The organism is Vreelandella sp. 2A-K22 (assembly GCF_054065485.1).
In genome coordinates, this window is the sequence record NZ_JBSUGC010000005.1 from 112,783 (window position 1) to 224,882 (window position 112,100).

A 112,100-nucleotide genomic window follows, 5' to 3' on the forward strand; every position below is an offset into this window, starting at 1 on the left:
TTGGCCGGCGCGGGAAGCGTTAATGGCGCGTTCATTGAAACGGTTACCTTTACTCTTCGCTAGCTTGCCACTGGTTGACGACCAGCGTAATACGCACATCATCGTAGTGCATGACCATGCGCCGTGGCAGCCATAAATCGTCGACTTTCTCCCAGTCGCGGTAGTCGATTTCCCAGCCGTCTTGGGTAAGATGGCTAGGAAAGCCCAGTTCGTCGGTTTCTAGCTGATAACTGCCGGTATTGTCATTATCAGGATCACCGGGCAGGCCGCGCACCCAGTTGGGCATAGCGGTGACGGGGAGTGACCAGCCCAACTGCTCTTCCATAAGCGCTTCTGGGGTTTCTGCCTCAAAGCGGCCGTCGCTATTGGAGAGGGAGAAACGTCCCTCGCGCCCCTCAAGCACGTTGCGTCCGCCGCCAAAGGGCCCGCTGATCAGCATACGGAAATAGTAGGGGGTTTGATTCCAGTCCAGGTTGGCGCTGACGTTCTCTTCTGGGGTGCGCAATCCTGCCTTGCCGACCAGCGTCCAGGTATCGAATGCTTCTACATCGGCCTGCTGGCGTTCCCACTGACCTGCCTGGCGGCCACTTTCATCTATGGGAGCCTGGGAGGCACAGCCGGCGAGCAAGAGAAGCGCGAAGCCGGCAAGCCAGAGGCGCGAAGTGTGACGTGTCAATGGCCAGCGGGGCGAGGGGGACGTCAGTGTCAACATAAACAGGCTCCATGTCAGGTGGTTATAGCGCAAGGGTAACATGATGGGGGCGCTTAAAATGGGGTTCGCAGGGTTAGGGTGCCTCTGGCGGCGTTAGTTCAGGACTTATTTAAGGACTGAGCTCAGGGCTTAGCTCAGGATAACGCTCGAGTAGCCCGTCGATCAGTGGGTGTTGGTTCGTCCGCTGCATGATTTGCTGAATCAACTGGCGCGCTTCTTCATCACGCCCCAGTGCATTTAGCACTTCGGCCAGATGCGCAGCGACCTCCTGGTCAGGTAGCTGCATATAGGCGCTTTCAAGCCAGGGCAGCGCTTCTTCAGGTTCGCCAAGGCGGAAGTAGACCCAGCCCATGCTATCGAGCACGGCAGGGTTGTCCGGATCAGCCTCGTAGGCACGCTCAATCAGCTCAAACGCCTCTTGCAAGCGCCCTGGCAAGTTAAGGTCGGCCAGTGTGTAGCCCAGCGCATTGAGCGCTTCGGCATTGTCTGGGTCGGTGCGCAGTATCTGACGTAAATCCTGCTCCATACCTGCGATGTCGCCTGCTTCCCAGCGCCGCATGGCACGCATATAAAGCAGCGATGCGTCATCAGGTGTACGGCTAATTTCGCGGTCTAATAGCGCATCAGCATCAGCAGGCTGATTTATTTCGTCCAGCAACTGCACTTCGAGCATCACCAATTCAGTAAAGTAATTATCAAAGCGCATCCGTTCAATGCGTAGGAAGGCGCGAGCATCCAGCAGGCGATCTTCCTCAATCAGCATTTGCGCGGCCGCCGCGCGAGCGGGCAAAAATTCACTGCCCTCGCTGACTTGGCGATAATAGAGCAGCGCATTATCGATATCGCCTTGCTCTTGGGTGATGGCGCCAAGTAGGTAATAGGCTAAATCTGGCACGTTAGGTTGGCCAATCAGCGGCTGCAGCAAGCGTTGCGCGGGTTCGGGGTGCCCCTCTTCCAGATAAAGCTGGGATAGCGATAAGCGCAGATCTTCATTGCCTGCATGGCTCTCTAGCAGAGCGTTGGTTTGCACTTCAGCCGCGCTAATATTGTTAAGGCGGATTTCTGCTTGAGCCAGTAGCAGGATAAACCGCACATCGTCAGGGGCGAGTTCAAGGCCCTGTTGGGCAGCGCGTTGAGCGGCCGGGTAATCCTCAACCTCCAGTGCCAAGCGAGCTTTCACCAACCATAACGCAGCAGATTCGGGGTCGAGCAACTCGACTTGGTCAAGCCGCCGTTGGGCAAGCGTTGTATCACCCAGGGCGGCCTCAATCAGTGCCGTGCCCAACAGTACATCGCTGTGATGGGGCAGTTGGTCAGCGTTTGGGCGGGCTAAATGCTCAAGCAACTGCTGGGCGATCAACGTTAATGGTGCCTCTTCAGCCACCGCGATCTCTGCAAAGGCGGTGATATCGCCATGGCCGCCAGCTTCAACAATCGCAATGCGCTGCTCAAGGCTGTCGAGCCAATCACCACGCTGCAGTGAAAAGGCCGCCAGCAGACGATTGGGTGCTTCTGCCTGGGGGGCAAGCTCTCGCCAGCGAAGTGCCGAGGCTTCGACTAATGAAGCTTCATCGCCAAAGCGGGCCGCGAAGGTGGCGCGCTCAGCAAGCGCTGGCTCGCGATAGCGCTTAGCCGCTTCCAGGTAGCCTTGGCTCGCGTAGCGATAGTCGCCACGCTGGCCAGCAAGCTCAGCGCCCAGCAGCGTACTGAGCCCCGCGGCATCCAGCCCGCGGGTTATTGGCGGCGCATTGCGCATTGGGTCATCGGCCCAGGTGCCGAGGTGGCTATCCTGAGGGCTGGGCGTAGATTGGCAGGCGCTCAGCAGCAGAGCAGCAGAAGCGGCCAAAGGTAATCGCATCGAATGCCGGAACATAGCGCTCACTAGTGAGAAGCCCGAACAGGTAGAGCCCTTTAAACCAGGGCCCAATAAAGAAAAGCGAGGTCGCATGCGTCTCTCGATTAAGTGGCCAGATGCCCAGCATAGCGGCTTGCCTGCCTGCGGCAAAGTGGTGTGGGCCAGATGATAGCCTGCTGTGATAGAATGTTCCTCCTTGAAAAAGTGGTCAGCAAACTTTATGCCTACTTATTAAAGACTATTGTAGGCAGCTTACAGATATTTGTAGGCAGCGCCGAACCACGCTAAAGACTTGTTTTAGCAAGCCCTAATTGACGGTGCAGCCGCTTATCATCACGACGGCTGCCAAAAAGTCCGACACACTAGCGAAGACGCATAACGCATGACGCTTCTTGCCCTGGGAATAAATCATCGTACCGCCAGCGTGGCCGTGCGTGAGCAGGTGGCTTTTACGCCAACGCAGCTTGAAACCGCATTGGCTGAATTGCGTAACCTGCCACAAATCAGTGAAGCGGCGGTGCTCTCTACCTGCAACCGCACGGAGCTTTACTGTGTCACGGATGCGGCTGGCGAGCAGGCAGTACTCAATTGGCTCGGACGCTTTCATAACTTACGCGTCGATGAGCTGATGCGCTGTGCCTACCACTATCTAGACAACGATGCAGCGCGCCATTTAATGCGCGTAGCGGTTGGCCTGGATTCCATGGTGCTGGGCGAGCCGCAGATTCTGGGGCAGTTGAAGGATGCCTATCAGCAGGCGCGCCAATCCAAGGGCTTGGGTGGCGAGCTTGAACGCCTGTTCCAGCATACCTTCGCGGTGGCCAAACAGGTGCGCACCGAAACCGGCATCGGTAAAAACCCCGTTTCAGTGGCTTACGCTGCCGTCAGCATGGCCAGCCGCATTTTTGATGATTTTAGCCGTTCCCGGGCGCTGCTAATCGGTGCCGGTGAAACCATCGAATTAGTTGCCCGCCATTTGCATGAAGCGGGCGTTCGCCAGCTTACCGTCGCCAACCGCACCCGTGAACGCGCTGAACTGGTGGCAGGCCCCTTAGGGGGAACGGCGATTACCCTGCAAGAGATTCCTGACGCGCTTGAACATGCCGATATTGTGATCTCTTCCACTGCCTCCCCGCTACCCATACTTGGCAAAGGTATGGTTGAGCGCGCGCTCAAAAAACGCCGCCATCGTCCGGTCTTTATGGTCGATATCGCGGTGCCTCGGGATATTGAGCCTGAAGTGGGCGAGCTAGTGGATGTGTTCCTCTACACCGTGGACGACTTGGAAGAGGTCATCCAGGAAAATCGCCGTCACCGCCAGGTTGCCGCTGACCAAGCCGAGTCGCTGATCGAACACGGGGTGGGTAGTTGGCAGCATGAGCGGCGTATTCGTAATGGTGGTGAACTGATCCGCGACTACCGCCAGCATGGTGAAGCGCTGCGCGATCTTTCCCGCGACCAAGCGTTGGAGCGGCTGGCACGAGGTGAAGATCCGGCTAAAGTCATTGAGCGCTTGGCGCATCAATTGACTAACCGTTTGCTCCACCAGCCCACCCAGGCCATACGCGATGCAGCGTCTGAAGAGCACCACGATTTACTCAACGCCGCTCCGCGCCTGCTGTTGCCCACTAAGCCTGCCTTTGAGACTACACCAGCGCCCCCGGTTAACCGCCAGAAGGATGATACGCCCGCATGAAAGAGACTCTGCGCCAACGCTTAGACAGCTTTACCGAACGCTTTGAAGAGCTGGCGATGCTGCTGTCGGATCCCGACGTGATCAATAACCAGCAACGCTTTCGCGATTATTCGCGTGAGTATGCTGAGTTAGAGGAGCTGGTGGCGGCCTGGCAGCGCTATCGTGATATTGAAACCAATATGCACGAAGCCGAGCAGCTTAGCCGCGATAGCGACGCGGACATGCGCGAGTTGGCGGAGATGGAGCTAAGCGAAGGGCGGGAGCGGTTAGCCGAGCTGGATATCGAGCTGAAGCGCCTGCTGGTGCCTAAAGACCCTGATGATGGCCGTGGGGTGTTTCTGGAAGTGCGTGCTGGTACCGGCGGCGACGAAGCGGCAATTTTTGCCGGTGACCTGTTTCGCATGTACTCCCGCTACGCTGAAAAACGTGGTTGGCGGGTCGAGGTGGTGAGCGCCAGTCTTGGCGAGCAGGGCGGCTACAAAGAGATCATTTCCCGCGTCAAAGGCGATGGTGTTTACGCCCAGCTGAAATTTGAATCCGGCGCTCACCGGGTACAGCGCGTCCCTGCGACCGAGTCCCAGGGCCGCATTCACACCTCTGCTTGCACCGTCGCAGTGATGCCTGAAGTCGATGACGTGGGCGATATCGATATCAATCCTTCGGATCTGCGCGTGGATACCTACCGCTCCAGCGGCGCCGGTGGTCAGCACGTTAACACCACGGACTCTGCGATCCGCATTACTCACCTGCCTACCGGCGTGGTGGTGGAGTGTCAGGAAGAGCGCAGTCAGCATAAAAACCGTGCCAAAGCGATGTCGCTGCTGGCCGCGAAGTTGAAGCGTAACGCCGTCGATAGCCAGCGTCAGACGCAAGCAGATGCACGCCGTTCTCTAGTGGGTTCGGGGGATCGCAGTGAGCGTATCCGCACCTATAATTTCCCCCAGGGGCGGATTACCGACCATCGCATTAATTTGACGCTTTATAAACTCAATGAAGTGGTCAGCGGCGAGCAGTTGGATGACGTGATTAGCCCGCTGATTCACGAGTATCAAGCGGAACAGCTCTCAGCCCTTCAGGATGTCTAATGACCCTTGATGCGCTGTTGAAACAGGCTGCCCAACGTTTGCAGGCGGCGGGTTCCAGCTCGCCGCGTATCGACGCTGAAGTGCTGTTATGCCACGTGCTCGGGCGTGATCGCACTTGGCTCTACACCTGGGGCGATAAAATATGCCCCTTATGGGAGCAGGCCCGTTTCGATGCGCTCATCGCTGCACGTTCCCAGGGCACTCCGGTTGCCTACCTTACCGGGGAACGCGAATTTTGGGGGCTGCGCTTAGCCACCTCACCTGATACGTTGATACCCAGGCCTGATACTGAAACCCTGGTTGAGCTTGCCCTAAAGCGGGCGACGCTACCCTCAGGCCGGCTGCTCGATCTTGGCACGGGAACGGGTGCCATTGCCCTGGCATTTGCCAGCGAACAACCTCACTGGCAGGTAGTGGGTGTGGATCTGCGCTTTGAGGCGGTCGCGTTGGCAAGCCGTAACGCGCGCTCGTTAGGCATATCCAATGCTAGGTTTTTACAGAGTGATTGGTTTGCTGCTTTGGAAACGTGTGCGGATGCAGATAAGCAGTTCGATATTATCGTCAGTAATCCCCCGTATATTGCCGCCGATGATCCTCATCTAGCCGAAGGCGATGTGCGTTTTGAGCCACGCTCAGCGCTGGTTGCTAACGCCTGCGGCATGGCGGATTTACTGCATTTGGTAAACTCCGCGCAGCGCTATCTAGCGGCTTCTGGTTGGTTGCTGCTAGAGCACGGCTATAAACAGGCCGAAATGGTGCGTGAGGCGCTTGAGCGAGCTGGCTATAAAAACGTTGAAAGTGCTCGTGACCTGGGGGGGCATGAACGGGTTACCCTGGGGCACCTTTAATAACTGCCCGATTCATCAGTATTGGATCCCGCCATGAAACCAAAAAATAGAACGCTGGACCGTATCGACCTTAAAATCCTGCGCTGCTTGCAGGAAAATGCGCGTATTTCTTACGTCGATTTAGCTTCGGAAGTGGGTTTATCCACAACCCCCTGCCTTGAACGCGTTAAGCGTTTGGAGAAAGCGGGTATTATTCGTGGTTACCAAGCCATTCTTGACCCGCGGGCTTTGAAGGCCAATTTATTAGTTTTTGTCGAGATCAGCTTAGAAACGCAGTCGCCAGCGGTCTTTGATGAGTTTCGCCGTGCTGTGGAGAAGTTACCGCAGATTCAGGAGTGCCACCTTGTCTCGGGTCAGTTCGACTACATCTTGAAGTGCCGCATTCCCGAAATGGCCGCTTACCGCCAGCTATTGGGCGATGTGGTGTTAACGCTACCGGGTGTGAAAGAGTCGAAAAGCTACGTGGTGATGGAAGAGGTCAAAGAGAGCTTCAATTTACACATTCCTGCCTTTGAGGAATTTGAGGATAAGTAAGCCGATGATGGATGACCAGGCGCTGCTGCGCTATAGCCGTCAGATCATGCTGCCCGAGGTGGATTTCGAGGGCCAAGAGCGCCTGCAATCTGCCCATGCAGTGATTATTGGGGCCGGCGGTTTGGGCTCTCCGGCAGCGCTCTATTTAGCTGCTGCTGGGGTCGGGCGCATCACCATTGCCGATGCCGATCATGTTGAACTTTCCAATCTTCAACGGCAAATTGCCCATCAGCAGTCCAGTATTGGTTTAAATAAAGCGCACTCTGCCCAGGCCAGCATGTGCGCACTCAATCCCCACTGCCAAGTGGTTGCGTTAGACCAACATGTTGAAGGCGAATCGCTTGAGCGGTTAGTCGCTTCGGCGGATGTGGTGCTCGACTGTACCGACCGTTTCTCAAGCCGCTATGCGGTGAATGCGGCGTCCCAAAAAGCAGGTGTGCCGCTGGTATCGGGTGCGGCAATTCGCTTTTCAGGTCAGTTGGCAGTCTTTGACCCACGCAATGCCGAGTGTCCCTGCTACGCCTGCCTCTATCCGCCCGACGAAAGTGGCGATGAAGCGCTAAGCTGCTCAGAAAGTGGCGTCATGGCGCCACTGGTGGGCTTGATCGGCTGCTTTCAGGCGGTTGAAGCCTTTAAGCTGCTTAGTGGTGCAGGTTCTGCCCACCAGGGCCTCTCTACCTTTGAGGGTTTAAGCGGCCAATGGCGGCACTTCCTAGTGCCTCGCGATCCCGCTTGCCCAGTGTGCGCTCAGCGCCTCTGATGTGCTGAAAGCGACTTAATCGTTAGCTTTTGCTTCTGTTGTGTCATGCTCTGCGGCGTTCGCACTCGTGGTTGAATGCTTTTCAACGGTTGCTTTTGGCGAGGTTTTAGTCATGCTGCCGATAGCGTCGCTAAAGGCACTTTTCAGCACATCGTTGTCGGGGTTCATATCGATACTGCCGTGGAAAACGCTGCCATCTTCAAGTACCAGGCAGGGGGCAACAATAGTGCCTGAAACCTGGGCTCCCTTATGAATGGTTGCGCGGTGGTGTGCCACCAGGTTTCCGGTTACCTCGCCTGATATATGCAGTGTGTGAGCAAATACATCGCCGTTGATATAGCCATTGGCACCTAGCGTCACGGTGTGTTGTTTACAGGTGATAATGCCGCTTACGCGTCCCTCTACCGTCAAATCCTCATCGCTATTAATGTCTCCCTCCACTTGCGTATGACCCCCAATAACGGAGAGGCTTGGTCGTGCACTGCTGGTTGGCGTGCCTAGTGTTGCTGATGAGCGTGTATCAGGTGGCGTTAGCGCCGCAGCCTTATTCTCAGGTGGGGCATTCTTGGCTTTGTTAAACATAGGGTGGCTCCTAGTGAATGACGCCAGAGCGCCTTTGGGGTGCGTGGTATTGAGCATTGAATACCTTAATCGGCTTGTTACTGTCTCAAAGCCTGGAGTTAAGCCAAGTGAGTGGGCTTATTCACGCCGCCGCAATATAAAAGAGCGAGTATAACGTTAGCTGGGGCAACTACATCTAAAGCGGCAGGAAGCGGTATGGGCATTCAAGTATGGTTTATTGTGCTGGGCGTTGGCGTAATGACGCTGATCGTATGGGATGGCAAGCGCCGTAAGCTAAAACAGCGCGCTTTAAGCGCCGCAGGGAGACCACACAAAGCGCCTGCAGTGGATTCCGCTTCCATCTCAGAACACCCCTTTGAAGCAATGTCGCCACCTGAAGAAGCCTCCGCTGTGACGTCTCCCGCCATCCAGTGCATGCCAGGTGGCAGCCGAATTGGGTCAGCCACTCATATTTTAGGCAAAGTGATCGCCGATGAGCCTGTGCTCATTAAGGGCCGTTTGGAGGGGACTCTTATTGCGCCTAATCATCCTGTCTCTGTGACTGCCTCTGGCCACGTCGCATCGTATCTTGAAGGCAACAGTGTCGATATTGACGGAAAAATGGTCGGTACGCTTAAAGCCAACACTAAAGCCACACTGCTGTCTCGGGCGCGTATTCAGGGGATAGTCGAGGCGCCTAGCCTAGAGTGCATGGCGGGAGCTTGGCTCCAGGTGGATGTGGCTAAGAAGGTCAACCTACACAAAATTGCCATGGTGTCTTAACCGCTAGCTGCTACATCTGTCACGCTATTTATTATACCAACGTCTAGATTCGCTCTGCAGTGCTTCAGTTGGTTTTAACCTGGCCGATACCTAATTAAATGACTTATAAACGAAAAAGGGATCAACGGGATGAAGCACCTCTCTATTAAATGGAGCCTGACTGCTGCGTTAGCCTTGCTGGTGCTTATGATTGGGTTGATCAGTGGTCTTGGTTTTTTTGCTAATCACAATAGCTCTCAGGCGCTTGAAGAACTGACGGCTACCAACGTGCGGCTGACGAATTTAGCCAACCGCACGCAAGTCAATGCACTCAGAGCACAAACGTTTTTAGACCGCTCGGCAAGTTTTAGCACTCAGGGTAATCCAGAAAAGGGGCAGGAGAGCCTTGCCATGGCTGCAGAGGCGGTAGCTGAGGCAGAGGCACGTTTTAATGAGTTTCGTGCTGTGCCAATCAATCCTGAAGGCACACTTGCACCCCACCGTGATGCGATTATCAGCGCTTACAATGCCTTTGTGACAGAGGGCATTTCGCCACTGCTCGAGGCCGCCCCTTTCCAAATCCAGCGCAGGCAAGAGGAACTGGGAGTATTAAGCGCCGAGTTGGATCGGGCCATGAGCGGTTTTATTGCTTATACCGAAGAGCGTGGCGCTAGCGTTCTTCAGCAGGTCAATCGCTTGGCGACGACTATTGGCGTCATTGCGATTACCCTTTTAGTGATTTCACTGGTGGCCGTGGTGGTCATTCGGTGGGCAATGATGCGTAGCGTTGTAAGGCCCCTTCGGCGTGCCAGTGAGCATTTTGCACGGATTGCTGATGGCGATCTGACAGGTCAAATTGAAGATCGGGGCCGTAATGAAATTGGTCAGTTGTTCGGTGGCCTGGCGGCCATGCAGGAGAAGTTAAAACAGCTGGTGATAGCATTGAGAGGCAGTAGCGAACAGGTCTTCAGCGGGGCGGGTGATATCTCTGCGGGAAGCCAGGATCTCTCTTCACGAACCGAGCAGCAGGCCTCCGCGCTTCAGCAAACCGCTTCCAGCATGGAGGAGATGTCGACGACGGTAAGTAAAAATGCTGAAACGGCCGAAGAAGCGGATCAGCTCTCGGTGGCGGCGTCACAGTCGGCGGAGACAGGTGGTGAAGAGGTGGAGCGCACGGTGCAACTCATGCGTGAGATTGCAGCCAGTGCGAGCCAGGTAAACGATATTATCGGTGTGATTGACTCTATTGCCTTCCAAACCAATATTTTAGCGCTCAATGCATCGGTTGAAGCCGCACGTGCAGGCGAACAAGGTCGTGGCTTTGCCGTGGTGGCCAGTGAAGTTCGCTCACTAGCGACGCGAAGTGCTGACTCGGCCAAAGAGATTCGTAGCCTGATCGAGCAGACCACCACGAAGATTAACGGCGGCGCTGAACAAGCGGAGCGCAGTGGACAGACGATTTATCAAACAGTGGATGCGATTCGTCAAGTCACCACTCTGATGGGCGAAATTTCGACCGCGACGCGGGAGCAGAATAGTGGCATTGAGCAGATTAACGCTGCTCTTACTGAAATGGATTCGGTCACTCAGCAAAACGCAGCGCTGGTGCAACAAACCTGCTCGGCTGCTAGCGCTCTAGAGGGGCAGGCCCGTGAGCTGGCCGACTTGATGGCTACCTTCCGCATTGATGAGAGTGCTACCAGCGCTGTTGCGCTGACGCATAAGGACACTACTCAGCAGCAACAAGTTGACGGTCGTATTGAGCCAGCGCCACGCCAGCAGGCGACGCAAAGTAAAAAAGAGGCCGTCGATGAATGGGATGAGTTCTAGGTCTGAATTAACTACAAGCTGCCGGTGACAAGCGCACTTATCATCGGCAGCTTTTTTACATCTCAGCACACCTCAGAGGCAGCTATCGCTTACGCGCGGGCGGAAACGCGCAGACGCACATAATCTGCCGTCCAGTTTCCTTGCTCATCGCGTAGGCTGTGGCCCAGCAGCGTCAAGGTATTCTCAAGCACGGCATCGCGCACATCCTCGTCGAGCCCATGTAAGAACGGGCTAGCAAACGTCTCAAGCCATCCAATCATGCCGGTGGGCAGCGGAGTCGGGCGTGGAATCAGCTCAATGCTTTCTACTTTGAAACCGACGGTTTCCAGCAGATGGCCATATTCATGGGTGGTCGGGAAATACCACGGATGACGGCCGCGGGCGCTAATGCCCCGAAACTGGAGAGCGGCAATCAGCGCGGTGCAAATAGCGGCGACATTGCCATGACCACCGAACTCAGCCACAAACCGGCCTCCCGGCTTCAAGGCACGCTTAACGCCTGCGAGTACCGACTGAGGGTCAAGCATCCAGTGCAGCGCCGCATTGCTAAATACCGCATCAAACTCATGGTCGAAGGGCAATTGGTGGCCATCAACAACGCGAGCGGTAATGCCCCGTTGGCGGGCGGCATTTACCATCTCTTCTGAAGCGTCAACACCGAGAACGTCAGCGCCCAGTTGTACAAGGCGCTCTGTCAAAGAGCCGTCGCCGCAGCCAAGATCCAAAATACGTTCGCCGGGTTGAGGCGCTAACAGCTTGACCACTTCGCTGCCTAGCTTAGGTACAAAATTAGCATTCTGGGCGTAGTCGCTGGCATTCCACTCTTGCCCGGGTGCATTTTGAGGGGTATGGGTCATATCGGCTTCCTGGCGTCGTTATTATTCCGTCAAAATTCAGTTATCAACGTATAGCCATATCAGTATAGCTTGCTGGTGCCTAACTTATTAGATAGCCAATGAAAATCATAATAAATGACTCGCCAGCACTATCTATTTGATAACTTAGATATCGGCCTTGATAAGCAACTTTTAATAGTGGTCTAGTAAAAAAAGGTAGAATGACACCATTTAGCCGCTGGAAGAGGTTGTTAATGAGCCCATCTATGCCTTGCTATAGGGTTAATTCTCCCGTTGGAGTGATTGCCGATACCCACGGTTTGCTGCGTGATGAGGCACTTTGTCTGCTGCAGGGGTGCGAGCTCATTCTTCACTTGGGGGATGTAGGTAGCAAAGAGGCAGATAAAACGATTTTGCAGCGTTTGGAGACACTGGCGCCGGTGCATTGCGTTAAGGGCAATATCGATACGGCGGCGTGGGCGACGAGTTTACCGATACATCAGGACATCATTGTGAACGAGAAGCACCTGCACCTTGTGCACCGCTTAGAGGATTACGACCCGAGGTTGGCTTGCGATGCACTTCTGCATGGCCACTCCCATAAGCCCCGCAATGAATACCAGGATGGAATGCTGCTTTTCAACCCAGGTGCGGCGGGAAAGCGGCGATTCAAACTGCCGATTACCCTAGGCAAATTATGGATAGATCAATATGGCGTACGGGGCGCGATCATGCATTTGCTATAGCCATGTTTAACGCCATCCGCAATCCTGTCATGTTGTACAAATCTGTTACCCTGTTAGTTAGCTGTTTTAAATAAGCGTTATCAAGATAAGCGAGGTTCCATGAACGACGTTATTAAGCTGCTGAAATCCCACCGTTCGATCCGTAAATTTAGCGACCAGCCGATCCCGAAAGAATTGCTGCTGGAGCTTATCCAAGCCGGGCAGGGGGCAGCGACCTCCAGCCACGTTCAGGCGTATACGGTTATCCATGTAAAAGACCAGGCGAACCGTGAGCAGATAGCAGAACTGGCCGGTGGGCAAGGTTATATTGCCACCTGTGCAGACTTTCTAGTTTTCTGTGCCGATATGAAGCGTCCCACGGAGGCTTCAGAGCGCACCGGTGCAAACGTTGTGCGGGGCATGACCGAGCAACTGTTGGTAGCAACAGTGGATACGGCGTTGATGGCGCAAAATGTGGCAGTGGCGGCTGAGTCCGAAGGGTTGGGGATCTGTTATATTGGTGGTATCCGCAATAATCCCCAGGAGGTTAGCGACCTGCTACGCCTCCCCAAGCACGTGTACCCAGTGTTTGGTATGTGCCTCGGCTATCCGGATCAAGAGCCTGAAGTGAAGCCGCGCTTACCCGTGGAGGCGGTTCTGAAAGAAGACTACTACACTGAAGACGGCGAACAGGTAGAGTCCTTCGATACGACCATGCAGGCTTACTACCGGGCTCGCAGTAGCAGTAATAAAGACACCGACTGGTCTCGCAATCTCAAGCCTTTGTTCGATAACAAGCTGCGCCCTCATATGCGCGATTTTTTAATCAAGCGCGGTTTTGAAATGAAATAAAGTGCGCTGCACACTATTTTTAATAGGATTTTTGGAAAAGAGAACGCTCAGTCAATCGGTTGAGGTTCTATTTTCCTCGCTTTCAGGAGCTTTACCGTATGCGCGTATTTTCAAATCCCGTCGGTTCCGGCTCTCTATGGTTCGATAATCTCGCAACCGCAGATGGTACCCCCGTTGCCTACGACCCTCAGGCCCGGGCCTTTGTGCCAATGCCGCCTTTTTGCATCAATCGTGACGTTATTGGCTGCAACTGGATTGCCCCTAAAGAGGGGGCTTTTTGCCGCGCTTGTGCGATGACAGCACTGGCGCCAGATCCTAGTCTTCCCAACGCTATTCCGAACTGGGCACAAACGGAAGCGGCTAAACGCTGGGTTTTGGATAACCTGGGTCGTTGGCACTGGTTTCGTCCGGAAGACCCAGGCGCTCCGCCGGTTTTCCATCTACTCGCCGAAGGCCCCACGCCTGTGCCGATGGGGCACATTGAAGGGGTGGTGACCATTAGTGTGGCCGAGGTAGACCCCGTGCTGGTTACGACGCGTAGGGAAGCGTTAGAAGAGCCATACCGAACGATGATTGGTCATATGCGCCACGAGATTTCGCACATGCTCTGGTGGCGGCTTAGCTTACGTGAGGATTTTCTGAGTGCCTTTCGCGAGATGTTTGGTGATGAGCGTCAGGATTATCAGGCCGCGCTTCAGCACCACTACCAAAATGGGCCGCCGCCTGATTGGAAAGAGCGCTATTTAACCACTTATGCCTCTGCGCACCCCCATGAAGATTGGGCCGAAACTGCCGCACATCTGCTGCATTTAACCGATATTGCCGATAGCTTTGCGGCATCAGATCTCACTTCGCCGGAGCTGCCTAGCCCGCAGTGGGATCCTTATGCAGAGCCAGATGCCGAGCGTTTAATATACGTGGCAGCTTCACTCACCGTGGGCGTTAATCATGTTAATCGCTCGATGGGCTTGCCGGATCTTTATCCCTTTGTCCTCTCAGAGACTGCCCGACATAAGCTCGCTTTCGTGCATGATTGGCTACGCCGAGGGGCGCAGGGGTTATGACCTGTATTGGCTACGTCGGCAATAGTGAAGAATTTTCGTCATAACCTATACTGCAGTTTAAGGATTTTTCCGTATACCAATAACAATAAAACCGATGGCGATTAGGTTATCGGCTAACCCGCATGGAGACTGCATATGACTCTTGATCGTGCTTACTACCTGTTAGCTGCTTTCTACAGTTTAATAGTGATTATTGGGGTAATTGCTATATTGGCTGGAGGAGGAACGCTGCTTGCCCCCATTCATTTGTTGTTGGGGGCATTGTCGGTGATTGGGCTGTGGGGGTATATCCTCAAGCGCGGGTTTATGAACCCGCGTATGTGGAGGCCTCTGGCCGGTGTGCTGGCGGTGGGTATCGTGATTCAAATGTTCATCATGCTGACAACGGCGCTTTCGAGCGTTTTATTAACCTGGATGCTGACCAGCAGTATTTTTTCGGTCATGCTGGTGATTATGCTCTACCGTTATGGTGACCGAGATCAACCTCTCTGGGCATCTGATGAAGAGCGCACTGCCGCTCGACAGCTAGACGTTTTATTAAGCGATAGCTCTCCATTAACGGCCATTAAGCGTGATGGAAGCCGCGAAAATAGCGTAAAAGTGACTAAATCTAATGGCGGCTATAGAGCAAGCGTGACACGGCGTTCGCAAGAGGGCCAAGAGCGCTTCGAGGAGCGTTTCCAATATCCTGAAACGCTCGTGTTTTTCTTAGAGAAATTCACCAGCGTAACGGTTGATGATTTTAGACGTTCTGCTTCGTTGGATGATCGAGAAAGCGCCGCGGCCACGGTATAGATAAAATATTCAAGTTATTAGTGAGGTACTAACATCTTGAGCTAGCATTTCTTCTAGCTGGAGGGCCAGCGTTTGCTGTATGTGCAAGTAGAGGGGGAGCAATGATTTCTTTAATCCACTCTCTGCTTGTTGCTTATTGATGTAGTAAGCACTTCTTCTTCCATGGAAGTTGATTGTTTCGCCGACTTTGGTGAAGTGAAAGCCTGTCAGAGCAAGAAGTCGGGGCAAGCTAGGTTCCATCATTGCAAAAACTTGAATTTTACCTAGCTGCCTCCCTAAAGCATAGCCGGTGACAAATAGGCCTGTGGCTAGTAGTGGGAAGAGCTGCCTCTCTTCAGTAGAAAAAAAAGTAACATTGTGATTGGTAGTCGAGCTTTCTAAAGAAGTAGAGCTATCTTTAAGTTTTATTCTGAAAAGGCGATTCACAGCCAGTCGTGAGATTTCATAGTAACTGCCTTGGGCAAGTTTGTCGGGATGCAGCTCTGCGTGTGTAAGGCTTTGGCTGCCATAAGATTGTAATGGAAGCTGGTTAAGTGGATGAGGTCTGGAAGCCTGAGGCATAACCACCCGCACGCAGCCTGCCACTAATCCTGTTCTGCGGTGTTCTATCAAACAATGAATAGAGTTTTGGTCATGGATATCAAATTCGAGTTTTTTTATGGGGTCGCTGGCTTCTTCGTACTCAAGTTCTTCGCAGTAAACATCATGTCTTAAACGATAAGCCAGTTGTTTCTCATGCTCAGTTATGCAGAGTTTGAATTTGAACTCTTGTATGAATCTTGTAATAAATACCGCTGACGCATCCTTGTTCTTCACTTGCAGTGGTAAAGAGCTCATGTACTATCCCTATTTAAATCCAGAGTTAAGTATAAACGGTATCCATTATTGAGCACTAATTCCACTAAATGCTTCGATGATTTTTATAGGCCTGCCTAAATGAAACCCCTGACCATAAGTTATCCCATAGGCCTTTAGTATTGGCAATAGCGCTTCTTGATCAACGAATTCAGCAATGGTTTGCTTGCCAAAACCTTTAGCGATGTCGGCAATAGCACGAACAATGACGCGGCTGTCAGGGCTAATCAGCAGGCTGCGAATAAAGGAACCATCTATTTTAATATAGTCGACGGGTAACTGCCCAAGGTAGTGAAAACTACTGAAGCCTACTCCAAAGTCGTCCAGTGCGGTACGGCAACCCAGGTCACGTACTGCTTGTAGTACGCCACGGGCGGTAGAAAAATCGGTTACCGCGGCAGTTTCCGTTACTTCCAATATAAGGTGGTGAGGATCAGCGCCGCTAGCCGTCAGCTCGTCTGCCAAGTATTGCTTCAACCCTCCGTCGTGAAGAGACTGACCCGAAAGGTTAACTGCCAGAGTGATACCTCGATCCTGCAATTGGCTAAGTGCTTTTAAACTGTGTCGCAATACCCAACGGTCGATTAAAATAATCTGCCCGCTTTGTTCGGCAATAGGAATAAAGTGCGCGGGAGAAATTAGGCTCCCGTCTGCGTCGCGCATTCTTAGCAACACCTCGTGGTGTTTTACGTCCTGATCTTCCAAACGCATGATGGGCTGCACCATCAACTCGAAGCTATCCTCCTCAAGCGCATTGTGTATGCGTTCAACCCAGTAGACTCGTGCTTGCAGTTCGTCTTTGGCATTCTCCGACTTGGAAAGTAAATGCCAGTGCTGAAGGCCACTCTCCTTCGCTTTGTACATTGCCACATCAGCGCTAGCCATTAGGTCAGCAGGCGTATTGCCATGGGTTGGAAACAGGGCAATACCAATACTGGCCGTTACTCGATGCCGCCGCTCACCCACAACGAAGCCGATACCGTCTAATAGTTGGACAATATATTGCGCGACACTGATGGCTTGATCGGCGTTGGTATCTTCTAATAGGAGAGAGAATTCGTCGCCACCTAGGCGTGCAATAACGCCGCGGGGGCCAAGGTTGCGGAAGAGGGTGTCAGCCACTTCACGAAGCAATTTATCGCCTACATGGTGGCCACTTAGCTCGTTAACCTCCTTGAACTGATTCAAATCCAGTAGCAATACTGCCCCTTTTGTCTTCGATGGGCGTTCAAGGGCGGTTTGCAGTGCATGTTGGAAGAAGCGCCGGTTGTAAAGTTCCGTTAGCGGGTCACGTTCGGCCAGCCACGTTAGCCGAGCTTCGGCAGCCTTACGTTCGGTAATATCCAGACCAACCGATATACGTGACACCTTGCCGTCATTACCCGTTTGTAACGGTGCATGGTACCAAGCGATAGTATGAGTCCTGTGATCGGGCGTACGGAGTGTTTTCTCCTCTTGCTGGGGATGGGAGAACGTATTCACCTTGGTAGAGGCACCTGCCTCGAATACATCAACAAAATGACGCCCGAGTAGCGAAGCTTCATTAAGTCCTAGCATCAACTGGGTATACTCATTGACCAAGCTAATTCGTCCAGTGTCATCCTGGGCAATGATAAATACCTGGGCCGTATCCAGCAGGCCATTAACGAAATCTCGCTCTTTGGCTAGCTCCCCAATGCGCACGGCTAGTTGGTCACCGCGCTCTTGTACTTCACTCTCTAACAATTCAAGTTGGCGTGAAAGTTCAAGGGTAATGCTCTCAAGTACATCGATCTCGTCGGGAATGCGGCGGCGGTGGTTGGGAATGGCGGCGTGTATATCGCTAAATTTTCCGTCAGCTAGGGCAGGAAGCAATCCAGCGACTCTACGCAGTCGAGCCATTGGGCCCAGCAGTATGACCAATAGCAGTAGTTCAGCGGCAATCCAGCCGAGTACGCCTACGAACAAGAGTGTGCGAGTATCCTGGTTAATTGCCTTAATTTGCTCGGTAATGTCTGATATCAGCAGCAAGTATCCGATATTGCTACGTTCATTATCCTCTTCCATGCGTACTGCGCTGAGTTCTAAATGTCTGCCATCATGTTCAAGATTTAATGGTGTTTCCATTAAACGGCGAACAGGAGCTGTATCTGACGCTCGCTGCAAAGGTGCTAGGGTTTGCTCTTCGCTTGTGAGGGCTAGCAGTTGACCATTCCATGATTTTAGCTCTCGAGTTGCCGTCATCCCGCTATCTTCAGTGGGCCCGGTGACAAGTAGTGCGACTTCACTGCCAGATACCTCCTTGGCCTGCCGAGTGACATCGGCTAGCGAGCGGGTCAGTACGACCATACCAACGCTTTCTCCCGCCACTAGCACCGGCACGGCAGCGAACTGTTGGCAGCTAGCTGAACAACGCAATGTAGTGAGTGGCTGCTCGGTGTGCATCACCCGCCTGATCCAACTCAGAATGGGAAGCTGCGTTTGTGTATTGCCGGTGCCCCAATTACCCAAGACTTGCCCCTGGGTATTAATAATTAATATTTCATCGATACCCGCCTCAAGCTGTAGAGCGGGCCACTGGGAGTCTAGTGCTTGCTCAACTGCGGCGGTATTACCTGCTTGCAAGGGCGAGCCTAAGCTTGCCGAGGCCGCGGTTAACCCTGCCAACTGACGTAAATTTTCCGATGAGCGAACTAGCGCTAAACGAATTTCTCGCTGTTGGCGTTCATAGTGCTGGCTTCGGCTTTCTTGAAACTGACGGGTAAGATTGTCGTGGCCTAGCCAGGTAAAGAGCGTTACCAGCGCCAGCAGCAGCAGGCTACTTAACGCGATGACCCGCCATGTCAGGCTAAGGCGTTGGGGCGTTCGGAAAAGGGTAAATGGTTTCATCGCGGTAGCGTCCTAGCCAGGATCGAGGTAAACGTCAGAAGCGCAGCGATAATTGAAACAACCACATGCTCCATCTTCTGCTGGTCGCTGATGAATCTGGATTATCCTGAATAGGCAGCCAACCCGTGCCATCGACATGGTGGTATTCACCTGCCAGCATGACTTGAGGGTGCGGCGTCCACTGCAGGCCAACGGTTAGGTCATCTGCGAATTGGGTATGGGCTGGAACGCTTCCCCCTGTACTCGCCTCGAAAGATTTACCGTTGCGGTCTGCGCGGTTGCTGGTAAGGCTGTCATAACGCATTAACCACTGCCAGTCATTTGCAAAACGCCGAGCGTATTGGATATACCAACTTTCCCCTGTCGTGTCGAAGTTTACAGAAGACTGGTTGAAGTTTTTTAACCCTGAACGGCGCAGGGCGTATTCAGTCGTTACACTCCAGAGTTCTTGATTGTATTGGAGTGAAAATACCCAGGGTGTAAAATAAAAATCTCCGTCGCTGACACCTGATTGATGTGACTCTATTTGGGATCTCACGTTGGCATTGCTAATCGCTGCAACGACACGACCTCCATCATGTTCATAACGAACTTGGGCAATCGTAGACTGCTGAGGATCGAAGGTGCCTGATATACGCTGAAGTTGAAGCGTATCGCTTAAATCGTCACCAGCCTGAGGCTTTCCTAAGCCAAACTGTCCTCGTAGTACTCCGTTGCTTAATCTCTGTTCCAAATAGAACGTTAGGCCGTCACCTGTGAGAGCCATTGAGCGTGTTCGGTCAAAATAGATAGACTGAGGCAGTAAGATGCTGGGACGGGTAAATGCCACATCGCGGGTTTGATTATAAAATCCAAAAGGGTTTTTAATCCGACCAAGCTGAACACCAAACGTACGCCCTTGGTCAGAAATCATTTGGTAATCAATGAGACCGTAATCCAGTTTAGGTTCTGCGTCGCTGCTATTGCCTCCAGCTCGACGACTTAGCACCTGAGCAGCAACGAGTACATCCTGATGGGGGCGTAAGGAGACGTTGAGGCCAATTTCGGTAAATTCTATGCTGCCTTCATCCTGGCTGCTCTGACCAAAAAAGTTGTTATTGTCAGTCACGACCAGCGCCTGACTAAGAAAGCCATGTACCTGTAAAGTATCCAGAGCGTGTTCGTCGCTTTGGGCGGGAGCAGATAAACCCATTACAACGGTGCCTAGCAAAGCGGCAAGGGCTCTGCATTCATTCCATCGAAATGACTTGGACTCTATCATCCAGATACTCCCTTTCAAGATACCCAATGGCACCCGGCGTTGAGGCGACGCGCTCGCGCATCTCTTCCTGGTCATTTACTCGGTCGGGGGCTTGACCGGTACCTGAAAAAACCATGCGATCCCAGGCTAATTGAAGTTGGTGCGGGTAAACCGCCAACTGCTCTTTGGTAAAGCGAGCATGTACTGGGTTGTTGTTACTTAAAACGAAAACCCTAACCGCTTGACCATCCGGCCAGGTGCGTTGGCGCATGGCGAAAATCGCGCGGGTAGTATCACGGTTCAGCCAGTGGGTAGTGACGTCAGGGTGAGCCACTAAAAAAAGCGGCGCTTCTCGAGCGATGGCATTCGTTGTTGCGAAAGCGAGCCCCACCAACACAATAAAAGTGGTCGCTGCCAGTAAGGCCAATCGCATTAGAGAGCCGCTTATAATGGGTAATGGCATTGGTAGTGGCTTACTGGTTGATTGATGAACGCCAGGTTCACCCGCGGTGCCGTTCTGCTCTGCGCTGAAAATGTGTATGTATTGATGACGTGTTCTCCCTCGCAGCACTAACGAGACTGTTTTTATATTCAGTCATGATGGTATGACTGAAAGATACACATCTAAAGCAACTGTGCCGTATCGATACGGCGTATACGCAAACACTACATCAATTCAAGAAAAATAACAGAAAGTTATGTCAACGAATAACGAGGATAAGCTGTGGCTATTCCATTACCGTATGCTTGTACATAATAGCTAATCGTCTGTGCGACACTGCGAATGCCATCCATCTTAAAAGGATCATCCACCATGTTCACCGGCCTAAGTGCATTCCCGCTAACCCCCATGAACGAGCAGGGCATTAATGAGTATGAGTTTGTCCGTTTAGTTGCTTATTTAGCTGAGGCAGCGGTGGATTCCATTGGCGTGCTGGGCTCGACCGGTAGCTACGCCTATTTAAGCCGTGATGAGCGCGCCCGTGTTATTCAGCTTAGTGTTGAAAATGCAGTTGGCGCGCCTGTCATTGCAGGCATTGGGGCGCTACGTACTCGTGATGTGCTGGCTAATGCAGAACGCGCTCAGCAGGCAGGTGCCAGCGGCGTGCTGCTAGCGCCGGTCTCCTACCAAAAGCTCACCGACGACGAGGTCTTCGATCTATACGCCACGGTTTGCCAATCGCTGAGTGTGCCGCTCTGCGTGTACGATAACCCTGGCACAACCCATTTTGAATTTAGCGATGAGCTGCATGGACGAATCTCCCAACTGCCCCAGGTTCGCTCTATCAAAATTCCGCCGGTGAGCAATGATATTGACTCCGCAAAGGGGCGAGTGGCTGGGTTGCGCAAGCTGATTCCCGCTGATGTCACTATCGGCATCAGCGGCGACGCGGCAGCAGCCACTGGCCTAAATGCGGGATGTGATGCCTGGTACTCCGTTATCGGCGGGTTATACCCTAAAGCAGCGCTGGCGCTAACCCGAGCTGCTCAAGCAGGGGATGTTCAACAGGCCAAGGCGCTTTCAGACGGCCTTGAGCCGCTGTGGGCACTCTACCGTGAATACGGCGGTAGCCTGCGAGTGGCGGCTACCATTGCAGAAGTCACCGGCAAGGTGAGTCAGCCTTGCTTGCCCCAGCCGCTTAAAACGCTGCAAGCGGGCGATCGTAAAAGAGTAGAGCAGGTACTGGAGCAGCTTGGGCTTGAGTAAAACCTTGTAACAAAAACGCCCAGCCAAGGCCGGGCGTAATAAGCACTTCAATGATGATTACTCAACGAGCTTAAGCAAGCGGTCTGGATAATTGGTGAACAGGCCGTTTGCGCCCATTTCCATCAAACGCTCCATCTCATCGGTTTCATTAATAGTGTAAACGTGTACCGGCAGCCCATTTTCATTTGCTTGACGGATAAAGTCGGCATCAATGACTTCTTGGTCTTCGTAGATATAGTTAGTACCGATTCCCGACGCGTATTCCGCTACCGCCTGGAAGTCTTCATCATTAATCTCTGCTGGGCCCGGTGTCACGCCAGTCCACTCCACTAAACGCGATTCGTCCTCTTCACTGGGGTAGTACCAAACGAGCTGAATGAGCGGAATGTCGTCGTTTAGTTCCTGCACTTTTAATAGGCTTTCCTGCTCGAAAGACTGCACTAATACTCGGCCACTCTCGACCATGTCATGTTTTTCCAGCGTTTTTACCAGGGCTTCTTCCAAGCCTGGGTTTAGCTGCGGTGACTTGGTTTCAATGTAGTAGCGAGCATTGTGACCGAAACGCTCGAAAAGCTCATCCAGCGTGAGGATCTGTGCCCCTGCAAAGTCCGCGTCCGCTTTATCAGCATTGGCTTCATTGAACCAAGAGCCGGTATCCAGCGCTTTCAGCTCTTCCATGGTGTAGTCATTAATCTTGCCTTCACCGTCGCTGGTGCGGTCAATGGCGTCATCATGAAATACCACGACTTCACCATCGGCAGTGATTTGGGCGTCCAACTCTAAGTAGTCGACATTCCACTCATGGGCCAATTCATAGGCCGCCATGGTGCTTTCCGGCGCGTGGCCGCTGGCCCCGCGGTGGGCGATCACTTGGAATGACTCAAGCTCTTTGAGCTGCTCCTCCAACGGTGTGGACTCCGCCAGCGCGGTGGTTGTGGCAGCACCAGCAAAAAGCCCCAGTGACATTGCGGCGAATAGCGAATGACGTTGCATTAAAGCACCTTAATTGAATGTTCGTTCAATAAGCGTACATGGCCTGGAGCGTTAAAGCCAAGTGACGAGAACTGTTCGGTGATTCATCGAGAGCCGAAGAGAGCAGCCATCAAGCGAATACGCAGTGGGGCTATATAGTCACCTAAGGGCTAGGTACCCACGTTGAGACTCTTCACCAACGCTTGCGCTTCTTTTATAGAGGTCAAACGTACAAATTGAATAGGCGCATAGCGTGGATTCACCATATCGGCAAAGTAGCGTTTACGATTTTGCCGCCACGTTTTTAGTGACCATAGTAGAACCGAATCACGGCTTAGAAATGTTTTGCGGAAGCTCTCGTGATTACCTGTACCAGGCCAAAGCTCCTCTTGGCTGATGATGCGTTTAACAGCACGGGTGAGGGCTTGGCTAAATACTCGCCAAAAGGGGTAGTCGATCCACACTACCATATCCACTTCGCGCCACTTTATATGCCGAGTGCGGTCAAAATTACCGTCCAGTATCCACTCTTGAGGTGAGGCTGCTAAAGCCTCTTCCAGCTCGGCGAAGAACTCATCGTCCGGTGCTCCTTGCCAGTTAGCGCGCCAGAATAATTGATCAAGCTGAACGCATGGGGCGTTCAAGGCGTCTGCGAGCTGCTTTGCAAGGGTACTTTTGCCACTGCCACTCGTACCAACCACATTAATTTTCATGGGAGTTCTCTTTAGGTGGCGCGACATTTTAATGAGTGCTCCAAGAGGCAGCAAGGGCACCATACGGCGTCAAAGAGTACCCTGGTACCGTGCCGCCAATTTAGAATGGACGCGCCCTCTATTGCCCCCTCGGGGATAGCGCTTTACAGCGGCGAGCTGTTCCCTCAGTGGCAGGGCGATATACTGATAGGAGCGCTGGTAAATAAGAGGTGTGCCGGGTACGTTTATCTAACAATGGCCGCGAAGCCAGCGATGTAGAAGGCCTGTTTGGTGAGCTAGACGAGCGTATAAGAGATGTGCGGGTAAGGCCCAGAAGGTGAAGTGTACCTACTTACCGACAGCTCCGAGGGCAGGCTACTTCGAGTAGTGCCAGCAAAATAGTTCATGACCGTAGATGCTATTGTTGGCTTGGATGCGCCTCACAGAAAGGAAAGCCCATGATCCATTCAGAGCACCATCGATCTCACCGTTCCGGCTGGCTGCGTGCCGCTGTGATGGGCGCCAACGATGGCATCGTTTCTACTAGCAGTTTAATACTGGGGGTAGCCGCAGCCAATACCACTCAAAGCGGTATTATGCTGGCGGGTATTGCAGGCCTGGTGGCTGGCGCAATGTCGATGGCAGCGGGGGAGTATGTTTCGGTAAGCTCTCAATCGGACACTGAAAATGCTGATCTCGATATCGAACGCAAAGCATTGGCGGAGCACTATGAACTAGAGCAGGAAGAGCTTGCCGCTATCTATGAAACGCGCGGCTTGGCACCCGAATTGGCACGACAAGTCGCCGAACAATTAATGACCAAAGACGCCTTAGGCGCCCATGCGCGAGACGAGATCGGCATCACCGACCTCAGTCAAGCGCACCCCCTCCAAGCCGCACTCTCTTCAGCCGCCACTTTCACTATCGGCGCACTGCTACCGCTACTGGTCGCTTGGTGGGCGCCACCTTCACTGTTGATCCCACTGGTAGCGGTGTTCTCCCTGCTTTTTTTAGCCTTGTTGGGCGGCATAGCCGCCCGAGTGGGTGGAGCACCAATCCTAAAAGCTGCAGCAAGAGTGATGTTTTGGGGCGCTCTTGCGATGGCATTAACCTCCGCCATCGGACATGTGTTTGGAGTGATGGCTTAACGGAGATGAACCATGGCAAATATCGTGGTATGCGCCGATGGCACCTGGAACCGTCCTGAAGAAGACCTGGAAAATGACTTTCCCACTAATGTGCTGCAGCTGGCCCGGGCGATCAGCCCTGAGACACAGGAGGCAAAGCAGCATGTGTTTTACGACTGGGGGCTAGGTTCTTATCACAATAGCCTTAGCGCGGGGGCTACCGGCGCCGGAATTCATAAAAACATCCTTGATGGCTACCGCTATATCGTTCAAAACTACGCCCCCGGTGACAACATTTACCTATTCGGCTTCAGCCGTGGTGCCTATACCGTGCGAGCGCTTAGTGGGTTGATTAATAACTGCGGCATTCTCAAACGAGCAGAAGCCCGATTGATCGTTGAAGCCTGGAAAATCTATAAAAGCCCAACCAGAACCAACCATCCCGCGGGTAAAGCCGCTTGTAAATTCCGCGCCGATTACAGTCACCCTGCTCGGGACGTACACTTTATAGGTGTGTGGGACACCGTCGGCGCACTGGGCATCCCGTTTAGCATTATGGGCCTGTTCGAGAGCCACGATGAGTTCTACGACACCAAAATGGGCGCCAACGTGGCCATTGCTCGCCACGCCCTAGCCATTGACGAGAAGCGGGAAGATTTTATTCCCACTATCTGGACGCCCAGGCAAGGCGTAGACCTCAAGCAAGTCTGGTTTGCAGGTGTACATGCAGATGTCGGCGGATCCTACAAAACAGACAAAAGTGGCATTCAAGCTTCTGACACACCTCTTGCCTGGATGCTGGATGAGGCAAATGCTGCCGGTTTAATCACCGAGTCACATATTCGCGACAACCTAACCGACGGTGCGAAAGGCCAGATTCACAACTCCCGCAAGCATGTCTATCGCTTTAAAAAACCGTTAGATAGACCACTCGTGCTTGATGACACCCTGATGCTAATTCATCCCAGCGTAAAAGCCCGCTATGAGCGCGACGCTAACTACCGGCCTCCCTACTTAAAAGCGTTGGTGGAAGAGTACGGGTGGCAGGGGCTCACTGTGGGTAAGTGAATAAATGGGTAAGAGATCAGTACGGGTTGAATTTCGCCTAAGTGCCTGCATTGATAGAAGGGTAAGCAATTCACAAGGAGTCGTTATGACAACGTTAGTGATTGGCGCGAATGGACAGATTGGCAAGCAGTTTTGCGAACTGGCCCAAAAAGCGGGCACGCCTATCAAGGCGATGATCCGCAGTGAAGAGCAGGCAGCCTGGTTCAAAGAGCGCGGCATTGACAGCGTGCTAGCCGATCTAGAAGGTGAGTTTGAGCACGCCTTTGACGGCTGCGACCAAGTGGTCTTCACCGCGGGGTCAGGGCCCCACACCGGGCCGGATAAAACCCTGATGATTGACCTTTTTGGCGCCATTCGTACTGCCAATATCGCCAAGCAAAAAGGTCTCTCCCGCTACATCATGATCAGCGCTATGCGGGCAGAAAACCCTATGGAAGCGCCCGAAAAGCTGCGCCCCTATATGGCTGCTAAATTTGCCGCCGATGCCCACCTTCGCAACAGCGGTATGCCCTACGTTATTCTCAAGCCAGGGCGTTTGACCGACGAAACCGCCAGCCAGCAGTTTGCCAGTTCATTGGATGAAGCAGGCGACAACCAAATCTCACGAGCCAATGTCGCCCATGCACTGCTGCATGTGGTGCAAACTTCAGGTGTGACCAACCAAGAGTACCTACTATTGGACGGTAAGCGTTCGATTGGCGAGATTATTCAATAATTGGTGTGGTGGTCACTACTCAATGCACATTTGCGTACTTATTTGCCCACGCTTCAATTAAGTAGAAATACTCTTATGCATCAAGAGGTGGCTGCTGCCACCTCTTGATGTTGACTGCATTTTATTTCACAGATCAAGTGTTAGTGCCGAGAGCTTGAGCTGGCGAACACGATGATGCGCTTCGCATTGCTAAACTCACGCTAATGAATACGGCTGTATTGACTACTAAGCCGCAGAAGCCAGCATGCCAGCCGAATGGGGTGCTAACACCAAATTGAAATAATAGGGTCAGTGCAGCACCTATTGCCAAGCCAGCGAAAGCGCCAGCACGGGAAGCGCGGCGCCAGAACAATGCGCCCAGTAGCATGGGTAGTAACTGCACCACGATGCCATAGGCGCCGAGCAGTAGGTCAACCAATGAGCCGGGATTGACAAGGGCAAGTAGGTAAGCCGCAAGTGAGATTAGCACCACGCCGTAGCGAGTCAATTTGAGCGCCTTATTGTCTGGCATGTTGCGAAGTGCTGGTAAGTGCTGGCCCACGTCGCGTACCAGAATAGTAGCGGAGGTATGAGCTAGGTTTGCAGCAGTAGACATGGCAGCGGCCAGGGCGCCGGAGAGAGCTACGCCTATCAGCCAAGCCGGGAAGTCAGCTAGCTCAACTACCAGCGTTAGCAATACTCGATCGGCGGAGTCAAGCGGGCTATCCTCCAACAGTAGAACCCCAGCAAAACCAATAATTAGTAATGGTATCAACAGATAGCTGTAAAGAGGGTAGAGCACGAATACCCGCTTGAGGGTTCGCTCACTGCGAGCACTATAGAATTTCATGAAAATGTGCGGCCACATTACGCAGCCTAGAGCACTTACCAGAATAGCCGTAGAGAAAGCGCCCCAGCCCATGCCGCCTGCGCCGGGCATGGTTAGGTATTCAGGGGCTTCTCGCTGTAGTTCGCGGAACATCTCGCCGACCCCACCAAAGAATTGGTCAGCCGTCGCCAAGCCCAGAAACCACGCCACGCCCACCATCATCACGCCCTGAAGTAGGTTGGTCCAACCGATACCTTGCAAGCCGCTTGCATAGACATAGGCAGCTACCACGCCACAGGCGAGTAAACTGCCGAGCCAGAAGGGAATGGTGCCAGAGGTAGCAGCCTCGAAGAGAAGTCCTGCACCGGCGATCTGAATGGTCAAATAGGGAATCATTGCTAGCACGCTAACCACGCCGATAAATAGGCCTAGCAAGTTGCCGCGGGTTGGGTAACAGGCAGAGAGGAACTCCGCTTGAGTCAGGAAACCATGGAGGCGGCCGAGTCGCGAAATGTAGGGGGCGATCAACCACCACACGATTACGGCCAGTGCCAGGTAGGCGATAATATAGAGTGCTGGAGCTCCTTTGCTGTAGGCCCAGCCAGGTGCACCCAAGAAGGCGAAAGCAGAGAATATCTCCGCTCCGAGAATAAAGAACAGCACCAGTAAACCCATGTGTCGTCCACCGGCCACATACCCTTCCAGAGAGGAGTTTTGATTGTGGCGTGCGCTTAGCCCCACTGTTAGCACAATCAGTAGGTAGGCCAGGGTAATGGTGGTGATCAGCAGTGAATCACTCATCGTCCACCTCCTGCGCGGCATCACTACGATAGGCAATGACCAGTCCCACGAACAGGGCAAACACCCAGGCTACATACCAGAACAGGAAAAAGGGCAAACCGATTATCATCGGTTCAATACGATTCGCTACCAGTGCACCGGGCCAGATCATGGCCAGGGCACAGACAGTAAAGTAAATCAGCATTCCCCTAGAAGGGAGCGAGGGCTGAGTTTTCATGTGCATACCTCGTTTTTATGAAGTTGTATGGTTGTTTCGTTATGCTTTTGTAGAGTTATAAGTAGTTGCGTTAGCCTTAGTCAGTTCGCAACGAGCGCGTTAAGGCCTATCGCTAAAAGCAACCGGCAGCCGGTGGGAATAATGTCGTCATTAAAGTCATAACGAGCGTTATGAAGTGGCGGTGTAGTGTCGCTCTTCGCTGTGCCGAGAAAGAAGTAAGCCCCAGGGCAGCGTTGCAACATGAAGGAAAAATCCTCACCGCCGAGGCTGGGAGCAACGTCGCGTATTAGGGCCGACTCGCTGAGTGTTTGCACAATGCAGGCTTCCACATGACGGGTTTCTGCCTCGGTATTGATCGTCGCCGGAAATATGCGCTGGTAATCGACGTCAATGTCACCGCCATGGGCGATTGCTACCCCTTCACAAACACGGCGAACCATATGCTCCATGCGATCCTGAGTATCAACATCAAGGCTTCTCGCTGTACCGCTGATGTGCACCTCATCAGGAATGATGGCGAAGCCGTCCAGGTCGCCACCCTGCAAACCGCATAGACTCAAGGCGGCGGGCGAGAGTGGATTAATATCACGTGCGACCACGGAGTGCAGGCTTTGAATAAGGGCGCCCGCCATACGAACAGGATCCGTCGATAGATGAGGGTTGACGCCGCCATGGCCTCCTTTGCCGCGTACACGGATATCTAGACGGTCGGTGGCCGCCATGATCGCGCCGGGTCGAATAGCCACTTGGCCTGCAGGTAGCGAAGGCCAGTTATGTAGGGCATAAATCGCCTGCATAGGAAAGCGCTCAAATAGGCCCTCTTCAACCATTGCTCGGCCGCCACCCAGGCCCTCTTCGGCTGGCTGGAAGACGAGATGAAGAGTACCCGCGAAGTCACGATGTTCAGCTAGGTAGCGAGCTACACCGAGCAGTAGAGTGGTGTGGCCGTCATGACCACAAGCATGCATCCGGCCGGGCACTGCTGAGGTATAGCTGTGTTCGTTTAGCTCCTGGATAGGCAGTGCGTCCATATCAGCACGAAGACCAATATGTCGTCCGTTGTCAGGTCGTTTTCCCGTCACGGTCGCAACGATGCCGGTCTTACCGATGCCGGCTTCAAAGGGCAAGCCGAGACGTTCTAGTTCTGTCGCGATGAGCTTGGCCGTTTCGTGTTCCTGAAACCCCAGCTCCGGGTTGCGATGTAACTCGTGTCTTATCTGGATCAGTTCAGCGTGATGGCGCTCGAAGAAGTTTGGATCAATGAGTTCTGTCATAGTCAATTCGCATGGTTGAAGATGGCCTTTTTCATCTTGGTTGTTTCGGTGATATAGAGAAAATAGTTTTTTTATTAGCTTTCCATACTAATATTGGATGGATTGCGGTAGATGTTATGGCTAGGGGCACCAGATGGATTTCAAGCGTTTAAAATATTTCCAAGTAGTTGTGGAGGAAGGCGCCATATCATCGGCGGCCCGTCGGGTACCTCTTGCTCAGCCGGCACTGTCGCGTCAATTGCAGTTGCTTGAAGACGAGGTTGGTACGACGTTGCTGATCCGTTCGCGGCACGGCATTCGGCTGACTGCCGCTGGTGAAGCGTTCTATCGTGATACCCGGCGCTTGCTGGGCGAGTTTGAGCAGGCTAAGCGTAATGCACGACGCATAGCAGATGGTCAGTTCGGTCAACTGCGACTGGGAGTAACCGTCATGCATTTATGGGTGCCGCAGATCATCGGTTTGCTCAATCGCTTTCGTGAGCGTTATCCAGAGGTCACACTGAAGGTAGAATCATTGCTTTCCGGGCCTCAGGTTGAAGCCATTCGGCGTGGCCGGCTCGATGCAGGCATGTTGTTCTTTCCGCCAGAGGACGATAGTAGCCTGTGTTGTCATTGCCTTTATGAAGATCATCTTGTACTGGTCACCAGTGCGACCTCACACCTAGCGCATCACCCTCCAAAGTTTCTTGCTGATCTTAACGACGAGAATTTTATTTGGTTTGACCGCAGTGCTACCCCGGTCTATCACGACAAGCTAATTCATGCCTTTCAGCGAGAGGGCTTCACGCCACATGTGGTGCAAGAGGGAACCGACAATGCGACGATGCTATGCTTAGTGGCTGCCGGTATGGGCTGCAGTATCCTACCGGCAATGACCATGGCTGGAGCGCCAGAAGGCGTAGTGAGCCATCGCTTAGAAGACCTCAATCTGACTTTGCCTCTGATGCTGGTTTGGCGGCGAGATTCGGGGCTGTCAGCAGTACGCCGCCTAATCGAAATTGCAGAAACTGAATCCTTAGCGACGCATGAAATGAAGGAATGAGGTTTTATCCTTCAAAGGCGGCTTTGGCAGCAGCCGGGCGAAAGTCGTCCAGGTTTTTCGCCCCACGTTTGGCGTACTGAGTTAAAGCTGCATTAGCCGCGCCATTGGCTGGGTGCAACGATAGACGATAGTTCACTCACGCATTCACCCCCTTCATGCCCTCCGGTGTATAGCGCTCGCCGATAACCGGAAGGCGAGCAGTGGCCGCCTCAAGCTGTTGCTGCTCATCGGTGGTCAGGGAGATGGACGCCGCTGCCGCATTCTCTTCAAGGTAGCGTAACCGCTTGGTGCCCGGGATCGGTACGATGTTGTCGCCTTTGGATAGCAGCCAGGCCAGAGAGAGCTGCGCAGGGGTACAGCCTTTGAGTGCTGCCATGTCGCCAATCACCTCCGCGATTCGGCGGTTAGTATCCATGGCCTGTTCAGAGAAGCGCGGCAGGTTAGAACGAAAATCGCCTTCGCCGAAATCAGCGTTCTCTTGAAACCTGCCCGTTAAAAACCCTCGGCCGAGAGGAGAGTAGGGCACGAAGCCGATGCCAAGTTCCTTGCAGGTGGGCAGCACCGCTTGCTCCACGTCCCGTGTCCAGAGCGAGTATTCGGTTTGAACCGCCGTCACCGGGTGCACGGCGTGTGCGCGGCGCAGGGTCTCGTCGCTAACCTCGCAGAGGCCAATGTGGGCAATTTTTCCCTCTTTAACCAGTTGTGCCAAGCCCTCCATGGTCTCTTCGATAGGGGTTTCCGGGTTAACGCGGTGAACGTAGTAGAGATCGATCTGTTCGATGCCCAGCCGCTTTAGCGACGCCTCGCAAGCTTGGCGGGCATAATGGGCGCTGCTATCCAGGCTACGCTGATACTCACCAGGGTTGCGAACAATGCCGAATTTGGTGGCGATACGTACGTTTGGCTTATGGCTGGCAAGAAAACGGCCAATCAGCTCCTCGTTATGGTGTGGCCCGTACATATCCGCCGTGTCAAAAAAGTCGATTCCCAGCTCCACCGCTTGGGCCAATACGCGAAGCGATTCGCTATCGTCTCGGGGGCCATAAAACTCGCTCATTCCCATGCAGCCTAAGCCAATGGCGGAAACGGTTAGGTCGGTTCCGAGTGTACGTTTTTGCATGCTATGTCTCCTGTCATTACTTACGAAACCATGGCTCATCAAGAGATCGTGAGCCGTTTTCGAGCGCTTGTTGAAACGTGCAATAACAGCGTGGCACTATCCAATAATGAAAAAAATGAACGATTTCGGTAAGCCGTTTACCAGTTTTGAAAACCAGATGCTCCGCGGGTGGGTCTGGGATGACACACGAGCCTTTCTGGCGGTGGCCCGCCACGGCACTTTGAGCGGCGCGGCAGCGGAACTCCATCTGGGTATCGCGACGCTCTCCCGGCGTATCGAGCGGCTGGAAAAAGCCTTAAAGCTGCCGCTGTTTGTTCGTCAGCAGTCGGGCTATCAGCTTACCGAGGAAGGGGCCGGGCTAATCGAAAAAGCCGAAGCGCTGGAAGCCGCCGCAGCTGCCTTCTCTAGCGGCGGCGCACTCGCTACGCAACTGAGCGGCAGGGTGCGTTTGGCCACGGCTGAAAACCTTGCCACGTCGTTGATTCTGCCTGCATTGCCACAATTTTATGCTCAGTATCCCGGCATCACACTTGAGCTGGTGACCGATATCACCACCGTTAATCTGCACCGCCGCGACGCCGATGTAGCACTTAGAATGGTCAAGCCCGAGCGGGGTAATGTCACCCTTCGTCGCCTTGGCACCCTGGGTTTCGGGCTATACGCCAGCCCCAATTATGTAGCGCAGCGTGAGGCTCACCACGATGCTGGCAATTACGACACCGACGCCTTTATCACCTGGGGCGAAACGCAGGCGCACCTGCCTGCCACCCAATGGGTTGAGCGGGTTCTGCAAGGGCAGGAACCGGCGTTAACCACCACCTCGCTGGCGACCCAGCTAGCGGCGGCGAAAGCAGGGCTGGGGATAGCGGTGTTGCCGCATTTTCTGGCGTTGGAGGCTGGACTGGTGTGTGTCGCTGCGGATATTGGCGTGGATCAGCCCATCTATCTCGTTATTCAGACGGATCTCACCCAATCAGGCCGTACCCGGGCCGTGGCGGACTTTCTGACTGAGCTGGTGGCCAGTAACCGCAAGCGTTTGAGTGGGTGATATAGTCACTAAGTCTTCATTTTTTATCCGACAGGCCATCCATGACACCCACTGATATTGGCAGCGCCTACGATCAGATCACCCACCTCTGGCAAAGCGACAAATTCAATCTCGCTAACGGGATAGAGGCGCACAAAAGGGCGCTTTCGTTTGTGAAGGGCCGAGGAAAGGCACTCGATATCGGTTGTGGGTGTACCGGCCGCTTTATCGACTTCTTGCAACAAGAAGGCTTTACGCCTGAAGGCGTGGATATTTCCGATGAAATGCTGCGCCTCGCTAAGCAGAAGCACCCTGACGTGACCTTTCACCACCAGGATATTTGCCAGTGGCAGCCGCTGGAAAAATACGACTTTATCACCGCCTGGGACAGCATTTGGCATATTCCGCTAGTGCAGCAGGAAAGTGTGATGACCAAACTTATCGGAAGCCTGAATAAGGGTGGGGTACTGATCTTCTCTTTCGGCGGTACCGACGAACCTGGTGAGCATACCGATAGTTTTATGGGGCCCGAGGTCTACTACTCTACGCTTGGCACAAACGGCTTCGTATCCTTATTGATGAAGTTAGGCGCGGTGTGCAGACATCTGGAGTACGATCAGCACCCGGAGTTGCATACTTATTTGATAGTGCAGAAAAGGTAGCGTCGTGCTTTTCATCAATTAACTATTATCAGGACTGATCGTAATGTCCGCCGATGGCAAAAATATAAATAGCTTTGTCATCGAACCGGTAGATCAGCCGATCTCTTTGTGAAATGCGCCTTGACCACAAGCCAGAAAGATTGTGTCTGAGTGGCTCGGGTTTTCCGATACCAGCCGTTGGATCGTCAGAGCGGAGCATTTCTTTTAAGAGTTTGCAGAGCGCTTTATTCAGCTTCTTATCTGTTTCACGCATTTTTTCATAGGCTTCCCACGTACGGCCCTCAAATACCAGTGATCTCATTCATCTGCTCATTATCAGGTTGGTATCCTTGACCACGACTATGGGTATCTAGAGAAGCCGCAATTTGTTGCATGAGGTCTCGGTTCTGAAGCACATGCAGTGTTTCTTGCTCTCTTTCCCAGTCCTCAGCGCTAATCACCACAAACGCCTCTCCGGCACGACGGGTTACCTTTAAGGGTTCGTGCTGGCTAATCACTTGTTCTACTACGCTTTTCAGGTTGTCTCTGAATTTGTTAACACTGATAATATCCATAACGTCACCATAATGTACGGAAATTCCGTACAACTATATCTCACTAGCTCCGACAAGGCCAAGCGCAGCGATAGCTTTATCGCTGCGCTTGGCCTTGATTTCCTGAATTCATAGTTGCACGTGCTGGTAATATTGTGCAGCTAATAATACTTTGTCTGCATGATGTTGCTGTCTAAAAATCTGCTAATGGTCGATGTGAATGGTCAGTCCCTCTTTCCCCATAGCAATATGGTCAGCGAGTATATTTTGCTGATACTCCCCACCATTTTGCCGCCGGAATGGAATAGGGGATTCATTAAAAAGATTTTCGAGGCGTAGACGCCAAGCGGCTAGCTCCTTCGCTACGCTGACTTTCGAAAGTTTGCCGGTGCCATACACGGCATGGGTTGGCAGTACATCCATACCTGGGAAAAACAGGGCGCCGTGGGTGATGGGGAATAGCAATTCCTCCAAGGGGCCATTAATACCTCGGGGTGAATAGTCCTCCGCTGGGCCACCCACCATTACCGACAGTAATGCCCGTTTGCCTTTGAGAATACCGTCTCCATAGCGATAACGATTGCCTTCATCTTTGTATCCGTAAGCAAATCCATAGGCGTACACCCGGTCTATCCAGCCTTTGAGAATGGCGGGCATACCAAACCACCACAAGGGAAAGTGGAATATGACGGCGTCGGCGGCAAGCAGCTTGTCCTGCTCTGCGGCGACATCCTGCGTCTGCTGGTGAGTGGCATAGGCGTGCTGCGACTCTTGAATAAAGCCTAGCCGGTCATTATTTATACGGTTGGGGAAATCGTGCTCATCAAACGTCGCTTTCCAACCCATGCCATATAGGTCTGACTGCAGCACGGTTTGGCCTTGTCGCTCCAGTATTTGTACCGTTTCAGTTACGAACCGGCGGGTCAATGATGTGGGTTCTGGGTGCGCATACACAATCAATATAGTCTTGGACACTCTAATGCTCCTACAGGCGAATTTACTTGGTGGATACGCTAGAGATTGTGGGCAAGAATAAGCTATCAATGAAATTAATAGTTTTATGATCTACTATATAAAATATGGATAATAAAAGGCTGGATCTTAATTTGTTGGCGACCTTAGAGGCTTTGCTTGAAGAGCAAAATGTCACGAGAGCCGCCGCACGCCTGCATCTTAGTCAGCCTGCCGTCAGCGCTCAGCTGAGCCGCCTTAGAGATATGTTCAACGACCCGCTGCTAATCCCGGCTCACCGAGGGATGATGCCTACCACCAAAGCGTTGGAGTTACTTACCCCACTACGTATTGCACTGGATCAGGTGCGAGAGACGCTGATAACGCACCAGCACTTTGAACCTGCCCAAGCGTCGCTGACCATTACGATTGCATGCACCGATTACCTTCAAGCGGTCATTGGATTGGCGGTCATGAACGAATTAAGGCGTCAAGCACCTGGCATTAGAATCGCCATACGTAGTCTGGAGCCACCCAGGCTGGAAGCTCAAATGGCACGGGGTGAAGTGGATCTTGCACTCATGACACCCGAAGAGGCGCCCAAGGTTTTACGAATCAGGCCGCTGTATGATGAGAACTATGTGCTGGTTGGGTGCTGGAATCACTCACAGCTAAGTGAAGAAATGACGATTGAAGAGTATGTCCAGCTCGAGCATGTAATCGTTTCGCTCAGCGGAGGCGATTTTTCCACTCAGGTGGATCAGGTCTTACAAACATTGGGCTATAGACGCAATGTTGTTCTGTCGACATCTTCATTCCTGTTCGTCCTTGAGATTGTTGCTCACTCACGCTTTGTAGCACTGGTGCCGCGGCGTTTAGTTGCCCAGCGTTCCGACCTTAAAATTGTTGAATCCCCCATTAAATCACTGGGATTCAAAGTCGGTATGGTGTGGCATGAGCGCAATCATGGTCATAGTGCGCATCGTTGGGTGCGTGAGCAAATAGCACGCACCCTTTGCGCGAAATAAACGTTGATCAAACAGTCATATTAGCAGCGGTCAGCCTCCAACTCCTGCTTGAGCCACTCTGCCAGTGGCTCGCTGCGGCGGCCATCGGCTTGGCTGGGCAACCACAGGCAGAGACGGGCGGGGGTTTCGATACTTCCCCAGGGGGCAATAAGTCGCCCGTTCTTAAGGTCGTCTTCCACCAATAGCCGTGGCGCGATGGCGATACCCAGGCCTGCCACTGCCGCTTCCATCAAGTAGTAAAGGTGATCGAACCTCTGGCCTCTGCTGAGCGCCGCCTCAAGCTGTTCCAGCGCCAGCCCTTTGGCGGTGGCCCACTGCGGCCATGCCTGGGGGCGGGAAGATGTATATAAAAGCTTATTGGCAAGCAGCGATTCGGGCTTGGTTGCATCGCACTGGGCCGCCAGCTGCGGGCTTGCCACCGCACATATCTGCTCTTCCATCAGCTCGAATACCTCAACACCTGTGGGCCAGGGTGGCTCGGCAAATGCCAGGGTGGCGCTGGCATCCGTTTGCGTGCCCGGCTGCTCGCTTTCACTCACCACCACCTGCAATTTCAGTTGGGGCAGCTCGCGGTGCAGGCGATCCAGACGGGGAATCAGCCAGCGGGCCAAAAGGCTGCCAGGGCAGGCCAGGGTGAAAGGAGCCTCTTCAACATCACGCTTGAGCGCTGCGCAACTATCCTTCAAGCGTGAAAACGCTTCACCAACACCACTCTGCAGTCGCTCCCCGTGCGAGGTCAGTACAATACCTCGGCCCGCTTTGGCAAAAAGTGCTACTCCAAAATGGTCATCCAGGCTCTTTAGCTGGCGGCTGACAGCACCGTGAGTCACGCTTAGCTCATCGGCAGCGGCGGTCACGCTACCCAAACGGGCAGTGGCTTCAAAGGCGCGCAGAGCGCTAAGCGGCGGCATGCTGTGTTGCATGGGACATCCTGCTGATAGTTGACTTAAGCTCACATGTTGCTGACATCTTATCGATTTTTATCCCCACCTGCTTGCGCTATTTTCACTGCATTGTTTTCACTGCAATGTTCGATAACGCATTCAGAGGTCGCGATGAATCAACCTGTAGATGTATCCAAGAGCCTGCCCGATGCCAACGGGCTATTTGGCAGCTTCGGTGGCCGCTTTGTCGCCGAAACGCTGATGCCACTGATTCTAGAGCTGCAAGACGAATACACCATCGCCAAGAACGACCCCGAATTCCAGCGCCAGTTGGCCTACTTCCAGGGTGATTATGTGGGTCGGCCAAGCCCGCTCTATTTTGCCGAGCGGCTGACCGAGCACTTTGGCGGGGCGAGTATTTATCTCAAACGCGAAGAGCTGAATCACACCGGCGCGCATAAGATCAACAACTGCATCGGTCAGGTATTGCTGGCCAAGCAGATGGGCAAAAAACGCATCATCGCGGAAACCGGTGCAGGCATGCACGGCGTTGCCACCGCTACCGTTGCGGCGCGCTTTGGCTTGCCTTGTGTCATTTACATGGGCGCAACCGATATCGAACGTCAGCAGCCCAACGTATTCCGCATGAAGCTGCTGGGCGCGGAAGTGATCCCCGTTACCTCGGGCACCGGTACGCTAAAAGACGCCATGAACGAAGCGCTGCGTGACTGGGTAACGAATGTCGACGACACCTTCTACATTATTGGCACCGTGGCTGGGCCACACCCGTACCCCGCCATGGTACGCGATTTCCAGGCAGTGATCGGTCATGAAACCCGCGCCCAAATGCTGGAAAAGAAAGGTCGCCTACCGGACTCGCTGGTGGCTTGCATTGGTGGCGGTTCAAACGCCATGGGGCTGTTTCACCCTTTCCTGAATGACCTCAACGTGAAGATGATTGGCGTGGAAGCGGGTGGCAAGGGCGTTAAAAGCGGCCTACATGCGGCCAGCCTGAACGGCGGCACCCCCGGCGTGCTGCACGGTAACCGCACCTACTTGCTGCAAAACGAAGATGGCCAGATTATCGACGCTCACTCGATTTCCGCCGGGCTGGATTACCCTGGTATCGGGCCAGAGCACGCATGGTTGCACGAGCAGGGGCGTGTCGAGTACGTCTCTGCCACTGACGATGAAGCGCTGGAAGCTTTTCAGGTCTGCTGCCGCCAGGAGGGCATTATTCCCGCCCTGGAGACCGCCCATGCCCTGGCCGAAGTGGCCAAGCGTGCCCCCAGCCTGCCCCGCGAGCACTTAATGGTGGTGAACCTCAGCGGCCGGGGTGACAAGGACATGATGAGCGTGGCCCATCACCTTGGTGAAAAATTCGGGGTTAAACAGCTATGAGCGCGACACAGGAGAACGTCATGACCCATACCTCTCGTCTTGAATACTGCTTTGCTTCCCTCAAGCAGGAAAACCGCCCGGCGCTGGTCAGCTACCTTACCGCTGGCGACCCGGATGCCGAGACCTCCCGCCGCCTGTTGCACGGGTTGCCAAAAGCGGGGGTGGATATCATCGAACTCGGTATGCCGTTCAGCGATCCAATGGCCGATGGTCCCGCCATCCAGAAAGCCGCGCTGCGTGCCTTGAATAACGGCCAGACACAAGCCAAAACGCTGGAAATGGTGCGCCGTTTCCGTGAAGAAGACAGCACTACGCCCATTGTGCTGATGGGCTACTACAACCCCATTTACTGTTACGGCGTCGAACGCTTCTTGACCGATGCCGCCAAGGCCGGGGTCGATGGCCTAATCGTGGTAGACCTGCCGCCCGAGCACGACGAAGAGCTCTGCCAGCCAGCGGCGCAACACGGCATTGATTTTATTCGCCTGGCCACGCCGACCACCGATGCCAAACGCCTGCCCAAGGTGCTGGCGAACGCCTCCGGGTTTATCTACTACGTTTCCGTTGCCGGTGTCACTGGTGGAAGTGCACCCACGCCAGAACGGTTGGAAGGCGCAGTAGCCGGGCTTCGTGAACATACGGAGCTGCCCATCGCCGTTGGTTTTGGCATCCGTACCGCCGAACAAGCCGCCACCATTGGCCGCTTCAGCGATGCAGTCGTCGTCGGCTCAGCACTGGTTGACTGTATCGAAAATGCCAACACACCTGATGAGGCTGTTGAGCGTGTGCATGGTCTGGTAAGTGAACTGGCGGAAAGCGTCAGGGCGTGCCGGGAGGTAAGTGAGCCGCAAGTTTGCTGATATGGGCACATGGGCTTCGTCCCTCACCGATTAACGCTGTTGTTGGGAAATGTATCGCCTCTGTTTGGTATCAAAGATTGAGCCAAGCCTTCGTGAGCAGCTAATCTAAGCACTTGGGCATATAGTCTAATGCTAATGAAGTACTTTGCTGCGAGCCTAGAGAGGCGATTTTCATGAATCTAACCACGCTGCTGTTGTTTATTCCTGCCTGCTTCGCCCTCAATATGGCGCCGGGGCCTAACAATTTGCTGTCACTGACCAATGCCAAGCGCTATGGTGTTAGGGCTGCTTGTCTTGCAGGTATTGGGCGGCTGGCAGCCTTTGTTGGCATGATTACGCTTGCTGCGACCGGCTTGGCTACGCTGCTTTACACCTCTGAAAAGATTTTCCTAGTCATCAAGGTAGTGGGTGGCCTCTATCTGTTATGGCTGGCGTATCAATTATGGGGTGCCGACAGCACTGAGAGTGTTGACGGAGACACTCAGCCCAAGAGCCTGTTTGAGCTGGCGCGACAAGAGTTTCTGCTTGCCGCCGGTAACCCAAAAGCCATCCTGATTTTTACCGCATTCCTACCGCAGTTTGTGGAGCCCAGCGGCAATGTAGGGCAGCAGTTTATAGTGCTAGGTGCGCTGTTTTTGCTGCTGGAATGGGTAGCGATTGCCGGTTACGCCTATGCAGGCAGCTTTTTAAGCCACTGGTTTTCACGTCCCGCCATGCGTCGTTTATTCAACCGCGCCTGCGCAGGCTTATTGGCCAGCGCAGGAGTAGGGCTGCTATTGGCTAAGAAAGAGTGAAACGTTGTTGCGATTGCTGGATGCTCGTTAAGAACTTTCTTCCTAGCGAGTGATAATTTCTGCGCGAAGTACCTTATCCCCCTGAAGCTCTTACCCATCACTACTTGATGTGCTTTTCCGAGCGCTAGTCGGGTGAATGAATAACCTTTTTTCGCAAACGGCTTGCTTGTCACCGTTTGGTGATATAAAAAGTCACCGGTCGGTGACAACATGATATGTTGGCGACTCATGATGACAGCCTGTCCGTTGGTTAACCCTAAGGGATAGTCCTGTTAAATAGCCCGGAAGATAGTATCTGGGTATCTAGCGAGTTATTGGCGCAAATAGTCTGGAGTAATTCGGAATGGGTGACCGTAAACAGTCCGAACAGCGGTTAATTCGCGCGGTAGGTGACATTGTTGCTAAACAGGGATTTAAAAGGCTGGGGGTCAACGCCGTGGCACGTGCGGCAGGCGTGGACAAAGTGCTCATCTATCGATACTTCGATGGGCTGCCAAATCTACTTAAAGCTTACGGCGAGAGCGGAGATTTTTGGCCGGGGATTGCTGAGGTGCTGGATGATGATCCTGCCGCTATAAGCTCGCTACCCATTCAAGCGCGCTTGGAACGCGTGATCCTGGGATTGCTAAATACACTTCGCGCCAGGCCGCAAACTATCGAGATATTGGCTTGGGAAATGGTGGAAGACAATGCCTTAACCCAGGCGCTGGCCAACACTCGCGAACGCTGGGGGCTAAAGGTGATTGAAGCCATCTTTCCCGATGCAGAAGAGTATTCACAAGATGTATTGTCGCTGGCGAATGTGCTGGTCGCGGGCATTCAGTATCTTATGATCCGTGCCCGTCGCGATGCAGCTTATGGGGGACTATCACTACATACAGAAGAGGGCTGGATGAGAGTTCAACAAAGTGTGTCACTAGCCTGCCGAATCGAAGTTGAACACTCGCTCTCTGCAAGACAGCCAAGCTGATGAAAGCGACGATGGTTGCGGGGTTTGCCCTGATCGGTTTCGTAAGCGTACTGCTCCTATGTATTGGCTTCATCATGGATTTTCGATCCTTCGATCAGACCCAGGGCGGTTACGAATCTCCTTACACTGACTTCACCGGCCAGCCGATACACTGGCAAGAGCTTGATACCACGACAGTGGGCATGGTCCATCGCGGTTATGTGGTAGACGTTCTGATCAACTGCCGCTCGGGTATGATGACGTTTGATGTGTTTGGTATGGAGATCCCGTGGCGTAGCTTTTCTGAACGTGCCTTAGTGGTGCATAAACCACGGGATGCCTGCGAAGAGCGGGGATTCTCACCCAGGTTTTAAGAGAAAACTCTCAGCAGATGGCGAATCTGATTAACTAGTAGCGAGCTAGAAACAAGTGGCCTATTCAGATGCAGAAAGAGACGCCCTGTTGAGCGTGAAGGGCGTTGGCCCCACCGTCATCAAGCTGGAAAAATAGCCCGCAATCTAAGTTAGCCATTGCGAGAGCCCAGCAAGGGCGACAAGAAGCGGTGATATGGTAGCAATACCAAGTTAATAAAAAATCGATTTTTTTTGTTAACTGAATCTTTTATGGCTGAAGTGAACAAAATATTTAAAGGCGAGGCGTGCTGAAATGAAATTCAGAAGCACAAGCGGTACCACTATCGCACTCGCTCAGTTGCCTGTTGTAAAAGGCGCAGTGGCCGAAAATCTTGAAACGCACCTTACCTATATTCAGCGAGCTGCCGTGCGAGGGGCCGATCTAGTGGTGTTCCCTGAGCTTTCGCTGTCCGGCTATGAGCTTGAGCTATTAGAGCAGCTAGCGTTGCCGAAAGATTCAGAGGTGTTCAGCACACTTTCCACAGCCGCCGTTGCCCATAATATCGTCGTGATAGCAGGCTGTCCACTCGTTAGTGAAGGCAAAAAACCGCAGATAGGGGCGGTTATCTGCTTCCCCAACGGCGATCGAGCATTCTACGCAAAGCAGTACCTGCACGAAGGGGAAGCGGTTTACTGTTCGACTGGCAACGAAAGTTATCTATGTACGGTTAACTGTACTCGAATAGCCTTGGCCATTTGTGCAGACTTCGCCAATCCCTCCCATGCAGAAGCAGCCGTCGCCCAGCAAGCGGATGTGTATATCGCCAGCGCGCTGATATCTGAAGCAGGGTACGAGGTCGATGCGCAGCTACTCGCTGCCATGGCGAAACGCCACCAGTTCCCGGTGCTACTTGCTAACCACATTTCCAACACAGGTGGCTGGCAAACCTGCGGTAAAAGCGGCGGCTGGAATGCGGATGGTGAACTCGCGATCACTGCTGACGGCACTGAAGCCTGCATTGTGATTTGCGCTATAAACGGAGGCGCACTCGACGCCTCGCTAGTGACCAATTTACCTATTGAGGAAAGCTGCCCTGCGGGTTAGTCCGTGCTTTATGATGGATGCGCGTCAAGCGAATCCTTCGGTGCCTCGCGGCGGTCATTCATTCCGTAGTCCCGGATGACGGAAGCGACGCGGAGCCGGTAGTCGGCAAAGATATCCTGCCGGCCCGCTTTCTGGACGGAACGGTGAGATTCGAACGTGCGCCACTGCTTCACGGCTTCTTCGTCCCGCCAGAAGGAGAGCGACAGGATCTTTCCAGGATGTGTGAGGCTCTCGAAGCGCTCAATCGAGATAAAACCGTCGACGCCTTCCAGGTGTTGGCTCAGTCCGCTGGCAGCGTCCAGGTAGTCCTGTTTCCGTTCCGAATGCGGTAGCACTTCAAATATCACGGCGATCATAAAACACTCCACGGATAGACAGATTCAACGCCCAGTGTGCCGTCCACCACCTCAACGAAGCTGCGCTCCTCCTTGAGAATAAACTTCTTCTCTTGAGCCATGGTGAAGTTCGCGTGCCCGCCTTCGTCAGACTTCAGCTGGGCACGGTAGGCCTCATAGGCAGCCAGGCTATCGAATGCGATTAGCCCCCAGGCAACATTGTTAGTGCCCTCGTAGGGAAGAAAATAACCGATAAGGTGGCCACCGCACCGGGGTATGATTTGCCCCCAGTTCTCGGCGTACGCCTTGAAAGCGTCGCGTTGGAAAGGATCGATCTCGTAGCGGATAAAGCAGGTAATGCTCATAGGGGTATCTCCTTTGAACGGTAGCTAGGACGATACCGCGTTGTCGGCCCCAGGTGGTTCGACTAGAATCGAACCATGAGTGAAGGCCCTAACATTGTGCGCGTTGCAGCGCTTATCGGCGATAACGCTCGGGCGGAGGTCCTCTCCGCCCTGATGTCTGGTCGTGTGCTGACGGCGACCGAACTGGCGGACACGGCCGGAGTTACCAAGCAGACCATCAGTTTTCACCTTGGCAAGCTGCTAGACGCAGGGCTGATCACGGTTGAGCAGCAGGGCCGACACCGCTACTTCAGGCTTGCGGGGCCGGATATTGCTCACCTCCTGGAGTCGCTGATGGGCCTCGCTTGCCGCAGAGAGGGGAACCGCCTTGTTACCGGGCCACGCGATCCCGCCCTGCGCAAGGCCCGTATCTGTTATGACCATCTTGCCGGGGAGTTGGGTGTTTTAGTGTATGAACATATGCTGCGAACGAACATCCTTCATCAACACCCGGGAGGGCTACAGCTCACTGAGAAGGGAAGGGTGTGGTTTAATCAATTTGGCATCGATACAGACGCGCTTGCTTCTTCAAAACGCTCATTTTGTAGGGAGTGTCTCGACTGGAGCGAGCGCAGGCATCATCTAGCGGGCGCGCTTGGCAGTGCGCTGCTTACCCGAATTCAGGAGCTTGGTTGGGCAAAGCGAGAAAAAAATTCTCGCGTTATCGTATTCAGCGCCCAAGGGGAGAAGTTGCTTTGGGCAATGCTCGAACCGCAGAGTGCGCCATCGGTTTCAGCCCAACAAGCCGCTGTCATCTTTTAAGATTCTATAAAACTGAGAGAAATAATGGGAAAGCTCTTTTCACTGGTTGTATTGTTAGCGCTTGGCTATGCCGGTATCTACTTCTATTACGGCGTTGTCGTTGAACGGGAAGTTCAGCAGCAGTTGGATGACCGCGGCCTCTCTGCAGTTAGCGTGGATAACATTGAGTATGGGGTGCTGGCGCCTATTAACACGACTGCGAATATTGAAGTGAGCGTCACTTATCGCGGCTCTCAGGCGACGCTGGATTTGATAGTACAGGGCCATCCCTTATTCTCTGACGAGGTAAGTGTCGAATTCGACGGCTTACAAGCCCTGCGACTGGGGATCAATTTCGGGCAGTAAGCGGTGCCCACACATGCTCAACACCAATCGAAAGCGCCACGGCCACAAGCAAAGCTGCCATCAGCCAATTAAAGCCCTTAACGATAGCAGGGCGTTTAATACGGCTGCCTACGGCGCTGCCGATCACGATATAACTGCCAGGCGCGCCAGCGGCCAACATCGCCAGCCCTAACGCCCAAACCACTAAGCTAATCCCCTCAATACCCGCCGCAGGAAACTGCAGTGTGGCAATGGGCAGGGTGGCCAAAATGGCTTTGGGATTAAGCAACTGCATGACCAGCCCATCACGATAACTGACTAGCCGAGGGGCGTTGTCTGGCTCGCTTATATCAACACTTGAACGGGCAATCTTGCTCGCGAGATAAACAATATAGCCGCAGCCCAAGGCACTCACCACAATGAGTGCTTCATCATCGATCCAGGCAGCACCCGCCCAACCCAATACTAATAAGTACGCCAGCATCGCAGTACCCACGCCAAGGCAAAACCCAACCGACTGCCTGGCTTGCCCATTGATGCCAATATTCAAGCCAAGCAGATTCACAGGCCCAGGCGAATACATAGCGCCTAGGGCATAGGCGACAATTCCTAACATGGTTAAACCTCTATGCTGGTATTTAGGTGTAAGAGCCTGTACGAAAAGTCGGCGAGCGCAGGCAGTTTTCGTGCAGAGCCTAGCGTGCGATATCACGCTGGTACTGATGGGGCGTCATGCCATAAATTCGCTTAAAGCGGCGATTGAAATGGCTGAGGTCGGAGAACCCATAGCGCAAAGCGACCTCCGTTAGGGAAGCACCTAGGTCTAGCGCCGAGCGAGCCGCATTGATTCGGCAATTAATCACATACTGATGCGGCGTAATGCCGTAATGCTGACGAAACAGGCGTAAGAAGTGGTACTTGGAGATATGCGCCGCTTGGCTGATGTCATCCAGGGAGATATCCGTATCCAAGTGGGCGTGAATATAATCTTTCGCCAGGCCCAGCAGCGCATCGGGGCGGGTGAGCACTTGGTTGGGCTGAGAAATCCCGCCGAGTTGCACGGTTCGCTCAATTACCTGATACAGCGCATTCTCCTGGTCGATACAGCTACCAGAGCGAGAAGTGACTAAGCGTGCCAGTTCCAAAATGGCGTTGCGTAGCCGAACGTCCTGAACAAGGGTGTTATTTGAGCGAAAGTCAGCCGTGTGCTCGTGGCCCAGAGCATCAGCAAACAGGTCATTAATCTGCTCGGGATGCGCATATACCATCGGGTAATCCAGCGAGCGCTCTCCGCCCGGTTGGCCGTCGTGAACTTCCTCTGGGTTGAACAAGATAACGTTGCCCGGTGGGCTACGATGAAACTGTCCGCCGCTGAAGAAATCCTGACGACCCGCCAGGGTCACACCGAAGGCATACTCCTCGTGGGCATGACGGTCGTAGCTGAAATCCTCAATGGCCGCGTGAAGCACCGTTAGCGTTGGCACTTGCTGGCTCTTGATGAATTGAAACCGGCTTGCGTTACTCATGCCGCCCCCTCCTGATTAGTCACACCACCTAGCTTATGCCAACCCCGAGCCCGAATGCTTGTACATAATTGCTAATCGGCTGCGGGGGAAGGAGGCGAGATAACCGACAACGATGCATTGGCATCTATCGCGCTATCGAAAGGTAGCCATGCGAGGGGGGTTAGCAGTTGAACCTTCAGCCATCGGTCGAACGCGTGAGTGTCTCCCATTCACTGATTTCGTCGGCAAGCGCCGACAACTTGCTGCGCACCAGCGCCAGTGCATCGCTTCCCAGCAGCAGATGCTCCGGCGGCGTGTCGCTGGCTATTGCGTCCAGCATTGCGCGAGCTGCCTTTGCCGGATCGCCAAGTTGCTGACCGCTTTTCTCGACGCGGGCATTACGAATCGGATCAAACAGCGCATCGTAGTCGGGGATCGTGCGCGGCGAGCGGGACATCGAACGACCAGCCCAATCGGTGCGAAACGAGCCGGGCGCCACGGCAGTGACATGAACATTGAACGATTTCACTTCCTTGCCAAGCACCTCCGAAATACCTTCCAGTGCAAATTTACTACCACAGTAATAAGCGATGCCTGGCATCGTGATGAAACCACCCATAGACGTGATGTTGAGGATATGTCCGCGCCGACGTGAGCGCATGTATGGCAACACAGCCTTTGTGACGGCAACAGCTCCGAATACGTTCACATCGAACTGCCGACGCATTTCGACCAATGAGGATTCCTCCAGGATACCTTCATGGCCATAACCGGCGTTGTTGACGAGAACATCGATTTCTCCGACGTTTGCCTCTATCTCGGCCACGACACCATCGATGGCATCGAAGTCGGTCACATCGAGCACACGGCCCACCGCTTTCGCCGGATCAAGTGCTTCAAATGCCTGCTTGGCCCGTTCGCTGCGTACCGTGCCGACCACCTGATGGCCGGTAGCAAGTGCTTCCTGAGCCAGCGCCCGGCCAAAGCCGCTACTGACGCCCGTGATGAGTAAAAGTTTGCTGGTAGACATGCAAAATAGCTCCTGTGTATCAATGGAAGATGCACATTACCCCTTTGCATTGCCTTCTTTTAGGCATAATATTCTTATATTATTGCCTATTCTGATAATCCCAGTCGGTATCGCGTGAAAAAAGCACTTTCCACTCTGCAGACGGCTGAACAGCGGTACATGGTGACGCTGCTTCAGGCGCTGGCGCCGGAAGAAGGATACAACCTCACGGCTCTGCCCGACGTACGCATTCTGCGTTCGGATCGTCCCTTGTCTCGTACCCCCGTGCTGTACGACCCCGGTATCGTGATTGTTTGCCAGGGGCGAAAGCGGGGTTATTTCGGCCATCAGGTTTATCTTTACGACGAGCAGCACTATCTGGCGGTCGCGGTGCCGGTACCCTTCACGATGGAAACCGAGGCGACGCCAGAACACCCACTGCTAGCCATATACATGCATCTGGACTTTCAGCTCGCCGCGGAGCTGATGATCCAGATCGACCGCTATCAGTCTCCTGTCCAGGAAAACGTGGCCCAAAGCCTAATGTCCAGCCCCATGGATGCTGCGTTGCGGGTGTCCGTGACACGTTTTCTCGAAACGATGAGCCAGCCGCTTGAGGCGGAGATTCTCGGCCCCGCGCTGGTGAGAGAACTGTATTTTCGCGTGCTCACCGGTGCGCAGGGCATTGCCATGCGTGCGGCGCTGGCAATGCAGGGGCAGTTCGGGAAAATCGGCAAGGCGTTACGCCACATCCACGCGACCTACGCTCAGCCGCTTAACCTGTCGCAACTGGCTAGCGAGGCCGGTATGAGCGTTCCGACGTTTCTTCATCACTTTAAAGCCATTACGCACACTTCACCCATGCAGTACGTTAAATCCACGCGACTGCATCAAGCACGACTGCTGATGGTTCGTCAGAGCATGACGGCTGAGGCCGCTTGCCACGCCGTCGGTTACCTGAGTGCTTCGCAATTCAATCGGGAGTTCAAACGGCTTTTCGGATTGACGCCAGCTGCCGAAACGAAACGGATGCGGGAGAACTTCTCGCTACCGCCTGCTTTCACCAAGTCGGATTATGTCTCGTCGCATTGAGGCTGACCTGAGTTCAGTCACAACGCCGCCATGTGCAGGCTAATGAGCTGCGCTACCAACGCGAATAGCACCCGTCAGCGTTGGCACGTGCTGGCTCTTGATTAATTGAAACCAGCTTGCGTTACCTTACCGCCCCCTCTTGATTAGTCACACCACCTAGCTTATGCCAGCTCGACCTCTTAATGCTTATACATAATTGCTAATCGGCTGTGAGAATAAGCGCTCAGTGTCAGGTTAGTGACCAGATAGATTATGATGGGGGCTAGCTAACCTCGCGAGCCTTTGCGGTGGTTCAAAACTGGCGTGATAATCTTGGGGCTATATGTGAAAAGAAGGGGGGGGACGTGCATCAATTAGCAGCCCAATGGATAGTGGAATTACTGAGAGACAAAAATATCCCTTTTCAAATCTGCGGAGGGCTCGCAGCAAAGGGGTATGGCTCTGAACGAGCGTTGAACGATATTGACCTGTTCGTACCCAGCGAGCACTTTTTGACGGTGGTGCAGGCTGGCCAAGCGAACATATCCAAGCCCGCTACGCACTACTGCGAGGAGGGCTGGGATTTAACCTATGTCCAGTTCAAGTATGAAGGCATCAAGGTGGAGGTTGGCAACGCTGACGGCGCGCAAATTTTTGATGCAGCCAGCCAGGCCTGGGTGCCGCTAAATATAGCGTTTGACCGCTATGAAACTGTTAGTGTACTAGGCCTGGAACTCCCCTTGATGTTGAAGGAGGACTTGATTCGCTATAAGACCGTGCTCTCGAGACCCGTCGATATCGACGATATTCGCGCCATAAGATAGGCAAGCGCCATTTCACCGCCATCCTCAAGCGACGGGCACGGTGCCGCCATCAATCACGTACTCCGTGCCCGTAATAGTGGCTGCCAGCGGTGATGCCAGAAACGCAATCAGGTTGGCCACTTCTGCAGGCTTCGAAGGACGGCCAATCGGGATGCCGCCCAGCGAATTCATGATGATCTGCTTGCCGCCTGCGTAATCGGTACCTGCGTCTTGGGCAATCCGCTCGGCCAGTGCAACGGCGGCTTCCGTCTCGATCCAACCCGGCGATACTCGAACCACACGCACCCCTTTGGGTGACACTTCCTTGGACAAGCTCTTGCTATAGGTGGAGAGCGCCGACTTGGCAGCCGCATAAGCCGTGGTCGACTCGGGCAGGGGGAGTTCACGCTGAATGGAGGTCACGTGGATAATCACTCCATCGCCCTGGGCCAGCATGCCTGGCAGCAGGGCGCGATCCAACCGCACGGCGGGAAACAGGTTGATGTCGAGCTCTCGCTGCCACTCCTCCTCCCCAAGGGCCGCGAAGCCGCCGCCGGGCGCTGATGAACCGCCCAGCACATGAACGATAATATCCACGCCACCCAAGCGTTCGTTGACCGCATCGGCTACCGTGGCACAGCCTTCGGTCGTCGTCAGGTCAGCGGTTACAAACAGCTCATCGGGCAGGTCGGCGGGGCGAGTACGGGCGGTTGTTAGCACTTGCGCGCCTTCCTCGCGAAAGAGTGCCACCGCGGCTGCGCCAACCCCTTTGCTACCGCCGGTGATCAATACGCGTCGCCCGTTCAAATTCAGGTTCATTAGTAGATCTCCAATGACTGGATTTGCGTATCGGCAAGCTGGAAAGCGTGGTCGAGTTGCACCGGGCTGCCGGGGAAGTTACCGGTCACGGTCGCGGTAACCACCATCGTGTTGCCTTGTTGGGAAACACTGACCGGCTCGACGCGATACTCAATCTTGGCACGGGTGGCGCGCAGCCAGGCTTGAATAGCGGTTTGCCCGCGGTGTGTCTCTCCTTCATCAAACACACAGGCATCTTGGGTAAAGCAATCCGCAATGTGGGTGTCATCCGCACCGTTGCTGATGCTGAAATAAGTGGTGATTGCGTCTGGCAGTGACAAGCTCATGGTGGTCATCTCTTACAAGGTAATGTGAGAGAATATTCTGCCCAGGCTGACTCGTTATCAAGAACGCACAAAAAGGTAAGTGGCTTACCCATGAGAAAGATTTATACGCCCACTACCGCCGCAAGCGATGTGGAAAATGTATTAAAAATGCTGGAAGGGCGCTGGAAGCTCATTATTCTCTTTCATCTGTTCGATGGAAAAGTGCAGCGCTACTCCGATTTCGGAAAACTCATCCCTGACATCTCCCAGAAAATGCTCGCCCAACAGCTGCGCCAACTGGAAGCGGATGGCATTGTGGCCCGAAAGGTCTATCCCCAGGTGCCGCCGAAAGTGGAATACCGCCTTACCGAATGGGGGCAAACGCTCTGCCCGGCGCTGGATGCCTTATTGAAATGGGCAGAGCAGAAGGATCACTTCAACAACCCTGACGAGCAGAACGAACAAAATGATGCCGCCACCCAATGAGAACCGCCTGATGCACTACCGCACCATGACCATCAACGACTATGAAGCCGCCATTGCTCTGTGGAGCGAAAGTGAAGGCGTGCGGCTGCGCGATGCCGATTCACGGGAAGGCATCGAAAAATACCTGCTGCGCAATCCTGGCCTAAGCTTTGTGGCAGAAGTAGAAGGAGAGCTGGTGGGAACGATCATGGCGGGCCACGATGGCAAGCGCGGCTATGTTCAGCACTTATCGGTAGCGAATTCTCACCGTCGGTTAGGCATTGCAACACGGCTGGTCAGCCTCTGCATGGAAGCGCTGAAGAGGGAAGGCATCCTGAAATCACACCTGATGATTCTTCCCGAGAACGAAGATGCCCAGAAGTTCTGGGCAAACCAGGGCTGGGCCTACCGATCTGATATTTTGCTCTATGCGTTCGTGAATGGAGATAACCATAACGTTTAGTTTTAGTAGCGCTTTATACGTTATGGGGTTGGATTGACGCACGTGAGACTACACCGGGTCGGTTGACATGGGGTCGCACAAGATATTGGCGATTTTTAAGATAAATACTCAATGTTTCTGAACGTGAGCCGATAATGCTAAACGGTGACTAGCAGGATACGTTCTGTATGAACACTTGCAGTTACCGAGATGGCTTCCACCTGCCCAAAGAAAAGTGCTGCGGGCTTCTACGAGATCTTTCCATGCTACTTCTGAATCGAAGCGTCAAACTGCGGCTTGCCGTGAGTTTAGGCGCGTGCATCCTGATGTTAATCGTCGTCGGTACTATCGGTCTCTACAGCCTCAGCAACACCAACGATGCCCTCAATAGAACCTATGAGGGGAACGTGCTCACCTTGGGTAACCTTACTCAGATCAACCAAGCCCTGCTCGGCAACCGGGTGAAAGTAACGGCCGAACAGCGTGATCGGAATCCAGCATCTGTCATTACCACGAAGCAGGAGGTCGCTGAGAACGACGCTATTATCGATGCTGCCTGGAATGATTACTTTCCTGATCGTGTCTCCGATGATCAAGAACGTGCCATCGCTAATGAGTTTATTGCGTCGCTGACCAGTCTTCGCGCCGGTATTGACGACATTAACGCGGCAATGATCGGCAATGATTTCGATGCTGCAAGAGAGATTGCCACCACCACGCTACGCGCAGAATATCCAAAGGTGCTAACGGCGATCCAGGGGCTCATCGACCGTAACAGCACTCAAGCCGCTGCAAATAACCAACAATCCTCAAGTGATTATGTTTGGACGCGCAATTTCGTTATTGGGGTGATGGCGGCGGCTGTCATCTTCGGAATTCTGCTCGCTATATGGTTGATCCGCGGCATCATGACGCCGCTGGGCAAGGCACAAGCACTCGCCAACGCCATGGCTGAAGGAAGGCTTGATAACGAGATTGACGTCACATGCAAAGATGAGTTTGGTGTGATGCTTCGGGCGTTAAAGAGCATGGAAAGCAAGTTCTCGCAGGTGGTCATGTCCGTTCGTCATAACGCCGAGTCTGTGAATGTGGCCGCTGACGAAATCGTGCTAGGCACTGACGACCTGAGTCGCCGTACTCAGGAGCAGGCCGCAAATATCGAAGAGACCGCGGCCTCGATGGATGAAATTACCTCGACCGTGCGTCAGAACGCAGACAATGCTGCCGAAGCCGATAAACTCGTATATGACGTCAGCCAGCAAGCCAACGCCGGGGGGGAGATCGCCGAGCAAGCCGTCAACGCGATGGAAGACATCAACATCTCAAGCCGTAAGATCTCCGGTATCGTCGGGTTGATCGATCAAATTGCCTTCCAGACCAATTTGCTGGCGCTGAACGCCTCGGTAGAAGCCGCCCGTGCGGGCGAGCAAGGGCGCGGCTTTGCGGTGGTGGCCAACGAAGTGCGCAACCTAGCAGGGCGCAGTGCTGACGCCGCCAAAGACATCAAAAAGCTCGTCGAAGAGAGTATCGGCCAAGTGGACACCGGCTCAAACCTGGTCAACCAAGCAGGTAAGTCGCTTGAAGGTATCGTTCATGGCGTTAAGCGTGTCTCGGTGTTGATGGGTGAGATTGCCACCGCCAGCCGCGAGCAGGCCCAGGGTATCGATCAGGTCAACACCGCCGTCTCGCAAATGGACAGTGTCACCCAGCAGAACGCGAGTCTGGTGGAAGAGTCCAGCTCGGCGGGGCGTTCACTGCAAAGCCAAGCAGAGGCGTTGTTGAACGAGGTGTCGTTCTTTAGAGGAGCGACCAATGGCCAAAACCAGCGCGCGCTACCCGCTACGCCAAGACCGCGCGACAGCCAGCCTCGGGCTAGTAAAGGCTTGCCGACTCATGTTCTCGGTAGTAAAAAAGAGACCGAAGAATGGGCATCTTTCTAAACGCCTGAAGCAACCATGAAGCGCCCAGCCAGGGCGCTTTTTTGTGAGCCGAAAGCCTCCGCAAGAAAATTCTGAGCCTACCGATCTGATATTTTCTTTACTCGTTTGTTAATGGGGATAATTCAAATATCTAGACCAGGACTGTCATAACCTTGTTGGTTCGCCGTCATTATTTGTATGATGGTACGTCTTTCCACGTTAAGCATAGGTAGTTGTCCAATGAGCCATTGATGCCCGCCGTTGCAATAACGGCCAGTCTCCATTAGCCCCTGATCCAGGGGGAGTACTTGGCATCTATGGAATTACCTATGACCACTACCCATCTCACCCTAACGGGTGTCTCCTACGTTTTGTCGGATGGCAGAACGCTTTTCACCGACCTTCATGAGCAGTTCGATGCACGCCCAACCGGGCTGGTTGGGCGTAATGGTGTGGGTAAAACAGTATTAGCCCAAATCCTCGCGGGCCTGTTGCAACCCACCGCCGGCGAATGTCAGCGCTCCAACAGCGTGCATTACCTTGCTCAACAAGTGGCCCAGCCGAAGGGTGCTTCTGTCGCCGATCTCGCAGGTATTCAACCAACGCTAGATGCGCTGGCACGCATTGAGGCTGGCAGCACTGCCATAGAGGATTTTGAGGCCGTGGGTGAGCGTTGGGATTTGCCCCAGCGATTTCGCCATGAACTTGAACGCGGCAGCTTGGGCTATCTTGTGGCCACAACACCAGCCAGCACACTGAGCGGTGGGGAAGCCATGCGGGTTGCCTTAATGGGTGCCATGCTCTCGAATGCTGATTTCCTGATTCTTGATGAGCCAAGCAACCATCTCGACCGACCAAACCGCCAAGCACTCATTGAACAACTGCAACGCTGGCCGCGTGGGCTGATTGTGGTAAGTCATGACCGGCAATTGCTGGAGGCCATGGAGCGTATCGTAGAACTGTCCCCCTCAGGGCTGCACAGTTATGGCGGCAACTACACCTTCTATGCAGAGGCGAAAGCACACGAGCAGCAAAATGCGATTGACCAACTCAATAGACACAAGCTAGAGCGCCAACGCCAAGAAAGGGCGATGCGTAAGCAGCGTGAACGCCAGGAGAAACGGCAGGCCCGCGGAAATCGGCAGGGCAAGGAAGCCAACCAGGCCAAGGTGATACTGGATGGTCAGAAAGAGCGCAGCGAGAACTCCACCGGCGCATTGCGCCAAAAGCAGGCAGCCAGCCGTGATCAGCTTAACCAGCGCGTGCGAGAAGCGGCAAAACAGGTTGAAAGCGAAGCGCACATTACCCTACATGAGATACCCGTTAATCAGGTCGCCAAGCGCTGTTTGGCAGAATTGGAGAGGGTAGAGCTACCCTTCGTCATGGGAGCCACTCGTCACATTAGCTTACTGCTGAGAGGGCAACAGCGCATAGGGGTTGTCGGCCCTAACGGCTGCGGTAAATCCACGCTGCTTCGTGTGCTTGCAGGTCAAATTGAGCCATTATCCGGAACCTGCAAAGTAACCTCTAAAAGCGTCTATCTCGACCAGCGACTAGCGAATCTTGAGCCGGATAAAACCGTGCTCGAACAGCTGCAACTGGCTAACCGCTCAACGACGGAAGGCGAGCTGCGTATGCTACTGGCCCAACTAGGCCTGGACGCGCAGAAGATCACCACACCCAGCGGACTATTAAGCGGAGGTGAACGTCTGAAAGGTGCACTGGCCTGCCTCCTCTACGCCGACTCACCACCGAAACTATTGCTGCTGGATGAGCCAAATAACCACCTCGACCTGCCATCGGCACAAGCGCTGGAAACGCTGTTGCGCAGTTACCAAGGCGCGTTAGTGGTGGTATCCCATGATGATGCGTTTCTGGGAAACCTCGCCCTGACAGACCACCTGATTGCAACCGAACAAGGGTGGCATTTGGAGCCTCAATCCAGCTGAGCTTCTATTGCTGTCTTGTCGATCACCGACCAGACTTCCTGAATCTTATTATCACGGAAGAGGTAGAACGCGTTCTCGCAAAACGTCACTTTTTTGCCGTCCACCGCAAGGCCGAGGAAGCTACCTTTGGGTGTGACATCGAATCGCAACCTGCACGCGACATGGGGTGGATCAACGGTCAAAAGCTCAATGTTGAAGTGAAGATCCGGTATCTGTTCATAATCGGCTTCCAGCATGGCGCGATAGCCATCAACGCCTAGGCGCCTGCTGTTGTGGTGGACATCGTTATGCACGAACTGGTCAAGGTTCGTCCAGTCCTGATTATTGAGGCAGGTGATGTAATCACGGTAGGTTGCTTCCAGGTCACGTTTATTCATCTTGGTTCTCCTTTCCTGGTTAGGCGTGAAGGCATTCGCCAAGGGTATATAGGCTCAGTATCATAAGCAGCCTAAACCAAACCACAGAAGTCATCATTCATGTCGTGCCCACCTTGCCCCAATTGCCAATCCGAATTCGTCTATCAGGATCAAAGCCTGTTCATCTGCCCCGAGTGCGCCCACGAATGGAACCCTTCCGAGGCTGAGGCAGAAGACACTGTGACGGTAAAAGATGCCCACGGCACCCTGTTAGCGGAAGGCGATAAGGTAACGATGATCAAAGACCTCAAAGTCAAAGGCAGCTCACTGGTACTCAAGGTGGGCACCAAAGCCGTTATCAAGCGGCTCTTGGATAGCAAGGATCACCAACTGGACTGCAAGGTCGACGGCGTCGGCGACATGATGGTGACCGCCCATTTTGTGAAGAAGGCCTGACTAGAATCTGAACTTACATGACAACCGTGCCGCCGATGACTGCTAGCCGACATTACCGCTGGATCATTTTGCTGATAGCCACCCTGGCTCAAGCAGCGGCATGCTTTTTCGTTCAAGGCATCGGCGCCATCAGCGTTTATATACAGGCAGATATGGCACTCTCTGCATTTCAGATTGGGGCGCTGGTCTCGGCGGCTCAGTTGGTGCCTTCGGTTGGGCTGTTGGTTGCCGGGGAGATGCTGGACAGGTTCAGTGAGCGTTTGGTAGTGGGAGTAGGCACCCTCATAGTGGGCATTGCGCTTAGCGCTGCAGTGCTGGTTGAGAGTTACTGGGCCATGCTGCTGTTTTTGGTCATCGTAGGGGCAGGCTACAGTGCCGCCCAACCCGGCGGTAGCAAATCGGTAGCCGCTTGGTTTGAAAAATCCCAGCGCGGCTTTGCCATGGGGATTCGTCAGGCAGGCTTGCCGCTGGGTGGGGCGCTGGCGGCGATCATACTGCCAACGGTCGCGGTCACCTGGGGGTGGCGCGCCTCTTTTCTGGTGGGAGGACTGATTGCGATCTTCGGGGCGTTGATCTTCATGCTTTTTTACCGTGCCCCTGGTGGCGTGGTGCCGGTCACAAGAGCCTCTGAAGGTAGCGTAAAAAAAGTCGTCTTATCGCGACTGGGGATGATTCGTGAACCGGCCATGAAACAGATCATGGCGTCCGGCATTAGTTTGATCTCGGTTCAGTACGGCATTTTGATTTTTACCGTGCTCTATCTGCATAGTCGTTTGCAGATGGAGGTGCTGCAGGCGGCGACGTTGCTATTCGTAGCCCAGGGGGCCGGGGTTGCCGGGCGTATTTTGCTGGCGGCCTGGAGCGACCGCTGTCGCTCGCGCTATTTTCCGGTAATGGTGTGCATGGTGGCGGTGATAGTAGGGCTGCTGGTATTGGTTTGGCTGCCGCTACACTCAACGCTCATGCTGAGCGGTTTGATGGCCTGGCTGGGCTTTTTTGGTTTTGGTTGGTACGGCCCTTGGGTAGCTTATGTGGCTGAGTCTGCACCTGCTGATAAAACCGGCTTTGTACTGGGATTGGCTATGGCTATTAACCAACTGGCGATTGTATCGATACCACCACTCCTTGGGTGGCTGTTAGATATAAGTGGCAGTTTTATGGTCGGCTGGAGTCTGCTGATCGCCATGACGTTATTGGGGCTATTAATGACCATCCAGCGGCAAGGAGAAATTAATGAAAGCGATCGTGTTTGACGTATTTGGCACCATTGTTGATTGGCGCTCCAGTTTGATTCACCAGTTCAATGAGCTAGAGAAAGAGTTGGGGATTGAACTGCCTAGTGAAGTGCTGGCTGATCAATGGCGTCAGCTTTATGCGCCTTCCATGGACAGGGTACGCAGAGGGGAAATCCCCTGGACGGTATTAGATGATCTGCATCGAGAAAGCTTAGTCAAACTACTCAATCAACATGAGATTGCGCTAGACAAAGCGACCATTGATCGCGTCAATCACTTTTGGCACCAATTAGAGCCCTGGCCAGATGTTCAGAGTGGCCTACAGCGCTTGAAAGAGCACACCATCATCGCAACGCTGACCAACGGTAATGTCTCATTAATGGTCGATGTTGCCCGTCACGCCAAGTTACCGTGGGATATGGTTTTTTTGCGCCGAGTTATTCGAGCACTACAAGCCTGATTCGGAGGTTTATTTAGGGGCTTGCCGTCTGCTACGCCTACCGCCTGAAGAGGTAATGCTGTGTGCGGCGCATAATGCTGACCTGCGTGCTGCCCGTGCCTTGGGAATGAAAACGGCGTTTATACCCCGTCGTACAGAATATGGCCCCCAACAGAGCAAAGATTTAGAAGCAGAAGAAGCATGGGATTTTGTGGCTGAAGACCTCGTCGCGTTGAGTGAGAGTCTAATAGAGTGAGCCAACAATGCATGCCGTTAGGGCTGGATAGCATTTGTTGAGATAGTGGCAGCTATAGGTATTGAGTGTTTGAGCAGTGAGCTTATCCCCAGGCTTTATTTAATGGTAGAACGAGCAGACGCGCAAACACTACGCGTCTAGTAACATCTTTTTATCGCAAGGAATGCAAAATTCAGTTAGCTCGATTTTTTGTCGCCATCATGTTGTTTTTTTCATATCGGCTCAAGCGGTAGCAACTGATTGGACTCCACCTGATAATCCTGATTTGCTTCAGATCTTACATGAGGCGCGACTGGATATGCAGGCCAAGCGGTACGAGTCTGCGCTGGAAAAGCATTTTTGGTTTCACGAGAATGCAGAGCAAATAGATGAAAGTATCTCTGCAGTCAGAACATCATTTGCACTTTATGACTGGGTGAGGCTCGGACAAGAATATCCACCGGCCATGGATGAACTTCTTCAGGTGAGAGGAGGCCTGATCACTAAGTTGATCAATGAAGAGTATGATCGAAATGCATTTCGCGATCTTGTATCAATAAATGCAGTTCTCAATGAGGATTCAAAGACAACGGAAATCTTTAAACTCCTCGACTCGGAGCAACCAGAGGCTGCCAATAGAGCTTTCAATTTCGCGCAACCGGCGTTGATCAAGGATAAAGAATATGAACTGTATGTGAAATACGTCAATCCACAGCATGACTTTCTACGTATGAAGCATAGCTTTGAAAGCGGCATGCTAAGCGCTAACAACTCAGATTCTAATACTTCTAGATCCGATTTCTATATTAATTCATTTCGCAATAAAGCAGCGACATTAGTTGCAGTTCTTGTGGTTAATGACCGCGAATTAGAAGCAGCCGAAATTTCTACATTAGCGAAGGAAGTGCTTGATGACCCACAATTTCATGAGGAGTTGGAGGATACGTTAGCTGGGACTGTACCTGTTCCTTGGCCTTAAGTTAATAAATATGGCAGCAGGCCGCAAACAACCCCGGGAGGTCTTTGATCAACTTCACTGATCAGCCAGCTACCCCATGCACGACGCAGTGAGCTGTAGTTCATCCAACAGCCTTAGGCAACTCCAGGTGTTTGTATGATCGAATGAGCTATAGGAGTTAATCCTCTGCTGTCAGCATGAAGGCTTCTACAGCAATTATTAGACGTGCTACTTACCTGATTTTTTTACCAAAACGATGATAAGAGTATTTGAAGACCAGGATTTTGAAGCCATAGAGGAAATTTACACCCTCGCCAAGCTAGATGAGTTCCGGTTTGAGCGAGGCCCGTTTGAGCTGATACCGCTTCGGCAAGACGAGGAGCGCCTACGAGGGCTGATGGAATCAGTGATATTTGTTTATGCTGATAAGGGCATTCGTGGGTACGGGGCAGTTTACGAAAATGAGATTCGCACGCTGCTTGTTCACCCGCTTTTTCGCCGCCAAGGCGTCGGTAATCAACTGTTTGGTCATATGATTGCCTGGATCGGAAGACCCGTTACGCTCTGCGTCGCAAGAAGCAACGTGGCGGCAAAAGCGCTCTATCAGCAATATGGTTTTAAAGTGACCGAGGAGTTTGAGGCCTGCTACAACGGTAAGCCGGTGTTAGCCAATAAGATGGAGCAGTCCAGCACTATTTTTGGAAAATCTAGTGCTGACACAGCGTTTTCTAGAAGCCGTACAAGGTAGATATCTGGAGCCGATCCAGTCTTGTTTTTTATACGGCAAAGCCGTATATTTAAGCAATGCTATTCATCGAAACGTCTACGTTCACCAAGCTATAACCGAGTTATCTTACGGATGAGGAGTACCGTGGGCTGCAAACGTATTTGTTGCAGAAACCAGATGCGGGCGACCTTATTAAAGGGTCGGGTGGTGTTCGTAAAGTTCGTTGGTCATCAACAGGTTCGGGAAAGAGTGGCGGTATCCGAGCTATCTATTATTGGAAGAAATCTGACCACGAGATATGGATGCTCACGCTGTATAGTAAAACGGAGCGCGCCAGTATCCCTGGGCACATGCTCAAGCAGATAGCGGAGGCAATCAAAAATGGTTAAAAGAAATCTTGGAGCAGAGGTACTCGACGGCATTAATGAGATAAAACATTTCAAGAAAGGTAGGGGAGCGCTGCGCACTAACGAGTTAGCAGAGCCCTCGCCACCCAAAATGATTCGGTTGAAACTGAACCTATCTCAATCGGCCTTCGCAGGGCTTCTGGGAGTAAGCATACGTACCCTTCAGGACTGGGAACAAGGCCGTAGAGAGCCACAGGGCCCGGCCATTGCTCTTTTGCGTATTGCTGAACAACGCCCGGAAGTCTTTGATCAACTTCATTGATCAGGCAGCCACCCACCTCACGACGCTGTAAGCTGAGGCTCATCCACCACCACCGCGTCACGCAACGTTTCAGCGAAGCTTGCCAGGGCGGGTGTCCAGGACTCTGGTTCGGGGGCGACAAAATAGGTATCGACATTGGCGATGGACGTGGGCAGTTCCAGCGTGTGAATACCGAACCGGTGCTGGTGGGCTTCAACCGTCCCACGGGGCAGCACCGTGTAACCCATCCCGGCAGCAACGCAGCCAAGCATCGCGTCCAGGGAGCCGAACTCAAAGATTCGGCCTGCATTGACGCCGTAGGATGCCAGCAACAGCTCGATACGCTGGCGGTAGCTGCACCCCTGGCGAAACGCCAAGAAAGCAGACGTCAGCAGTTCTTGTGAAGAGGGCATCTTCGTCATAGGCGTTGAGCCTACTAAGACAAGCTGCTCGCTAAACGCTTTGAGCAGGTGGTAGCGGCCATGCTCGAGTCGCCCGGCCACGAAGACACAGTCCACCTGCCCGTTAAGCAACAACTCGACCAGCTCAGCCGTGGGCCCGGTCTTTATCTGGATATCAACGTCAGGCTGCGCTGCGTGGTACGCCGCCAGTATCGGCGGAAGGCGCAACGCCGTCGTGGTCTCCATGGCGCCTATGCGCAGCCGCCCACACGCCTTCTCCTGGCCTTTGAACAGCGACACCGCTTCATCGTGGGCCGTTAGCATGCGCTCGGCGTACTCCACCAGCGCCAATCCGGCACTGGTAGGGCGAACGCGTCCTGCACGGTGAATCAGCTGTACGCCTAACTCTTCCTCAAGTTTCTTGATGTGGGCCGTCACATTGGATTGCACCGTGTGCAGCTGCTTAGCCGCCGTCACGAAGCTGCCTGTTTCGGCCACGGCCATGAATAGTCGCAGTGATTTCAATTGCACGCACCGTCTCCCTGTCAGGCTATCTTTAAACAAGATAGTAACTATCAAAACTAATCGTTTCTAGAAATAGTTCCTCACGCGTAGTCTGGTTGTGTACTAACGCGCTGCCCAACTTGCCGAATGGCGGCACGAAAAGGACACCACATGATGAATCGAACAATCACTACCCGCGATCTGCTGCCCGCCCTGATGACTGGAATAATGGCGACTCTGGCGGGGATTGGCATTGCGCGCTTCGCCTATACGCCGCTATTGCCTGCGATTATTCAAGAGGGTTGGTTTACCGCAAGCCAAGGCGCCTACCTTGGGGCCGCCAACCTGCTGGGCTACTTTATCGGTGCACTCGCAGCTCACTCGCTGAGTGAGCGCTTTTCTCCTCGCTTGGTGATGGCCGCAAGCTTTGCGGGTATCGCGCTAAGCTTTGTGCTCTGCGCCGGGGCAGGTGGTTTCCTCTGGTTCTTCTTCTGGCGGTTGGTGTCGGGCATTGCCGGGGCCATCTTAATGGTCGTTGGCCCCTCGCTGGCGTTGGCGGCCACACCACCTGAAAGGCGAACTCGTGTCGGTGCCATGGTGTTTACCGGTATTGGCTTTGGGGCACTGCTTTCGGCCTTCATCGTACCGTTACTCCTTGGGTTAAGCCTGACAGTCACCTGGGGCACGCTGGGGCTGCTCTGTATTGCCGCTGGCCTCTTGTGCGACTGGGGAGTGGCGCACTTAACCTCACCCATAACGGCTAGCTCGGTGGGTAATAGCTCCACCGGGTATGCGGGTGTAAAGGTCGTTGTGCTGCTTGTCATTGGTGCTTATGCCCTGGATGCGATTGGCTTTGTGCCCCATACCGTGTTCTGGGTGGACTATCTCGCCAGGGAAAACGCCCTGGGCAATCAAGCGGCTTCCCTGCAGTGGGGAATCTTCGGGTTGGGCGCCTTGTGTGGGCCGTTCATGGTAGGCGCACTGGCGCATCGAGTGGGTTGGCAGGGTGGCTTGATGATCGCCTTTGCGGCGAAGGCCGCTGCCGTCTTGTTACCGGTGTTCTCGCTCGCCCTACTCAGCCAGTCGGTTTCCTCGTTCATGGTGGGGGCGATGATCCCCGGCATTGTCGCCCTCACCTCAGGCCGCCTTGCTGAGTTGGTAGGGCCAACCGCCCACAAGAAGCTCTGGGGGCAAGCCACCGCCGCCTTTGCTGCCGCCCAGGCAGTGGCGGGATATGCCATGTCCGCGCTTTATGGCGCTTGGGGCAGCTACACGCCACTGTTTGCCATCAGCGGCCTCATCCTCGTCGCTGGCTTTTTGCTGGTGCTGCTTAGCCGTGGCGTACAGCAGCGTCACTCGCATCTTTCTGCCCAGCAACCTACACAGCAATCTTCAAACCAAGGGAGGCAATAATGGAACTCTACCTAAACGCAACCTCGCCCTATGCGCGCCTGGTGCGCATCGTATTACTGGAAAAAGGCCTGATGGACGCCGTGACGCTAAAGTGGTGCGACCCCTGGGCAGATGATGTAGATCTGTTAAAAGCCAACCCCGCCGGGCGTATTCCCGTGCTGGTAACGGAGGAGGGCACCACGCTTAGCGAATCAATGCTGATTGCCGTTTACCTGGATAGCGTTAGCCCCAACAAGCCGATGATTCCCAAGGCTGGTTTAGGTGAGGTGCTGCACCTGGCGGGGTTGGGTCAAAACCTGATGGATGCCGCGTTCAATACCGTGATTGCCAGAAAGCATTACGGCAATGGAATTGATGATAGCGAGCTGGGGCAGAGGCGTTCGCGGGCCATTCAGCGGCTATTAAAGCAGCTGGACGGTGAGCTTGGCGAAATACAACAGACCTCAACTATCAATCTGGGTCACATTGCCACCGCAGTGGCGCTGGATTATCTCGCCTTTAGGCTGCCAGAGGTGAACTGGAAAAAAGACTACCCGCTGCTTCTGGCATGGCACGCTAGCGTTACTGCGCGAGAGAGCTTTCAGCAGACGGCTTTCTGTTAGGACTTTCTATTAGGAGAAGTGGGGGAGGAAGCGAGCTCAGTGCTGGATCTCAGCCCGCAACTTTTCCACTTCTTCAACCGGCAGTTCTTCAATATCTGCGATCATTTGATCATCCATTTCGGTGCGAGCGATCAGCTTTCGGGCCGCGTTGCGTTTGCCTTCCAAGGCACGTTGCTCGGCTTCCTGACGCCCTTCCAGACGCCCTTCCTGACGCTCTTTTTGCACCAGATTTTCTAAGTTTTCTGCCAACATGTCTTTATCCTCCACCAAACTGTTGAGCCGCTCTAGATTAACTTCTGCACCAAGTCGCTGCAGATGACGTTTAATCCAGCGCGTGATGACCTTATCAATGCGTTCTTTGTTCGGATCCGCTTTGATAATGGCCACAATACGATCAACGGCTAGTTGCAGGGCTTCCCAACTCTCACCGGCGTTTTCGACGCTGAACACACCGCTTAATGGTGTCTGAACTAAGCCTAGCTGTTCATCAGTATAGCGTCCTTCATCGACTAGGTAATAGCGTAGGTGGGGCTGATAAATCTGAAAAAAGTCGGGCGGTTCTGGGGTGATCATCTCGAAGATGTCTAGCGGTGCCGTCCATCGCTCTGAGCCGTTATACAACACGACAGGGAGCACGGGCGGCAACCCTTGGCTGGGCGTGATGATCTTCTGTTTGAATAGTTCGCTATAGAAACAGGCGACGTAGTGCAGTAGTCGAATGGGCATAGTGCGATCCACCGAGGACTGAAACTCCAGCAGAATATACAGAAATACTCGTTGGGTGAGGCCTTTCCATTTCACTTCAACCGACCACACCACATCTTCAATCTTCTCTTCAAAAAGCGGCGTAATGTAGTTGCCGCTGTGGCTCTTCAGGGTGGAGAAATCCATCAGCTTAGCAATCTCAGCAGGCGTAAAGCCTTCGATCAACTGTTGCACGAATTCAGGGTAGCTAAACAGCTCCTTGTAGCCGGTATCATGATGTTTGTGAATGGTGCCCACCATGAGTGCTCCTTATTCAATGTGCCTAAGCGAGTGCATCGCAAAAAACAATATACCTAAGAATAAATAGCGGGGGCTTGGCAAGCAACTGTTGTCGGGTTGGCGTTAGACACTGCCTGCATTTGATATATCCAGCCCTTATCACCCATGCCAGACTGCATATTCAAAATAAGAATATTAAATAATCCTTTTATGCTTTTTAGGAAATTAAGGATGCACTAAAATGGTGCCCTTTCTGAGCCAGGCCGCTGGGCGCCTGCCGCCGTGTTAGGTCAAAGATAGGGATGTCACCATGAGTGAGCCAGCAAGTGATCAAGAGGGGGCGCACTTTAAGCGCAGTATGAAAACTCGCCATTTGGTGATGCTCTCACTGGGAGGCGTGATTGGCACCGGGTTGTTTTTGAGTTCCGGTTATACCGTGCAGCAGGCCGGGCCTATCGGGGCGGTGTTGGCCTATCTGGTGGGTGGCATCGTTGCCTGGCTGGTGATGATGTGCCTGGGCGAGCTGGCGGTGCATATGCCGAATTCAGGCGCTTTCAGCGCGCATGCCAGCCGCTATATCGGCCCCGGCACCGGCTATATGGTGGCCTGGATGTACTGGCTCACCTGGACGGTGGCGCTAGGGTCTGAATTCACTGCGGCGGCGGTCTTTATGGGGCGCTGGTTTCCCGATATCCCCGGCTGGTATTGGAGCGGCATGTTTGCGGCGATTGTTTTTGGCGTTAATGCGTTTACCTCGCGCTTCTTTGCCGAGTCTGAGTTCTGGCTCTCATTGATCAAAGTGATTGCGGTGGTGGTGTTTGTGCTGGTGGGCGCCGTGGCGATTATTGGCTGGGTGCCGTTGCATGATGCCGCTGGTACTGAGGTTGCCTCGCCGGGCCTGTCAGCTTTATGGGGTGAAGGCGCCATGCCGCCCAACCTGCTGGCCATTGGTACCGCCTTACTGGCAGTGATGTTTGCCTTTTCCGGCACCGAGCTGATTGGCATTGCCGCCGGAGAAACGGTAGACCCGGCCCGCAATGTGCCCAAAGCAATCCGCGCGACCCTGTGGCGATTGATCCTGTTTTTTGTCGGCACCATCGTCGTGATAGCGGCGCTGTTACCCCAGGATCAAGCCGGGCTCAGTCAAAGCCCCTTTGTGGCCGTATTCCAACGCCTTGGCGTGCCGGGTGCAGCCGATATCATGAATTTTGTGATCATCACCGCGCTGCTTTCGGCGGCCAATTCCGGTCTTTATGCCTCGTCGCGCATGCTATGGACGCTCGCTGACCAGGGCACCTTGCCCAAGTCGCTTGGCCGCCTCAACAAGCGTGGCATTCCGATGAATGCCCTGCTACTCAGCATGGTCGGCGGCCTGGGCGCGCTGTTCTCCAGCGTGTATGCCCCTGAAACCGTCTATTTGGTGCTCGTCTCGATTTCCGGATTGGCCGTGGTGGTGGTCTGGATGGCGATTGCGCTTAGCCAGTTTAACTTCCGGCGCTACTACCTCCGTGAAGGCGGGCTACTGAAGGATCTGGTTTATCGCACCCCGTTCTACCCCTGGGTGCCGATTATTGCTTTTGCAGCCTGTCTGGCCGCGTGCATTGGCATTGCCTTCGACCCGCATCAACGCGTTGCGCTCTATTTCGGTGTGCCTTTCATTGGCCTGTGCTACCTGATGCACTTTGTGCGCCACCGTTCGGCCTCCCAACGTTCTGAACATTCGCCCAACGCCGTTAAGGAAAACGCCGTATGAATGAGTTAAATCCGATCAAAGCCCTGTTGGCCGACGTGCCCTTTATGGTCATCGACGGTGCCTTGGCCACTGAGCTGGAAGCGCTAGGCTGCGACCTCAATGACGCCCTCTGGTCGGCGCGCTTGTTGGCACAGGCCCCGGAGAAGATCCGTCAGGTTCATCAGGCTTACTTTGAAGCCGGTGCCGACTGTGCGATTACCGCCAGCTATCAGGCTACCGTGCCCGGTTTTATGCAGGCGGGGATGACGGCAGAAGAGGCGCGGGAGTTGATTCAGCTATCGGTCACGCTGGCGCAGCAAGCGCGGGATGCCGTCTGGCAGCCCGGCCAAACCGACCGTCCCAAACCACTGGTGGCCGCATCCGTAGGCCCTTATGGCGCTTATCTAGCAGATGGCAGTGAGTACCGAGGCGGCTATGACCTGGATCGTGCCGGGCTGGTTGAATTTCACCGCGAGCGTTTTGAACTCTTGCTGGCGGCGGGGGCGGATCTACTGGCCGCTGAGACTTTGCCCTCACTGGAGGAAGCGCTGGCGATCACCGATTTGCTAGCTGAGCACCCAGGCGCTCAGGCCTGGATAACCTTCTCGGCGAAGGATGGCCAACATATCAGCGATGGCACGCCGATCGCAGAATGTGTGAGGGCCCTGGCCAACTGCCCAGGCGTAGCGGCGATCGGTGTGAACTGCACGGCCTTGGCCCACATTGAATCGCTGATTCAGGCGATCCGACGTCAGTGCGATCTTCCGGTGTTGGTCTACCCCAACTCGGGGGAAGTGTACGACGCGGTAACCAAAACCTGGCACCCGTCCCAATGCGATCATACCGGTGCCGATCTTTCCGGATTGGTACAAGGAGTTGAGCATTGGCTTGAAGCAGGCGTGTCAGGCATTGGCGGCTGCTGCCGAACGACACCGGAGGATATTCAAGCGCTGGCCCAGTGGCGCCGGTCGCGCCAGATTGTTTAGGCCTTAATGCTGAGTCTCTGCCCGTAACTTTTCTACCTCTTCGACGGGCAGTTCTTCGATATCCGCGATCATCTGATCATCTGCTTCGGTGCGAACTTATAGTGTCGGCTGATAAAGTTGAGCCTCGCTTAGTGAGCCGCTTTCCAAAGCGCGCTGCTCAGCTTCTCGACGCTCTTCTTGACGTCCCTCCTGACGCTCTTTTTGCACCAGATTTTCCAGGTTTTCTGACAACATATCTTTATCCTCCACCAAACTATTGATCTGCTCCAGATCCACCTCATGTGCATGGTGCGATCCACCAAGGATTGAAACTCCAGGAGAATGTATAGAAATACTCGCTGGGTGACGCCTACCTGGGCACACCGCTCATTCGAAGCCGCCTTTCGTTCCCAAGCATTAAAGAACAAGTCACATGGACAAATCATTCTTCGGTGCTAGGCTGAATACTAAAATATTAATAACACCATAATGACACGGCTCATGCGCAGAGTGCCCACACGGCACGCACTCTGCTGAATTCCACCTCACCATACTCCCGCATGATCGTCGAGAGTGAGTGAGGAGCCATCTCCCTAGAGTTGACCAGATTCGAATGAATAGCGTACGGCTACGTTTCTTACCTTAGGAAACAGCGACAAAAATAGCAGATCAAGAATAACAAGGGGGAGTTGAAATCATGCCTACCCAACAACCGAGATATACCCCTGCTGTACTCAAAGAGCCTGCAAATTACGGCGTTCTTGAACAGCTGGCGGGAACCTGGGTTAACTACAACCCAGACAACAAAACGACCGGGTGGGGATTACATACCACTTGCCTGCCTTCCCCAGGAACCAACTCCGAAACCATTCCCGGCAAGTTTCATTTTCTCTGCCAAGACTATAAGGAGGAGCTTACCTTTACGTTAGTCCCCGGCGGAGTACGCAACCGCGGTGGCGCCAACGAGCAGTTCAGCGGAGCGGTAAAGTACGAACAGAGTATTCATGATCTCGATGGCAACCTGCTTCATGACGAAAACGGTATGTACCTCTGGTTGAGTACTCTTTACAACCATCCCGCCGACGACGAATCCATCATGACCGATATCGGTTATCCCGAATTATCGGCGGGCGCCGGCTCCGACGGCCCGGTGTATGTGCCTCCTTATACGGTCTCCCGCAGCGGCACGATTCCCCATGGCAGCACTGTGTTGCTGTTGGGTACAGACTCCGAAAAGAAGGGGAAACCGGAATTTCCCCATGGCACAGCCGCCTGGGATCCCAATCACCTGGCCATCTCACCAAGTATGGGGCTGGCAGGCACCACCGCTGACACCCCCATCAATCTCGATGAACCGGCGCCGCCCTGGGTTCACGACCCCAGTCTTGCGGAGAGAGATCCAAGCGGCAACAGAACCTACACACAGCGCATTTTGGCCGACGATCACTACCCCTATTCGGTGCGTCCCGATCTTCGCTTGCGCGATGCCATTCAGGATCAGGAGATCAAAAGCTTCGTACTGATTGAGATGCGCACCCGGGAGGCCGGCGGATCCGAGGGTGGACTATTGAACACCCCATTCGTAGAGCGATTCGCTCGCGTAACCGAGATGAACTTGCGGATGTGGATTGAGACTGTCTTTGAAAACGGCCAGGAAGTTCTTCAGTTGCAGTACGAGCAGATTCAGTATTTTGAATTTCAATTCGGCACTGATGGCGGCACGACCCGCTGGCCACACATTCAGATCAACACTTTACGCAAAAAAGCGTAAGAGTACGCCTGGCCGCACGGGGCCTCGACGCTGTTAATGACGGCAGGCGTCGGATTCCCACCACCTGCCGCGGAAACAGGCTAATCGGGGTAACGAAACATAAGGAGATGAAAACCATGGCGCCATCAGAAGCAGCGAGAGAGAACGTTTCACCAGGCCTGTTCGATAGGCTAACAAGCACCAGCGAGCCCGCATTGCAGGATCTCCAAGAGGCGGCGCAGCTCGCTTTACAGGTGGAATTTACCACTATACCTGTCTACCTCTCGGCACTCTATTCCATTTCAGACACTGGGAGCCATGTCTACCAGACCCTGCGCAGCGTTGCGATGGAGGAGATGTTTCATGTCAACCAGGCGGCCAACATCATCGTTGCCTTGGGCGCGCTGCCCAAATTTACTGGCGATGCGGTTCCTACTTTCCCCGGCTATATGCCACAGGCCAACCCGAAGACGACCCCTATGGTCGGCCTGTTTCGTGCATCCCCCGATGTATTCGCTAATGTCTTTGCCGCCATCGAAAGCCCGTCGCAGTACGGCGCGCCTCCTCAGGGCGACAACTACGACAGCATCGCGCAGCTGTACGGCGCCTTGGTTGCGGCGGTGGATGCCTATCCCGGAAACCCCTTCAGTACAACCGGTGTTCCTGGTCGGCAAAGAACCAATATCTATCTCGGCAAATTTGGCGGTAATGTCAACGAAGTGATGGACAAGGAGAGCTTCCACGCGGCGGTTAACGAAATCGTCGAGCAAGGAGAGGGAACCGTTCCCCCTGAAAAGCCTCTGGTTCCGGTTGAGAGCTTCGGTACTTACAACCACTATGGCAAGCGTACCGATGGCACCTACGGGCCCATCCTCGGCACCCCGTACGAGCTGAGTCATTTCCTCAAGTTCCGCGAAGTTTCACTCGACAGCGCCAATTTCCCGGCGACGCTCCCCATCATCTCCAATCCCGATAGCAGCGACTACACCAACCCGCAGGCCAAGCGGCTGTCTGACAGCTTCGATGATCACTACAGCCTGATGCTGCACGCCTTCGAAGCCACATTCAAGGCTGGCGACTCCGACCCTTATTTCAGTGTCGTCCTTTCAATCATGCACCGGGTGCTGCCGCATCTTGCCCGAGCGTTGATGTCTACCCCGGCCTTTGCCGACGGCGACAGCTCCGTTGGCCCCAATGCCGCACCGGCATGGCGCTACAGAAGCGATACCAATCGCACCTTTGGGGAACTGACGCAGGAGCTTGAAGACGAGCTCGATCAGCTGTCGACATCACCCAGGGAAAACGCATTGCGCACGCACCTTAAGACAGCCTTGGCAGGCGACAAAGAGATAGTGACGTCAGCCAAAGCGCTGGGCTTGTAATGGGCTAACGTTGAAAGGAAATCATCATGACTGACTACAAAATTTACCCGCCTATTGGCATTGCCCGTGTGGGGAACGCGCCGGAAAAATGCTATATCGGCCCCGAGACATATCGCGGTCTGCCCATTAACCTCGACGGAAGAGACTTCACCCAGGATGACTTCCGGGATGAACAGGGACGCATGTGCCGCCAGGCTGCGCGCTTTCATATTTTTCACGGCGACGAAGAGATCACCCTGGATACGCCCGGAGTAAAGACGATCACCTGGACCGTGCACATGGCGAACAAGAAAGCCAGTTGGTATGAGTTCGCCACCAACGAGGGAGAGCAGGGCTACGCCAGCAATCACCCCTTGCGCAACGCCGATGTGGAAGACCGACACCGCTTGATTATCGACCCAGGACCACGCCAGATAAGCGGCGCCGATGCCGGTCCCGTCCCCATGGACCGCAATACAATTCCCGAGGGCTATAAGGGCGCAAACTTCCCTACGGGCATTCTGTATCCAAACCGGGAGTGTATCGACACCTTAGGAGAGCTGCGTACCGACGCAGCCGGCCGCCTGCTGGTGTTGGGCGGTTTGGGTGTTTCCGGAACCGAAGATGAAAGCGCCGTGATCAAACAGTACGCTAATAATGATGGCTGGTGGGACGACACCGGTGACGGCCCCGTCAGCGCGGTAATCGAATGGGACAATGGCGGCAGCCATCCGGCTGATCCGGCCTGGGTGTCTGTGGCGCCGCCTTCCTATGCGCCAGAGATCGCCAACCTGGTAACGCTCTGGGACACCATCTTCGACAGCGCTGTGCGTGCTGGACACAACCCACAGATAAATAATCAGGGCATGTGGCAAAGCGGATCCGATGGCTACAAGCCCAACTTCCAGAGCGAGATAAAACCACTACTGGAACGGGCCACCACCTACGCCTGGGTTGCGGCAATCCCTCCCAAGCCCCACAGCTTCGACATGGAGATGCTGGGGGCGGTACCGGATCATGAGGATCACTACCGTGGCCTGCGCAATTGGATTCTGGATGTTCTACGACCACCGGCAGCTGAGAACTCCATTATCTCCGGGCGGGGAGCCACCATGATGCCCTACCTAGCGGGGGACAACTGTCTTATCGGTGGGACGTTTACATCCACTTATCTACGTTTGACAGATACCCAGTTCTTCTTTGTTCAACAGTGGGCGGCGGGGCACTTTGTCAACGAGCCTGTTGCCGATAGTGGCCCTCAATCACTGACACGCAATGTGCTGGAAAACTGTGTAGGAGGTGCATTTTCTCCCGGTATCGAGCTCACCTGGATCACCCGCAATCGAGCCATCTACAATCGTGACGACCCTTTCCGTATCAACACCGCACCGCCCACCGAAGGGCCACTCAACCTGGGCTTTACGCCTACTGCGATGGAGCCCGGGGATCTCACTCGCTACATGGCCATACCCTGGCAGGCAGACTTCAATGAGTGCTCCTCACAACCCATCGGTGAACGAGTTTTGTGGTGGTGGCCCGCACAGCGGCCTGAATTCGTCTACCTGGAGCCGAAACCCCAGGGAGTACGCCAGGCGACTATGCCGATACCGGATGAGCAGACGGGAGGGCAGGTTGCCTGGATCGGCACCGATTTCGATCAGATGCGGGGAGATTTCATCTCCTTTGCCGACGACGTACAGATGGTGCAGTACTGGTCGCGACTGGGGTTCGTGATGGAAAAAGAGGTTCAAGGAGAGCGCCGCTTTGTAGAGGTTGCACGCACCTTACCCCGACCCTTCACACCGAATGGCAACTGACTTCGATCTCGTTATCCTCGGCGCTGGCCCTGCAGGTTGCGCCACGGCTCTCGCCGCGATAGCGGCGGGAGTCGAGCGCGTGGCGATACTGGACAAGCCCGCCCGGCAGGCCTTCAAAGTGGGGGAATCCGCGGCGCCTGACGTAGTCGCTAAATTGAGGCTACTGGGTATATCGAATGACCTTGGGGCGAGAGGGCATCGACCCTACTACACCAATCTCTCCCTATGGGCAGGAGAGCGCAGGTTCGACGATTTTCTCCATCGCTCGACAGGGGATGGCTGGCATCTAGATCGGGAGCGCTTTGACGAGGATCTGCGTCAAGCCAGTGGTGAAAAAGGCGCGCAGCTACTAACGCCTGCGGTGTTGGAATCTCTACGCTGGGATAGTAGCGAGTGGCAACTGCAAATAACGTATCAAGACAAACAGCACCTACTGAGTTGTCGTTACCTCGTCGATGCTTCCGGGCGCGGAGCTACCCTCTGCAGGCGACTGGGGGTAGAGCGAAAGCGTCTCGACGATTTGGTGGCGGTGGCGTGTAAATGGCCTAATGCCGGCAGGCTGGAGGGCATAACCCTGGTGGAATCGGTTGCTGACGGCTGGTGGTACGCTACCGGTTTGCCAGATGGTTCAGCACTGTTGGCGTTGATGTCGGATGCATCCGTTGTGCGCCAGAAGGGGTTGCGAAATAGCGAAGCATTCTATGCGCTCTGGGGCCAGACAGAAGAGCTACAACAGTGGCTGCAGCCTTCTCGCCAGCACGCACTCTCGCTTACCTGCTTTGCTGCATACAGCGGTTTTGTGACCCAAGCAGCTGGGCCGGGCTGGATCGCAGTGGGCGATGCCCTGGCTGCCTTTGATCCTTTGACCTCTTCGGGAATTTCCAACGCACTGGGCGACGGTTTGGCAGCGGCACCGGTAATCACCGATTGGCTGAACAGGCATGACCTGCAAGCGGCAGAACAGTATGCGCTTCGCGCAAACAGGGGAATTAACCGCTTTATCAAGGAGTGGCAAGGCCAATATAGCTTGGAGCGGCGGTGGTCGGATCATCCATTTTGGGCTCATCGTCGTGAACTTGGTTAGAGAGGTCGATGCACTGGCCAATCAGGCGCACATAAGTCGTGAAATGCACTGTTATCGGAGATCGATGGTCGCTGCTTATTGTACGAGACGCTTTTGACGGCATGAGTCGATTCGGTGACTTTCAGCGCAGCCTGGGCATGGCTCGCAATATTCTGGCCGAACGCCTGCGTCGGTTAGTTGAAGCGGATATCCTGGAAACGCGGCCTGCATCTGATGGCACGGCCTATCAGGAATACGTGCTGACAGCCAAGGGCGAGAGTCTATTTCCTGTGGTGGTTGCTCTGCGACAGTGGGGAGAGCGCAACTTGTTTTCACACAGCGAGCAGCACTCCCTGCTTATCGACAAGTCAACAGGGCAGCCGGTGCCCTATATGGCCCCTCAGACCGGTGATGGCGATGTGCTGGCCCCAGACGACACGATAGTAAGAAAAAACAATGTGCTAGCCAAGTAGTCATAGCCTGAAACTGTGGGTGACATCGGCTAGGGGGTAAAGCCTTGTGACTTCATTACCGCGGAAAGCGTGGGGAAGTCGGCCAGCTATCAGCACCGATGTGATGCTGTTCTAGCGCCCAACCGTTAGGCGCCCAACTAACGATGAGACTCGCCTCGGGAGCCGTTAGCTCTCAGTGTTTATCTTCTCGATGCCGCTTAACGATATCGTCAATCGATAATCCCGTTGCCTCAGCAATCTGCTCATCAGTAAGCACACCAAATGCCAGCAAATGGCGAACAGTATCACGCTTGCTTTCTAAAACACGCTGCTCAGCTTCACGCCTGCCAGACGCTTTTTTTGTACCAGATTTTCTAATTTTACTGCCAACATATCTTTCTTTTGCATCAAGAAGATCCCCGTGAATATCTTATGCATAAATTTCACAAGAGTCAGAAGAGAGAGTAATGCTGGATCTCAGCCCGCAAATTTTCCACTTCTTTAACCGGCAGCTCTTCAATATCCGCGATCATTTGATCATCCATTTCGGTGCAAGCAATCAGCTTACGGGCTGCATTGCGACCGAGGGGTTGTTCCAGCGCGCCATTATTCAAAGCGCGCCGCTTGGCATTAGCCGTGGCCGGGCAAGGATGTATGCCAAGATGAGCCAGCAGGCGCCCACGGTAAACGACGATGCACCGCTTGATGAGATTTTGCGCCTACAGACCCAGGTAGCGGAATCCGTTCGTGGTTTTGGCCTAAAAGCGGCTATGCCGTTTGGCACCCAGTATGGCCACTACCCACTGTCCAGTGAAGCCGAGACCGATGCGGACTGGCGTCGCGCGTAACGGCCAGCTTGCGGCTACCGGCCACATCGAGCCTCACGTGCTTGAGTGGTGGGAGGTGAGCTAGTTGGCGACAAGTTCCTTCGTTTTGTGGAAGCGCCATCTGTGATCGAGAGCGACTGTACTCTATAGAGCAGGGCCGAGTGGATGGGGTAATGTCAAAAGCGCGTTCTCATGAACGCATTTGCCGACTGGCACCCGGCGGCTGGCCGGTGACGCGCTTAAAAGCACGACTGAATGCCGCTTGAGAGGTATAGCCGAGTCGCTGGGCGACAACATCGATGGGCACTCTTTCGTGGGTTAACCATTGACTGGCAAGACGCATCCGCAGCTCCGTGGCATAGCGTAGGGGCGGCATTCCGATGGTGGTTTGAAAGCGTTGTGCGAAGACTGAGCGAGAGACATGAGACTCTGCAGCCAACTCTGCAACAGTCCATTCACGGCCAGGCTGGCGGTGCAGCGCCAGTATGGCGCGAGCAAGACGCGGATCACGCAATGCGGCAACGAGACCAGAGGCGTTTTCACAGCCGGACTCGATCCAGCCACGCACGATCATTGCTGCCGCCACCTCCGCGAGCCGAGCCAGAATACCTGCAAAGCCGATTCGACCGGCGCAGATTTCGCGTTTCATTGAGTCGAGAATGGGCAGCAAGCCAGGGTAGCGATCCGCCTGCGTGTCAGCCACCATGAAGATTGGCATCAATTTACCCAGCCCCTGCATTCCGCCGAGGTCGAACTCCATGCAACCGTAGAAGATAACTGCACTGGGCGTAGAGTGCGTACTGGGGCAGGTATTTACCCCGCTAACGGCTTCGCCAAGGGGCGCGGCATCGAACTTATCGATGCTCTGAAATGAAATCTCCGCATCCGATAGAAGCTGATGTCTCCCACCTTGAGGTATAAACACAGCGCTTCCCGCGGACAGCTCATGCAACTCACCATCACCCGTACGTAAGAAGGCAGTACCAACAGCCTGGAAGTGGAAGTAGGCGTACCCTGGCTTTTCTTCGAAGCCTAGGCCGAAAGCTGGGCCTGTCTGAATGCGACGGTATTGGACGCCACGCAGGCGCATACCGGTCAGCAGTTCGCTGATCAGATCAGACGATAGGGCAAATTTGTCTTTCTCCGTCATATTAGGTGTTTCGGTCAAAAAGTTGAGGTTTATGATCATAGATCATCCTGGGTTTGAACTCTAGACTTCCGGCTACAACTGTTTTCTAGAGATTTTTTGAGATGACCAATGATGTTTGTGATACCGGGCAAACGCCCAATGCTAGCAATGCGTCTGTTTTAGAGCCTGCGGCACCTGCGTGGATGGCAGTGTTTTCGCTGGCAATGGGGGTATTCGGGTTGCTGACGGCGGAGTACCTGCCCGCTAGCCTGTTGACGCCGATGGCCGCCGATCTTGGTATATCGGAGGGACTGGCGGGTCAGGCCGTGACGGTGACGGCAGTAGCGGCCTTGTTCGCCGGGCTGTTGGTGCCAGCTTTGACAAGTAGGCTTGACCGGCGCGCCGTCTTGTTGGCTTTCACCGTGATAATGATCGCTTCTAACCTGCTGGTGGCGTTGTCCCCCAATCTGACCGTATTGCTGGTGATGCGCATTCTACTGGGCGTCGCGTTAGGCGGTTTTTGGAGCATGGCGGCAGCCGTGGCTATGCGGCTGGTGCCAGCACATTTGGTGCCGCGAGCACTCTCCATAATATTCAGCGGCATCGCTATCGGGACGGTGGTTTCTGTGCCGTTGGGCAGCTACTTGGGTGGGCTATATGGCTGGCGCAGTGCATTTTTAGCCGCAGCGGCTGTTGGAGGGCTAACACTTGTCTTCCAGTTGTTCACGCTGCCCCGTATGGCGCCACGCAAGATGATGCACACTGCATCGGTTCTGGAATTGCTTCGTCGCCCGGGGATAGGGATCGGTATGATGGGCTGCGTACTCGCCCATACGGGCCAATATGCATTGTTCACCTATATTCGCCCTGCGCTTGAAAGCGTAGCCGATATTGATGTTGACGGTCTTTCTCTGATGCTCTTGGGTTTCGGTATTGCCAACTTCATCGGTACGCTGCTGGCCGGCTGGATGATGGAGCGTAGCCTGCGCGCTACTTTGGTACTCATGCCTGCGCTCGTGGGCTTGGCGGCATTCGGTATGATCTGGCTACCCGTCAACGGAACAGGGCTGATGCTTTTAGTGGCCCTGTGGGGCTTGGCCTTCGGCGGCGTGCCTGTTGCCTGGTCAAACTGGGTAGCCCGTGCCGTCCCTGATCAAGCGGAGACAGCGGGAGGCATGGTGGTCGCTGCGGTGCAATCCTCAATAGCTACCGGTGCTGCATTGGGTGGTATTGTGTTCGGTTTTAATGGGGTCACAGGCGTTTTCATTACTGCAGGCGCGGTGATGCTACTCGCTGCACTTGTGATCTTTCTGCGAGTTCGAGTCGAGCTGCCGCAGCACGGTGCGACCGCAGACCCAGTACTAGACGTTTGAATAACTTCTTAGACTAGATTTGCTTCGGGTTGGGTCATTACTGACAGTGTTTGGAAACGCCGGGAGGATAAAGTGTACGATTATCGGCCGCGAAGGTTAACCGATGCCCATCAAGCCCCACCGGATCAATAGCGATGATCTACCCCGGCACTTTCTTCGCCCAACCCGCTCACGTTAACTTTGCATGCCGTTGAGTGGCTTTACTCAGTCGAACGAATAAAGGCTTTAACGGAAGGAGATAAGTGGTGGTAACCCAACACGAGATCGAAGTGAGCTTCCGAACCCGGTAACGAACGATAGCCGATTCGGTCTCCCTGAAAGCCACTCATGCTTTCGGGAACAATAGATACGCCGCCTCCGACTGCTACCAACGACAGCACGGCATGCATCCCGTGTGCCTCTTGCGCCACCCTGGGTACAAAGCCTGCATTAGCACAAAGGCGGATAACCTGCAGGTGAAAGCCACGCCCCTCCACCATTGGCCATAGAATGAAAGGTTCGTCAGAGAGGTCAGCAAGCGTTAATGTTGGCCGCCTACAGAGAGGATGATCTTTCGGGATGGCCATGCACAAGCGGTCACTATCGAAGTGTGTTTGCTCGATATCTTCAGCATTCACAAGCGGTGGGATCAAAACGCCCACGTCCAGTGTTCCGTCGCGCAACGCGCCAATCTGTGCAGCAGTCGTTGCCTCACGTAGCTCAAGACGAACCTCTGGATGGCTTGTCCGAAATTCACGAATGACATCAGGTAGCCGTCCATAAAGTGAACTTCCCACATAGCCTAGGCGCACTAAACCTGATCTGCCTGCCGCGACATCTCGTGTTGCGGTAATGGCTTGTTCTGCTCGTCGAAGCGTTTCGTATGCTTCATCAAGGAATTTCTTTCCCGCAGGGGTTAAGCCAAGAACACGGTTGCCACGCTCAATCAGGGTGACATTGATATCGCCCTCCAGCTTGCGGATCGCACTGGTAAGAGGGGGCTGCGACATATTCAAACGCGCAGCAGCACGATGAAAGTGTAATTCTTCCGCCACAGCCACAAATTGCTCCATTGCACGCAAGGTGATACGAGCTTTGGTGTCTGACGTCATGCGGCAACTCCGAATATGCCATTAGTAATTCAATACTTTTATGATATTTAAAATATATCAAATAACCATATTATTAGTATTTTATGTATTGTATTGCCCGTTTCATACTTTCACTCGTGTTCTCAGAAAGAACGGAGTGTGAAATGGTGGATTTTGAAGGGCAGGTGGTACTTATCACTGGATCAGGTCGCGGGCTTGGTTTTTCGTATGCCCAATGCGTTGCGCGACTCGGTGCAACAGTTCTGATCCAGGATAACGGTGCCGGTTCTGATGGTAATGGCGCGGATCCACAGGTTGCGGAGCTTGCAGCAGAGCAACTTCGGTTGGAAGGTCTGGATGCAAGAGCAGTATCAGCAGATATTGGAACGCGTGAAGGCTGCCAGGCACTAGTACGCAGTGCTCTGACAATCAACGGGCGATTGGATGCTCTGATTCATAATGCAGGGTGGGTAGCCTATGAAACCATTGACGCTATAGAGGAAAGCACCTTTGACCAAATGATGGCCATCGCCGCGAAGGCACCTCTTTGGCTCGCACAGGCGGCGTGGCCTGCGATGAAAGCAGCGGGCTATGGCCGCATCGTCATGACCACTTCTTGTCGAGCGCTCTACCCACAGTATGTTCAAAACGGGCTCGCTTCCTACGCGGCTGCCAAGATGGCGGTGGTGGGAATCATGAATGTGCTTGCTGCTGAAGGCAAAAAGGATGGGATTATCGTCAATGCGGTTTCGCCCGTTGCCAAGACACGGATGTGGGGAATAGAGGGTGAACCAGATGAACTGCGTCCTACCGATGTCGCGCCAGGCGTGGCGTATCTTGCATCTTCGCAATGCGCCGAAAGTGGCTGGATACTGCGTGCCGCGAACGGGCAGTTTCATGCCACCAGGGCGATGGAAGCGAAGGGCGTCGACTATCCGCGTGATCTGCACGCAGTGCATGCCTCAACAGCGGACGAGGTGGCGGCAAACTGGTCGCTGATCGCTGTTCCTAGCGTGGAGCCGCGTTCATGAACGGGGTGTCCGTGGCCTTTGCCAGCCAAGCCGTGCTGGGAGAGTCGCCGGTATGGAGCGCTTCCACCCATCGGCTGTTATGGGTAGATACCCTGGGCGCCTCACTCAATCTATTCGACCCCATAACAGGCCAAAATGATGCCTACGCGATGCCCAGTCCGTTGGGGTTTGTCGCGGAGACACCGGCTGGCCGGTGGATCATTGGCACCGCTTGCCATGTTGAGCTAGTCGGTAGGTCAGGTGAGAGGCAGCGAATAGCGACTGCGCCGCATGGCAAAGAAGGGTGTCGGTTCAATGATGCTAGCCTCGACCCTTCAGGCCGTCTGTGGGTGGGCTTGATGAATGAAGAGTTAAAAGAAGGCTCGGGCTATCTCTACCGATTTGATCTTGATGGCGTGTGGCACACTGTCGATTCGGGATTCACGCTCATTAATGGAATTGACTGGAGCCATGATAGGAGCACGCTCTATGTGACAGACTCCCTACAAGGTGTCATCTACGCCTATGATCACGACCCCTTATCCGGTGAGGTTAAAAACCGGCGATCCCTCATCCTTATCAGCCCCAATAAAGGCAAGCCTGATGGGCTGACGGTAGATAGGGAGGGGATTCTGCTCAGTGTTCTTTTTGATGGCGCTGCTATCGCCCGGATATCTCCAGAAGGATATATCGCTAGTACGATTGCGCTCCCTGTTCCACGCCCTACGAGCTGTGCCTTTGATGATACGGGTCAACATCTCTTCGTTACATCGGCACGACTGGGTTTGTCCAAAAGCGAGCTAAAAAGGGCGCCCGCATCGGGGGCACTGTTGCGGGTTGATTACCAGCAGGTCTTAGAAAGACAGTTTCAAGCACAATACTTATGAAACAGGGGGATTGCCCTCTGTCTGAGGTTCTAGATTAACGATATTCACTAACCTTTTGAGATTTCATTGCCGACGAAAGCGTAAGGAAGTCCGCCAGTTGCTGGGTGGCACGCTTTTGTGACGCCTGAACCATCACGAGTTCCACCATCGGCAGCTCCGGAAATCCCTCCCGCTTGCCTAGAATAATGTGGTCTTCAGCTAGCGCGCTGGCGGGAAGCACACCGATACCGAGACCTGCCGACACAGCGGCACGAATATTGTCATAACAGGCACTGACATAGGCACTGTAGCCGTGCTTCCCGGGCTGATCCAATGCGGCGAGCGCCGCGCTTCGGTAGCAACAGCCATCAGGAAAGATAACAAGCGGTATATCAGACATACGGTCAAAATCATGTCGTTGCGTGGCCACCCAATGGAGAGGTTCTCGCCGCAGCAGATGACACTGCCAGCGCGGGTCGCTTGGCGTGAAGTCTTCTACGCACTTAAAGATGGCGAGATCAAGGCCGCTGTTATCGAGTTGGTGGAGCAGTTGCGAGGAGAGCGCAGAGACAACTTCCAGGCGCAGATTGCGGTTTAGCTCGGCGCAGCGGGAAATAGCACCATGCAGATCCACCACCTTGAAATCATCGGGAACGCCAATCAGCAGACGTCCGGCAATTTCCGGTTGCTGCATGGCACTCACCGCTTCAGATGTACGAGCAAGTATCTCATTGACGGCGGGAAGAAAACGCTCGCCGTCTGCCGTCAAGCCAAGGATGTGACCTTGGCGACGCTCAAGTAACTTACAGCCGAGTATTTCCTCCAGCCGCTTCAGACTTTGCGTGACCGCTGACTGGCTGCGGTACAACTGAAGACCTACCTGCTGAAAACCATTGCCTTCGGCCAACAGTACGAAAGCGCGCAGGTGTTCCAGCGTGACTCGCCTATCGCCCAAGGGGGAAGGTTGGCAACCAAACACGCTTCATCTCCACATTGAACATTAATTTATCTAATTATGACCGGTTAATAATTAATTTCCACTACAAGTAACTCCCATGCACCATCAGTTTCATGGTGATGGTGCAAAAGCAGGATGGCGCTTTTAAGGGGGCTGCATGAATAATTTCGTATTAACTGGTTTGGTGGTCATTTTCAGTATCGTTTGGAGTTCGGCATTTATAGCCGGTGCCATTGCACTGACTGATTTCGACCCCTTTACGCTGCTCACCATCCGGTTTTTATTGAGTGCGTTACTGATGCTGCCCATTTGCCTTAGCTGCGGCGGCTTCCGGTTATCAACTCATGGGGATCGTATCGCTATCAGGCGCGGATTGCTGCTTGGCGTTCTTAACAACGCCCTTTACCTGGGGCTGAGCTTTGCCGCACTGCAGACGGTTCGCCCCCAGGTCGTTATTGTTATTGTTAGCTGCGCACCGCTGGCAACCAGTTTGCTATCAGCATGGTGGGGCGTAGAACCCCTTTCCCCAATGAAGTTACTCGGCGCAGCGCTGGGGTTAGTAGGAGTGGTGGTCATCTCAGGCGTTGCTAGTGGGGTGCAGATCGATATTTGGGGAGTGCTTATGGCAACTGGAGGCATGATTGCCTTTGCCAGTGGCACCGTGTTCTTCCGCGGCCAAGGCGCAGGCCTTCCCGTCTTGCAGGCTAATTTCTGGCAATCCATTGCTGGCGCAGTCGCTCTTCTTCCCATGGCAATGGTGTTCGGGCAGCCGCTTGCTGTGCCTTCTACCGCTACGATGATAGCGATTACACATCTGGTACTTGTCGTCACTATCGGTGGGATGAGTCTCTGGCTAGTGCTGATTCGAATCAGCGGCGCCTCGATGGCATCGAGCTACCACCTTCTTAATCCGTTTTTCGGTGTACTACTTGCTTACCTAATACTAGGGGAGCCGTTGCGCATGGCGGATTTCATTGGTGCAGCGCTGATTGTGATCGGCCTGCTCCTCGCCACCCTGGAAAGAGGGAGGGCAAAGGCATGTTGATCAGGAATGATGCCGTGATCAGCGAGCAAGAGCCACCATTATGGTTATTCCCACTTTTGAGCATAATAAGGATGAGGGAGAATGCGTGCAGCTATGGAAAGGGTGGCTTTATAAATACAGGCTACCTCATTCATATTAACAGCGAGTTAGGCATCATGACTGCTGCTCGCCTAAATGAAACTCACTGTTAGCTACTGCCAGCTTGGCTATCCGGTCGACCAATGGAGAGAAGGCGGGAGACAGATAGCTAGCGACGAAAGGCAGAGAAGAAAATGCTGGCTGAACTTCCAATGCCTGTAACTGACTGTCGTCGGCAAACAGATCCGTAGGTAGCAACGCAACACCGGCGCCCTCACATACCAATCGCGCCGTGACACTCATTGTATTGCAGTAAGTCAGCCGATCAGGACGAATGTTCTGCATATCAAGCCAGCGAAATTGGTCGGCATACAAGCGCGATCCAGGTGACAGGCTCAGGATGGATCGCCGAATTAAACTCATCGCATCTAATGTCGGCATTCGTTGCACCAGTTCTGAAGATGCCATCCAAGCAATAGTCGCCTGGCCAAGGCTATGTCTTATAACCCGCTGTTGAAGTTGATCATCGGGAACTAAGGCAAGATCTATTGTGCCGTTGCACAATTTATCCCAGGTCTTTTCCGTAATATCGACGTCGATATCAAGCTCGATATTCGGCATGGTGCGTTTCACATCTATTATAAAATCAGCGAGCCACCAGAGTGCTATAGTTTCGGTACATCCTACTCGAATTCGGCCAACGGCCTCTTCTCCATCCTCGAAAAATAATGACAGTTCATCGCGCAAGGCGAGAATACGCTCCGCGTATCCAATCAATTCGCGACCAGCAACAGTGAGAGTAACCGGTCGCTTTGCCCGCTGGAATACAGCGGTGCCAATACGTTGCTCCGTTTCGGCGATGCGCATGGAAATATTGGGTTGTGTGGTATTTAACTTGTCCGCGGCTGCGCCGTACGAACCGAGTCTATAGATCCAATAGGCCGTTTCAAGATGTCTAAATTCGAGTCGCATCATTATTACTTATCCCCGCGTATCACAAAAGTTGATTTCCATATGCGCTCACGAGAGAGCAGAATTAGGTCTATATAACCTAATAATAGCAGTGGAAATAGAGTTTTGAAAAATCGAAAAAAAAGACTTTGTCAAAAACACAGTAAGGAGATGTGATTCTTCAAGAGGCGTTAGGGTAAGTGTTTATGAAAACTGCGCATCCATCCAGAGAACGCTGCAATATTTTAAAGAAATTAAAATCTTTAAAAATAAATGAAAGTTATAGATTTCAACAGATTCTTACACCCACCTGTATATGGAGTTAAGGAGTGACATGATGACTAAAGTATATGATTTGGTTGGAGTTGGATTTGGGCCAAACAATATCGGTTTAGCGATACACGCCACGCAAAAGGAGGCCGATATAAATATGATTTTTCTGGAGAAGCGTGATGAGCTGACTTGGCAAAATGGAATGATGGTTCCTGGAGCAGATATTCAACATAGCCCGTATCGTGATTTTATAACACCAATTGACCCAACGAGTTATTACACGTTCCTTAACTATTTAAAGTCACATAACAGATTGCTCGAGTTTTTGAATGTTCCAGCAACGTTTCCTCTACGTTTGGAGTGGTCGTTATATGTTCAATGGGTCGCATCACACTTCTTGGGAATAGTTAATTTTGGACAGGAAGTGGTAACAATTGACAAAGTTTTAAAGGAAGAAGGTTCGGTTTTTAGAGTTACCACAGGAGATGGAAAGGAGTACCTTGGTCGAACAGTTGCCTTGGGTAATGGTGGTAATCCAATGATACCTGAGACGCTGGCACCACATCTTGGACAGCGTGTATACCATTTAACAGATTATCAAAAGAAAACAAATCAAGCTATCAAGGATGGGTGCAAGAAATTTGCAGTGATTGGGGCAAGCCAAAGTGCCGTTGAGATATTGATTGACTTATATAAAAAGTCAGACATTAATATTTGTGCCATTACAAGAGGGATTGGTTTTCGACAAAAAGACCTTAGTCCATTCACGGAGCACATTTTCTTTCCTGAATTTGTAGAATGGTTTCAGCGTCGCGATGCCTATTCGCGAAGGTTGATAAATTCTGAGTTAGAAAACGCGATTTATGGACGGGCAGATAAAGATGCTCTTGATGAGCTTTATCGCCTTTGGTATGAAGACTATTTACAAGGTCAGTCTCGCATGGAGCTGAAGAAGTATTGCGAAATTGAGAATGTTACTGTCAATGCAGGTATAACATTATTTCTCCGTGAAAAATATAGCAATATGCAGTACTCGGTTAAAGCTGACGCTGTGATCATAGCAACAGGATTCGAACGGATTGAATGTGGGTTTGACCCACACAGATTACCCAGTATGTTGAAAGAAATTGGTAACCATATAGAGCGTGATTGCGATGGGAGTTTATTGATTGCTCCCGACTACAGTCTTGGTGTTATTGATGGAGCTAGCGATCGACTTCCCTTGTTTGTGAACAGTTTCTCCGCTCCAAGTCATGGAATAGGTGATGCAGGCACTTTCCCACTACTCGCCCACCGCTCCGCAGCGATTATTTCGAGCCTTGTAGAGAAATTAAAGGGTCATCGAGGAGTAAATGATGAATAATAGTGAACTGCTAGCTAGCTCAATTTTTCGCTTGATTGGTCGTGGGACGGGTTTCATCTTCGCAGGCGTTATACTAGGAGGTGGGCTATCGTGGCCACTCATGAAAATAGCCCTTGAAAACACTTCTCCCCAGGTTTTTTTGATATGGCGTCTCGCCTTTGCCACCATCAGTGCTTTTATATTGGTAAAAATGACTCGTCAGTTTCGTATCCCCGGGCGCGAGGTCTGGTTTCCAATTATTTCGGTGGCCTGCCTGCAAATGGGGGCATTCCTCTGGTTGATCACAATCGGTGTCACCATGGTCCCGGCCGGCCGCGCAGCACTGCTGGCTTATACTAGTCCAATCTGGATGATACCTCTGGCGGTTGTGTGGCTGAATGAAAAACTTGATCGCTCCGTCATTGCAAGTCTAGTTTTCGGCCTTGCTGGTTTGGCGTTCCTGCTTCTGCCATCTACTCATACTTTGTCGAATACAGAAGCCTTGCTTGGTAAAGGTTTGCTGTTGCTTGCAGCCGTTGTCTGGGCATTTCAAATAGCCCTTCTGCGACGCTACCCCTCCGGATGGACAACATTACAGCTTTTGCCATGGCAACTCTTGGTTGCGACTTTTGGGCTGTCATCACTGACGGTCGGTTTCGGTGACGTCTCTTTGCTTCAAGGCCTAAATATTCAAAGTCTGATGGTGACGACCTACGTCGGTATTATTTCCACGACCTTCGTCTTTTGGGGTATGTTGCACATTGCCCGAACCATGCCCGCAATTTCTAGCACGATCAGTTTTCTCGGGATACCGGCGGTTGGCTTGTTAAGCTCCGTGTTGCTGTTGTCAGAGAGGCTAGATTTTGGGCTTGTGGCCGGATTTGTCATGATTGCCATTGCCGTTTTCATTCAGTCAAAGAATTCGCGATCCTGACCCCAGTTTCGATAACTTTGCCATGGCATAGAGGACAACGTCATCGAACACCACAAGCTGCCATGTTATATAAACTGTAGGATCCCGACGACCAGATGAACTATGGAAGTTATCCTCTGCTGATAGCGAGAGCGCTTCTACAGCAACTCATCCGGTCGCAGAGACATGGACACCAAGCTGCATAAAAAGGCGGCGACGACACCGAAAATTCGTGCTGAGGTCCAAACGAGACCCGCCAGCATCAGCGATAGCGAGTTGGCTTGCCAGTACGGTGTCAGCGATTCAACGATTCGCCGTTGGCGGTACCGTGATGATGTTCAGGATCGCTCCCATACACGCCACAACTTGCTGGCCACACTTATGACCGAGCAGGAGGTGATGCTGATCGCGACTCGTGAATTCCTGTGACTCGGCCTCGATGATCTGCTGATCGTGACCCGCGAGTTCCTAAATCTTATATTGTTGCGTTCGGGATTGCACCGCACGTTCAAGCGGCGTGAAGTGCCAACACCCGCGGAGCTGACTCGACAGGACAAAGAAGATGACGAGAAGCCCCGGCACAAACACCTCAAAGACTACGAGCCAAGCTTCGTTCATAGCGACATCAAGCATCTGCCACAGATGCCCAACGAGCCCCAGAAGTGCTACCTTTACGTAGCAATTGAGCGCGGGCTACGCGTTGACATCGACGGCATCGAGCTATCACCTTCTTAGTCCGTTCTTCGACGTACTACTCGCTTATCTAATACTAGGGGAGCAGTTGCGCATGGCGGATTTCATTGGGGCTGGGCTGATTGTAACCGGCTTAATTCTTACTACTCAGGCAAGGGCTAGAGCACGGCAGCGTTAGGGCAGTCGTAGTGAATTAGAGAGCAGTGGCAAAAACATGACACAGGTCATGGCCGTAGCCTAAAGTGTGATGAGTCGAACATGGGATTCAACGAACTTTGCTGCTAGGCTCATTTTACTAGAGCTAAAAAAGCCGCAGGGAACAACCGAATGCCACAGGCACCTCGTATCGAGCTTCACCTCGTTAGCCAACGCGTGCAGGTGCATATGGGTGGCAAGTTGCTTGCCGACTCTAGACAAGCCCTCGAACTCCGCGAAACTGGCTACCCACCACGCCACTACTTCCCACGCGAAGACGTGCGGATGGATTTGCTTACCACCTCAGAAACGACTACCCACTGCCCGTTTAAAGGCAGCACGGTGTATTTCTCGCTAGGCGAAAATAAAGATATTGCCTGGAGTTATGAGCAGCCGATTGAAGGGATGGAAGTGATAGTGGGTAGGGTGGCGTTTGGTGAGGAAGAGAACGAATGAGGCCTTTCGACCCATACCGGTCATTACTGCAAAGGTATTATCAAAGCGCGAAAACTACTGCCCTTTATGCTTAAAATAAAAGGAGCCTAGAATGGCCAACAAGAAAACAATATTTATCGCTTTCGCAATAGAAGATGAAAAAATTCGCAACATGATCAAGGGCCAATCATTAAATACGAACTCTACGTTCGAATATATAGATATGTCTGTTAAAGAGGCCTATGAGGATGAGTGGAAGAAGAAAGTGCGTACTCGAATTCTTAGGTCTGACGGGGTGCTTGTAATTGCTAGCAAAAACTCTCTCAAATCAAGTGGTCAAGAATGGGAGATTCAGTGTGCCAAGGACGAGAAAAAGAAAGTTCGCGGGATTTGGGCTTACAAAGGTGATCGTACAGATGTAGCCGGTGTAAATACTATGGTTTGGACTTGGGATAACATTGCCAACTGGATTGACAGCCTCTGATGCGTAAAGCACTCGTTGTTGGAATTAATTACTATACAGATGTCTCACACCTCTATGGGTGCGTTAATGATTCGTTTGAAGTCAAGGCGATGCTAGATCGGCATGCCGATGGTTCAGTAAATTTTGGTGTTAAGCATCTTACTGCTGCAGGCCCCAATGACTTATGTGGCCGTGACAAGTTGCGACGAGCAATCGAAGATCTGTTCGCGGGAGATGGCGAAGTTTCAGTTCTATATTTCGCAGGACATGGGCACATTGAGGCTACTGGTGGTTATCTTTGTTCTTCAGATGTGAAGTCTGGCAATGATGGCGTGCCGTTGGCTGAAATTATGACAATGGCAAACCAGTCTAGGATCCAAAATCGGGTAATTATTCTAGACAGTTGTCATAGCGGGGTTGCAGGAGGGAGTGCGCTACAGCAAAAAGTAGCCGAAATTAACGATGGTGTGACCATACTTACTGCTTCAACAGCAGAGCAATACGCAACCGAAGAGAATTGTGCAGGTGTTTTCACAAACCTTTTGGTTGATGCACTTGGTGGTGCAGCAGGCAACCTTGTTGGCGATGTTACGCCGGGAGGTGTATATGCACATGTGGATCAGTCACTTGGCCCGTGGGCTCAAAGGCCGGTTTTCAAGACCAATGTAAATCGCTTTGTCTCTCTTCGGAAAGTCCAACCGCCTCTCGAGCTTACTGATCTTCGTCGGATTTCGGAGCTGTTTCCTAACCCTGGACATCACTTCCAGCTTGATCCCACCTATGAACCTGAACGTCACGAGTCCTGGGCAGAAAATCCTCAAGGTGTGCCGGCACCGATTCCTGAGCATAACGAAGTTTTCAGTGTGTTACAGAAATATAATCGTGTGGGATTAGTAGTGCCAGAAAATGCTCCCCATATGTGGCATGCGGCCATGGAAAGTAAAACTGTTCGCCTTACGGTCTTAGGTGAGCACTACAGGCAACTGGCGGCAAAGGAACTTATATAAATAAGTTTATTTGCTATCGTGGGAGTAGTACATCGGCATTACGAGGCGCTGTTGCCAAATAGAGTGTTATATCAAAATGGCTTTAATAGCACCTCCTGACCGACACACAAATGCTCGTGCATAGGTTCTATCGACCCATCGAAACTGTTGATGACTGACAGAAAATTGCTAAACGTGAGTCAGACGAGAAAGAAAATTCATAGTGCTGCTTGTAACGGTTAAAGTTAATTTATCTAAGAATGGGCAGCTATGAGTCCAGTAGCACGGCGCATTGGCTGAAGCGTATGCAAATCCATACTTTGAGACTTTTCAGTTGCACATGCTTTGGATAGTTTGCTGAAAATTAGAGAGTTGTTCCTTGAACACTCTGTTCAAAAGCTGAATTGCTGGAGCTATCGTAAGAGAAGGACCGCAGCGCCGACATATCATGTTGACCGGAAGCTGGTCGCAAAGTAGCTTCAAGCCCGTTTCGCATCACTAATTTTAAGGACTGGTTTCATGGTCACTACAATCAACGTAGCAGCTTCAACCCACCGCAGCGGAAAAAGTATTTCCCCCTTTCTAGCTAATGCCGGAAAACCTCGCACTGGTGAAGACCAGCTTCCAGGCTATTATTGCGAGCAGCAGCAAATGTGGGTAGTTGATACAGAGCAAGGCGTACTGCCCATCATAAATAAAAAAGCGCTCTCACAATTGATGACAAAGACAAGGGTGCATAATGAAGAGGATGACGACAATTATCTTGCGCTTGAACTGATAACCAAGACTCATCAGCAGCTCGAAAGTGACGACGACACTAGGCCGACGGGACACAACAACCTACTGCAGCTAGTCACCAAAACAGATTCGATTCAGGAAGTTGATGACAACTATTCCGCGAGCCAACTGATGGAGCTAGTTACCAAAACTAAGGTAGAGCAGGAAACGGATGATGATGGTTTCCGGTATCCTGGATTTGATTACTGACTCGGATAGGCTGCTTTAAGGGAAATGCATGTTTTTGCTAGTCACAAATCGCCGCGACATCACGATCGACTATGTCGTGGCTGAGCTCAAGCGTCGGAAGACGCCTTTCTTTCGCTTGAATACCGAAGACCTGTCGGCGGCTCGCTGCTCAATGTCCGCATTTCCGAGAAGTGCATGGTCATTATCTTTTAAAGGGCGAATAATCCAGGGGGCCGATGTACGCGCTGCGTACTTTCGACGTCCTGCTACACCTGCTAGCAACCTCACTATTACTGATGAAGGTGAAAGGGAGTATGTTGGCGCGGAGTGGGAAGCCTTTCTGAAGAGTCTCTATGCGCGGCTAGAAGGTCTTTGGCTGAATTCGCCGATGGATATCTTTGCTGCTGAGGACAAGCCAAGGCAGCTGATGCTCGCGAGTGAGATCGGTTTCAACGTGCCGTTGGTACAGATAACTAACGATATTGCCTCGATTCGTGAGGTTGCTAAGGTAGGGCCCGCGATAGGTAAGCCGCTTCGGCAAGCTTTGATCAACGGAGATCAAGAAAGGGTGATTTTTACCACCCGACTAGAGATTCTTCGCGACAGCGACGAAGAATCCATTGCCTTGGCACCGTTCATTGCCCAGACTGAAATCAAAAAAAAATACGACGTTCGAGTTACAGTCGTAGGTTGTCAAGTGTTCGCAACCGCAATCAAGTCACAGGAATTCGAAGAAACCATAGTGGATTGGCGTCAGGGAAGTCGACCTGATCTCAAGCATGAATGCATTGAGCTTCCTAGCGAGGTCAAGGAGCAGTGCTTGGAGCTGATGAAGTGCCTGAATCTTCGTTATGGAGCGATTGACTTAATCTGCGATCAACAGGGCAAACTGTGGTTTCTGGAGATTAACCCGAATGGCCAATGGGCCTGGATTGAAAACCTCACTGGCTACCCCATTGCCGCCGCAATAGTTGATGAACTTGAGGAAATCGCTCGGTGCCAAAGTTAATCCCTGAATGGCTGTGGCCTCGACTTACGCTTTCATCACAGCCCCCTGCTGACTCACCTCAGTACAAGTGGCTTCAAAGCCAGAGAGACAAGGTCAACCAAGGAACGTGGTCGGGAAAAAATGATGTCGCACTGGAGGAGGCTCGCAGACTCTTTGACGCAGAACAGGAGCGCCGTCGAGGGGCTGATTCTAAAGCCGGGCTTTATCTAGCGGCGATTACAGCGCTGATGCCAATTCTTGCAACTGTCCTACCTGACCTCTGGGATGAACAAAAGAGTCAAACTCTGACAGGCACCCTGCTGGGGATATTCATTTTCGCGCTGATCTACCTTATGCGCGCAGGCCTGTGGGCGCTACAGACCATCAAGACCTCCGCTGCAGCCCAGCTAGGTGCAGGCGATATAGCAGACAGCTTCAACTCCGTTAGGCCTGAAGAGCAACTTGTGAAGCAACTACTGAGTGCCGTGATTTACAACTATAACGGCACAAATCAAAAAATCAGTTGCATAAAAATGACGCATGAGTACCTGCTGCGAGCCTTCTTTTGCTTCGTAGCCTTTCTTTCTGTCCAGGCGGTTTGGCCGGTGGCAGTCTGGGTAATCAGTCGCATTCAAAACGAATTCGTCACGCCACTGATGAGCTGTCTTCAATAGGTTGCATTTTTATGACAAGCATCCCAGCGTGTTAATTCAATCAAGGATGGGCAGTCTAATACCTGTTAAAAGATCATATCAATAAGGAGAAATCGATGGTAATCCCCCCGAAAACCCAGGGTGCTCAAAAGTAGAATTTTCCGTGAGCTAAACGCAGGGAGATTCTGCATGAAAAAATCACATTTTTCTGACAGCCAGATACTATCGATCCTTAAGCAAGCCGAAGGCGGCGCACCGGTTCCGGAACTATGTCGTGAACATGGCATGAGCAGTACGACCTTCTACAAGTGGCGAGCTAAATTCGGCGGTATGGATGCGTCCATAATGGCACGGCTGAAGGAGCTAGAGGATGAAAGTCGACGGCTCAAGAAGATGTACGCTGAGGAGTGATTGAAAGCGGACATCCTCAAGGAAGCCATCGAAAAAGTGGTGAAGCCTTCTCGTCGCCGTGAGATGGCGCAGAAAGCCGTCAAAGAAAAGCACATCAGCATCCGCCTATCCTGCTGGATGTTTAGCATCAGTGAGAGTTGCTATCGATACCAAGCGAAGCTCAGCGACGAGAACGAAAAGATCCCGATTGGTTAATCAAGCTAACGCATAGCCAGAGAAACTGGGGGGTGGGCTTTGCTTCCTACACCTGCGTAATGTGAAAGGCCTTCGCTGGAACCATAAGCGAGTCTACCGAATTTACCGCGAGTTGGAGCTTGCGCATCAAACCGAAGAAACGATTGATCCGCGAGAAGCCTGAGCCCTTAGCGGTGCCCGAAATAATTAACGACAGCTGGTCTATGGATTTTATGCATGACCAACTTAGTAATGGTCGTCGCTACCGTCTTCTGAACGTAATCGACGGCTTTAACCGAGAAGGCCTTGGTATCAAAGGAGACATCTCGCTGCCTACTGAGCGAGTTATCCGGGCGCTAGACCAGATCATTGAATGGCGGGGCAAGCCACGCTCCGTTCGCTGTGATAACGGGCCAGAATATATCAGCGGTAAGCTATCAGCATGGGCGGAGAGTTGGGGTATTAAGCTAATGTTTATCCAACCGGGAAAGCCTAGCAGAATGCCTATATAGAACGCTACAATCGAATGATGCGCTATGACTGGTTGGCCCAATATCTGTTCGAAAGTACTGAAGAAGTTCAAGATTACGCCACTCGTTGGCTCTGGCACTACAATAACGAACGCCCTAATATGAGGCTTGGAGGGATTACCCCTCAACAGAAACTGGTCGCTGTGGCCTGAACTCTACTTTTGAAGCCCTCTAAAAATGGGGGGATTACCCATCCAACTTGCCTTTATTCCTAGGTGTAGGTGTAAAGGAGATTTCAGTCGAAACGTTCATGGCATGAACCACCATCAGGTGGAGGTCAAAGAATGGATCAATTCGCGCACGTCATGTGCTAAGGTTAATTTAAGGTCGGAGTTCGAGCCAAAGCCGACGTACAGGAAAATGTAGCGGGCGTGCGAAATCTGAATACTCAGCCTAATAATAATTAGTAATTATGAATGTCAATGACTTAGAGTGGAGTTTTTAGGCTGCATTTGTCGGATAAACGTGCGCTACGTTCATCCAAGCTTAGAATGTGCGGTCTGTACCTGTTGGGCAGTTATTTCGAGGACGAAGAGTCAGTGAAGAGATTTAATCCCAGTTCAAACCACCCAGACAGGGCCGTTCAAGCTTGGCAGATCCTTATAGGTGCTGCGACGAACCGCCAGACACTCACTTATGAGGGCTTGTCCAAGCTCATGTACAAGAAGAAGGCGGCGGGTGTCCTTGATCGAATCCTTGGCCACATCGCCTACTACTGCAATGATAATAATCTGCCACCGCTAACTTCGGTAGTTGTTGGAAAGGGGCGAGGGACGCCAGGCGAAGACATACCTATGAATCGGCAAGAGTTCGATGCACGACGAGAGGACGTCTACGCAGTCGATTGGTATGACGTATATCCTCCTTCTGCAGCGGCTCTCAAAGAAGCATTCGATAGGAATGCAGCTTGAATCCACGTCCAACAAGTTGCTCTAGCCGACCGCTGGAAGCGGACGGCTGAGCTTCAGAGTTAGGCCCCTCAGATGGAGTTATGTGAATGGCGGACTTAAACATATTTGTCAGCGTCGGCGGTACTTCAAATGAAGAACAGGAGACCTTCGTTCGCGCCGTAGAAGATCGCCTTCGCAGCGAGGGTCTTATTCCGCACACAGTGGGCCGCAACACATTTAGCTCGGATGCCCCCCTCAAAACCGTTGCAGAGCTTTTAGATAAATGTAGTGGCACTGTTGTAATCGCGCTTGAGCGTGTTCACTTCGCCGTAGGCACGGAGAAAAGAGGTGGCTCCAAGGAAATTGCTTTGAGTGAAACAAGCCTACCAACTCCTTGGAATCAGATTGAGGCCGCACTTTCCTACAGTCGCGGACTTCCTTTGCTAGTCATTGTTGCAGAAGGAATCAGAAGCGAGGGCTTGTTAGAACCAGGTTATGACTGGTACGTACAGAATGTCACACCTGAAGCAGCATCGCTGCATTCGAACGAGTTCAATGGTGTTCTCGCTAGCTGGAAGAATAAGGTTGCTTCCACTCAAGTTACGAATGCCGCAACCATCAATCCCTCCGATATGTCCGTCGGCACGCTTCTGTATGCGGTCAAGCCTGCTCAGCTTTGGGGAGTTTTGGTAGCTCTGGGAGGCATTGTCGCGGGAGCGTTTGCGTTAGGACTCAAACTCGCGGGTGGAGCCTAACTCAGGCGTTAGCAACCAGGAGGAAAGTTTGGGGTACCATTCAGAATTAATGATTTCAATGTGGGAGTCACCACAACTTAATGGACTCGATAAATCGATATGTGCTGACTGTGTTCTAGATGAGGCACTGGCTAGTCTAGTCGCAGCTAATCTTAGTTCAAGTTCATGCTCCTATTGTGGTGAAGAGAATGAAGAAGGTGACATGATTGCCGCACCATATGATGTGGTAATGGAGCGCATATATGACTCAATATTTCAGTATTACGCTGACGCGCAAGATGTGAACATGCCATGGGTTGAAAAAGAATGGTTAATACCGGAAACCAATATGTGGGAAATTATTGGGGAATTTGATCCCGGTTGGTGTGATGAGCTTTGTGAAGATTTGATCGAAAGTTCTGATGCAAGTCTTTATTTGGTAGCGCATGTCAAAAGCGACTGGTCTGTTGATAACCCTTCATCTGCATTATCGTATGGTTGGTCAGCATTTAAGGATCAAGTTTTACATAAAACGCGATATTTATTTTTGTCTGAGCCTGAAGACGAGTACTCCTCTGGTAGGCCTGATTACATTCCTGTTTCAAGTATGCTTGATGCTCTTGGATCTCTTTGTAATACAGAAAACCTTGTTGCTACTATTCCAGCTGGAACTGAGTTTTATCGAGTCAGAGTCAACCAAAATGGGGAAGAGTTTACGGAGTTTTCTGATATTGGTGTACCTCCAAAAGGAAAAGCAAATGCTGGTCGTATGAATCCAGCTGGTATTTCTTACTTCTACGTAGCTTGTGATCAAGATACAGCTGAAAAAGAAGTGATCACAGATGCGACTGAATGGTCAATTGCTACGTTTAAATTGGTAAAAGATATTCAAGTTATAGATTTCGTTGATCTGCCAAAAACACCAAGTATTTTTGAGCCTGAAAAGTATGATGCTAAACAGAATCTGTCGTTTCTTCGCTCATTTGTAAATGAGCTAACCTTGCCCGTTTCAAAGGATGGCAGAGAGCATGTTGAATATGTGCCAACCCAAATCGTATCTGAATATTTTAGATTTAGATTTAAAACTGAAGGCGACCAGCCTGTTTTGGGATTGCGCTATTGTAGTGTTAGAAATCCAGATGGCATTAACATCGCGGTATTTGACTCAGATAACGCTTCACTGCAAAAGTTTTTTGAACTGTTTTCTATCGAAAAAAATTGCTAACAGGGCGTATTCAGTGTCGCCTAAAGACCGCTTTTGGCCGAAAGCAGGCACCACCAACGGTAATGTCGGTTTTGATTACAACCTCCCGAATCCACTCACCCTCATAACCTCTCCCGTCACCGCCTCACTAATATCCCGTGTTTGGCTTCGATCAGAGTGAGCCAATCGCGGGCGCGGATGATGTCATCACGTTCAAATGGTGCAACTCTTGGGCCGAAACTCCGAACTGTTGGTGGTAAACCCTGCGGCGCGCATTTCCTTGCTGGCCATGGAGGAAGTCATCACACTCAGCGAATCGATACTGATTGCCGTTTATCTGGAACAGCCTATGCTGCCCGCAGCTTGGGAGAAGTGGCACATTTGGAGGAGTTACGCCACAACCTGATCAATTTTTGATTATGTGATTTATTTTTCTATTTATTTTGAGGGATTGGTTCGCCAGCCATTAACCGATTTCTACGTTTATTATCAATACTAAGAAGTTGATCATATATTTCAATAATTTTAGGACATGTAGCCAGTTCAATAACACAAATTGCTGTCGCGACGATAGCTCCATGCATTATTGCTTGATTTTCCCAGTTAAAAGCTTGAGAAATTAATCTAAATTCGTTTTGGCGTTTTTCATCCTTTGTATGATGAGACTTGTCAAAATGTACGCCGCCTAGCTTATTGGCGACGTAATCTATAATCCTTTCTCTTTTGATAGGAATATCTTTAAGGAATCCCATTTTTAAATGTTTCCAATTATCGATTGTGACATGTTTTCTGGTTATATGGCAGATTTGTGAAAACTGTGTACCGTTGGCTAATGTTACGCTCGAATGATCTGAGTTCCTGTCTCTAGGTACCCAAACATCGAACCTATACTTCAAGGAGTCGGGAGCAAGATCTTCAGTAGAGAGAAAGAACTCTTCTTTAGTATCTATTGAAAATTTTTTCTGAAATTCTTCTAAAACAATAAATGATAGTAAAAAATGAGCTAAATGGCCGTATTTCTCAGGTTTATTCTGAGAATAAAATAGCATTGCAAAATCCCCTTCAAAGGAATTTATGATGAATTCGATATTATGTTTTTCAATAAAAGAAACTAGAAGGGGGGTTGCTGCACTATCGAAGATCAATGCTCTAAGCGATGCTGCGGCTAAAAGTAGTTGACCTGAGTCTATTTGAAGGGGCTGCTTGCCGACGAGCTCTTCACCAGAAAATGTGTATGCAGTTTTAAGAATAACGCCTAAATGGGTTCTAAGTGCTAATGCCTCTCCCCAGTCTTCTTGGCTTATATAAACTATTTCATTATCTTTGTTGTAATTATTCATAATTTCAAAAAAATCCTTGGTAATTTATTTCAGCTAAACTTATTAAATGATGAATTAGCTGTTGATGCCTTTTACCCCACTAACCCTCATAACCTCCCTAGTAACCGCATCATTCAATATCCCGCGCTTGGCTTCGATCAGCGTGAGCCAGTCGCGGGCGCGGGTGATGCCGGTGTAGACCAGCTCGCGGGTGAGAATTGGGTTGGGTGTTTGCGGTAGCAGCAGGGCGGTATGCTGAAACTCCGAGCCTTGGGATTTGTGTACCGTCATCGCGAACACGGTTTCTACCGCGTGAAGGCGGGAAGGTAGCACCCAGTGGATGGGGTTTTCTGCGTCACTGGTTGGAAATGCGACGCGTAAAAGTGCCCTGCCGGGAGTGCGTGGATCAGGCACCGCCATTGTGATGCCGATATCGCCGTTCATCAGTTTCAGGCCGTAGTCGTTTTGGGTGACCAGCACCGGGCGGCCTTCGAACCAGCCTTTCTCTAGCGTGTTGTCGTTGCCGAACAGCAGCTTTTCGCGGCGCAATGTTTTGGCGATGCGCAGGTTTAAGCCTTCTACTCCCCATGGGCCTTTGCGTAGCGCGCACAGCAGCTGAAAGCAGCTGTAGGCCTTAAGTATTTGCTTCGCCCAAGCATCGTAAACTTCACCGTTCTCTTCAAATGCCAAGGTGGTATCAGGCCGTTCACTTGCCAGAATATTCAGGTAGTACTGGTAGCCGGTGGGCGGTGCAATCGGTTCGCTTTTGAAATTGGTGCGGCCTTCACCTGCGTTGGGAAAACGTTCCGGGCTTCCGGTGATCACCAGGCGCTCCAGGGCGCTGTCTTCATTTTGTGCGTCTGGCTTCAACACCAAGTGGTGCAGGTCGGCGTAGCCATTATTCAGTACGCTATGCACGGCTTGGTGTTTATCCCGTTCCCGCAATGTCTCACTTAGCGGCTGGTTAATTGCCTGGGCGAGCTGGCCGATGCCGCTTGTTTCAGTAAAGCGGTGGCTAACCCGCAGCATGGTAATGGCTTGATCCAGCGGTTGGCCGTTCGGGTCGATTAACGCCTCTGGCAGCGGGTGGTCGGTGAGTTCGGCTAACCACTGTGCCGTGGCGGGGGTGTAGTGGGCGGCATCGGCGCGGCGGCATAGGTCGCCCAGCACGGCGCCTGCTTCCACGGATGCCAACTGGTCTTTATCCCCCAGCAGCACCAGCTTGGCGCTGGCGGGCAGGGCACTGAGCAGCGCCGTCATCATTTCGATATCCACCATCGAGGCTTCATCCACCACCAGCACATCCAGCGCCAGTGGGTTAGCGGCGTTATGGCGGAAGTGGCGGGTGTCTGCCCTGGCACCTAATAAGCGGTGAAGTGTGGTGACTTCTGTGGGAATGGCTGCTTGTAGTTGGTCAGTGCTTGAATCGTCGTCGATGTGTCGAACCAAAGCTGAAGCTCCCTCCCACAAGTTGACTAAGTCACTGAAGGGGAGCTTCGCGACTTGCCCGGCAATGGATTCATTTAGCCGTGCGGCGGCTTTGCCGGTGGGGGCGGCCAGGCGGATGCGTAGCGGGTGGGCGTTGAGTTGGCTCAGTTGCAAGGTTTGCAGCAAGGCCAGTAGGCGTACCACCGTGGTGGTTTTGCCGGTGCCGGGGCCGCCGGTGATGATCGCGAACGGGCTGCGAGCGGCGAGGGCGCAGGCGGTTTTTTGCCAATCCAGGGTGTCGGTTGCCGGGAATAGTGTATCCAGAGCGCTTTTAAGTAGCGGCGATGGCTCTGAGCTATGTACCGGGCTATCCGCGCTAAGCCGAGCAGCGATTTCCTGGTGCAGGGTTTGCTCGAACTGCCAGTAGCGGCGCAGGTAGAGACGTGTAGTGTTCTGGCCATCGCTGTGTACCAGGGGCGTATTACCGGGGCCGTCGCTGATCAGCGTGGGGTGGTTGAGCGCGGCCTGCCATTCGGGCAGCGTTAGCGTGGCCAGCACATGGCTGGGCAGCGGCGGTGGGTCGTTTAGGTCGTCGCCTTCCGGCGGCAGCGAAAGCGCAAAATCCGGCGCTTCCAGCGTAGCGGCTACATCCAGGCACACATGGCCACGGCCAAGCTGGTGGCTGGCCAGCGCCGCGCCCAGTAACAGCAGCGGCGGGGCGTTGTGGGTTTCGCGGTCGAGAAAGCGCACCAGGGCCAGATCAAGATCCCGCAGCCAGCCCCGGGAAACCCAGCGTTCACACAGCAGGAGCAGCGCGGCGGTGTCGCTTAGCGCGGGGTGCGGCTGGGTGGCACTGGCGGCTGATTCTGTCGGTGGTGTTACCGATGCGGTTGAATCAGGTGCCGCGGGCGGCGCGTCATCAGCGAACAGGTCAAGATTCATGGAGCCGTTCTTGGAGGCCAGGTCACGCTTACTCATACTACCGACTCCTGATGGGGTGCTGCGGTGTCTGCCGCTGCGCCTGTAAAGAGTGCATCCAGAGCTTCGATCAGCGCGATCGGCGCAGGCACGGCGTGTACGCCACGGGCGGTGGTGCGGCTGCCGCGCAGAAATACCGTCATCGAGCCGCCCAAATGTTGGTGCGGGTCGTAGTCGGGCAGGCGCGCTTTGAGTAGCCGGTGGAGTGCAAGCAGGTAAAGTGCGGCTTGCAGGTCGTAGCGTTTTTCGAGCATGGCATCGCGTAGGGCGTCAGCGGTGTAGGCGCTGTCGTCGCTGCCCAGGTAGTTGGATTTCCAGTCGAGCACATAGAAGCGGCCTTCATGCTCAAAGGCAAGGTCGATAAAGCCCTTGAGCATGCCGTTGAGGGTGTCGGCATCCAATACGGGGCGTGATACCCCTGGCAGTAAGTGGTCACTGACCAGCTGATCCAGCTTGCGCGTTTGTACCTGGTGCGCGGCAAACCAGAACTCCAGTTCTACCTGATAGCTTTCGAGTTCACATAGCGCCACCTGGCTGCCTTCGCTGGGCTCTGTCAGGGACGGGGACGTGGAAAGAGGCAGGGGAAGCGGTGTGGCGAGCAGTTCTTCCTGCCAGCCCGCCAGGGTGTCGTGCCATGCCTGCCAGCCGCGCAGCTGCACGCGCCGCCGCAGCATGTCTTCCCGGGCGGCGGGGTCTTTCAGCGCATTGTTAAAGCCTAGCTGGCCCGCCCACTCCAGCAATCCATGTAGGAAGGTGCCGGGGCCAGGCCCTCGCGGAAACCGGTGCAGGTGAAACGCTTCGGTGTTGATGGCGTTGTCGTGGGGTTCATCCAGCACTTCCAGGGTGGTGGCTTCCTGGGGCGTGGTGGGTTCCGGCGCGGGCGTTGGCCGCGCTGCGCCTGGAATCGCTTCTGAAACAGCCCCCGAGGTGCGCAGCGCCGAGTAGCTGGCGATCCACCACTGTTCACGGGCGGGGCGCAGCGGGGTGCGGGCGTGGCCCAGTGCCTGCTGCTCCGGCGCCGGGGTGAAGCGCAGCGCGGTGGGTTCCGGGGCGTCACTTAGCGCGATATCACTGCCTTCCACCAGTTCGCTCAAGGCTTTCGTAAACGCGCTGGGGGCGATGGCCTTGCCGCCGTTGATCAGGTGGCCGATGGCGCTGTTCTCGCTGCCTTTTAGCGGCGCCAGCCCGAGCCAGGTGGCATGGCGGGCACGGGTGAGCGCGACGTAAAGTTTGCGCAGGTCTTCGCCGAGGCGTTCGCGGTCGGCGGTGGCCAGCGTGGCTTCATCGGCGCTCAGGCTGAGTTGCAGCGTGCCGTCGCTATCGTGCCAGCGCAGCGGCAGGTCGGTGTCGCTCACCGGGCGGTGATTGGCGATAAACGGCAGGAACACCAGCGGGTACTCCAGCCCCTTGGATTTGTGAATGGTCACTACCTTGACCAGATCGGCATCGCTCTCCAGGCGCAGTTTGTGGCTGTCGCCGTGGCTATCCGGGTCGGCAATGGCTTCGGCCAGAAAGCGAATCAGCGCGTGTTCGCCATCCAGTTCCTGGCTGGCGTGCTGGAGCATTTCACCCAGGTGGAGCAGGTCGGTTAGCAAACGCTCACCCTCGGCGAACTCGCCCAGCAGCCGTGCGGCGATATCAAAATCGACCATCAATCGGCGCACCAGCGGCAGCACGCCCTGGCGCTGCCACAGCCGGTGGTAGTCGCTGAACTGCTCGACCCGCGCTTCCCAGGCCAGCTCGCTCTGGTTGAGATGGTCCAGCTCTTCAAGGCTTAAACCAAGTACCTGGGTTGCCAGGGCTGCGCGCAGCTTGGCTTCCGCCTGGCGGGAGTTGGCCTGGGGCTCGGCGCAGGCGCGCAGCCAAATGGCGAGCTGCGGGGCAATGGGGGAACTGAACACCTTGTCGTGATCGGAAAGGTAGACGCTCTTGATGCCTCGGCTGGCCAGCGCTAGTCGAATCGCCCGCGCTTCCTGCAGGCCGTTGACCAGCACGGCCATGTCCGAGGGGGCCAGCGGAGTGAGTGATTGCTCTCCATTATCGCCAATGTCATCAGCCGTCTTAGCAAAGCCCGCCTGTTGTTGGCGGCCTGCTTCCAGTAGCGCGGCCATGTGCGAGGCGCAGCGCTCGGCCATCTCCGTTTGGTAGGCGGTTTTGGAGAGCGGCTCGTCGCTTTCCAGTGGCCACAAGGTCATCGCGGGTAGCGGCTTGCCGTTAAGTACCAGCGTATCTTTGGTGCCTTTGGCGTTGACGGGGTTGAACGGCAGTGGGTTTTCGCCGCCCTCTGAACGGAACAGAAAGGCGCCGGCATCGTGCTGGTCGGCGTAACTGAAGCAGTGGTTGACCGCTGCCACCATGGCACTGCTGGAACGGAAATTGGTGCCCAGCGTGACGTGGCGGCCATCGGTGTCTTGGCGGGCTTGCAGGTAGGTGAAGATATCCGCGCCGCGAAAGGCGTAGATCGCCTGCTTGGGGTCGCCAATCAGCAGAATGGCGCTGTCGCGGCGGGGCGTTGCAACGTCATACACGGCGTTGAAGATGCGGTACTGGATCGGATCGGTATCCTGGAACTCGTCGATCAGCGCCACGGGGAACTGGCGCTGGATCTGCGCTGCGAGGGCCTCTTTGTTAGGGCCTTTCAGGGCGCGATCCAGATGGGTGAGCAGGTCGTTGGGACCCATCTCGGCGCGGCGTTCCTGTTCGCGCTCCAGGCGGGCGCGGCACCACTGTACGGCGTGAATCAGCAGGTCGTTGCGCGGCTCGGGTAGGGCATCCAGCGCTTTCGGTAGTTGTGCCAGCGCTTCCCATGCTTGCGGGCAGGGCGGTGCGCCTTCTTTCCAGATGTCGGCCATGCCGTCGGGCGTTATGCGTTTCCAGGCGGCGTCGGTGAGCGCGGGGCGGTCGGCATCCGTTTCGCACCACTCGCGTAGTGCGCCTAGCCAGTTGGCGCGGCTTTTGGCGTTGAAGCTCTGGCCTTTGAAGGCTTTGCGCGTGGCGGCCTCTTCCAGGGCGGGCACCAGTTCGTCCAGCCAAGCGGCCCAGGGTGCTTTGAGCTCGCTGAGCTGGGCGGCGCATTCGGCCTGGGTGGCGGCCAGGGTCTCGCTGGGTTCGGGCTTTTCGTCGCCCAGTGCTTCGCTTTCGGGCAGTAGCCGTTGCAGCGGGGCGTGCAGGTCGTCCGGTGATTTCCAATAACGGGTGACAATGCCGAGGGCGTCGCTGTCCAGCGGGTAGTAGAAGCTGCGCCAGTAGTCGCGCACCACTTCCTGTTCCAGTTCGCGCTGGTCGTTCTCCAGGTTGAGGGAGAACAGGCTGCCGCTGTCGAAGGCGTGTTCGCGCAGCATGCGGTAGCACCAGCTGTGGATGGTGGAAACCGCGGCTTCGTCCATCCATTCGGCGGCCAGCGCCAGGCGCCGCGAACAGGCGGGCCAGGTGGCAGGGTCGTATTGGTCGCGGAGTTCTAGGAGCAACGGATCTAGTGCAACCGGGGCTTCCCCGGCGGCAAGCCTACGTGGAGGCGCTGTGAACCCATCCGTGGGCGCTACATTCAACATCCCTGTTGAATGACCTCCACTACGGCTTGCCCCCGGCGCCCCTCCTTCTACGTCCTCAGCACGAAATACTTCTGCTGCTTCTACCAGCCGGTTGCGGATGCGTTCGCGTAGCTCCTGAGTAGCGGCGTTGGTGAAGGTGACGACCAGGATTTCTGGTGGCGTGAGCGGGCGGATAAACGCTGTGTCGTCGTCAACGCTGTGGCCGCCGAGTACCAACCGCACGTAGAGCAGGGCGATGGTGAAGGTTTTGCCGGTGCCGGCGCTGGCCTCTATCAGTCGGCTGCCGTGAAGCGGGAGGCTCAATGGATTGAGGGGGGCGGGCTGGCTCATAAGAAGATACTGTCAATTTCAGCGGAAAAATCTTGCCTAGCGGTGAACAACTGACTCATGCCGCTTCCTCATTTTCAATCGGGCTCGACTGTGCCAAGGCTATTGCTTGGAAGGGTGTGGGTTCAGCTGTCGAGACATAGGTCACGATATCTACAGGCAGTTGGAGGCGTTGTTCGAGTGCCATTTTGAGTTCGGCACAAGCAAGCAGCGGAATCGTTGTCTGGGAGATCAACAGTAGATCCACATCGCCGCCTCGCTTTGTATCATCAAGACGCGAGCCAAACACATGAACGTTGACATCTGTGCCCATGAATTCGTGCACGCCTGAAAGAATGGCGGTGCGCTGTGCTTGAGTAAGACGCATGAAGACAGCTCCTTGCTTGTTAAAGTCTAGCACTGACTATATGACAGCCCCGCCACCTAATAACCTAACGTTAAGTCACTCTTGGAATACTCAGTTTACGCTTCCTAGCCAATCGGGCGCGCTTCGGCTAAGACTCTCGCTTGGGTGGGGCTTGGCTCATCAGTCGATACATAGGTGACAATTTCCACCGGCAGTTTGAGGTATTCTTCGAGTATTTGTTTGAGTTCAGCACAAGGCTGTGGCGGTATCGCTGTCTGGGAGATCAACAGTAGATCAACGCCGCCGCCTCGCTTTGAATCATCTAGCCTTGAACCAAACACATGAGTTTCCACCGAATCACCAATAAACTCGCTCACGCCAGAAAGAATGATTGCGCGATGTGTTTGGGTAATACGCATGAAGTCAGCTCCTTAACTGTATGACAGCCCCGCCACCTGATAATCTTATCGCCGAGCCACTTTAGGTGCATTTTAGTTTACGCTACCGGCGGCTTCGGTTCACTCTAACGATGGGATCTCATGCTGACATCGCTGCTGGATAATGACTTCTATAAGATCACGATGCAGAACGCCGTGATCAAACGCTTTCCTTATGCCCATGCGCGCTACGCCTTTATCAATCGTGGCGAGCATGCTTTTCCTGACGGCTTCGGCGCCGAACTTCGCCACGAAGTCGATAAGATGGCATCGCTACGGTTGAGCGATGAGGAGAAGCGCTATCTCGAAATAACGTGCCCTTATCTCGACCCTACGTATCTCGATTTCCTTGCCGGGTTTCATTACAACCCCAGCGAGGTGATTGTAGAGCAGCAGGGGAGTGATCTTTCGGTGATCATTGAAGGGCCCTGGTATCGCACCATTCTCTGGGAAGTGCCGCTGATGGCGTTGATCAGCGAGCTGTGGTATCGGCTGCGTGGCGTGACGATCACGCCTGACGCTGATGCGATGATTGAACAGCGCGCCCAGGAGAAGATCGAACTCTACCGCCGTTTGGGCCTGAAAATCGCTGAGTTTGGCACCCGGCGGCGCTTCTCTTCTGACGTTCACGACCGGGTGGTTGGTGCACTTAGTCACCACGGCGGTGAGGCCTTCAGTGGCACCAGCAATGTGCTGATGGCCATGCACCACGGTGTTAAGCCGATCGGCACCCACGCTCACGAGTGGTTTATGTTCCACGGTGCTCGCTTCGGTTTCAAAATGGCCAATAGTCTGGCGCTGGAGCATTGGGTGGATGTGTATCGCGGTGATCTGGGGATCGCCTTAACTGATACCTTTACCTCTAAGGCGTTTTACGACAGCTTCGATAAGAAGTTCGCCAAACTGTTCGATGGCGTTCGCCACGATAGCGGCGACCCTATCGAGTTTGCTTCCCAGACCATCGACCATTACGAGCGCTTGGGCATCAACCCGCTAAGTAAGACGATTATCTTCTCCGACGCGCTAACACCGGAGAAGGTCGAGCGGATACATACCTTCTGCAAAGGTCGCATCGGCATGGCGTTTGGTATTGGCACCAACTTCACTAATGATGTCGGTGTTGAGCCGATGAACATGGTGATCAAGATGGTCGAGGCGCGCCCGGAAGGGCAGGGCTGGCTGCCGGTGATCAAGCTTTCCGACGTGGCGGAAAAGAACACCGGCGACCCGGAGATGATCTCGCTGGCGAAGCGCATCTTGTCGCTGAATGGGAAGAATGCTTAGCCTCTAATCTGTTCGAAACATGGAAACCGCTTGTGGCTGATACCTCCAAACCACCCCATAATCCTCATGATCGGTTCTTTCGTAGCGCGATGGAAAACCACGCCGTCGCGCAGGGGTTCATGCAACATTATTTACCCAAGAAAATTAGCGCCGCCCTGGATTTAGGCAGTCTTAAGCTGGAGCATGATAGCCACCTCGATTCAGCCCTGCGAGAAACCGTCTCCGACCTGGTGTACCGTTGTCAATTAGCGGGGCAACCGGCGTATCTAGCTGTATTGGTCGAACATCAGTCAAGCCCCGACCCGCACATGCCCGTGCGTATCGGGCATTATCTGTTTGGGATGCTGACCAAGCAGTTGAAGCAGCGCCCCAAGGAACCCCTGGCACCGGTTCATGCACTGGTGTTCTACCACGGCCGTCAAACACCCTACCCCTACTCAATGGATCTTGCTGACTGCTTTGAAGATCCGCTGGGGCTAATGGAGACGCTGTTCCAGGGGCCAATACCATTAGTGGATGTAAATCAGCTTGATGACGAAGCGCTAAAACAACAGCAGTGGATAGGCTTGGTTGCTCGGGTACTAAAGCACATTCGCGAACCGCACATCGATCCTTACCTGATGGAATGGCTGCGTGACTGCGCGAGCTTTGACGAGCACAGTCGCCAGCAGTTGGATTTCATCGCTACCTTGCTAAACTATGTGGTAGGAACAGGCAACGTGATTGACCTTGATCAGTTGATTGAAGAGAGCCATCGCTTGCCCCAGCCTATAGGAGATACCTTTATGACCATTGCCACCCAGTTGGAAGCCCGAGGTGAAGCGCGAGGTGAAGCCAAAGGCAAAATCGAGGGTAAAATCGAAACCGCTCGGAACCTCCTGCAAGAGGGGGCTGACCCCCAGTTTGTAGCCAAGGTGACGGGGTTGCCTATTGATGATGTTAAGCGCCTTCAAAACCATGCTGAATAAGGTAGGCCCTAATTTTTCACTGATCGGTGCAGTGGCGCATAGAGCGCATCGGTCAGCGTGGCGAAGCGGTGGCCCAGGGCACGCTCGTTGAATAGCTTTTCGAAGCTCGGCCATTGGTGGGAGAGGTAGGCGCTTTGGGCGACTTCGCCGGTTTGAAAGCGGCCGCCTTCGTAGGCGGTTTCGGCGGCGGCGTAGGCGTCGCTCTCCCTTGCGCTATCGGCTTCCAATTCAGGCGTGCCTTGTTTGGCCAGCCAGGCGAAAGCGGCTTGCGGAGCTAGCGGTAGCGGGGCCTGCATGCCATCGCACCAGGCACTTAGCAGGTTTTGTAGCTGGTAGCGGGCATTCTCGGCTTCTAACGGTTCCAAGCGCACATGGCCTGCTTTTGAGAGTAGCTGGGTGGTCATCGGGTGTTTGGCATTGCCCGCTAAGTGGGCGACCCAAGGGCGTAGCAGGTGCTGCCAGCGATATTGACCGCGGCCACGCCCCTGGCTGATTAAACTACTGCTGAGCAGTAGCAAGCGGCAGCGGTTGCCCGCTTCATCCTGGCGCAGCTCTCCCAGCCAATCTTCCAGCGTTACCTGTCCCTCAGCGCTTTCAACAATATGCACCGCCTGGGGCGCCGCCACTACTTGCGGCCACTCTTGCAACGCTTCTTCGTAGGCGCCAAACAGGGCGTCCATTGGTTCTGCCAGCGCTTCGCGCATCCTCTCTCCAAAGGCACCCACGGCTAGCACGCCCTGGCCTTTAAAGCGTTCCAGTGCTGCGTGCAGTGCTTCCACTCGCGGCAGGCCGTTATCCACCGCGTGGCGCTGGGCGGCGATTAGCTGATCCTGCAACTGCCAGTTCTGTAGCCCGTCCAGGGTGAAGGGTTCAACGTCCAGCTGGGTAAGCTCCTCCTGCTCGAAGTAGACCCCCAGGCGAGTGTTGAAAAACGCCTTGGCGGGTTCGCGTAGAAAGCTGCCTAGCTGGTTCAGGGTTAACGTGCTCTGCTGCTCGTTGTCCGCCTTAAGCTCTGGTGACTTTGAGTCTTGGATGCTTGCGCCACTGGGGGTGTGTAGGGCGTGCCATTCGTGAGCATACGTAAACAGCCGTGCTTGGGCAGGGGAATCGCTGATTTGTTCGGTAAAATAGCGGCGGCTGAACGGCTGCAGCGGGTGTTCGGTGGTTAACGCTTCCAGCAGCGGCTCGCCGTTTTGCGTGTGCCAGCCCGCTTCCAGGTGGTCGCGCAACTGGCCGACCAACACCGAGGGCGGCATGGGGTTGTTGTCGATCTGGCTGCGGCCTACCCAGCTAATATAGAGCTGTTGGCGGGCAGAGAGCAGCGCTTCCAGAAACAGGTAGCGGTCATCTTCCCGCCGCGAGCGGTCGCCGGGGCGGTAGTCGCTGCCCATTAAGTCGAAATCCAGCGGCGGCTGGGAGCGTGGGTATTCGCCGTCGTTCATACCCAATAAACACACCCGCTTAAACGGGATGGCGCGCATGGGCATCAGCGTGGCGAAGTTGACCGCGCCCGCCAGGAAGCGCTGGGAAAGACTATGCTCGTCGATTTGCCCCAACCAGTGTTCACGCACCATGGAGAGCGGCAGCGGGTCAAAAAGTTCGGCCTCTTCGGTGCTGTCCAACAGCTGCTGTAGCGCGGTCTCCAACTTGGTGAGCATGACGCTTTCCTGGGCGTCGTCGGTCAAAAAGTAGGTTTCCAGCAGTTCTCGCAGCCGGGCCACCCAGCTGGCGGCGTCGGTGGGCTGGCAGAAGGTTTCCCAGGTGCTTTCCAGTTTTTCCAGCAGATTTGCCAGCGGGCCTGCCAGGGAAGCTTCCAGCCCGCCAATATCGTCGAATGGCTCGATACCTTGCCACGCCTCTGCACTGCCCACCGTATACCCCAGTAGCAGTCGGCGTAGGCCAAAGGCCCAGGTGTTCTGGGTTAGCCCTTCGGGTAGATCCAGCCGGGTGCGCTGTTCGGCATTGAGCCCCCAGCGGATGCCTGCACCCTCGATCCAGCGGCTGAGGGTGGGCAGGTCGTGTTCATCGATGCCAAAGCGTGCGCGCAGCGCGGGCACTTCCAGCAAATCGAGCAGATCGCTTACCGAGAGGCGCAGCTCCGGTAAGCGCAGCAGTTTTTCCAGCGCAATCATCATCGGCAGGCGGTGGCGGCTGGCCTGATCCGAAAGGGTATACGGAATGTAGCGCGGGTCGTCGGGTCTAGCGTTCGCGTTATAGCTACCGAAAGCGGAGCGGTACTGGCCGAACACGGCTTCAATATGCGGCGCGTAGCGGTCAATATCCGGCACCATGACGATGATATCCCGCGGGCGCAAATCCGGGTCGGCGCTGAAGGCCGCCAGCAGCTGGTCGTGGAGGATCTCCACTTCCCGCTGGGGGCCGTGGGCAATATGAAACACGATGGAGTCGTCGCTGGCCGGGTCTAGCGCGGGCCAGTGGGTTTGGGTTTCCGCTACCGGGCGCAGCTCGCGGATATCGTCCTGTAGCTGGCTGAGCAAGCAGTTGCGCTCTTCGCCGCTGAACGGCTCGAACATATCAATACGCAGTGCCTGCTGCTCGAATAGGGTTTGGTAGTTGCCCGCGTCGTCGTGTTCGTCTAGCAGGCGCAGGTAGTCGCGCCCCTGTTTACCCCAGGCGGCCAGCAGCGGTTGGGCGTGCAGGTGCAGGGCGTCGTCGGCATCGCCGGTGCCCAGCACATCCAGGGCATCGGGCATGCCTGCCTTGCGTCGCTGGCGGTAGCGGCTGGCGCGGAGCAGGTCTTTGTGCTCGATGATATCCGCCCAGTAGTACTGGCAGGGGTTGTGCACGCAGAGCACGATCTGGCAGCAGCGCGACAGCGCCGCCAGGGCTTCTAACGTCTGTTGCGGCAGCGATGAGATGCCGAAAATAATCAATCGCCGGGGCAGGCCGGGTGGGCACTCTTGGCCTTCAAGCTGAACGGCGGCTTCCAGAAAGCGGCTGTGCACCTGGGCGCGGCTGCTGTTAAGGCCCGCCTCGCCTAGATTATTAGCCACATCGTCGCGCAGTGCGCGCCATAGCTCTGGCTGCCACAGCTGGTGTGCTTCCAGCGGGCGGGCTTCGCCCCGGGCGGTGATGAGTACATCGTTGCCCTTGGCCCAGGCGTCCAGCCAGTCGGCGCGATACACCTGGTACTGATCGAACAGATCCGCCAGCCGCTCGGCCAGTTGGTAGTGCTTGCGCTGGTCGCGATCCACTTCTAAAAAGCGTGCCAGCGGCGCAAAAGCTTCCTGCTCGGCAAGGCTGGGCAGCAGGCGCAATAAGCGCCATATCAACCGCGATTTATCAAACGGCGAGGTTTCGGGCACTGCGTGCTCGTCGTGCGTTAAGTGAGTCAGCACCGTGCGATAGGCCTGCCATAGAAAACGCGCAGGCAGCGTGACGTTCAGTGCTGCGGCTATGCCCGCACCGCCTTGGGCCGGGTCTTCCGCCAGCGCCAGTTTTAGCCACTGCCCAATGCCGTTGCTCTGCACCAGAATGGTCTCGTTCTCCAGCGGCGAGAGCGGGTGTCGGCGCATCCACTCCACCGCCAAGCCGCGCAAATCTTCCAGGCGATTGGCATGTACCACCATAAAGCCCGGCGTTAGCGGTGTTTGCGAGAGCAGCGAGTTTGCAGACATGCACTATGTTCCTTAGTTAATCATTCCTTTACGGCAGGGGCGGGATGACTAGGATATGTTGACGTTTGGGAATGAGACACCGGCAAGATCAGCCGAACTCACTGGTCAGAGGTGTTGCTAAAAGCAAGGCATGGGCGATAAGTGCTCTAGCTGCCCGCTTCTGGCCGCGATAGCGGTTTAATAGATAGGCGCAACCCCAAGGAGTTGGCTACTTTGCTAATGGTCGCAAAAGCCGGGTTTCCTTCCCCCGATAGGGCTTTGTAAAGCCCTTCCCGGCTCATTCCAACGTCTTTGGCGAGTTGGCTCATGTTGCGAGCACGGGCGATATCACCAAGTGCGGCGGCAAGAAGTGCAGGATCATTTTCTTCCATTACTGCATCAAGATAGGCCGCAATATCCTCCTCAGTTTGAAGATAATCAGCAGTATCGTAGTGACTGAAAGTGACATTAGGAACGGTCATGGTGTTACTCCTTCCATTGCGCGGCAATGGCTTTGGCTAGTTCGATATCGTGGGATTGGGTGGCTTTATCACCACCGCACAGCAGAACCACGATTACTGGCCCCTTGGTAATATAATAGACGCGGTAGCCTGGCCCATAAGGAATTCGCAGTTCAGAAACGCCTTTACCGACCGGCTTCACATCTCCAGGGTTGCCCAGACTCAAACGTCGGATGCGGGCTTCAACCTTGGCGCGGGCACGGATATCGCGAAGCTCGCGTAGCCATCTATCGAAGACATCGGTTTTAATCAACTCGATCATGGTGATAACTATAGTTGACAGTTCTGTGAGTGTCAACTTTGGTTGACGCCTAATTAAAAGCAAAGAAACGATGGGGGGGACGCTATGGTGTCAGAAGTTAATCATCTTGCGGGATGCGATATATATCGCCAAGCTATGCAGATACCGTGAACAACGCTAAGAGAGATTTCTAATGTCTGATTCATCGCAAAACTCCCGTCGTCACTCTTCCCAAGTGGTCGATGGCCCAGGCAAAGCCGCTAGCCGCGCCATGCTGCGCGCCGTGGGCTTTACAGATGCCGATTTCAAGAAGCCTCAGGTAGGCATTGCGTCTACCTGGAGCATGGTGACGCCCTGCAATAGTCATATTAACGAGCTGGCTGAGTTTGCCCGTGACGGTGCCGATGCAGGCGGTGGTAAAGGTGTTATTTTCAATACCATTACGATTTCCGATGGTATTGCCAACGGCACCGAAGGGATGAAGTACTCGTTGGTGTCGCGGGAGGTGATCGCCGATTCCATCGAAACCGTCGCCGGTTGTGAAGGCTTTGATGGCCTAGTGGCCATTGGCGGCTGCGATAAGAATATGCCCGGTTGCCTGATGGGGCTGGCGCGTTTGAATCGCCCCAGCGTGTTCGTCTATGGCGGCACCATTATGCCCGGCAAGGGGCATACCGATATCGTTTCGGTCTTCGAGGCCATGGGCGCGCACTCCCGTGGTGATATCGACCTGATCGAGCTTAAGAACATCGAAGAAACGGCGATCCCTGGCCCTGGCTCCTGTGGTGGCATGTACACCGCCAACACCATGGCGTCGGCGATTGAAGCCTTGGGCATGAGCCTGCCGGGTAGCTCGGCGCAAAACGCCATCTCACAAGAGAAGCGCGACGACTGTAAAGCGGCGGGCGAGGCGGTGCTGGCGCTGCTGGCGGACGATATCAAACCCTCCGATATTATGACCCGCGAGGCGTTCGAGAACGCGATAACTGTCGTCATCGCTTTGGGTGGCTCTACCAATGCGGTGCTGCACCTTATCGCCATGGCTCGCACCATCGGCGTTGAACTGTCGCTGTCCGATTTCACTGAAATAGGTAAGCGCGTACCGGTGCTCGCTGACCTGCGTCCCAGCGGCCACTACATGATGAGTGAGCTGGTGGCGATTGGCGGTATTCAGCCGCTGATGAGAATGCTGTTGGATGCGGGCTTGCTCAACGGCAACTGCTTGACCGTCACCGGCAAAACGTTGGAAGAGAACCTTGCTGAGGTTGAGCCTTACCCTGCTGAACCGCCGATTATTGCATCGCTGGGTAATCCGATTAAAACGGAAAGCCATCTGCGCATGCTCTACGGCAACTTGGCACCGGAAGGCGCGGTAGCGAAGATTACTGGGAAGGAGGGCACTCGCTTCTCTGGTTCAGCGCGGGTATTTGGCTCGGAAGAAGAGGCCCAGGCGCGTATTAACGATGGCACCGTCGTTGCCGGCGATGTGGTGGTGATTCGCTATGAAGGGCCGAAAGGTGGCCCCGGTATGCGCGAAATGCTCACACCGACCTCGGCGATTATGGGTCGTGGTTTGGGTAACGACGTGGCACTAATTACCGATGGGCGCTTCTCCGGTGGCAGCCACGGTTTTGTGGTCGGCCATGTGTCACCAGAAGCTTTTGACGGCGGCCCGTTGGCGCTGGTGAAAGATGGCGATACCATCACCATCGATGCTGAAGCGGATACTATCGACGTTGACCTCTCCGATGAAGAGCTGATGCGCCGCCGCGCCGCCTGGCAGCAGCCAGAACCCCGCTATACACGCGGTGTGCTGGCTAAGTATGCGCGTTTGGTTAGCTCGGCCAGCACCGGCGCGGTGACCGACCAGGAGTAATCCGCGTTGCCGTTATGAGCGTATCCTCATGAACACGCTGTCATAAAGAATTAAAGCGCAAGGCTTAGTATAAAAGCCTTGCGCTTTTTTATTGGGATAACAGGTGGCCGAAATGGTGGAGCAAACGCAGGCACGTGGGCGCATAGGTGAGGTGTTTTGGGTATTTTTAGCACTCGGCTTAACGTCCTTTGGCGGCCCGGTAGCGCACCTGGGGTATTTTCGCACGGCCTTTGTGGAACGGCGCCAGTGGCTCTCTGAGCAGGCCTATGCTGATCTAGTGGCGCTGTGTCAGTTCTTACCGGGGCCCGCCAGCAGCCAGGTGGGCTTTGCTCTTGGCCTATTGCGCGCGGGGCCTTGGGGGGCTGCCATGGCGTGGCTGGCGTTTACACTGCCCTCGGCGATTATCCTGGTGCTGTTTGCGTTTGGCGCGGCGGTGCTGGATGGCCCTATTGGCAGTGGCATTATCCATGGCTTAAAAGTGGTGGCGGTGGCGATTGTTGCCCACGCGGTGTGGGGCATGGCGCGTAATCTCTGCCCGGATAAAACCCGCACGGGAATCGCGCTTGCGGCGGTATTTACGGTGGTGCTGGTCAGTGGCCCACTGGGTCAGGTGTCGGCGATTGTGTTGGGGGGCTTAGCCGGGCTAACACTGTGTCGCGATAGCGCTGCCGCTACGGCAAGTGAGTCGCTGCATTTTCCGGTGACGCGTAAGGCAGGCATGGTGGCGCTGGGGGTATTCGCAGGGCTGTTGATTCTGCTGCCGTTATTGGCGGGGATGGCGGTTTGGCTGGATATCGCCGATGCGTTTTACCGTTCAGGCGCATTAGTGTTTGGTGGCGGGCACGTAGTGCTTCCGCTGTTGGAAGCGGAAGTGGTGCAGTCGGGTTGGCTTACGTCGGATGAGTTTTTGGCTGGTTACGGTGCCGCCCAGGCGGTACCGGGGCCGCTGTTTACGTTTGCGGCTTACTTAGGCGCGCTGCTGCCCGGTATCAATGGTTTAGTCGGTGCTTTGCTGGCGCTGCTGGCAATCTTTATCCCCGGCTTTTTGCTGTTAGTGGGCGTGCTGCCGTTTTGGAATCAATTTCGTCAGTGGGGCAGTGCCCAGGCGCTAATGCGCGGTGCCAATGCGGCGGTGGTAGGCATTTTAGGCGCAGCGCTTTATCAGCCGGTGTGGACGAGTGCGATCATTGGTGCAGAGGAGTTTGCCCTGGCGTTAACCGGTTTCTTGCTATTAACCGTATGGAAGCTGCCCGCTTGGGTAGTGGTGGTTGTTGTAGCGTTTGGGGGTATTGCGATTGCGCCATGAGCCGTCATTACGAACGAAGTGAAGTAATCTCGGGATTGGGGTAGGCGTGAAAAAAAAGCTTTCTTGGCAGACCGCCGGGAGGCGGCCTGCGTGGAGTGGAGAAGTGGGAACAGCAGAAAAAGTGTCTGCTATGGCGCCTCCAGCTCTAAGGTGCGACGCAGGGCGTGAAGTTCATCCACTCCCAGATGCTCAAGCCTTCCGGCGAGCAGGTCGCTGATTTTCTGAACGGGAAGCCCTGCCCGGCGGGCAATTTCTCGGCTTCCTAAGTCTGATACGGCGATCAGACGCGTGATAATACGCATTAATCGCGTACGTTTTTCAAGTTCCCTGACGTCGAGGTCAGGGCTGCTTCGCGGAGGATCAAGCTGTTCCGCAGTGGCAGTTGCGCGTGCCGTGCTCATGTGGCTCCATCAGTCTGAAATGACAAACACACAATGCCGCCAACCGGTGCGCATTTCAATGCCTATTTTGATGAAAATTTCGCGACCTCGGCAACGCCCGCAAACGGGCTAGCTCTGGTAGACTATTCGCCTTCCTATTTTGATGTGTGCCTGACCCGGCGCAC

At 53.8% G+C, this 112,100-nt stretch carries 115 protein-coding genes and 2 pseudogenes (1 of these 117 running past the window's edge); 73 read left to right on the forward strand and 44 right to left on the reverse strand.

Annotated elements, in window-relative coordinates:
- From ispE to ACW17M_RS08410, 3 genes are all read right to left on the reverse strand, one after another.
- On the reverse strand, positions 1-35 hold the 5' end (the start) of the coding sequence (ispE, locus tag ACW17M_RS08400; RefSeq protein WP_009287570.1) for a 4-(cytidine 5'-diphospho)-2-C-methyl-D-erythritol kinase. Its footprint begins 820 nt before the window's first position; the window shows 35 of its 855 coding nt (coding positions 1-35); it begins with the start codon at positions 33-35; its stop codon lies beyond the left edge, outside the window.
- A gap of 14 nt (positions 36-49) precedes the next feature.
- Entirely contained in the window at positions 50-712 is a 663-nt protein-coding gene (lolB, locus tag ACW17M_RS08405) for a lipoprotein insertase outer membrane protein LolB (RefSeq protein ID WP_027960053.1), read from the reverse strand.
- Positions 713-821: 109 nt separating this feature from the next.
- The gene (locus ACW17M_RS08410; RefSeq protein ID WP_141440840.1) at positions 822-2,660 is read right to left on the reverse strand and encodes a tetratricopeptide repeat protein; all 1,839 of its coding nucleotides are present in this window, start codon (positions 2,658-2,660) and stop codon (positions 822-824) included.
- A gap of 289 nt (positions 2,661-2,949) precedes the next feature.
- Here ACW17M_RS08410 and hemA point away from each other — a divergent pair, with 289 nt between their 5' ends.
- From hemA to ACW17M_RS08435, 5 genes are read left to right on the forward strand one after another with little or no spacing between them, the layout of a single operon-like run.
- Complete coding sequence (gene hemA / locus ACW17M_RS08415) at positions 2,950-4,263, forward strand: glutamyl-tRNA reductase (RefSeq protein ID WP_457547217.1); 1,314 nt, start codon at positions 2,950-2,952, stop codon at positions 4,261-4,263.
- Positions 4,260-5,348: a peptide chain release factor 1 gene (gene prfA / locus ACW17M_RS08420; RefSeq protein WP_457547218.1), complete on the forward strand. Its 1,089-nt coding sequence runs from the start codon at positions 4,260-4,262 to the stop codon at positions 5,346-5,348. The genes hemA and prfA overlap by 4 nt, the downstream gene beginning before the upstream one ends.
- Positions 5,348-6,196, forward strand: a complete 849-nt coding sequence (gene prmC, locus ACW17M_RS08425; protein ID WP_427769102.1) for a peptide chain release factor N(5)-glutamine methyltransferase — start codon at positions 5,348-5,350, stop codon at positions 6,194-6,196. The genes prfA and prmC overlap by 1 nt, the downstream gene beginning before the upstream one ends.
- 33 nt (positions 6,197-6,229) lie before the next feature.
- A complete protein-coding gene (locus ACW17M_RS08430; protein WP_007113443.1) occupies positions 6,230-6,730 on the forward strand; it encodes an Lrp/AsnC ligand binding domain-containing protein in 501 nt (166 codons plus the stop codon).
- 4 nt (positions 6,731-6,734) lie between these two features.
- Complete coding sequence (locus ACW17M_RS08435; protein ID WP_427769104.1) at positions 6,735-7,490, forward strand: HesA/MoeB/ThiF family protein; 756 nt, start codon at positions 6,735-6,737, stop codon at positions 7,488-7,490.
- A gap of 15 nt (positions 7,491-7,505) precedes the next feature.
- Here ACW17M_RS08435 and ACW17M_RS08440 read toward each other — a convergent pair whose 3' ends face one another.
- A complete protein-coding gene (locus ACW17M_RS08440) occupies positions 7,506-8,072 on the reverse strand; it encodes a bactofilin family protein (RefSeq protein WP_035538778.1) in 567 nt (188 codons plus the stop codon).
- A 195-nt stretch (positions 8,073-8,267) separates the two neighbouring features.
- Here ACW17M_RS08440 and ACW17M_RS08445 point away from each other — a divergent pair, with 195 nt between their 5' ends.
- The gene (locus ACW17M_RS08445; protein WP_152419273.1) at positions 8,268-8,834 is read left to right on the forward strand and encodes a bactofilin family protein; all 567 of its coding nucleotides are present in this window, start codon (positions 8,268-8,270) and stop codon (positions 8,832-8,834) included.
- 129 nt (positions 8,835-8,963) lie between these two features.
- On the forward strand, positions 8,964-10,643 hold the full coding sequence (locus ACW17M_RS08450; RefSeq protein WP_457547219.1) for a methyl-accepting chemotaxis protein: 1,680 nt from the start codon (positions 8,964-8,966) through the stop codon (positions 10,641-10,643).
- 89 nt (positions 10,644-10,732) lie between these two features.
- Here the strand turns inward: ACW17M_RS08450 and ACW17M_RS08455 are convergent, their stop codons facing one another.
- A complete protein-coding gene (locus ACW17M_RS08455; RefSeq protein WP_009287581.1) occupies positions 10,733-11,500 on the reverse strand; it encodes a class I SAM-dependent methyltransferase in 768 nt (255 codons plus the stop codon).
- Positions 11,501-11,733: 233 nt separating this feature from the next.
- On the opposite strand from ACW17M_RS08455, the gene ACW17M_RS08460 reads away from it, so the two are divergent.
- The 4 genes from ACW17M_RS08460 to ACW17M_RS08475 all read left to right on the forward strand — a co-directional run bounded on the left by ACW17M_RS08460 (position 11,734) and on the right by ACW17M_RS08475 (position 14,915).
- Complete coding sequence (locus ACW17M_RS08460) at positions 11,734-12,225, forward strand: metallophosphoesterase family protein (RefSeq protein ID WP_233974227.1); 492 nt, start codon at positions 11,734-11,736, stop codon at positions 12,223-12,225.
- 99 nt (positions 12,226-12,324) lie between these two features.
- Entirely contained in the window at positions 12,325-13,056 is a 732-nt protein-coding gene (gene nfsA, locus ACW17M_RS08465; RefSeq protein ID WP_233974228.1) for an oxygen-insensitive NADPH nitroreductase, read from the forward strand.
- A gap of 98 nt (positions 13,057-13,154) precedes the next feature.
- On the forward strand, positions 13,155-14,120 hold the full coding sequence (locus ACW17M_RS08470) for a zinc-binding metallopeptidase family protein (RefSeq protein ID WP_039859614.1): 966 nt from the start codon (positions 13,155-13,157) through the stop codon (positions 14,118-14,120).
- 135 nt (positions 14,121-14,255) lie between these two features.
- Positions 14,256-14,915 carry a hypothetical protein gene (locus tag ACW17M_RS08475; protein WP_009287585.1) on the forward strand — a complete coding sequence of 220 codons (660 nt, stop codon included), beginning with the start codon at positions 14,256-14,258 and terminating at the stop codon, positions 14,913-14,915.
- 9 nt (positions 14,916-14,924) lie between these two features.
- Here ACW17M_RS08475 and ACW17M_RS08480 read toward each other — a convergent pair whose 3' ends face one another.
- The 4 genes from ACW17M_RS08480 to ACW17M_RS08495 are packed head-to-tail and all read right to left on the reverse strand — an operon-like array spanning position 14,925 to position 20,311.
- Positions 14,925-15,752 carry a PEP-CTERM/exosortase system-associated acyltransferase gene (locus ACW17M_RS08480; RefSeq protein WP_009287586.1) on the reverse strand — a complete coding sequence of 276 codons (828 nt, stop codon included), beginning with the start codon at positions 15,750-15,752 and terminating at the stop codon, positions 14,925-14,927.
- Positions 15,753-15,797: 45 nt separating this feature from the next.
- Positions 15,798-18,638, reverse strand: a complete 2,841-nt coding sequence (locus ACW17M_RS08485) for a bifunctional diguanylate cyclase/phosphodiesterase (RefSeq protein ID WP_039859617.1) — start codon at positions 18,636-18,638, stop codon at positions 15,798-15,800.
- A 34-nt stretch (positions 18,639-18,672) separates the two neighbouring features.
- Positions 18,673-19,899 (reverse strand): hypothetical protein, encoded by a 1,227-nt coding sequence (locus ACW17M_RS08490; protein WP_022522579.1) that lies wholly within the window; start codon positions 19,897-19,899, stop codon positions 18,673-18,675.
- On the reverse strand, positions 19,868-20,311 hold the full coding sequence (locus ACW17M_RS08495; protein WP_022522580.1) for a hypothetical protein: 444 nt from the start codon (positions 20,309-20,311) through the stop codon (positions 19,868-19,870). The genes ACW17M_RS08490 and ACW17M_RS08495 overlap by 32 nt, the downstream gene beginning before the upstream one ends.
- A 381-nt stretch (positions 20,312-20,692) precedes the next feature.
- On the opposite strand from ACW17M_RS08495, the gene ACW17M_RS08500 reads away from it, so the two are divergent.
- A complete protein-coding gene (locus ACW17M_RS08500) occupies positions 20,693-21,586 on the forward strand; it encodes a dihydrodipicolinate synthase family protein (protein ID WP_141440847.1) in 894 nt (297 codons plus the stop codon).
- 57 nt (positions 21,587-21,643) lie between these two features.
- Here ACW17M_RS08500 and ACW17M_RS08505 read toward each other — a convergent pair whose 3' ends face one another.
- Positions 21,644-22,579, reverse strand: a complete 936-nt coding sequence (locus ACW17M_RS08505; RefSeq protein ID WP_141440848.1) for a glycerophosphodiester phosphodiesterase family protein — start codon at positions 22,577-22,579, stop codon at positions 21,644-21,646.
- A 149-nt stretch (positions 22,580-22,728) separates the two neighbouring features.
- A complete protein-coding gene (locus ACW17M_RS08510) occupies positions 22,729-23,271 on the reverse strand; it encodes a P-loop NTPase family protein (protein WP_041158240.1) in 543 nt (180 codons plus the stop codon).
- Positions 23,272-23,376: 105 nt separating this feature from the next.
- Here ACW17M_RS08510 and ACW17M_RS08515 point away from each other — a divergent pair, with 105 nt between their 5' ends.
- From ACW17M_RS08515 to ACW17M_RS08530, 4 genes are all read left to right on the forward strand, one after another.
- Positions 23,377-23,529 (forward strand): PQQ-dependent sugar dehydrogenase, encoded by a 153-nt coding sequence (locus ACW17M_RS08515; RefSeq protein WP_230803133.1) that lies wholly within the window; start codon positions 23,377-23,379, stop codon positions 23,527-23,529.
- 179 nt (positions 23,530-23,708) lie between these two features.
- A complete protein-coding gene (locus ACW17M_RS08520) occupies positions 23,709-24,398 on the forward strand; it encodes a VIT1/CCC1 transporter family protein (protein ID WP_141440849.1) in 690 nt (229 codons plus the stop codon).
- Between the two features lie 12 nt (positions 24,399-24,410).
- Complete coding sequence (locus ACW17M_RS08525; protein WP_457547220.1) at positions 24,411-25,445, forward strand: DUF2235 domain-containing protein; 1,035 nt, start codon at positions 24,411-24,413, stop codon at positions 25,443-25,445.
- Positions 25,446-25,530: 85 nt separating this feature from the next.
- Entirely contained in the window at positions 25,531-26,160 is a 630-nt protein-coding gene (locus ACW17M_RS08530) for an SDR family oxidoreductase (protein WP_141440851.1), read from the forward strand.
- Positions 26,161-26,293: 133 nt separating this feature from the next.
- Here the strand turns inward: ACW17M_RS08530 and ACW17M_RS08535 are convergent, their stop codons facing one another.
- The 3 genes from ACW17M_RS08535 to ACW17M_RS08545 form a co-directional block, all read right to left on the reverse strand.
- Entirely contained in the window at positions 26,294-27,769 is a 1,476-nt protein-coding gene (locus ACW17M_RS08535) for a sodium:solute symporter family protein (RefSeq protein WP_141440852.1), read from the reverse strand.
- Complete coding sequence (locus ACW17M_RS08540) at positions 27,762-27,986, reverse strand: DUF3311 domain-containing protein (RefSeq protein WP_052475592.1); 225 nt, start codon at positions 27,984-27,986, stop codon at positions 27,762-27,764. Before ACW17M_RS08540 ends, ACW17M_RS08535 begins: the two co-directional genes overlap by 8 nt.
- An 80-nt stretch (positions 27,987-28,066) precedes the next feature.
- On the reverse strand, positions 28,067-29,260 hold the full coding sequence (locus ACW17M_RS08545; RefSeq protein ID WP_052475591.1) for a M20 aminoacylase family protein: 1,194 nt from the start codon (positions 29,258-29,260) through the stop codon (positions 28,067-28,069).
- Between the two features lie 133 nt (positions 29,261-29,393).
- Here ACW17M_RS08545 and ACW17M_RS08550 point away from each other — a divergent pair, with 133 nt between their 5' ends.
- The gene (locus tag ACW17M_RS08550) at positions 29,394-30,302 is read left to right on the forward strand and encodes a LysR family transcriptional regulator (protein ID WP_052475590.1); all 909 of its coding nucleotides are present in this window, start codon (positions 29,394-29,396) and stop codon (positions 30,300-30,302) included.
- Between the two features lie 4 nt (positions 30,303-30,306).
- Here ACW17M_RS08550 and ACW17M_RS08555 read toward each other — a convergent pair whose 3' ends face one another.
- Both ACW17M_RS08555 and ACW17M_RS08560 read right to left on the reverse strand, forming a co-directional pair.
- The gene (locus tag ACW17M_RS08555) at positions 30,307-30,438 is read right to left on the reverse strand and encodes a hypothetical protein (protein WP_263364864.1); all 132 of its coding nucleotides are present in this window, start codon (positions 30,436-30,438) and stop codon (positions 30,307-30,309) included.
- Positions 30,439-31,422: an aldo/keto reductase gene (locus tag ACW17M_RS08560; protein ID WP_457547221.1), complete on the reverse strand. Its 984-nt coding sequence runs from the start codon at positions 31,420-31,422 to the stop codon at positions 30,439-30,441. It lies immediately after the preceding gene.
- 106 nt (positions 31,423-31,528) lie between these two features.
- On the opposite strand from ACW17M_RS08560, the gene ACW17M_RS08565 reads away from it, so the two are divergent.
- Together ACW17M_RS08565 and ACW17M_RS08570 are read left to right on the forward strand one after the other, a co-directional pair.
- Positions 31,529-32,470, forward strand: a complete 942-nt coding sequence (locus ACW17M_RS08565; protein ID WP_457547222.1) for a LysR family transcriptional regulator — start codon at positions 31,529-31,531, stop codon at positions 32,468-32,470.
- A gap of 41 nt (positions 32,471-32,511) precedes the next feature.
- Complete coding sequence (locus ACW17M_RS08570; RefSeq protein WP_009287594.1) at positions 32,512-33,111, forward strand: class I SAM-dependent methyltransferase; 600 nt, start codon at positions 32,512-32,514, stop codon at positions 33,109-33,111.
- A 28-nt stretch (positions 33,112-33,139) separates the two neighbouring features.
- Here ACW17M_RS08570 and ACW17M_RS08575 read toward each other — a convergent pair whose 3' ends face one another.
- From ACW17M_RS08575 to ACW17M_RS08585, 3 genes are all read right to left on the reverse strand, one after another.
- Positions 33,140-33,412: a Txe/YoeB family addiction module toxin gene (locus ACW17M_RS08575; protein ID WP_457547223.1), complete on the reverse strand. Its 273-nt coding sequence runs from the start codon at positions 33,410-33,412 to the stop codon at positions 33,140-33,142.
- Positions 33,393-33,665: a type II toxin-antitoxin system Phd/YefM family antitoxin gene (locus tag ACW17M_RS08580; protein ID WP_035584465.1), complete on the reverse strand. Its 273-nt coding sequence runs from the start codon at positions 33,663-33,665 to the stop codon at positions 33,393-33,395. The genes ACW17M_RS08575 and ACW17M_RS08580 overlap by 20 nt, the downstream gene beginning before the upstream one ends.
- 183 nt (positions 33,666-33,848) lie before the next feature.
- Positions 33,849-34,619, reverse strand: a complete 771-nt coding sequence (locus ACW17M_RS08585) for an NAD(P)H-dependent oxidoreductase (protein ID WP_035584462.1) — start codon at positions 34,617-34,619, stop codon at positions 33,849-33,851.
- A gap of 104 nt (positions 34,620-34,723) precedes the next feature.
- Here ACW17M_RS08585 and ACW17M_RS08590 point away from each other — a divergent pair, with 104 nt between their 5' ends.
- Positions 34,724-35,623, forward strand: a complete 900-nt coding sequence (locus tag ACW17M_RS08590) for a LysR family transcriptional regulator (RefSeq protein ID WP_457547224.1) — start codon at positions 34,724-34,726, stop codon at positions 35,621-35,623.
- A gap of 20 nt (positions 35,624-35,643) precedes the next feature.
- Here ACW17M_RS08590 and ACW17M_RS08595 read toward each other — a convergent pair whose 3' ends face one another.
- Positions 35,644-36,546, reverse strand: coding sequence for a LysR family transcriptional regulator (locus ACW17M_RS08595; protein ID WP_457547225.1), 903 nt, complete (start codon positions 36,544-36,546; stop codon positions 35,644-35,646).
- A 132-nt stretch (positions 36,547-36,678) separates the two neighbouring features.
- Here ACW17M_RS08595 and trpB point away from each other — a divergent pair, with 132 nt between their 5' ends.
- The 6 genes from trpB (at position 36,679) to ACW17M_RS08625 (ending at position 41,969) form a co-directional block, all read left to right on the forward strand.
- Entirely contained in the window at positions 36,679-37,908 is a 1,230-nt protein-coding gene (trpB, locus tag ACW17M_RS08600) for a tryptophan synthase subunit beta (protein ID WP_457547226.1), read from the forward strand.
- Between the two features lie 20 nt (positions 37,909-37,928).
- Complete coding sequence (trpA, locus tag ACW17M_RS08605) at positions 37,929-38,768, forward strand: tryptophan synthase subunit alpha (protein ID WP_427769115.1); 840 nt, start codon at positions 37,929-37,931, stop codon at positions 38,766-38,768.
- Positions 38,769-38,941: 173 nt separating this feature from the next.
- Positions 38,942-39,562, forward strand: a complete 621-nt coding sequence (locus tag ACW17M_RS08610) for a LysE family translocator (protein ID WP_342584913.1) — start codon at positions 38,942-38,944, stop codon at positions 39,560-39,562.
- 343 nt (positions 39,563-39,905) lie between these two features.
- Positions 39,906-40,532, forward strand: coding sequence for a TetR/AcrR family transcriptional regulator (locus ACW17M_RS08615; RefSeq protein WP_457547227.1), 627 nt, complete (start codon positions 39,906-39,908; stop codon positions 40,530-40,532).
- The gene (locus ACW17M_RS08620; RefSeq protein WP_457547228.1) at positions 40,532-40,885 is read left to right on the forward strand and encodes a hypothetical protein; all 354 of its coding nucleotides are present in this window, start codon (positions 40,532-40,534) and stop codon (positions 40,883-40,885) included. Before ACW17M_RS08615 ends, ACW17M_RS08620 begins: the two co-directional genes overlap by 1 nt.
- 292 nt (positions 40,886-41,177) lie before the next feature.
- A complete protein-coding gene (locus ACW17M_RS08625) occupies positions 41,178-41,969 on the forward strand; it encodes a carbon-nitrogen hydrolase family protein (protein WP_457547229.1) in 792 nt (263 codons plus the stop codon).
- A gap of 8 nt (positions 41,970-41,977) precedes the next feature.
- Here ACW17M_RS08625 and ACW17M_RS08630 read toward each other — a convergent pair whose 3' ends face one another.
- Positions 41,978-42,325, reverse strand: coding sequence for an antibiotic biosynthesis monooxygenase family protein (locus ACW17M_RS08630; RefSeq protein ID WP_457547230.1), 348 nt, complete (start codon positions 42,323-42,325; stop codon positions 41,978-41,980).
- Positions 42,322-42,669 carry an NIPSNAP family protein gene (locus ACW17M_RS08635; protein ID WP_457547231.1) on the reverse strand — a complete coding sequence of 116 codons (348 nt, stop codon included), beginning with the start codon at positions 42,667-42,669 and terminating at the stop codon, positions 42,322-42,324. The genes ACW17M_RS08630 and ACW17M_RS08635 overlap by 4 nt, the downstream gene beginning before the upstream one ends.
- Positions 42,670-42,744: 75 nt before the next feature.
- Between ACW17M_RS08635 and ACW17M_RS08640 the strand changes: the two genes are divergently transcribed.
- Complete coding sequence (locus tag ACW17M_RS08640; RefSeq protein WP_457547232.1) at positions 42,745-43,470, forward strand: ArsR/SmtB family transcription factor; 726 nt, start codon at positions 42,745-42,747, stop codon at positions 43,468-43,470.
- 24 nt (positions 43,471-43,494) lie between these two features.
- Complete coding sequence (locus ACW17M_RS08645; RefSeq protein WP_457547233.1) at positions 43,495-43,815, forward strand: hypothetical protein; 321 nt, start codon at positions 43,495-43,497, stop codon at positions 43,813-43,815.
- On the opposite strand, the gene ACW17M_RS08650 is transcribed toward ACW17M_RS08645, so the two are convergent.
- The 3 genes from ACW17M_RS08650 to ACW17M_RS08660 all read right to left on the reverse strand — a co-directional run bounded on the left by ACW17M_RS08650 (position 43,799) and on the right by ACW17M_RS08660 (position 46,329).
- Entirely contained in the window at positions 43,799-44,410 is a 612-nt protein-coding gene (locus tag ACW17M_RS08650; protein ID WP_457547234.1) for a LysE family translocator, read from the reverse strand. The genes ACW17M_RS08645 and ACW17M_RS08650 overlap by 17 nt on opposite strands.
- 79 nt (positions 44,411-44,489) lie before the next feature.
- Positions 44,490-45,320: an AraC family transcriptional regulator gene (locus ACW17M_RS08655; protein ID WP_457547235.1), complete on the reverse strand. Its 831-nt coding sequence runs from the start codon at positions 45,318-45,320 to the stop codon at positions 44,490-44,492.
- A 175-nt stretch (positions 45,321-45,495) separates the two neighbouring features.
- Positions 45,496-46,329 (reverse strand): oxidoreductase, encoded by an 834-nt coding sequence (locus ACW17M_RS08660; protein ID WP_457547236.1) that lies wholly within the window; start codon positions 46,327-46,329, stop codon positions 45,496-45,498.
- Positions 46,330-46,488: 159 nt separating this feature from the next.
- Between ACW17M_RS08660 and ACW17M_RS08665 the strand changes: the two genes are divergently transcribed.
- The gene (locus ACW17M_RS08665) at positions 46,489-47,400 is read left to right on the forward strand and encodes an AraC family transcriptional regulator N-terminal domain-containing protein (RefSeq protein ID WP_457547237.1); all 912 of its coding nucleotides are present in this window, start codon (positions 46,489-46,491) and stop codon (positions 47,398-47,400) included.
- A gap of 344 nt (positions 47,401-47,744) precedes the next feature.
- The gene (locus tag ACW17M_RS08670; protein ID WP_457547238.1) at positions 47,745-48,203 is read left to right on the forward strand and encodes a nucleotidyltransferase; all 459 of its coding nucleotides are present in this window, start codon (positions 47,745-47,747) and stop codon (positions 48,201-48,203) included.
- Between the two features lie 24 nt (positions 48,204-48,227).
- Here ACW17M_RS08670 and ACW17M_RS08675 read toward each other — a convergent pair whose 3' ends face one another.
- Together ACW17M_RS08675 and ACW17M_RS08680 are read right to left on the reverse strand one after the other, a co-directional pair.
- Positions 48,228-49,001 (reverse strand): SDR family oxidoreductase, encoded by a 774-nt coding sequence (locus tag ACW17M_RS08675; RefSeq protein WP_457547239.1) that lies wholly within the window; start codon positions 48,999-49,001, stop codon positions 48,228-48,230.
- Complete coding sequence (locus ACW17M_RS08680) at positions 49,001-49,327, reverse strand: nuclear transport factor 2 family protein (RefSeq protein WP_233974243.1); 327 nt, start codon at positions 49,325-49,327, stop codon at positions 49,001-49,003. Before ACW17M_RS08680 ends, ACW17M_RS08675 begins: the two co-directional genes overlap by 1 nt.
- A 90-nt stretch (positions 49,328-49,417) precedes the next feature.
- On the opposite strand from ACW17M_RS08680, the gene ACW17M_RS08685 reads away from it, so the two are divergent.
- From ACW17M_RS08685 to ACW17M_RS08700, 4 genes are all read left to right on the forward strand, one after another.
- Positions 49,418-49,792, forward strand: coding sequence for a winged helix-turn-helix transcriptional regulator (locus ACW17M_RS08685; RefSeq protein ID WP_144810790.1), 375 nt, complete (start codon positions 49,418-49,420; stop codon positions 49,790-49,792).
- Complete coding sequence (locus ACW17M_RS08690) at positions 49,776-50,234, forward strand: GNAT family N-acetyltransferase (protein ID WP_457547240.1); 459 nt, start codon at positions 49,776-49,778, stop codon at positions 50,232-50,234. The genes ACW17M_RS08685 and ACW17M_RS08690 overlap by 17 nt, the downstream gene beginning before the upstream one ends.
- A gap of 242 nt (positions 50,235-50,476) precedes the next feature.
- The gene (locus tag ACW17M_RS08695) at positions 50,477-52,153 is read left to right on the forward strand and encodes a methyl-accepting chemotaxis protein (RefSeq protein ID WP_457547241.1); all 1,677 of its coding nucleotides are present in this window, start codon (positions 50,477-50,479) and stop codon (positions 52,151-52,153) included.
- A gap of 308 nt (positions 52,154-52,461) precedes the next feature.
- The gene (locus ACW17M_RS08700) at positions 52,462-54,081 is read left to right on the forward strand and encodes an ABC-F family ATP-binding cassette domain-containing protein (protein ID WP_457547242.1); all 1,620 of its coding nucleotides are present in this window, start codon (positions 52,462-52,464) and stop codon (positions 54,079-54,081) included.
- Here the strand turns inward: ACW17M_RS08700 and ACW17M_RS08705 are convergent.
- Positions 54,069-54,458 (reverse strand): ester cyclase, encoded by a 390-nt coding sequence (locus tag ACW17M_RS08705; protein ID WP_457547243.1) that lies wholly within the window; start codon positions 54,456-54,458, stop codon positions 54,069-54,071. The two genes, ACW17M_RS08700 and ACW17M_RS08705, sit on opposite strands and share 13 nt — an antisense overlap.
- Before the next feature lie 99 nt (positions 54,459-54,557).
- On the opposite strand from ACW17M_RS08705, the gene ACW17M_RS08710 reads away from it, so the two are divergent.
- The 7 genes from ACW17M_RS08710 to ACW17M_RS08740 all read left to right on the forward strand — a co-directional run bounded on the left by ACW17M_RS08710 (position 54,558) and on the right by ACW17M_RS08740 (position 59,156).
- The gene (locus ACW17M_RS08710) at positions 54,558-54,893 is read left to right on the forward strand and encodes a zinc ribbon domain-containing protein YjdM (RefSeq protein ID WP_457547244.1); all 336 of its coding nucleotides are present in this window, start codon (positions 54,558-54,560) and stop codon (positions 54,891-54,893) included.
- Positions 54,894-54,910: 17 nt separating this feature from the next.
- Entirely contained in the window at positions 54,911-56,146 is a 1,236-nt protein-coding gene (locus ACW17M_RS08715; RefSeq protein ID WP_457547245.1) for an MFS transporter, read from the forward strand.
- Positions 56,127-56,588 (forward strand): HAD family hydrolase, encoded by a 462-nt coding sequence (locus ACW17M_RS08720; protein ID WP_457547246.1) that lies wholly within the window; start codon positions 56,127-56,129, stop codon positions 56,586-56,588. Before ACW17M_RS08715 ends, ACW17M_RS08720 begins: the two co-directional genes overlap by 20 nt.
- Complete coding sequence (locus ACW17M_RS08725) at positions 56,515-56,823, forward strand: HAD hydrolase-like protein (protein WP_457547247.1); 309 nt, start codon at positions 56,515-56,517, stop codon at positions 56,821-56,823. Before ACW17M_RS08720 ends, ACW17M_RS08725 begins: the two co-directional genes overlap by 74 nt.
- Before the next feature lie 163 nt (positions 56,824-56,986).
- Positions 56,987-57,781 (forward strand): hypothetical protein, encoded by a 795-nt coding sequence (locus tag ACW17M_RS08730; protein ID WP_457547248.1) that lies wholly within the window; start codon positions 56,987-56,989, stop codon positions 57,779-57,781.
- Positions 57,782-58,016: 235 nt separating this feature from the next.
- On the forward strand, positions 58,017-58,508 hold the full coding sequence (locus ACW17M_RS08735) for a GNAT family N-acetyltransferase (protein ID WP_022522633.1): 492 nt from the start codon (positions 58,017-58,019) through the stop codon (positions 58,506-58,508).
- A 360-nt stretch (positions 58,509-58,868) separates the two neighbouring features.
- A complete protein-coding gene (locus ACW17M_RS08740; protein WP_457547249.1) occupies positions 58,869-59,156 on the forward strand; it encodes a helix-turn-helix domain-containing protein in 288 nt (95 codons plus the stop codon).
- Between the two features lie 17 nt (positions 59,157-59,173).
- On the opposite strand, the gene ACW17M_RS08745 is transcribed toward ACW17M_RS08740, so the two are convergent.
- The gene (locus ACW17M_RS08745; protein ID WP_273191433.1) at positions 59,174-60,067 is read right to left on the reverse strand and encodes a LysR family transcriptional regulator; all 894 of its coding nucleotides are present in this window, start codon (positions 60,065-60,067) and stop codon (positions 59,174-59,176) included.
- A gap of 147 nt (positions 60,068-60,214) precedes the next feature.
- Between ACW17M_RS08745 and ACW17M_RS08750 the strand changes: the two genes are divergently transcribed.
- On the forward strand, positions 60,215-61,453 hold the full coding sequence (locus ACW17M_RS08750) for a YbfB/YjiJ family MFS transporter (protein WP_457547300.1): 1,239 nt from the start codon (positions 60,215-60,217) through the stop codon (positions 61,451-61,453).
- Positions 61,453-62,055 (forward strand): glutathione S-transferase N-terminal domain-containing protein, encoded by a 603-nt coding sequence (locus tag ACW17M_RS08755; RefSeq protein WP_457547250.1) that lies wholly within the window; start codon positions 61,453-61,455, stop codon positions 62,053-62,055. Before ACW17M_RS08750 ends, ACW17M_RS08755 begins: the two co-directional genes overlap by 1 nt.
- Positions 62,056-62,091: 36 nt before the next feature.
- Here ACW17M_RS08755 and ACW17M_RS08760 read toward each other — a convergent pair whose 3' ends face one another.
- Positions 62,092-63,060, reverse strand: coding sequence for an Rpn family recombination-promoting nuclease/putative transposase (locus ACW17M_RS08760; protein WP_457547251.1), 969 nt, complete (start codon positions 63,058-63,060; stop codon positions 62,092-62,094).
- Between the two features lie 289 nt (positions 63,061-63,349).
- Between ACW17M_RS08760 and ACW17M_RS08765 the strand changes: the two genes are divergently transcribed.
- Both ACW17M_RS08765 and mmuM read left to right on the forward strand, forming a co-directional pair.
- On the forward strand, positions 63,350-64,792 hold the full coding sequence (locus ACW17M_RS08765; protein ID WP_457547252.1) for an amino acid permease: 1,443 nt from the start codon (positions 63,350-63,352) through the stop codon (positions 64,790-64,792).
- Positions 64,789-65,757: a homocysteine S-methyltransferase gene (gene mmuM, locus ACW17M_RS08770; protein ID WP_457547253.1), complete on the forward strand. Its 969-nt coding sequence runs from the start codon at positions 64,789-64,791 to the stop codon at positions 65,755-65,757. Before ACW17M_RS08765 ends, mmuM begins: the two co-directional genes overlap by 4 nt.
- 96 nt (positions 65,758-65,853) lie before the next feature.
- On the opposite strand, the gene ACW17M_RS08775 is transcribed toward mmuM, so the two are convergent.
- Positions 65,854-65,991, reverse strand: a complete 138-nt coding sequence (locus ACW17M_RS08775; protein ID WP_162484071.1) for a hypothetical protein — start codon at positions 65,989-65,991, stop codon at positions 65,854-65,856.
- Between the two features lie 442 nt (positions 65,992-66,433).
- On the opposite strand from ACW17M_RS08775, the gene ACW17M_RS08780 reads away from it, so the two are divergent.
- The 6 genes from ACW17M_RS08780 to ACW17M_RS08805 all read left to right on the forward strand — a co-directional run bounded on the left by ACW17M_RS08780 (position 66,434) and on the right by ACW17M_RS08805 (position 73,027).
- Complete coding sequence (locus ACW17M_RS08780; RefSeq protein WP_022522644.1) at positions 66,434-67,507, forward strand: peroxidase, FMP-type; 1,074 nt, start codon at positions 66,434-66,436, stop codon at positions 67,505-67,507.
- A 116-nt stretch (positions 67,508-67,623) separates the two neighbouring features.
- Positions 67,624-68,868, forward strand: coding sequence for a ferritin-like domain-containing protein (locus ACW17M_RS08785; protein ID WP_457547254.1), 1,245 nt, complete (start codon positions 67,624-67,626; stop codon positions 68,866-68,868).
- A gap of 26 nt (positions 68,869-68,894) precedes the next feature.
- The gene (locus tag ACW17M_RS08790) at positions 68,895-70,664 is read left to right on the forward strand and encodes a LodA/GoxA family CTQ-dependent oxidase (RefSeq protein ID WP_457547255.1); all 1,770 of its coding nucleotides are present in this window, start codon (positions 68,895-68,897) and stop codon (positions 70,662-70,664) included.
- Positions 70,654-71,748: a tryptophan 7-halogenase gene (locus tag ACW17M_RS08795; protein WP_457547256.1), complete on the forward strand. Its 1,095-nt coding sequence runs from the start codon at positions 70,654-70,656 to the stop codon at positions 71,746-71,748. The genes ACW17M_RS08790 and ACW17M_RS08795 overlap by 11 nt, the downstream gene beginning before the upstream one ends.
- A gap of 38 nt (positions 71,749-71,786) precedes the next feature.
- On the forward strand, positions 71,787-72,200 hold the full coding sequence (locus tag ACW17M_RS08800; RefSeq protein WP_457547257.1) for a winged helix-turn-helix transcriptional regulator: 414 nt from the start codon (positions 71,787-71,789) through the stop codon (positions 72,198-72,200).
- 446 nt (positions 72,201-72,646) lie between these two features.
- On the forward strand, positions 72,647-73,027 hold the full coding sequence (locus tag ACW17M_RS08805; RefSeq protein ID WP_457547258.1) for a hypothetical protein: 381 nt from the start codon (positions 72,647-72,649) through the stop codon (positions 73,025-73,027).
- Between the two features lie 169 nt (positions 73,028-73,196).
- Here the strand turns inward: ACW17M_RS08805 and ACW17M_RS08810 are convergent, their stop codons facing one another.
- Complete coding sequence (locus ACW17M_RS08810) at positions 73,197-74,195, reverse strand: AraC family transcriptional regulator (protein ID WP_457547259.1); 999 nt, start codon at positions 74,193-74,195, stop codon at positions 73,197-73,199.
- A 62-nt stretch (positions 74,196-74,257) separates the two neighbouring features.
- Between ACW17M_RS08810 and ACW17M_RS08815 the strand changes: the two genes are divergently transcribed.
- Positions 74,258-75,508: an MFS transporter gene (locus ACW17M_RS08815; RefSeq protein ID WP_457547260.1), complete on the forward strand. Its 1,251-nt coding sequence runs from the start codon at positions 74,258-74,260 to the stop codon at positions 75,506-75,508.
- Positions 75,509-75,708: 200 nt separating this feature from the next.
- Here the strand turns inward: ACW17M_RS08815 and ACW17M_RS08820 are convergent, their stop codons facing one another.
- The gene (locus ACW17M_RS08820) at positions 75,709-76,599 is read right to left on the reverse strand and encodes a LysR family transcriptional regulator (RefSeq protein ID WP_457547261.1); all 891 of its coding nucleotides are present in this window, start codon (positions 76,597-76,599) and stop codon (positions 75,709-75,711) included.
- 143 nt (positions 76,600-76,742) lie between these two features.
- On the opposite strand from ACW17M_RS08820, the gene ACW17M_RS08825 reads away from it, so the two are divergent.
- Both ACW17M_RS08825 and ACW17M_RS08830 read left to right on the forward strand, forming a co-directional pair.
- A complete protein-coding gene (locus ACW17M_RS08825) occupies positions 76,743-77,609 on the forward strand; it encodes an SDR family NAD(P)-dependent oxidoreductase (protein WP_457547262.1) in 867 nt (288 codons plus the stop codon).
- The gene (locus ACW17M_RS08830) at positions 77,606-78,475 is read left to right on the forward strand and encodes an SMP-30/gluconolactonase/LRE family protein (RefSeq protein WP_457547263.1); all 870 of its coding nucleotides are present in this window, start codon (positions 77,606-77,608) and stop codon (positions 78,473-78,475) included. The genes ACW17M_RS08825 and ACW17M_RS08830 overlap by 4 nt, the downstream gene beginning before the upstream one ends.
- Before the next feature lie 34 nt (positions 78,476-78,509).
- Here the strand turns inward: ACW17M_RS08830 and ACW17M_RS08835 are convergent, their stop codons facing one another.
- Entirely contained in the window at positions 78,510-79,433 is a 924-nt protein-coding gene (locus ACW17M_RS08835; protein WP_457547264.1) for a LysR substrate-binding domain-containing protein, read from the reverse strand.
- Between the two features lie 136 nt (positions 79,434-79,569).
- On the opposite strand from ACW17M_RS08835, the gene ACW17M_RS08840 reads away from it, so the two are divergent.
- Positions 79,570-80,457, forward strand: a complete 888-nt coding sequence (locus ACW17M_RS08840) for a DMT family transporter (protein ID WP_457547265.1) — start codon at positions 79,570-79,572, stop codon at positions 80,455-80,457.
- A gap of 153 nt (positions 80,458-80,610) precedes the next feature.
- Here the strand turns inward: ACW17M_RS08840 and ACW17M_RS08845 are convergent, their stop codons facing one another.
- On the reverse strand, positions 80,611-81,510 hold the full coding sequence (locus tag ACW17M_RS08845) for a LysR family transcriptional regulator (RefSeq protein ID WP_457547266.1): 900 nt from the start codon (positions 81,508-81,510) through the stop codon (positions 80,611-80,613).
- A 310-nt stretch (positions 81,511-81,820) separates the two neighbouring features.
- Between ACW17M_RS08845 and ACW17M_RS08850 the strand changes: the two genes are divergently transcribed.
- From ACW17M_RS08850 to ACW17M_RS08915, 14 genes and pseudogenes are all read left to right on the forward strand, one after another.
- Positions 81,821-83,122 (forward strand): SidA/IucD/PvdA family monooxygenase, encoded by a 1,302-nt coding sequence (locus ACW17M_RS08850; protein WP_457547267.1) that lies wholly within the window; start codon positions 81,821-81,823, stop codon positions 83,120-83,122.
- On the forward strand, positions 83,115-84,035 hold the full coding sequence (locus ACW17M_RS08855; RefSeq protein ID WP_457547268.1) for a DMT family transporter: 921 nt from the start codon (positions 83,115-83,117) through the stop codon (positions 84,033-84,035). The genes ACW17M_RS08850 and ACW17M_RS08855 overlap by 8 nt, the downstream gene beginning before the upstream one ends.
- A gap of 165 nt (positions 84,036-84,200) precedes the next feature.
- Positions 84,201-84,713 (forward strand): annotated as a pseudogene (locus ACW17M_RS08860) (IS481 family transposase); the annotation flags it as partial.
- A gap of 1 nt (position 84,714) precedes the next feature.
- Positions 84,715-84,885 carry an EamA family transporter gene (locus tag ACW17M_RS08865; RefSeq protein WP_457547269.1) on the forward strand — a complete coding sequence of 57 codons (171 nt, stop codon included), beginning with the start codon at positions 84,715-84,717 and terminating at the stop codon, positions 84,883-84,885.
- 149 nt (positions 84,886-85,034) lie between these two features.
- A complete protein-coding gene (locus ACW17M_RS08870; protein ID WP_457547270.1) occupies positions 85,035-85,358 on the forward strand; it encodes a DUF427 domain-containing protein in 324 nt (107 codons plus the stop codon).
- Positions 85,359-85,449: 91 nt separating this feature from the next.
- Complete coding sequence (locus ACW17M_RS08875) at positions 85,450-85,821, forward strand: TIR domain-containing protein (protein ID WP_457547271.1); 372 nt, start codon at positions 85,450-85,452, stop codon at positions 85,819-85,821.
- On the forward strand, positions 85,821-86,807 hold the full coding sequence (locus tag ACW17M_RS08880) for a caspase family protein (protein ID WP_457547272.1): 987 nt from the start codon (positions 85,821-85,823) through the stop codon (positions 86,805-86,807). Before ACW17M_RS08875 ends, ACW17M_RS08880 begins: the two co-directional genes overlap by 1 nt.
- A 498-nt stretch (positions 86,808-87,305) precedes the next feature.
- Positions 87,306-87,773: a hypothetical protein gene (locus ACW17M_RS08885; protein ID WP_457547273.1), complete on the forward strand. Its 468-nt coding sequence runs from the start codon at positions 87,306-87,308 to the stop codon at positions 87,771-87,773.
- A 28-nt stretch (positions 87,774-87,801) separates the two neighbouring features.
- Positions 87,802-88,761, forward strand: a complete 960-nt coding sequence (locus tag ACW17M_RS08890; RefSeq protein ID WP_457547274.1) for a hypothetical protein — start codon at positions 87,802-87,804, stop codon at positions 88,759-88,761.
- A complete protein-coding gene (locus ACW17M_RS08895) occupies positions 88,749-89,414 on the forward strand; it encodes a hypothetical protein (protein WP_457547275.1) in 666 nt (221 codons plus the stop codon). The genes ACW17M_RS08890 and ACW17M_RS08895 overlap by 13 nt, the downstream gene beginning before the upstream one ends.
- 168 nt (positions 89,415-89,582) lie before the next feature.
- Positions 89,583-90,660, forward strand: a pseudogene (locus ACW17M_RS08900) (IS3 family transposase).
- An 845-nt stretch (positions 90,661-91,505) separates the two neighbouring features.
- Positions 91,506-92,153 (forward strand): hypothetical protein, encoded by a 648-nt coding sequence (locus ACW17M_RS08905; RefSeq protein ID WP_457547276.1) that lies wholly within the window; start codon positions 91,506-91,508, stop codon positions 92,151-92,153.
- A 28-nt stretch (positions 92,154-92,181) separates the two neighbouring features.
- Complete coding sequence (locus ACW17M_RS08910; protein ID WP_457547277.1) at positions 92,182-93,357, forward strand: HEPN-associated N-terminal domain-containing protein; 1,176 nt, start codon at positions 92,182-92,184, stop codon at positions 93,355-93,357.
- A 208-nt stretch (positions 93,358-93,565) separates the two neighbouring features.
- Positions 93,566-93,742 (forward strand): hypothetical protein, encoded by a 177-nt coding sequence (locus tag ACW17M_RS08915; protein WP_457547278.1) that lies wholly within the window; start codon positions 93,566-93,568, stop codon positions 93,740-93,742.
- A 28-nt stretch (positions 93,743-93,770) separates the two neighbouring features.
- On the opposite strand, the gene ACW17M_RS08920 is transcribed toward ACW17M_RS08915, so the two are convergent.
- The 5 genes from ACW17M_RS08920 to ACW17M_RS08940 all read right to left on the reverse strand — a co-directional run bounded on the left by ACW17M_RS08920 (position 93,771) and on the right by ACW17M_RS08940 (position 101,704).
- Positions 93,771-94,676, reverse strand: coding sequence for a hypothetical protein (locus tag ACW17M_RS08920; protein ID WP_457547279.1), 906 nt, complete (start codon positions 94,674-94,676; stop codon positions 93,771-93,773).
- A 54-nt stretch (positions 94,677-94,730) separates the two neighbouring features.
- The gene (gene recD / locus ACW17M_RS08925) at positions 94,731-97,025 is read right to left on the reverse strand and encodes an exodeoxyribonuclease V subunit alpha (protein WP_457547301.1); all 2,295 of its coding nucleotides are present in this window, start codon (positions 97,023-97,025) and stop codon (positions 94,731-94,733) included.
- Positions 97,026-97,057: 32 nt separating this feature from the next.
- Positions 97,058-100,942, reverse strand: coding sequence for an exodeoxyribonuclease V subunit beta (gene recB, locus ACW17M_RS08930; RefSeq protein WP_457547280.1), 3,885 nt, complete (start codon positions 100,940-100,942; stop codon positions 97,058-97,060).
- A gap of 55 nt (positions 100,943-100,997) precedes the next feature.
- On the reverse strand, positions 100,998-101,306 hold the full coding sequence (locus tag ACW17M_RS08935) for a nucleotidyltransferase family protein (protein WP_190372916.1): 309 nt from the start codon (positions 101,304-101,306) through the stop codon (positions 100,998-101,000).
- Between the two features lie 104 nt (positions 101,307-101,410).
- Positions 101,411-101,704, reverse strand: coding sequence for a nucleotidyltransferase domain-containing protein (locus tag ACW17M_RS08940; protein ID WP_041158177.1), 294 nt, complete (start codon positions 101,702-101,704; stop codon positions 101,411-101,413).
- A gap of 120 nt (positions 101,705-101,824) precedes the next feature.
- Between ACW17M_RS08940 and pncB the strand changes: the two genes are divergently transcribed.
- Positions 101,825-103,006: a nicotinate phosphoribosyltransferase gene (gene pncB / locus ACW17M_RS08945; protein ID WP_233974266.1), complete on the forward strand. Its 1,182-nt coding sequence runs from the start codon at positions 101,825-101,827 to the stop codon at positions 103,004-103,006.
- A 32-nt stretch (positions 103,007-103,038) separates the two neighbouring features.
- On the forward strand, positions 103,039-103,974 hold the full coding sequence (locus tag ACW17M_RS08950; RefSeq protein WP_338127257.1) for an Rpn family recombination-promoting nuclease/putative transposase: 936 nt from the start codon (positions 103,039-103,041) through the stop codon (positions 103,972-103,974).
- A gap of 8 nt (positions 103,975-103,982) precedes the next feature.
- Here ACW17M_RS08950 and recC read toward each other — a convergent pair whose 3' ends face one another.
- From recC to ACW17M_RS08965, 3 genes are all read right to left on the reverse strand, one after another.
- The gene (gene recC / locus ACW17M_RS08955; protein WP_457547281.1) at positions 103,983-107,612 is read right to left on the reverse strand and encodes an exodeoxyribonuclease V subunit gamma; all 3,630 of its coding nucleotides are present in this window, start codon (positions 107,610-107,612) and stop codon (positions 103,983-103,985) included.
- A gap of 146 nt (positions 107,613-107,758) precedes the next feature.
- Positions 107,759-108,073 (reverse strand): addiction module antidote protein, encoded by a 315-nt coding sequence (locus ACW17M_RS08960; RefSeq protein WP_022522689.1) that lies wholly within the window; start codon positions 108,071-108,073, stop codon positions 107,759-107,761.
- A gap of 4 nt (positions 108,074-108,077) precedes the next feature.
- Positions 108,078-108,374, reverse strand: a complete 297-nt coding sequence (locus tag ACW17M_RS08965; protein ID WP_022522690.1) for a type II toxin-antitoxin system RelE/ParE family toxin — start codon at positions 108,372-108,374, stop codon at positions 108,078-108,080.
- A 172-nt stretch (positions 108,375-108,546) separates the two neighbouring features.
- Here ACW17M_RS08965 and ilvD point away from each other — a divergent pair, with 172 nt between their 5' ends.
- On the forward strand, positions 108,547-110,229 hold the full coding sequence (gene ilvD, locus ACW17M_RS08970; protein ID WP_009287633.1) for a dihydroxy-acid dehydratase: 1,683 nt from the start codon (positions 108,547-108,549) through the stop codon (positions 110,227-110,229).
- Positions 110,230-110,341: 112 nt separating this feature from the next.
- Positions 110,342-111,535 (forward strand): chromate efflux transporter, encoded by a 1,194-nt coding sequence (chrA, locus tag ACW17M_RS08975; RefSeq protein WP_457547282.1) that lies wholly within the window; start codon positions 110,342-110,344, stop codon positions 111,533-111,535.
- A gap of 128 nt (positions 111,536-111,663) precedes the next feature.
- Here chrA and ACW17M_RS08980 read toward each other — a convergent pair whose 3' ends face one another.
- Entirely contained in the window at positions 111,664-111,936 is a 273-nt protein-coding gene (locus ACW17M_RS08980; RefSeq protein WP_008958942.1) for an XRE family transcriptional regulator, read from the reverse strand.
- Positions 111,937-112,100 lie beyond the last annotated feature (164 nt).

Coding starts and splice junctions, on each gene's coding strand:
- ACW17M_RS08675 (WP_457547239.1), bottom strand. CDS start 49,001: ATGAACCTGAATTTGAACGGGCGACGCGTATTGATCACCGGCGGTAGC.
- ACW17M_RS08655 (WP_457547235.1), bottom strand. CDS start 45,320: ATGAGTAACGCAAGCCGGTTTCAATTCATCAAGAGCCAGCAAGTGCCA.
- ACW17M_RS08795 (WP_457547256.1), top strand. CDS start 70,654: ATGGCAACTGACTTCGATCTCGTTATCCTCGGCGCTGGCCCTGCAGGT.
- ACW17M_RS08645 (WP_457547233.1), top strand. CDS start 43,495: ATGGGAAAGCTCTTTTCACTGGTTGTATTGTTAGCGCTTGGCTATGCC.
- ACW17M_RS08960 (WP_022522689.1), bottom strand. CDS start 108,073: ATGACCGTTCCTAATGTCACTTTCAGTCACTACGATACTGCTGATTAT.
- ACW17M_RS08715 (WP_457547245.1), top strand. CDS start 54,911: ATGACAACCGTGCCGCCGATGACTGCTAGCCGACATTACCGCTGGATC.
- ACW17M_RS08410 (WP_141440840.1), bottom strand. CDS start 2,660: ATGCGACCTCGCTTTTCTTTATTGGGCCCTGGTTTAAAGGGCTCTACC.
- ACW17M_RS08870 (WP_457547270.1), top strand. CDS start 85,035: ATGCCACAGGCACCTCGTATCGAGCTTCACCTCGTTAGCCAACGCGTG.
- ACW17M_RS08550 (WP_052475590.1), top strand. CDS start 29,394: ATGGATTTCAAGCGTTTAAAATATTTCCAAGTAGTTGTGGAGGAAGGC.
- ACW17M_RS08535 (WP_141440852.1), bottom strand. CDS start 27,769: ATGAGTGATTCACTGCTGATCACCACCATTACCCTGGCCTACCTACTG.
- ACW17M_RS08810 (WP_457547259.1), bottom strand. CDS start 74,195: ATGATCATAAACCTCAACTTTTTGACCGAAACACCTAATATGACGGAG.
- ACW17M_RS08690 (WP_457547240.1), top strand. CDS start 49,776: ATGCCGCCACCCAATGAGAACCGCCTGATGCACTACCGCACCATGACC.
- ACW17M_RS08640 (WP_457547232.1), top strand. CDS start 42,745: ATGAGTGAAGGCCCTAACATTGTGCGCGTTGCAGCGCTTATCGGCGAT.
- ACW17M_RS08560 (WP_457547221.1), bottom strand. CDS start 31,422: ATGCAAAAACGTACACTCGGAACCGACCTAACCGTTTCCGCCATTGGC.
- ACW17M_RS08525 (WP_457547220.1), top strand. CDS start 24,411: ATGGCAAATATCGTGGTATGCGCCGATGGCACCTGGAACCGTCCTGAA.
- ACW17M_RS08740 (WP_457547249.1), top strand. CDS start 58,869: ATGGTTAAAAGAAATCTTGGAGCAGAGGTACTCGACGGCATTAATGAG.
- ACW17M_RS08660 (WP_457547236.1), bottom strand. CDS start 46,329: ATGTCTACCAGCAAACTTTTACTCATCACGGGCGTCAGTAGCGGCTTT.
- ACW17M_RS08805 (WP_457547258.1), top strand. CDS start 72,647: ATGCTGGATCTCAGCCCGCAAATTTTCCACTTCTTTAACCGGCAGCTC.
- ACW17M_RS08905 (WP_457547276.1), top strand. CDS start 91,506: ATGGCGGACTTAAACATATTTGTCAGCGTCGGCGGTACTTCAAATGAA.
- ACW17M_RS08730 (WP_457547248.1), top strand. CDS start 56,987: ATGCAAAATTCAGTTAGCTCGATTTTTTGTCGCCATCATGTTGTTTTT.
- chrA (WP_457547282.1), top strand. CDS start 110,342: ATGGTGGAGCAAACGCAGGCACGTGGGCGCATAGGTGAGGTGTTTTGG.
- ACW17M_RS08635 (WP_457547231.1), bottom strand. CDS start 42,669: ATGAGCATTACCTGCTTTATCCGCTACGAGATCGATCCTTTCCAACGC.
- ACW17M_RS08590 (WP_457547224.1), top strand. CDS start 34,724: ATGGATAATAAAAGGCTGGATCTTAATTTGTTGGCGACCTTAGAGGCT.
- trpA (WP_427769115.1), top strand. CDS start 37,929: ATGACCCATACCTCTCGTCTTGAATACTGCTTTGCTTCCCTCAAGCAG.
- ACW17M_RS08510 (WP_041158240.1), bottom strand. CDS start 23,271: ATGAAAATTAATGTGGTTGGTACGAGTGGCAGTGGCAAAAGTACCCTT.
- ACW17M_RS08470 (WP_039859614.1), top strand. CDS start 13,155: ATGCGCGTATTTTCAAATCCCGTCGGTTCCGGCTCTCTATGGTTCGAT.
- ACW17M_RS08965 (WP_022522690.1), bottom strand. CDS start 108,374: ATGATCGAGTTGATTAAAACCGATGTCTTCGATAGATGGCTACGCGAG.
- ACW17M_RS08430 (WP_007113443.1), top strand. CDS start 6,230: ATGAAACCAAAAAATAGAACGCTGGACCGTATCGACCTTAAAATCCTG.
- ACW17M_RS08845 (WP_457547266.1), bottom strand. CDS start 81,510: ATGATGCGACTCGAATTTAGACATCTTGAAACGGCCTATTGGATCTAT.
- ACW17M_RS08765 (WP_457547252.1), top strand. CDS start 63,350: ATGAGTGAGCCAGCAAGTGATCAAGAGGGGGCGCACTTTAAGCGCAGT.
- ACW17M_RS08695 (WP_457547241.1), top strand. CDS start 50,477: ATGCTACTTCTGAATCGAAGCGTCAAACTGCGGCTTGCCGTGAGTTTA.
- ACW17M_RS08495 (WP_022522580.1), bottom strand. CDS start 20,311: ATGCGATTGGCCTTACTGGCAGCGACCACTTTTATTGTGTTGGTGGGG.
- prmC (WP_427769102.1), top strand. CDS start 5,348: ATGACCCTTGATGCGCTGTTGAAACAGGCTGCCCAACGTTTGCAGGCG.
- ACW17M_RS08445 (WP_152419273.1), top strand. CDS start 8,268: ATGGGCATTCAAGTATGGTTTATTGTGCTGGGCGTTGGCGTAATGACG.
- ACW17M_RS08625 (WP_457547229.1), top strand. CDS start 41,178: ATGAAATTCAGAAGCACAAGCGGTACCACTATCGCACTCGCTCAGTTG.
- ACW17M_RS08530 (WP_141440851.1), top strand. CDS start 25,531: ATGACAACGTTAGTGATTGGCGCGAATGGACAGATTGGCAAGCAGTTT.
- ACW17M_RS08460 (WP_233974227.1), top strand. CDS start 11,734: ATGAGCCCATCTATGCCTTGCTATAGGGTTAATTCTCCCGTTGGAGTG.
- ACW17M_RS08680 (WP_233974243.1), bottom strand. CDS start 49,327: ATGAGCTTGTCACTGCCAGACGCAATCACCACTTATTTCAGCATCAGC.
- ACW17M_RS08580 (WP_035584465.1), bottom strand. CDS start 33,665: ATGGATATTATCAGTGTTAACAAATTCAGAGACAACCTGAAAAGCGTA.
- ACW17M_RS08620 (WP_457547228.1), top strand. CDS start 40,532: ATGAAAGCGACGATGGTTGCGGGGTTTGCCCTGATCGGTTTCGTAAGC.
- ACW17M_RS08565 (WP_457547222.1), top strand. CDS start 31,529: ATGAAAAAAATGAACGATTTCGGTAAGCCGTTTACCAGTTTTGAAAAC.
- ACW17M_RS08595 (WP_457547225.1), bottom strand. CDS start 36,546: ATGCAACACAGCATGCCGCCGCTTAGCGCTCTGCGCGCCTTTGAAGCC.
- ilvD (WP_009287633.1), top strand. CDS start 108,547: ATGTCTGATTCATCGCAAAACTCCCGTCGTCACTCTTCCCAAGTGGTC.
- nfsA (WP_233974228.1), top strand. CDS start 12,325: ATGAACGACGTTATTAAGCTGCTGAAATCCCACCGTTCGATCCGTAAA.
- ACW17M_RS08615 (WP_457547227.1), top strand. CDS start 39,906: ATGGGTGACCGTAAACAGTCCGAACAGCGGTTAATTCGCGCGGTAGGT.
- ACW17M_RS08755 (WP_457547250.1), top strand. CDS start 61,453: ATGGAACTCTACCTAAACGCAACCTCGCCCTATGCGCGCCTGGTGCGC.
- ACW17M_RS08815 (WP_457547260.1), top strand. CDS start 74,258: ATGACCAATGATGTTTGTGATACCGGGCAAACGCCCAATGCTAGCAAT.
- ACW17M_RS08540 (WP_052475592.1), bottom strand. CDS start 27,986: ATGAAAACTCAGCCCTCGCTCCCTTCTAGGGGAATGCTGATTTACTTT.
- recD (WP_457547301.1), bottom strand. CDS start 97,025: ATGAATCTTGACCTGTTCGCTGATGACGCGCCGCCCGCGGCACCTGAT.
- ACW17M_RS08485 (WP_039859617.1), bottom strand. CDS start 18,638: ATGAAACCATTTACCCTTTTCCGAACGCCCCAACGCCTTAGCCTGACA.
- ACW17M_RS08785 (WP_457547254.1), top strand. CDS start 67,624: ATGGCGCCATCAGAAGCAGCGAGAGAGAACGTTTCACCAGGCCTGTTC.
- ACW17M_RS08700 (WP_457547242.1), top strand. CDS start 52,462: ATGACCACTACCCATCTCACCCTAACGGGTGTCTCCTACGTTTTGTCG.
- ACW17M_RS08920 (WP_457547279.1), bottom strand. CDS start 94,676: ATGAATAATTACAACAAAGATAATGAAATAGTTTATATAAGCCAAGAA.
- ACW17M_RS08790 (WP_457547255.1), top strand. CDS start 68,895: ATGACTGACTACAAAATTTACCCGCCTATTGGCATTGCCCGTGTGGGG.
- ACW17M_RS08735 (WP_022522633.1), top strand. CDS start 58,017: ATGATAAGAGTATTTGAAGACCAGGATTTTGAAGCCATAGAGGAAATT.
- ACW17M_RS08885 (WP_457547273.1), top strand. CDS start 87,306: ATGGTCACTACAATCAACGTAGCAGCTTCAACCCACCGCAGCGGAAAA.
- ACW17M_RS08480 (WP_009287586.1), bottom strand. CDS start 15,752: ATGAGCTCTTTACCACTGCAAGTGAAGAACAAGGATGCGTCAGCGGTA.
- ACW17M_RS08475 (WP_009287585.1), top strand. CDS start 14,256: ATGACTCTTGATCGTGCTTACTACCTGTTAGCTGCTTTCTACAGTTTA.
- ACW17M_RS08760 (WP_457547251.1), bottom strand. CDS start 63,060: ATGGTGGGCACCATTCACAAACATCATGATACCGGCTACAAGGAGCTG.
- ACW17M_RS08710 (WP_457547244.1), top strand. CDS start 54,558: ATGTCGTGCCCACCTTGCCCCAATTGCCAATCCGAATTCGTCTATCAG.
- pncB (WP_233974266.1), top strand. CDS start 101,825: ATGCTGACATCGCTGCTGGATAATGACTTCTATAAGATCACGATGCAG.
- ACW17M_RS08515 (WP_230803133.1), top strand. CDS start 23,377: ATGGACGCGCCCTCTATTGCCCCCTCGGGGATAGCGCTTTACAGCGGC.
- ACW17M_RS08440 (WP_035538778.1), bottom strand. CDS start 8,072: ATGTTTAACAAAGCCAAGAATGCCCCACCTGAGAATAAGGCTGCGGCG.
- ACW17M_RS08825 (WP_457547262.1), top strand. CDS start 76,743: ATGGTGGATTTTGAAGGGCAGGTGGTACTTATCACTGGATCAGGTCGC.
- ACW17M_RS08880 (WP_457547272.1), top strand. CDS start 85,821: ATGCGTAAAGCACTCGTTGTTGGAATTAATTACTATACAGATGTCTCA.
- ACW17M_RS08820 (WP_457547261.1), bottom strand. CDS start 76,599: ATGACGTCAGACACCAAAGCTCGTATCACCTTGCGTGCAATGGAGCAA.
- ACW17M_RS08875 (WP_457547271.1), top strand. CDS start 85,450: ATGGCCAACAAGAAAACAATATTTATCGCTTTCGCAATAGAAGATGAA.
- ACW17M_RS08505 (WP_141440848.1), bottom strand. CDS start 22,579: ATGCAACGTCATTCGCTATTCGCCGCAATGTCACTGGGGCTTTTTGCT.
- ACW17M_RS08980 (WP_008958942.1), bottom strand. CDS start 111,936: ATGAGCACGGCACGCGCAACTGCCACTGCGGAACAGCTTGATCCTCCG.
- ACW17M_RS08830 (WP_457547263.1), top strand. CDS start 77,606: ATGAACGGGGTGTCCGTGGCCTTTGCCAGCCAAGCCGTGCTGGGAGAG.
- recC (WP_457547281.1), bottom strand. CDS start 107,612: ATGTCTGCAAACTCGCTGCTCTCGCAAACACCGCTAACGCCGGGCTTT.
- ACW17M_RS08450 (WP_457547219.1), top strand. CDS start 8,964: ATGAAGCACCTCTCTATTAAATGGAGCCTGACTGCTGCGTTAGCCTTG.
- ACW17M_RS08490 (WP_022522579.1), bottom strand. CDS start 19,899: ATGATAGAGTCCAAGTCATTTCGATGGAATGAATGCAGAGCCCTTGCC.
- ACW17M_RS08890 (WP_457547274.1), top strand. CDS start 87,802: ATGTTTTTGCTAGTCACAAATCGCCGCGACATCACGATCGACTATGTC.
- ACW17M_RS08520 (WP_141440849.1), top strand. CDS start 23,709: ATGATCCATTCAGAGCACCATCGATCTCACCGTTCCGGCTGGCTGCGT.
- ACW17M_RS08720 (WP_457547246.1), top strand. CDS start 56,127: ATGAAAGCGATCGTGTTTGACGTATTTGGCACCATTGTTGATTGGCGC.
- ACW17M_RS08435 (WP_427769104.1), top strand. CDS start 6,735: ATGATGGATGACCAGGCGCTGCTGCGCTATAGCCGTCAGATCATGCTG.
- hemA (WP_457547217.1), top strand. CDS start 2,950: ATGACGCTTCTTGCCCTGGGAATAAATCATCGTACCGCCAGCGTGGCC.
- trpB (WP_457547226.1), top strand. CDS start 36,679: ATGAATCAACCTGTAGATGTATCCAAGAGCCTGCCCGATGCCAACGGG.
- prfA (WP_457547218.1), top strand. CDS start 4,260: ATGAAAGAGACTCTGCGCCAACGCTTAGACAGCTTTACCGAACGCTTT.
- ACW17M_RS08545 (WP_052475591.1), bottom strand. CDS start 29,260: ATGACAGAACTCATTGATCCAAACTTCTTCGAGCGCCATCACGCTGAA.
- ACW17M_RS08575 (WP_457547223.1), bottom strand. CDS start 33,412: ATGAGATCACTGGTATTTGAGGGCCGTACGTGGGAAGCCTATGAAAAA.
- ACW17M_RS08665 (WP_457547237.1), top strand. CDS start 46,489: ATGGTGACGCTGCTTCAGGCGCTGGCGCCGGAAGAAGGATACAACCTC.
- ACW17M_RS08840 (WP_457547265.1), top strand. CDS start 79,570: ATGAATAATTTCGTATTAACTGGTTTGGTGGTCATTTTCAGTATCGTT.
- ACW17M_RS08775 (WP_162484071.1), bottom strand. CDS start 65,991: ATGTTGTCAGAAAACCTGGAAAATCTGGTGCAAAAAGAGCGTCAGGAG.
- ACW17M_RS08855 (WP_457547268.1), top strand. CDS start 83,115: ATGAATAATAGTGAACTGCTAGCTAGCTCAATTTTTCGCTTGATTGGT.
- recB (WP_457547280.1), bottom strand. CDS start 100,942: ATGAGCCAGCCCGCCCCCCTCAATCCATTGAGCCTCCCGCTTCACGGC.
- ACW17M_RS08650 (WP_457547234.1), bottom strand. CDS start 44,410: ATGTTAGGAATTGTCGCCTATGCCCTAGGCGCTATGTATTCGCCTGGG.
- ACW17M_RS08610 (WP_342584913.1), top strand. CDS start 38,942: ATGAATCTAACCACGCTGCTGTTGTTTATTCCTGCCTGCTTCGCCCTC.
- ACW17M_RS08725 (WP_457547247.1), top strand. CDS start 56,515: ATGTTGCCCGTCACGCCAAGTTACCGTGGGATATGGTTTTTTTGCGCC.
- ACW17M_RS08940 (WP_041158177.1), bottom strand. CDS start 101,704: ATGCGTATTACCCAAACACATCGCGCAATCATTCTTTCTGGCGTGAGC.
- ACW17M_RS08850 (WP_457547267.1), top strand. CDS start 81,821: ATGATGACTAAAGTATATGATTTGGTTGGAGTTGGATTTGGGCCAAAC.
- ACW17M_RS08570 (WP_009287594.1), top strand. CDS start 32,512: ATGACACCCACTGATATTGGCAGCGCCTACGATCAGATCACCCACCTC.
- ACW17M_RS08500 (WP_141440847.1), top strand. CDS start 20,693: ATGTTCACCGGCCTAAGTGCATTCCCGCTAACCCCCATGAACGAGCAG.
- ACW17M_RS08750 (WP_457547300.1), top strand. CDS start 60,215: ATGAATCGAACAATCACTACCCGCGATCTGCTGCCCGCCCTGATGACT.
- ACW17M_RS08455 (WP_009287581.1), bottom strand. CDS start 11,500: ATGACCCATACCCCTCAAAATGCACCCGGGCAAGAGTGGAATGCCAGC.
- mmuM (WP_457547253.1), top strand. CDS start 64,789: ATGAATGAGTTAAATCCGATCAAAGCCCTGTTGGCCGACGTGCCCTTT.
- ACW17M_RS08935 (WP_190372916.1), bottom strand. CDS start 101,306: ATGCGTCTTACTCAAGCACAGCGCACCGCCATTCTTTCAGGCGTGCAC.
- ACW17M_RS08705 (WP_457547243.1), bottom strand. CDS start 54,458: ATGAATAAACGTGACCTGGAAGCAACCTACCGTGATTACATCACCTGC.
- ACW17M_RS08780 (WP_022522644.1), top strand. CDS start 66,434: ATGCCTACCCAACAACCGAGATATACCCCTGCTGTACTCAAAGAGCCT.
- lolB (WP_027960053.1), bottom strand. CDS start 712: ATGTTGACACTGACGTCCCCCTCGCCCCGCTGGCCATTGACACGTCAC.
- ACW17M_RS08630 (WP_457547230.1), bottom strand. CDS start 42,325: ATGATCGCCGTGATATTTGAAGTGCTACCGCATTCGGAACGGAAACAG.
- ACW17M_RS08685 (WP_144810790.1), top strand. CDS start 49,418: ATGAGAAAGATTTATACGCCCACTACCGCCGCAAGCGATGTGGAAAAT.